Origin of the sequence: Candidatus Chloroploca asiatica, assembly GCF_002532075.1 — a bacterium.
Lineage (GTDB): Bacteria > Chloroflexota > Chloroflexia > Chloroflexales > Chloroflexaceae > Chloroploca > Chloroploca asiatica.
On sequence record NZ_LYXE01000090.1, the window covers coordinates 173,014 to 288,356 of the forward strand.

The window sequence follows — 115,343 nt, forward strand, 5'->3', positions numbered from 1 at the left end:
AGCATCTTTGAACAACAGCGGTTTGGTTGTTCACCGTGCTGTCACACCACAATGGTGTGGTGTGTATTTTCAGGAAGTGACGAGCGATGATCGTCAATCGCAACAACAACCCGTTTTCCGTAATCCTCTAATGTGTGACCGAGTCCCTGGGTACCATGGTATGGTACCGGGGGCTTTTCTGTTCGCACCCTGCGAACAGGCTGGAATTGTTCGCCCCCTTGAGTTAGGATGGAGGCCCCGATGGAACTGACAGTCAAGAGTCGCAGCGGCAAGATCACCGAGCGTCAGCACAGACACATCGAAGAGAAACTATCCAAGCTAGGACGCTATATGGGCGCAATTACGAGCGCCACGGTTGAGGTTCATACTGAACAGCACCGCAATGCCGGCGAAGTCAGTCGGGTGCAGGTAACACTCGTAGGTGAGCACGGGGTTATCCTGCGGGCCGAAGAAGAAGCAAGTGATCTCTACACCGCAGTGGATAAGGTTCAACAGGTACTTCAACGTCAGATCAAACGGTATAAAGAGAAGTACTGGAGGCGTGAACGTACACGTCAACCCAGTGTCTTTCCATCCGAGCTTGAGGCTGACATTCTGGTGGCTGAACTCGATACCGATCAAGACGATGTTCCGCCGCAACACGAAGTGATCCGCACGAAACAACTCACGCTTCGTCCAATGTTTACGGACGACGCGATTGAACAGATGGAGTTGCTGGGCCACAATTTCTTTGTCTTCCACGACGCCGATTCGCAGCGACTGAGTGTGCTGTATCGTCGGCGTGATGGCAACTATGGCATGATCGTACCCGATCCTGTCTAAGCTTTCAGGTGGTTGAAGATGACAAAACGGCCAGCAGAGCTGGCCGTTTTATCATCTTCAACCTATGGCTACGCGACAGCGACGATCAAGGCCATAAAGGCGCAAAAGCCAAGGACGAGAATGATCAACTGGGCATAACCAAGCACCAGGCCAACCACGGCTAGCCCGTCGCCACCAATACGCCCGCCCGACTGACGGATCTCGCTGCGGCCTAGATGCCCAAAGATGATCGCGGCAATCGAGCCAATCACCGGCAAGATGATCCAACTGATCACCCCCATGATGACACTGATCACGGCTAACTGACTATTGGGAATGACCGCAGGCGCATACCCCTCAGAAACCTGGGGTTGATATGGTGCAGGTGGTTGTTGTTGATATGGGTATGGATCAGGCTGAGTCGGCTGGTATGGCGTTGTGATCGGGGTGACCCGCGAAGGCTGATCCACCTGCAGTTGTTGCTGGGGCAACTGTGCGCCACAGTTATAACAAAAGCGCTGTCCCTCGGCACTTTCTGCTCCACACTGTGAACAAATCATCGCATTCTCCAGAACATCTTCAGCAATTATGCTAGGGATTATACGCTACGCTGGGGGGAACAGTTGCACGAGACCCCTACGCATTGACGAGGGTACGCGCCAGCAAGCCAATATCAGCGGCGGTCACAAGGGCTTCGCCGACGAGAACGGCATCAACTCCGTAGCTCTGCACCTGGCGAACATGTTCGGGGGTAAAGATGCCGCTTTCACTCACCAGGATTGGGCGGTCAGGGCCCCCGGGCAGATGCTGGGCTAGGCTTTCAGTCGTGCCCAGGTCGATGACAAAGGTGTGCAGGTTCCGGTTGTTGACCCCGATCACCTTTGCACCAACGGCCAGCGCTCGCTTGAGTTCTTGTTCGGTATGAACTTCCACCAGGGACGTCATGCCAAGAGTTGCTGTCAACGCGTGGAGCTCAAGCAGCATGGCATCGTCGAGCGCCCCGGCGATCAAGAGCAGCGCATCGGCCCCATATGCGCGTGCCTCGTAGACCTGATAAGGGTCAATGATGAAGTCTTTGCGCAAGAGCGGCGGAATGCCAGGGAGTTTCCGGATACCCTGAAGAAATTGCAGGCTCCCTTGAAAAAACCGACTATCGGTTAGCACCGAGATCGCGGCAGCGCCAGCATCGCGGTAGATCTGCGCCAGTGCAAGGTGATCAAACGGTTCAAGCAAGACACCCCGGCTGGGCGAGGCTTTTTTAACCTCGGCGATCAAGGCCGTCCCATGGGCACGACGCAGCGCCAGGGCAAAGTCACGGGGTTTCGGTGCGCGCGCAATGCGTCCGCTCAGTGCGGTCAACGATACTTTGGCCTGCTGGCGGGCCACCTCGACTTCCTTATGAGCCAGGATCGTATCCAGAATTGTCTTGTTGTCCATCCCTCCCTCCCTCCTTACTGATACCATGTTAGATTGCGGATTTTGGATTGCAGATTGCCGCGCATGGCGTCCCAATAGACTGTGGCAGCAACACCGATGCGAATTACTCAAGTCCAATTGGTATTATGTGACCGGATCAACAAGTGCAGTCTCGATCAAACGCTGGCTCTTCATTCGTAGGCGTTCGAGCATACCGACATCAATCAGCACTGCGACTTCATCGCCAGGAACAAACCCTGTTGTCGAGATAATGAGGACATCCTGTCCATTCCGTTTGAGAGCGAGCGGGATTATACCCATGTGCTTACGTACCTGTTCAACGGTACGCTGATCAAACTCATCGCCTGCCTGTACACGAAGGGTCGTCGTCGAAAGGAGTTGTTCGTCCAATTCAATGGCGTAACTGATCCCTCGTACCACTGCGGCGGCGGCAAACGTTGGTGCGGCAAGTCCAGCGACACTAAAGGTCGTATGCGCCCCAAACATCAACTCGAGGCGTCCGGCCAGGTCTTCGTTAAAGACACGCAAGACCAGATCAATATCCGGGACGAGTTTGCGTGCGGCCAGGCCAATCTGGAGATTCGTCAGATCATCGCTGGTTGCAGCGACGAGCGCACACGCCCGCTCAATCCCGGCGGTTTGCAGAACAGTCGCCCGTCGTGCATCGCCTGTCACGCGGTCGGCCAACAAGGGATTCGCTTCTTCAAGGAGTTCTTCGCGGGTTACCTCGGGCTGGCAAATCAGCACAATCCGTGGACGCGGACGCATCGAGTCGAGATCACGGATGACCCGTGCCCCGATCTTGCCCATCCCACAGACAATCACGGTATCATAAGTCTGACTGAAACTCCGCACCTCCAACTCGCTGCCCTGTCCATATCCGTGATTGAGCACACGAGCCTGTTCGAGGCGCTCAAGTGGCCCAAGCAACGCCACGGTATCGCCCGGTTCAAGGTGTGCATGCTCGTTGGATACCCGTTTACGCCTGGGCGTCTGGTTTCGTTTAAGATGCAGCAGCGCCCAGACCCCCATCTGCTCTTCGATGTGACGCAATGAACCGGTAAGCTCACTTCCAGGGGTAATCGTCAGCGAGAGAACCCCTTTATACCGTGTGGCACCATCACTATGCCGAAACGATTGCGGGAGGGGCAAGACATGGGCAATCGAACGGCCCAGAGCAGCCGCAGCAAGCGTCGGTGAAGCAAGGGTTGATGTACTAAAAACGGCATTACGGCCAAATGTTTGCTCTAAATTAAGATCAAGATCCTCATCAAAGATCCGCAAAATAATCGGCAAATCAGGGCGTCGTCGCCGGGCAGCCAGACCGATTTCAATATTGCCCAGGTCGTCACCAAGCCCCGAGATCAAGCTACGTGCGCGAAAGAGGCCGGCTGCCTGAAGCACTTCACGTGACCGCGCATCGCCGAGGATCACCGGCACACCCACAGCCAGGGTTGGCTCAACAAACTCACTCTGCCAATTACGTTCGATCGCGACCACCCCATAGCCCTCTTCAAGCAGATCGATAATCACCCGATAGGTGACACTGCCGAGACCACAAACAATGACATGATCGCGATAGGTACGCGCTAGCGAAACCTGCCAACCTTCGCGGCGACTGCCTTTGTCAAGCAGAAAGCGCCCGAAATTGAGAATGCCCTGAAAGACCAGGGCCAGGCCCAGGATCGGCGTCACAAAAAAGAGCAGATCACCAAAAAGGTCATTCTCTGGAATCGGGAGATCCGTCTCCAGCGTCATCATCTTCATTGTTTCGTAGAAGGCCGAGATCAGCGTAAAGGGGGGCACACCTGCCGCAGCATAATCATAGAAGACGAGCAAATAGCTCGCATTCACTACCGCCAGCAGCGTAAAGCCAAGCAGCGCAATACGAGCCTCGCGTACCAACTGAATGAAATCATACAGCCCCGCGAGCGCGACCCGCCAGAACGGGCGGCGTCGCCGCCGCAAGCGACGCTGGCGTTCATCAGGGTTGTGCAGCGTATGGTAGGCCGACTCGTGTAACTCAGTCATGAAGCGTCGCGTGGCTGACGGCAATCAACCGCTCAAGGCGTTCGAGGGCGTAGCCCTCGTCAATGCTGGCACGGGCCAGGGCGATCCCCTCTTTGAGCGAGGTAGCTTTATCACCTGCGATCAAGGCTGCCGCTGCGTTGAGCAAGACCACATCGCGTCGCGGGCCGGTATCGCTGCCCTCTAGAATGCCACGTACAATCGCCGTATTGACCAGGACATCACCCCCACGCAGAGCCGCCTGGGGCGCACGGGCAAGGCCCACGTCTTCGGGGGTAAACTCGTATGAACTAATTGGATGTCCATGGCGGACTTCGACAATCAGATTGGTACCACTGAGGGTTAGTTCGTCCATCCCACCATCACCATGCACAACAAGGGCATGGACGGTATCAAGCCGGTCGAGGGTACGCGCCAATTTCTCAGCGAGGGGAACCGAAGCTGCGCCGAGCACCTGATGGCGGGCCTGAGCCGGATTTGTCAACGGGCCAAGAATGTTAAAGGCCGTCCGAATCCCAATCTCACGACGGACGGGCCCGGCAAAGCGCATTGCGGGATGAAAGGATGGCGCAAACATAAAGCCAATGCCTGCTTCACGCAAACAACGGGCGACTGCCGATGCACTCATCTCAATGCGCACCCCCAGACCCTCTAGCACATCAGCGCTCCCACAGACGCTCGACATTGCCCGGTTGCCATGCTTGGCGACGGTCAGTCCGGCACCAGCCACGACAAACGCAGCGGTTGTACTGATATTGAAACTGAGCGACCCATCCCCTCCGGTGCCACATGTATCAACCACAGGGCCTTCGGCAACCACCACCGTCGCCTTACGCCGCATCACCTCAGCCATGCCGGCCAGTTCCGCATCGGTTTCACCCTTCAAATGGAGGGCCGTCAACAGCGCCCCAATTTGCGCCGGGGTCGCCGAGCCAGCCATGATCGTCTCCATCACCTCAGCCGCCTGATGCTGGCTCAAATCCCGGCCCGCAACGACCGCCACAATCGCGTCACGAATCTCCAAAATCTTCTCCCTCTACCCACCAATTACTCTTGATACTTGCTTGGCCAGGATGGGCATGATTGTTGCTACATCGCCGCGCAGCACAGCATCAGCCATGTCATCGAGATACGTGGCCTCAAGATTCACTATCACCAGACGCGCCTTGCGCCGCAGCGCAATGAACGGAAGATCGCACGCAGGCGCGACCTCAAGCGATGTTCCGGCGACCAGGACAAGATCGCATTCTTCCAGTGCTTTCTGGGCCAACCAGAAAATACCCTGCGGTAGTGGCTCATCAAAGAGCACAACATCGGGCTTGAAAGCCCCCCCGCACCCGCATCGCGGGGCAGTACCACGCCGCACATCGCCGAGCAAAGAAGTCATCGGCACCTGACGATCACAGCCCTGACACGTTGCCTGACGCAGATGACCGTGCAATTCATAGACCTTGCGCGAGCCGCCTGCCTGGTGTAGGCCATCAATATTCTGGGTAATCACCGCATGAATCTTGCCCGCACGTTCGAGTTCGGCAAGCGCAAGATGGGCAGGATTCGGCTGAGCCGTAAGCATGAGCTCAAGCAAGCCTTCGAGCCACGCGTAAAAGTGATTGGGATTACGCCGAAACGCCCGCAGCGACGCCACTTCCACGGGATCATACGAGGCCCAGACTCCATCATCACTGCGAAAATCAGGAATCCCAGAAGGGCGACTATATCCGGCCCCAGTCAACACAACAATCCGTTGCGCCTGAGCAACTAGTTCGCTCGCCCGCTCAAGCATCTGGCCCATCACCTTCCTCCTCTCCAGACTTTCTACAGTATACAGCGCCCCTCATGATGCTGCAATGAACTCCATTTAGCGCCTATGCACAAAATAACTACTCACCTCATCGCGAAAACGCAACTCCCAGGCTGGCTGTTCCTCGGCCCACGCAACCAGGGCTGCCTGCTGTTCGTTACTGAGCAAGAGACCATCAATCTGGTACGCTTCGATCAGTTGATCAACCTTCGTTCCCGCGACAAGACGTTGATAGTCAAGCCATTGCTCAAGAGGGTACAGTTCGATCCGTGGATCGGCCCACACTTTCTGTTTGGGTGCAGCCCAGATCAGGTAGCTCCCATAGCCCATATCATGGAAGAGCCGCTCAGGACGCTGGGAATCCTGGCGGAGGAAAGCAACCGCGTCAACTGGTGTCTCAGGCGCAAGCAATGAGCCCACTTCGGGAGGAAGATCAAGCCAGGGCTTGACCCAGGGCAAAGCAAGCACGAGCAAGAGGCTGATCAAACCAACGAGCATGGCATTGACCATCGGCAACCCTTGATACACCCGGCGCACCGGGGTCTCGGCATCTCGCCAGGCCGCCAGTTGTCGTGCCAACAAGGGGGTCACAACGGCAACAAACCAGATATTATTGCGCCCCGCCCCCAATGCCAGCCAGAGAAAGGCCCCCGCGAGCAACATATCCACTGGATCAGGCCGGGTATGCGCATACGCAAGAATGACAATGCCCGCCATCACAAAGAGAAAAAAGATCGCCCCATTGAGCTCGCGTGTGGTTGGTGGTGCCCATTCAGTGACCAGTTGCGTCACCTGTGAACTGCTCAGCAGATTGCCTACATACCCGAGCACCTGGAAGCCGCCAGGATTGATCAGCCAACTCAGCCCGGTCAAGACCCCGATGATGATCAGTTGCACGAGGGGTGGACGCAAAGGTGCGGTGCTACGCTCACGCCGTGCCCGCCGTCGCTCGATCCAGCGGCGCAAAACTTCCCCCACAAAGATAAGCCCGATCAATGCACCACCGAGCACAAATGAACCGTGGATATTCACCCAGATGATCCCCAGTAGGGGCAAGAGCAGCAGCGGCGGCCAGAGCCACTGTTGTCGTCGTGGCTCGTGAGGGTCACGCCAGACCGTCAATAGATAGAGATAGATGATAAAGATGACCAGGGCATAACTCTGCGGACGTACCAGCCAGTTGTCAAATGAAGCAGGCAATGTCCCGAGCAACAGTACCCCCACACTCAAGCGAAGCCGTCCGCTCTGCCTGATCGCTAGACGCAGCAAGAGCCCGTAGGCAAACGCAAGCAGCAGTGCCTGCACGAAAATGATCAGCGGAGCGCCCCCGACCGAAAAGAGCAGATACATCCCAACTTGAGCCAGCCAGCTCTGATTATAAAAAGGTTGCCCAGCCTGGGTATACGAAAAACCATCGACCGTTGGAATCGTCCCAGTGGCGACGATCACGCGCCCGGTCGCCATATGCCACCAGAAATCGTGGGGTTGGATTGGCGTCAACAAAACCCTAAGCGCAATAAACGCGACGCCAGCAAAGAGCCAGACGTGATCAAGGCTCACACCACGCTGACCAGTTTGTCCTCTCTGCATGCTCTTCACCATATCCACCACTACATCAACCACCCTGATCAATCAACGGCGGCGCCAGACTTCACTTGTGTCGTCCTGAAAACTGCGTTCCCATGTCGACAACGTCGCAAGTGTTGCCGCCAACCCTGCCTGACGGGTCTGGTGCAGGAGCACACACCTGACGTCGTGGTCATCAAGAAACGCCGCCACCCCACGCCCGGCACTCACCTCGATATAGGTTTGCCAGAGCTCAAAGGGAAACAGTTCAATCCGGGGATCGATAAAATGGAGATCCTGGGGATAGTGTGCCCAGGCCAAATATGAACCATAGCCCATTTCGTTGAAAAGCCGACCATCGCACGGCTCGGTGCGCAGATGTTCAGTTGCAGCCACGGGCGTATCAACGGTAAACAGCAGGGGTGCCCCGGGCAGATCAGCAAAAAGCGCTTGATAGGGCGCAGGCAAGCCCAGATATGGTTTTGTCCAGGGTTGAACGGCGAGCACGGCGATCAACAAAAAGAGGGCCACCGCCAGATTTGCGACCGAGCCACCACCGCGTTCTTTGCGTGCTGGCAACCCTGTGGTTCCAACCATTGGCCGGGCGGCCGCCAGGCTCTGGGCCATAATCGGCATAGCCGCAAACCCGAACCAGACAACATAGCGTACCCCAAGAAAGCTCTGCCAGGCAAGGCCACACACCAGAAGCACCTCGGTGATAGTCGGGCGACGACGTCCAAGCCCAAACGCCGCAAACAAGGCGAGCACCCCGAGGTAAAAAGCGGCTCCGGCGAGATTCCGTGGTGTAGGCGATTGCCACTCAATGATCAACGCCTGACTGGCCGGATCGTTCAACAAGGTCTGCACATACCTGAAAATCCCAAAGCCCAATGGATTGATCAGCGTGGCAAGTAGCATTGCGCCAGTGACCAGATAGAGGGGACGAAGGCGATACCAGGCCAGCGCACGAGGTTGCCGCAAGAGGCGGCGCAACGTTTCGCCAACCACAAAAGCCCCGGCGAGCAACAGACCCATCACGAACGCACCGTGCGCATTTACCCAGAAGATCATCACCAGGGGCAGACCGATCAACCAGCGTGGCCCCATGCGGCCATCAACATAGCGTCCCAGCACAAACAAGGTCACGAGAAACGGCACCCATGACCAGTTCTGCGTTCGCGTGGTCAGATTATTGATCGTCATCGCCGCAGCAAAGAGGGTGGCCAGGGCGGCCAGGCGCCACGACCCACTACGAGCATGGGTTTCATACGCAACCAGCGTATAGGCGGTTATGCCCAGAAGATTGCGCACAAAGATCACGAGCGGAAAGCCACCAAACGTATAGATTTGAAAAAAGAGCCTCTCGCCAAGCCAACTCTGATAGATATACGGGGTTTCGGGAGGTACCCCCCAGGCAAAAAGATTCGTCGTGGGCAAGCCAGAGGTCGCGGTCAATTCACCAGCTTTGAGGTGCCACCAGAAATCGTTGGGGCTCGTCGGGGCAAGGCTGATGAAGACCGCAATCACACTGAGCGCCAACAGCACCCAGAGGTGATCCAGCCGCACGAGGGGCAACTGCCGTGTATGATCAGATGACGTAGGGGACACGAGGGTGATCCAGTCAGGTAAGAAACCAATACTCTCAGGCTATCGCTATTGGTTCGCTCAATCGTTATAATACCATTAGACGATAACGGGCGCATAGCCAGCGCGCGTTGAACCAATACATAGAGGGATGGGCCTGTTATGCTCACCACAATTTCACCCACAAAACCAGTTGTCCTGCCTCATTTTGTGCTTGTCACCGACTGTACGGTCATTGTGCCAACCTACAATGAAGCCGAGAACATCGGACAACTTATTCCACGCATCCTTGAGCACGACCGCTTCCGTGTACTCGTGGTTGATGATGGTTCGCCAGATGGCACCGGTGAACTGGTTGCCGAGATGGCGCAAGACGAACCACGCATCGGGCTTTTGAGGCGCCCTGGCAAACTTGGCCTCGGCAGTGCGTACATTGCGGGTTTCCAACGGGCACTCGCTGAAGGTGCCGAGTTCATCTTTGAGATGGACGCCGATTTTTCACATGATCCCGGGTATTTGCCAGGCCTACTGGCGGCAGCCGAAGCAGGAGCCGACCTGGTGCTTGGTTCGCGCTATGTTGCCGGGGGTGGCACAACCGATTGGGGGCCCGGGCGTCAACTGATTAGCCGTGGGGGCAACCTCTACGCTGGTTTGATTCTCGGCTTGCCGGTGGCTGACGCAACTGGGGGCTTTCGCTGTTACCGGCGTCATGTGCTCGAACGCCTTGATCTGAGCCGGATTCGCTCGAATGGCTATGGCTTCCAAATTGAGATGGTCTACCGTGTCTTGCAGGCCGGTTTTACCATCCGCGAAGTGCCGATCATCTTCCCCGATCGCAGGGTCGGGCGATCCAAAATGTCGCGCCGCATCGTCCTTGAAGCATTGATCAATGTCTGGAAGTTACGCTTTGGGCGCATCTAAGGAAGATCTATGTCAATCGAAGAGCTTATTCAGAAACTCGAAGGCACGCTGACAACTTATCGCGAAGACCAGGAACGCTCGCGGCGCGAACTCAGCGAAGTTGAAGTTCTGGTACGCCAGAGCGCGATTGAAGTCGAAAAACTTGCCCAGCGCGAGTTGTCAGTCTCCAATCGCGTACGTGATCTCGAAGTCAACCTTGAACGTTACAGCAAAGACGAGATCAAGAACTTTTACACCACCTCTCAGGAAGTACAAATGCGTTTGCAGATCATGCGGGGGCAACTGGAACAGATCCAGAGTCGGCGTGATATGCTACGGACGCAACAGGGTCAAATCGCAAATGTCGTTGGATTGCTCAGCGATCTCCTCGAAGCGATGCAGACCGGCGGCTTCTCGACTGAAGCACAGAACCAGAACGGGCTCGACACCGAAGCGATGATTGCCAATATCATTCAATCACAAGAGAGTGAACGTCTGCGCCTTTCCCTACAGATGCACGACGGGCCAGCCCAATCAATGAGCAACCTGGTATTGCGCGCTGAAATTTGCTATCGCCTGATTGATCATGATCTCGAACAGGCTCGTTCTGAACTCAACGCCCTCAAGAACGCGATCAATACAACGCTGCAAGATACCCGGAAGCTCATCTTTGATTTGCGCCCAATGACCCTCGATGACCTTGGCCTGGTACCGACGGTGCGACGTTATACAACCCAGTTCGGTGAAAAGAATAAGCTCGAGGTAAATCTGATGATCCAGAACCTTGAACAACGCTTGCCGAATCACTATGAAGTGATGATCTTTCGCTTCATCCAGGAGGCCCTCAATAATGTGGCCCGTCACGCCAATGCCAATCAGGTGCGCGTCTTGCTCGATGGCTCTGGGCATACGTTGCAGATCATCATCGAAGATGATGGTCAGGGCTTTCACGTGAGTGATACGCTGGAAAATGCCCGTGCACGTCGCTGCATGGGCATTGCCAATATGCGCCAGCAGGCCGAAGTGTTGCTGCGCGGCGAGTTTGGCCTTGAGAGCGCGATAAACCGAGGCACCAGAGTGGCGGCTAATATACCCTTACCGATGACGTAGTCTATTGGACTATCTCATCACTGCTGGCAGTACCCTGAGTTGACAGGACTTTCAGACTATTGCAGATGAGACCGGGTAAACTTATACTGAGTATGTGATAACAACCCACAAGGGAATATTTCAAACAGGGGGGAGGTGACAGACATGCTACGCAGCTTTTTCGCTAAAGAAGAGGGCCAGGGCCTCGTTGAGTACGCACTTATTCTTGTGCTTATTGCTATTGTTGTTATTGGTATTTTGACAGTACTCGGCAACAAGGTTTCGCAGGTCTTCTCAACCATTGATAGCGGCCTCAAGGTATAACCTAATCTTTGCTATCAACGTAATGTAAAACGCCCCTCGGTTCCCGAGGGGCGTTTTGTGCATGTGCGTAAGGGACAGTTCATCAACCAGCGAAGCTGGTTGATGAACCGTCCCTTACGTATGTTTGACGGCTGTGACCTGTGTGCATCAGGTGAGCGCAAGATCTTTGCAAAAGGTGTATAATTCGCACTGCCCGTTATTTGATTAGTACAACAATTGCTCACTTGTGCAGGAACTTGATGGTATGACAACGCTGATCCTCTACAATGGTCCGATTTACACGCTTGACCCGGCTGTGCCAGTGGCTCAGGCGCTTGCGGTGCGTGACGGGCGAGTCGTTGCGCTTGGCACCGAACGTCAGGTTCAGGAGATGGTGGCGACAGCTGGCAGAACCCACGAATTGATTGACCTCGCCGGTCGGGCGGTTGTGCCTGGGCTTACCGATGCCCATGTCCATATTACCTGGCAGGGCTTTACTAGGCGCGAAGCCAATCTGGCTGGCGTTGCTACGCTTGAGATGGCCTTGGAGGTGGTGGCCCAGCGGGATACACAGTTGCCTCAGGGGGCCTGGCTGCGCGGCGGTGGGTGGGATCACGTGCTCTGGGGGGGGCGTTGGCCAACCCGAGAGGATCTCGACCGGGTTTGCCCGCACCGCCCGGTGATCCTGCTGCGCAAAGATTGCCATTCGGCCTGGGTCAATCGTCGCGCGCTCGAACTCGCAGGCGTTGGTGCCGCAACGCCAGATCCTGCGGGCGGCCAGATTATGCGTGACCGCGATGGTGAACCAACCGGTATTCTGGTTGACACAGCGATGGATCTCGTACGTGCGGTTGAGCCGCCTCCCACTGAGCAAGACCGGCTCGCTGCGCTGCAAGCGGCTTTCGATGAAGCTTTGAGCTATGGGATCACCAGCATCCATGTGCCTCCGGGCACAGATCCTGCTGATGCATCGACCACGTTACGTGATCTGCAGACGATGCGCCAGCAGGGCAGGTTGAGCGTACGCTGTCTGGCTTATATGGCTCAGCCCGATCTCGACGCCGCGATTGCCCTCGGGTTGCGCAGTGGCTTTGGCGATGCCTGGCTCCGCCTGGGTGGACTCAAGCTCTTTGCCGATGGTTCACTTGGCTCGCAGAGTGCTGAGATGCTGAGGCCGTATGAGGGTACGAGCAGTACGGGCCTGGCGATGATGCCACCCGAGGTGCTTGAGGCGACGATCAGGCGGGCAAATGCCCACGGAATCAGCGTTGCTGTGCATGCAATTGGTGATGCCGCCAATCGCAAGGTGCTTGATGCCATCGAACGGGCAATCCACGACCGCCAGGCCCAGCCTGAGGCCTTCCCAGCCATGGCGTTGCCAAACCGGATTGAGCATGTCCAGGTGCTGCATCCCGCTGATATACCTCGGCTCGGGCAACTCGGGATCATTGCCTCGATGCAGCCGATCCACTGTACCAGCGATATCACCGCAGCTTCGCGGCTCTGGGGGGAAGAGCGTTGTCACTCAGCGTATGCCTGGCGCAGTGTCCAGGCCGGTGGGGCGACGCTCGCCTTTGGTTCCGATGCGCCCGTTGAGACGATGAATCCGTGGTTGGGCATCCACGCTGCGGTGACGCGCCAACGCCCCGATGGTACACCAGCAGACGGTTGGTATGCCGAGCAATGCCTGACGGTCGAAGAAGCCCTGCGTGCCTATTGTTATGGGCCGGCAGTGGCAAGTGCTGAAACCGCGTTGAAAGGGACACTGACACCCGGTAAGTTGGCCGATCTTGTTGTGTTGACCGGTGATCCCTTACAGTGCCGTGCCGATGAACTTGGAGCGATAACGGCAGCGATGACGCTTGTTGATGGCCAGGTGGTGTTTGAGCGTTCGTCATCAGGCGGATGAGGAAAGGAGCAGGCGAAGGCTTGATCTTCGTCGGTAGGTATGTACAAGAATAAAGCCTTTATCGCTGTTTCAAGTGGCCACTTTGTGGTTGATGTGCTCAATAGTACGGGGGCCGTGTTGCTCGCGGTGCTCAAAGAGCCACTCGGGTTGAGTTATGCGCAGATCGGGACAGCCCTGGCGATCTATCTGCTCATTGGTTCATTGTCACAGCCATTGTTTGGCTGGCTTTCCGACAAGGCCCCGGGCCATACGATGCTACTCGCGGCCGTCAGTGTCGCCTGGATGGCTTTCTTCTTTACGCTGGTCGCCCTTGCCCCAACATGGACATGGCTTCTGCCCGTTTTTCTGCTGGCTGCCCTTGGGAGTGGCCTCTTTCATCCGATTGGCACAGCGGCTTCGTCAGTGGCGGTGCCTGACCGTGCGGCCAGTGCGACGTCAATCTTCTTCTTTTCAGGCCAGGTCGGCCTCGCAGTGGGGCCTTTTCTCGCCGGTATTCTCGCCGGTCGCTTTGGCGCGATCGGGTTGCTCCCGTTGACCGCAATTGCAGTTATCCCCATCGGCCTCTTGCTCGCTTCGGCCCGTACGCAAACCAAGGGCGAACCGCGCCAAAAGCGGAAGGCCTCCGCCCAGCAGACGGCACGAACCTGGACGTTGCTTGGGGTTGTGCTAATTGCAGCGTTTGTCTTGCTGGTCGCAGTCCGCTCGTCGATCCAGGCAGTCTATCAGGCTTATCTGCCGCAACTCTTCCAGGGGCGCGGTTGGGAGCCAGCCCTGTTTGGGTTGCTGGCCGGTGTCTTTATGGCTGCCGGGGCCGTCGGGCAGATCCTCAATGGGATGCTCGCGGATCGTCACGGGATGCGCGTGGCGATTGTTGGCCCGTTGCTCTTGAGTGTGCCGGTTGGTCTGCTCTGTCTCTTGACCCCGTCGATTGCGGTTGCGTTTATCGCGTGTGCAGGCGCAGGTTTGCTGATTGGTGGCCAGCATAGTGTGCTCGTGGTGCATGCCCAGCGGATGTTGCCCGTCCAACGAGGTTTTGCTGCCGGGCTGATCCTTGGGTTTACCTTTGCCAGCGGGGCCATCGGCACCTGGGTGGCGGGGCAACTCGCAAATCAGGTTGGTATGCAGACGGTGATGGTCTGGGCGACGTTGTTGGGCTTGCCAGCGGCCCTGCTTGCACTGGCAATGCCTGGGACACCGCGTGTCGTCAGAGAAGTGGCTGCGCCTGCGTCAGCAGCCGATTAGGCTGTTTGACGCAAAGGCGCAGAGGCGCGAAGGTTTGAGGGAGCTGCATGTGCAGCTTTGCGCCTTTGCGCCTTTGCGTCAACACGAGTCAACCTTCTATGCAAGGTATTGGCCCTAAGTCTCACCTGTTCTCCCCAAGCAAGACCGCCACGGCGGCGTCGAGCTGACGGTCACGTCCGAGCGCCCATTCACCAAGCGGCCGCGTCACATCAACATCGACTGGGCGCCCGTGCCCTTCAAGGTGCTCACCTTCTGGCGTCAACACCGCAAAACTCGGGAGCCTGAAGAAAGCCCCGTCGAGCAGGCGAATATTGTGCGTCCAGATAACTGCTCCGGCGGTTGGGCGGCCAACAATCTTGCCCAGCCCGAGCCGACGATAGCTCTCGCTCAGCATTTCGGTATTGCTGGCCGAGTGTTCGTTGGTGACGAGCACCGTTGGTTTGTTGAGAATACGATTCCCAGACATATGGGCCGCATCGATAGTGGCTTGTTGGCGGAAGCTACTGAGCACAACGGTACGACGGGTTAAGAGATCAAGAATAAAGGTGGCAGTGTGTCCACCAGAGTTATAGCGTACATCAATAATGACACCCTCTTTGCCGTGGGCTTCAGCATCAAGATCGGCCAGGAATTGCTGGTACGCATCGTAACTCATACGCTCGATATGGACATACCCGAGCCGTCCACCACTGATACGGTGGACGTAGGCCTCATTGCTCATGACCCAGTCACGGTAACGCAGGTAGGCGTAGTCGTGTCCATTCAGGGGGCGCAGATCAACCTCACGGGTTGGCCCATCATGGTCAGGATCTTCGGCAAGCGTCAGACGAATGCGCCGGCCAACACTGCGACGCATCAGACGATCCAGACTCGTCTCGGTGGTCAACAGAGTACCATTAATTGCGACGAGATATTCGCCGGGGCGCGGTGGCAGAGGCCCCATGGCAACCGGACTATCAGGAATCAGGCGCTGCACCCGCAAGCATCCGCTTGTGATGAGTTCAACCGGATCAAAGAGCACCCCAATATATCCATCACTGCCCATCCACCTACCCGGACTGCTACCCAGATGCGAGGCCCGCAATTCGCCAGTCATCAAATTGATCAAGGTGTGCAACTCGTCGGTTGTCTGGGCACCTTCGATCAAGGGGGCAAAACGCTCGCGCAACACGGCCCAATCCTGACCACGAAAGGTCGGATCATAGAAGTTGTCACGAAGCGCACGCCAGGCCTCATGAAAGATCTGCTGTTTGTCACGGTGAAAGTCGACCGTTACGTCGCCACGAACATGCACTTTGACCGGTTCATTGCCGGCAGGAAATTTACGAATCGTGATCGTACCATCTTCGAGGGCAAAAAAGGCTCGGCCATCAGGTGTGAACTGCACAGCCGCTTTGGAACTTTCACTCGCCGTCAACTGACGTGGCGGATGCCCACGACGTGGTTCATCGAGCGGCATACTCCAGATATTGACCTTATCGGCGACGACGGCAAGCAACAGCAGATCGCGGCTATCAGGGCTAATTGCGGCAGCACTGGCGTCCATCTGGATAGGTGTAAGAAAGTGGAGGCGGCGCTCAATCCCTTCAAAAACAATCACCGGGCTAGCTTCAGGCTGTTCAGGGGATGACGTGCTTGTCGCCGGCGCTGCCGTCTCAGTTCGGGTGACAGGATCACGATCAGCAGGAAGCTGCGATGGGGCCGTTGTTTCGGGCGTTTCATCGGGATCTTCTGGCTCGGTTGGTGGCTCAAACTCAACCGCAATTTTTTCGATTGGCCGCTTATACTCTTCTTTCGATGGCTCTTTGTCCTTCTCTTCAAAGAGTTTCTCAAATTCAGCTTCACGAAAGAGCGGGTTCTGGGGGCGCAGATCAACGCAGACAATCTGGGCCTCGGCGCGGTATTGTCGCGTGGTAAAGATCAAGTGCTGCCCGTTCGGTGACCAGAGCAAATTGCTGCCCCCAAGGTTACTCAAAAAGGTAATCTGGCGTGGTTCACCGCCCTCCAACGACACCACATAACTGTTGCTAAAAAAGTGCTCGTCCTGAGCTAGATAGGCAAGCCAGCGGGAATCGGGAGACCAGCAGAGATCAGCGGAGACAACAAAGCGTGCCCGACACAGTTCACGGGCCTCTTCACCGTTCAGACTGACCAGACGTACGGCTTCGGTCTGGCTGAGATACGCGATCCACTTGCCATCGGGTGAAATCCTTGGCATCGCTTTGGGGGTAAGATCGGTGGTAAGCCGCGTCTCTTTGCGCACAACCACATCGTAGCGATAGATCTCATCTTCACCGTGACGATCCGAGAGATAGATCAGACTACGGCTATCAGGCGTCCAGGCGACCTGGCGTTCACGAGCGCGGGTATCGGTGACGCGGAAGGAAGGCCCCTGACGCACGTCACGTTCCGTCTCTTTATCGGCAAAATCAACAAAGACCTGACCACGGGCAATAAAAGCAATCTTTTTGCCATCGGGGCTGAGGCGTAATTCACTAAAATGGCGCGGCCAGCTCTCTTCGCGCACCGGTGTGACCTTGCTATCACCACGGGCGGTAATGGCGAGCGGAGCGGCTTCACGCGTCGCAAGATCGAGATGCCAGATCTGGAAGTTCCGTTCAAAGACGATCAAACTAGCGTTACGGGCGATCTGAGGAAAAAGCAAACGACCATCTTCAAAGGTCGTTATGCGTTGCGGCTCGGTGCCATCAAGGGCGAGATACCAGAGATTTTCGACCCCATCGCGGTCACTGACAAAATAGATCCCCGCCCCGTCAGGTGCCCACAACGGCCAGGCATTGCGGCCAGCATAGGCGCCAGGGAGAGCAGTCACAGGCGGGGTTGCGGGTCCAGTGGGCTGTGGGCCAGCAAGCAATTGCAAGGCCGTATAATTCCCGGTTTTCCATGCATCAGTTTCAGCGCTCGGGCCAAGCCAGATCTCACCAGGTGAGAAGGGATCTGGCCCACGCCGCCACCAGCGATCACGGATATTGCAGAAGGCCAGACGTGTCCCCGTCGGATCGATGCTCACCGCACCAAGGTTTTCGTAGGGTTCACTATAGATGAGCGCCGGAGTACCGCCAGTGAGCTTGACCCGATAGATACTGTCACCCATCTGCTCACGATTCGCCGTAAAATAGATCGCCTGACCATCATGTGCCCAGGCTTCGACGGTTGAACGGCCATCGTGAAACGTCAACTGGCGGACCGCGCCACCGTCAAGGGGCAACACATAGATTTCGCCATTGCCATTGCGATCAGCCGTAAAAGCGAGGCTGGCACCATCGGGGCTAAACCGAGGATTCTTGTGACTGGCCGCGTGGGCCGTCAAGCGTTCGGCTCTGCCACCTGAGGCTGCCACAAGCCAGATATCACCAGCATAAACAAAAGCAATCTGGGAGCCATCGGGATCGATGCTAGGAGTCCGAAAATAGGGTTGTGTGCTCATGCTTCTTTCCAGCCAATCGCGTTGCCAAGGATGCGTTCGATCAAGCCCGGGAAGAGCGCCGCAGCGATCACACCGATACGGTCACCAACGGTAACATAGGTAACCCGCGCCGGGCGACGGGCCACCCGCAGAATGGTACGGGCCACCACCTCAGGGCCTACGCCGGGGGGTGAAAAGCGCCGTTGTTCCCCCCCTTTGCCCAGACGATTCTGGCTGAAACCAGTGCGCGTTGTGCCTGGGCGTACGACCGAGACATTGATGCCACTGCCCTGTAATTCCATGCGGAGGGCATCGCTCAGGCGTTCAAGGCCAGCCTTGGCCGCAGCGTAACCACCCAGATAGGGCAGGGGTTGCACCGCCAGCACCGTTGAAACATTGATGATATGCCCACGACCGCGTGCGCGCATCACCGGAAGCACCGCCTGCATCAGGGCGAGGGGGCCAAAGAGATCGACGGCGAGGGCACGGGTGAGATCATCGTGATCGAGGCTGCTGACCGGGCCAGACAGACCAACGCCGGCATTATTGATCAACAGATCGACCGTACCATATCCGTTGACCGCCTGACTAATCAAGTTTTGACAGGCCACCGGATCAGCCACATCGGTTGGCACAACCAGATGCGTTCCGGGCAGGCTCGCCGCCAGGCGGGCGAGGGGATCAGGTGAACGGGCAGCAAGTACTAGGTGTGCGCCGGCATGCGCAAACGCCCGCGCTGTTGCGGCGCCAATGCCCGCAGAAGCCCCGGTCACAACCACAACATTTCCTGCAAGTGTACGCATACTCATCCTGTCAAATGTTTACAGATCCCGGCCTTGATTGTCTGGCCTGGTACTTCATGGCCCAGCAAGCGTTCAAGGAGGCGGGCCGCACGCATTAACGCGGGCAGATCAAGCCCGGTTGTCACCCCCAGTTCGTGCAACATATGCGTCAGATCCTCGGTACAGAGATTGCCCGGAGCGCCGGGGGCAAATGGGCACCCGCCGATCCCCCCGATGCTGCTATCAAAGGTCGTAATACCAAGTTGCAACGCTGCGAGCACATTGGCAAGCCCGGCCCCGCGAGCGCTATGCAAATGGAGCCGCAGCGACTGGCGGGGAAAGCGCTCACGGAAGGCACAGATGATCTGTTGCACCAGCAGCGGATGGGCCATTCCCGTCGTATCACCAAGGGTCACCTCGCCCGCGCCAAGATCGAGCAACTGACCACAAAGATCGAGCACCCGTTCAACCGGTACATGGCCTTCAAACGGGCACCCAAAAGCCACCGAGAGAACCGCATCAAAAGCAATCCCGGCCTGACGCACCAACAGGCTCATCTCGGCAACCTGATCAAGCGATTGCGCAATACCCATGTTGACATTGCTCTGATTGTGACTTTCCGTCGCACTGAGAAAGACCTGCACAAGATCAACACGTGACGCAACCGCGCGTTGTGCCCCCACCAAATTAGGAGCAATGGCACAATACATCACCTCGGGATGGCGCGGCAACTGAGCAAACACCTCGGCCGTATTCGCCATCTGGGGCACCTGTTGAGGACGGACAAAGGCCCCGACCTCGATCTGGCGCAGACCGGCGTCACGAAGTGCGGCAATCAGTTCAAGTTTCTCGGCAGTGGTGAGCACCACCGACTCATTTTGGAGCCCATCACGTGGTCCGACTTCGCGAATCGCGGCATACGAAGGCAGGGCCATCGGGCTAGCAATGCTTGTCATCAACGACCTCTTGGTACTGCATGCAGCGGCTCTGCTGCATGCATACACGTTTCGTTGCCGTCCTATGCTTGGGTTGGCGACAACGGCAAGCAAAGCTTGGGGTTGTCGCCAACCCAAGCAAGACTCCTGGAGGCCGCAAGCCCCCAAACGCTGATCAAAAACGATCTTCCATATGCATGGTAGATGAGCGTAGGATGCTTGTCAAACATCAGAGTGTCAAATAAATTGCAAGCAGAAAGAGCTTGATCTGGTATTTCATCATGCTGGTGGTTGCGAAGTGCATAATCTGTGGTTATAATCTTTCTTGTTACTACGTAACTCATCTGTAACCATTTCTGGTACGCTCAAAACATACATAAGCTATGTATTGACGCAAAGGTTTTAGGAACAGCACACCGAGTGCAATATATAAGGAGGGTCGGCATGGACTGGACGAAGCAGGCGAATGATATGCTCAAGACCTTTACAACCACACAGCAGAAGGTCTGGGAGAGTTGGGTCTCCTCAATGCAAATGATGGCAACACCCCAGAGCCCAGAGGCCTGGCAGAAGACCGTTGATACCTGGCGTGGTACCGTAAAGTATGCTCTTGAGCAGCAGCTTGAACTGACCAAGTTGTGGGCCGAGAGCGTGGCCGCTTCTTCCGTGAGCATGCCAAACATGCCTGGTATGCCAAACATGCCTGTCATGCCTGGTATGCCAACCATCCCTGGCATGCCAACCATCCCTGGTATGCCGGCAACTTCGGTTGAGTGGACACGCCAGATGCTCGAGATGACCCGGACCTGGACTGATACCCAGGTTCGTTTTTCCGAGAACTGGTTTGAGATGTTGAAGAAGGCTGAGCCGAGCATGATGGCGCAGACGTTTGATATGGCACAGGCCCAGAAGATCATGGCGATGTGGCAGGATGCCGCCCAGAAGGCGGTTGAGGCTCAGACCCAGTTCAGCCAGATGATGATGAAAGCGGCAACAGGCGACGGCTCCAAAAAGTAAGCACGCCCAAGCAAGAGCTTGCACGTGACACGACCACCGTTATCTGGTGGTCGTGTCGGTGTTAACGATAGCCTTCAGCCTGCAGGTTGAAGAGATGAGCATAGGTTCCGTCGAGGGTGATAAGTTCGCTGTGGGTACCACATTCCGTAATCTTCCCCTCTTCAATGACAGCGATGCGGTCGGCCATCCGCACGGTTGAAAACCGGTGGCTGATCAAAAAGGCGATCCGCCCGGACGTCAATTCACGAAAACGCTGAAAGATTTCGTATTCACGTTGTGCATCCAGGGCCGCCGTTGGTTCATCGAGCACAAGCACTTCGCTCTTGCGCATAAACGCCCTGCCCAGGGCGATCTTCTGCCATTGCCCCCCCGAGAGTTCGGCCCCCCCGGCAAACCAGCGCCCCAGAATCGTATCATAGCCCTGAGGTAACGGTTCGATCACCTCATCAGCACCGCCACGCTCAGCAGCAAGACGGATGCGTGCATCGTTGGCAAGTTCTTCGATCTGACCAAACCCGATATTGTCCCGCGCCGAGGCTTGATAGCGCACAAAATCCTGGAAAATGACCCCAATTGAGGCGCGTAGTTCTTCAAGATTGTAGGCACGCAAATCGACGCCATCCAGAAGAATCTGACCCTCGGTTGGATCATAGAGGCGCGTCAACAGCTTGATCAGGGTTGTTTTACCGGCACCATTGGCCCCGACAAGCGCGATCTTTTCACCGGGCCTGACATGCAGATTGATCCCGCGCAACGCCCATTCGGTGCGATCAGGGTACTGAAAACCAACATTGCGAAACTCGATACCCTGGCTGATCGGGTGTGGCATTGGTTGCCCTTCGCCAGTGATCATCTGGGGACGCAATTCAAGAAAACCAAAGAGATTCTCAAGAAAGAGGCCGCTTTCAAAGAGTTGATTCACATTGTAAAAGAGGCCCTGAAACGTGCCCTGACTCTGACGAAAGAGGGTGAGGTAGAAGGTCAGGCTGCCAATCGTAATCGCCCCCACAAACGTTTGCCAGACAATCCAGGCATAGGCCCCGTAATAACTGATGCTTGCCAACAACCCCCAGAGCGTACTGATCAGTGAGCGCCGCCGGGCCAGATCCTCATCCTCATGCATAATCTTCAAGAACATCTCCTGATACCGTGCCAGCAATGGTTCCCCGAGCGCAAAGAGCTTGATCTCTTTTGCACTCTGATCAACGGTTAACAGATGTTCGAGGTAGGTCATGCGGCGTGACTCCGGCGCACGCCAGGTAAGCAAGCGAAAAGTCAGGTGGCTATACCGCGTCTGGACAACAAACGAGGGCAAAGTTGCCCCAAAGAGAATCAACGCTACCAGGGGGCTAAAAGCAAGAATACCAGCAGCAAACGAACTGAGTGTGATCGTATTTTGGATCAGACTGAAGGTGGTCGTAATAATGCTGATCGCACGCCAGTTGGACTCGCGGCGGGCATTCTGGAGCTTGTCGTAAAACTCAGCATCTTCAAAATAGTGGAGATCGAGGCTCAGTGATTTACGGATGATCGCCGTATTGATCGTATTGCCCAGGCGCGCATTGAGAATATGCTCAGCCAGCGCACGTAACTGCCCGAGGATTGTGCCCGTTGTGATCAAGAGAAACTCCATGACCAGAAAGGGGACAGTGGCGCGCAGACCGTCTGCGGCACTGATATCGGTGGTTACAATCAACACCACTTCATCAATGATCAACTTGCCGACCCAGGCTTGCGCAATCGGTAGCAGTCCGCTGATCAACGTCACGAGGGCCATCGTGACGGTTGCCCCTTTGTGCGCCTGCCAGACAAGGGCAAAGACCCTGGGAATGTTGCGGAGGGCCGAGCGGAGAATCTGCCAACGCTCGGCCATGGTTTTACGAGGTTCATCAGGAAGAGAACCTTGTGTACTGGCAGAGCCTCGTCGGCGTGAGGGAGATGTTTGACTCATCGTGATTTGATCTGGCTCCTCTTTAGGGCTATCGCCCTAACAAACCATACGTGTGCTGGGGCCAAGACCAGCTTTGCTGGTCTTGGCCCCAGCACACCCAAGATTCCTGGGGGCTGCGTGCCCCATTCTATTATACCCCTAGTGGGTATCATACACCCCCTGCATACGCAGAGGAACCACCTGAACAAAAGTGGAGGAGGCGTGCAACCTTTTGCAGCACTTCACCGTCTTGTAGGTACGGGACGTCAACCGACAGCGGAGTGACTCGTGGCGGGCTGCGCCGTCAGGAGTCACTCCGCTGACACTATGGCAAAAGGGGTAACGTATGGAGTGGATCATTGCCCTGGCAACGGGCCTGGGTCTGGCGACAGCTTCGGGGTTGAACGCCTATCTTCCGTTGTTGACAATTGGTATTTTTGCACGCCTAGGGATGATTCAACTGGCCGAGCCATTTGATCTTCTGTCGAATGTCTTTGTCTTGCTGGTAATCGCAGTACTGGCCGTGCTTGATTTTGCTGGCGACAAGCTTCCGGCTGTTGATAGTTTCTTCCACGCAGCCGGGATCGTGATCAATCCGATTGCCGGAGCGATTCTTGCCCTGGCGAGCCAGGGTGATCTGGCGACCGTTAGCCCGATTCTTGTTGGTGCAGCTGGCCTACTTGCGGCGGGTAGCACCCACGCAGCGCGGGCCTCGGTTCGTCCGGTCGTGACAGCGGCCACCGGGGGGACTGGGAATCCTATTATCAGTACCATTGAGGATGTGACCTCTTTAGTCTTGAGCATCCTGGCAATTCTTGTGCCAATTTTCGCGGTGGTTCTCGCGATTGTGCTGGCGTTTGTGGCCTATCGCGTCTTCCGTCGGGCGGCCAAAATCTGGCGCAAAAAAGATGATGCCGTGGTGAACGGAAAAGTTTAGTGCCCCGGGGCAGTCACGTTTCTTTTTACTGGTATGGTGACTATTTTGGTTCCACCCAAACACGCTTGATGCGCAGGACGACGCCCTGCATATCAAGAGTGTTTTATAATATGTCATCATGAAGATTCACCACTCCTTCAGGCTCGTCATATTGTTGCTGCTGAATGGCTTGCTGCTTGTTAGTTTTGCTGGTTTTGTCTGGGCCGATAACGCGCTTCATCGGGGTGTTGTCTTTACCCCTGACCCTGAGCCTATTCCCCAGGCTGATGGCCCAACCCTGGGCATCAATCTGTTTAATGTGCATCTCGAACCAGACCCTGTGGCGGTACAGCGTTCCTTTGAACTCACGGCTAAGCTCGGGGCGCGTTTTGTGCGGATGCAGGTACCCTGGGACGATCTTGAGATCCATGGGCGCGGTGATTTTGAGGATCGGCGCAATGTTGAGGCCGTCGGCGTGGTTTCGTCGTGGGCCAAATATGATCGGATTGCCAATGCCGCTCGTGACGCCGGGATAGAGTTGATCTGGCGGCTCGAACGTCCTCCCGTATGGGCACGTAGTCAGTTCGAGGCTGATCCGGTCTTTCAGGCCGGGTTGCTGGTGGATGGCAATTCGACCGGCCCTCCCGACGATCTTGCCGATTATGCGGCTTTTGTACGGGCTGTGGTCGAGCGGTATAACGGTGATGGGGTGGATGATGCCCCCGGTAGCCCGGTAGTCCGCTATTTCCAGATCTGGAATGAGCCGAATCTGCGCAATGAGTGGAATTGGCACGATCCGCGGCCCGAGGATTTTGTTGAACTCTTGCGCGTCGGGGCTACTGCTGTGCGCGAGGCCAATCCCGATGCCGTCGTCATCTTCCCCGGTCTTGCCCCGACCGATGGGCTCGATTTTCGTGCGCCTATGACCGAACTCGAGTATCTCGATCGGGTCTATCGAGCGGGGGGCGCTGCCTATTTTGATGTGATGGCCGCCCAGGGGTATGGTCTCGGTCAGCCGCCCGATGAGCATCGGTATGTCTTTTTGCGCGGACGTGGCAACTGGAACTGGCAACGCCCGATTGATACTCGCAACGACGTGAGCCGGGTGGTGCTGTTGCGCGAGGTGATGGAGCTACACAGCGATCATGCGACGCCAATCTGGATCACCGAGTTTGGTTGGAATAGTGCCCCCGATCACATCCCGCCCGAGCGCCGGATGACCTGGGGGCCGCCGGTGAGCGAAACAACCAAGGGCGAATATCTGGTCGGCCAGATGAAACGCGCCCGCGACGAGTGGCCCTGGATTGGCGTGATGAATGTCTGGATGCTGCGCTACGGTGGCTATGCTGTGCCCGATCCCGCTGATCCAACGCCCTATTTTGCTTTGGTGAGCCGTGATTGGCAGATCCAACCGTCGTTCGACATTCTGCAAGCCTTTGCGACCGCCCCCACCATTGCCGGCGTCGGGGCGCATTCGTGGAACCACGCCGCCGTTGTCCCCCTGGCTGATGGATGGCGCTTGCAGTTCGCTGGGACACGCATTGCCCTCGTGGTTGATCAGGCCGATCCGGTGGCGGTGACAATCAATGGCAACCCAGTCGCGTTGCGTCGCGATGAATCCGACGGGCGAGCGCTGCTGGTCAGTGATGAATTGCCCGATAGCGTGCATGTGCTTGAGTTGCAAGGGTCGCCTGCGCCTGTGAGTTTCATTGTTGAGCGGAGTCGTCCATGGGCTTTCTGGTGGGACTATGGGGCGTTGGGTTTGCTTGCCTTGATGGCGGTCAGTGGCGCAGCAACGATGTTGGCGGCACCGCCTGTGCTTGTGCTGATGAGCCAGCATGTTCGTCGTCTACGGGAGCAGATGCTCGCACGAGGCGGATGGCTGGCCTACCTTGTGCGAACCGACACGCTTGTTGCGAGTGGCATGCTTTTCGCGGTGATCATCGCCTACCGGGCTTCGCCCCAGGTCCCGCTAACCCTCGCTGGTCTGTTGCTCTTCGCGATCCTGGCGGTGATACGGCCCAGGGTGGCGCTGCTCTTTGTTCCCTTGACGCTGCCGCTCTACTTTATCCCCAAGTTGATCTTTGATAGCCGCTTGGGGTTGCGCGAGAGTGGCCTGGCGTTGCCGCTGCACGAACTCTTGCTGGTGATCGCGCTTTTTGCGGCTGGCGTGCGCCTGGTCATTGAGGTGATGGCGCACTGGCTCAAGCGCCCGCTCCGCGAGCCGCAGGTGCTTACCTTGCCTGACAACGCGATGCATGCCTTGCGCGATCTTCGCCAGACCTGGTCGTTCTGGCTGCCGATCCTGCTTGTTGGGCTGGCAGCCGTCTGGGGCGTCGTCATTGCCGAGCAGCGCGGTCCTGCGTTGCGCGAATTGCGCTGGATGTTTGTTGGCCCAATGGTCTTTGTGGGGGTCGCCGCACTCTTTGGCCAGGCGTATCAACGCCCAGTGGTGCTTGCCTGGCTCACGGGTGGTGCGCTCGCCGGACTGGTTGGCTTGCTCCAGTTTGGTGGGCTGAATCTGGTGCCCCTTTTTGGCACCAAGGCAGGTTTTGGCGATGATAGCTTCTTTGTCGAGGGCGTGAGGCGCGTCGCGAGTCTCTATGGGCATCCAAATAATCTGGGCCTCGCAATGGGACGCTATTGGCCCGTGGCGGCGGCGTTGACGTTTGTGGCGCTGCGTGGGGGGGGTGTACGCAAAGCCTGGCCCTATGCACTGTTGACCCTGCTTACCCTGGGTGGCCTGCTCGTCTCGTTTTCGCGGGGAGCCTATCTGGGGATGCTGGTAGCGAGTGGCGTTCTGGCGCTCGCCCTGGTACCAACAAAACTCTGGCGCACACGACGGGTACTGGTGCCGCTCGCAATGATCGCGGGGATCGGGGTGGTTGGGGTAATCCTGGCGATCATCCTCGATATCGAACGGCTCAACCCATTTGGAGCAAGCAGCGGCGTGCGCGTGCAGACCTGGCTTTCGGCGCTAGCAATGTGGCGCGATCACCCGCTGGGCATCGGACTCGACCAGTTTGGCCGCCTCTATCCGGCCTATATCAACCCGACCCTGGCCGAGACCAACGAGATCAATACGGCGCATCCGCACAATCTGTTGCTTGATCTCGCCCTGCGGATGGGGCCGCTCGGTCTCCTTGCCTTCGGGTGGCTGCTCTTTAATTTCGCACGCGGGGCCTGGCAAACGCTTGCTCGCACTGGTGCGGCGCGGCACGCTGGCGCATACGGCCCCGTGCTAGTCGCTGGAGTCAGTGCCGCGATGGCGGGCGGACTTCTCCATGGCATGGTTGACCAGTTCTACTTCTGGCCAGATCTGGCGTTTGCCTTCTGGCTTATGGTATGGGTGGAGTATGTTCATCGTTGACAAAAGCGCTCAAGTGTACTACCATGGCACGACCAATAAGATCCCACCCATTTTGTGAGGAGCACACGATGACCCTGCATGCCCACGGCACGTTCACGGTTCAACTCACCCCTCAGCCCCTTGCCGACCCCACTGCCGACAGCCTACTCGGCCGTCTCGCTATCGCCAAGGAGTTTCAGGGCGACATCACTGGCATGAGCTATGGTGAGATGCTCAGCGCCCGCAGCGCGGTCGATGGCTCAGCCGGCTATGTCGCCATCGAAAGATTCACCGGCACGCTCCACGGTCGCCGTGGCAGTTTCGTCCTCCAGCACAGTGGCACGATGACCCGCGGGGCCCAGCAACTCACCATCAGCGTCGTACCAGACTCAGGCACCGACGAGCTAGAGGGCCTCACCGGGACGATGAATTTGCAGATCGCCGATGGTGTCCACGCCTACGACTTCATCTTTACCCAAGCAACCTCCCATGACACACCGGCTTGATCGTCTTGCCCAGGTACTCGGTCTGTTCTATCTACTTGACCGGCTCTGGAAGATCCTGGCTGTCGTCGCTTTTTTTCGGCGACCTCCGCCACCAGTGCCTACGCAATGGCCATCACTGACCTTGCTCTGCCCGATAACCCACTCGCCCAATGATCTGCGATCAGTGCTGATCGCCAGGGCACACCTCGCCTATTCTGGACAGCACGAGTGTCTTTTGATCTGTGACCCTGCTGATCAAGCAACGCAGGCGATCTGTATGGAGGTAATGGAGCGTTATCCAACATGGCCGGCCCGCATCGTACTGGTTGCGCCTGACCATGGAACGCTAGCCTCGAAGATTGCCAAACTGCGTACTGCGTTGCCCGAGGCACACGGCGAGATACTCTGTTTTGTTGATGACGATATTCTCTTGCGCCCCGATGCCTTGCGCATCCTGGTGCCGTATGTGATGCAGTCCACGACGGGGGCAGCCTTTGGGTTGGCCTGTTATACACGCTGGCAAACGCTGGCCGAAAGCCTGATGAGCGGCTTTGTCAATACTAATGCGCTGCTTAGTTATGTGCCGGTGACCTATCTGGTCGAGCCATTCACAATCACCGGCCACTGTTTTGCCTTGCGCCGTGAGGTTTTTACCGCAATAGGCGGACTAGAGGGCATGGAAGAACGGATCGACGATGACCACGAGCTTGCGCGGCGGGTGCGCAGATCGGGCCTACGTAACGTGCAGACCCCGCTGGTCTATGATGTCGACAACCGGCTTGCCCGATTGCGCGACTATCACATGCAAATGCGGCGCTGGTTGGTGATCCCGCGCCAGGCAATGTTGCCGCACCTGAACCTTCGTGAGCGCAGCGCGATGCTGTTTGGGAGCCTCGGCAGCCTGTTGCCACCCCTGCTGCTGTTGCTCGCCCTGGTGACGCGCCGACGTGTGCCGTGGCTGAGCCTCGGGTCGAGTCTGGGTTATGTTGCGGCAACCCAGGCGCTGCTCGAACATGCGTATCTAGGCCGGGCGATGCCGCTTCGTCAGGCCCTGTTGCTCCCGATCCTCAACTGGCTCATGCCGCTCTATATCGGTCTGATCAGTCTCGGCAACAACACCATTGTCTGGCGTGGGCAACGCCTACGGGTTGAACGCGGAGGGACATATGCCATCATCGAAGAGTGACGTTATGGATCAAGCAAAGGACGTCGTATGCGCTGGCTCTGGCGTTTGTTGATCATCCTGCTCTATGGCGAGCGACTGCTGAAACACCTGGCCGTGGTGCGGTTTTTTCGTCGTGCTCAGCCACCAGCCGAGGTTGACCCAGGGCTGGTCAGCATCATGCAGCCGATCCTCAGCGGTGATCCGGCGCTGGCGGCATGTCTCGAGGCCAATCTCAAAGCACGTTCAGGATATCAACGTCAATTTATCTGGCTCATTGACGATGATGATGAGCCAGCGCGGCAGATCTGCACTGACCTGATGGGCCGCTATCCCTCGGTGGCAATTACGCTGGTGGCCTTGCCTGCCCCGCCGCCTGAACACAACCCGAAGCTTGTCAAGCTGATCGCTGGAAGTGCCCGCGCACGTGGCACAGTCATCTGTGTGCTCGACGACGATACCATGTTGCCCGACCATGCCCTGGAGAACTGCCTGCCTTATCTGGCGCAGCATGGGGCCGGGCTTGTCTTTGGCCTGCCCTACTATGTCAGTTACGACAATCTCTGGTCGGGTTTGGTGGCAACGTTTGTCAACAGCAGCAGCTTGATGACCTACATTCCGTTCAGCCTACTGCACGAGCCAGTGACGATCAATGGCATGTTTTATGCCATCCGCCGCACCACGCTTGAGGCTGTCGGTGGGTTCGCTGGTCTGGAACAACTTGTCGCCGACGACTTTGCCGTCGCCGAACGATTACGGCACCACGGCTATCGTCTGGTTCAGACCCCGGTGCGTCACGCGATCCGCACCACCGTATCAGGGCCACGTCACTATCTGCGCCTGATGCAGCGCTGGCTCATCTTCCCCCGCGAGTCGCTGATGCGTCATCTGCCACCGCACGAACTGGTACTGATCTATAGCCTGGTGGGGCTACCGACGTTTTTGCCGTGGATGGCACTCGCCGTGTCAGTGGGAAGACCGGGGCAGAGAAGCCTGTGGCTCTTTCTCGCCTATGCTGGCCTGAGCTACCTGATCTTTGCCTATCACAACAGGAGCTACCTCAACAGCGCAACACCCTGGCGCTGGAGTTGGATGGTGCCCCTGGTGCAAATCCTGCTGCCTGCGCAATTCGTGAGCGCGTTGCTGGCCCCCCGGAGGATCAACTGGCGCGGGCATACGATGCAGATCGAGCGTGGCGGCAACCTCCGCCTCGTGCACCGGCGTGACCAATGAAGCTTGCCGAAATGTATGAGGCCGTGTTAGCCGCGTATCCACCCGAGCAACGCATGGTGGCGGGAGAGCGGTGGACAGTCATACAGGCAGGCACCGGCCCAACGGTCGTGCTCTTACCAGGCGGTTTTGGCCTGGCGACAACTTCATTTCAATACATTGCCGCACTTGCATCTGACTATCATGTGCTCGCGTTGAGCTACCCGCCCCGGCTTGATCAGGTTGCGCAGCTTGCCTCCGGGGTGATTGCGCTCCTCGACGCTTGTGGTGTTGACACGGCGAGTATCGTCGGCGGCTCGGCCAGTGGCGGCGTTGCCCAGGTACTCGTGCGCCGCTACCCGCAGCGCATCGCGAAGCTCATCCTTGCGCAGACAGGCGTGCCACAGCCAAGGCGGGCGTGGTTCGATCAGTTGATTGCCAGGGCATGTGAACAGTTACCAGCCGCGTTCATGCTTGGCTGCTTACGGCTGACCGTCTATGCCTTTTTACCGGGCCAGACAGAAGCGATAATCTTCTGGCGTCGGCACTTTGCCAACGTCATTGGCGAGCAAACACGCGCCAGCCTGGCTGCACGTTTCCACACCCTGGCTGACTACGACCACAACTATCGCTTCAGTCCCGAGGATCTTCAGGCCTGGCCTGGCACCATTGCGATCATTGAATCACCCCAGGATCGTATGCTACCTGCGCATGAACAAGCCGCGCTACGCAGCCTCTACCCTCAGGCCACCGTCTACCGTTTGGCAGGAACCGCCCACCGCGACAGCGTAACCAACCCGATGCCACAGATCAGCGTCTTGCGGGCAATCCTTGAAGGAGCAAGCCTGCCTACACATTGCCTGTAGCAGACCTAGACCCAATACCTTGCACATAAGGTTGACCCGTGTTGACGCAAAGACACAAAGCTGCGCATGCAGATCCATTAAACCTTTGCGCCTCTGCGCCTTTGCGTCACATAACCCGACTTGTTTGCAAGGTCTTGAACCTAGACCAGGCGCGCTTCGGCAACGGCCTCGTCGGTTGTGAGCGTCTGGCCGTGGGCATAAGCAGCAGCCTGTTGCTCTTGGCTAAGCGCCATGCGAGCCGGTGCCAGAGCCTCATCGAGTTGGGCCTGTTCGGGCGACGAAAGAGGCGAGCCGGTCGCCTCACGCAGGCTCGCAGCAGCAGCAGCGAGGCAGAGAGCACGTTCAGGTTGCCCGGTGAGACCGGCAAGCACACCGACATCTTCAAGCAGATAGGGCAACGCCCAGCGGTCGCCAAGATCCGCATTGATGGTCAGAGCTTCACGATAGAGCAGCCTGGCGGTTGCGTAGTCGCCTTCAGCGGTGGCTACCTTGCCAAGGTTGTTCAGCGAAATTGCGATCGCATGGCGGTCACCAGTTGCCCGTTCAAGGGCCAACGACTCTTCAATATAGCCCCGCGCCACCTTATAGTCACCGATCTCGATGGCAAGCATGCCCAGGTTGCCCAGCGAATTGGCGATCCAGAGCGGGTTACCGGCCTCGCGACGCACGGCGAGGCTAGCTTCAAAAGAGTGGCGGGCCCGATCCACGTCACCCTGGTGGAAGGCCACAATGCCAAGATTGCTCAACGCTTTGCCCTGCATAATCAGATCACCACATTCACGCTGGATCGCCAGACTTGCCTCATAGTGCGCCTGGGCAAGAGCATACTCACCTGTATGCATGGCCGTTGTCCCGGCATAGTTCAGCGTCTCGGCCAGACCAGCCTGATCGTTGAGCAGCGTAAAGGCCGTCATCGCTTCGTCAAGCCAGGGCTGAGCCTCGGCGAAGCGGCCCTGTTTGCGCAACAGTTCGCCAATTAGCGCACGAGCCAGCGCTGCGTCCCGCGGCTGATCCTGGGCAAGCGCCAGATTCAACGCCAGTTCATAGCGCAGATACGCCTCGTCCCACCGCCCAACCAGATCGAGCACATTACCAAGACGAAGCAGTGGCTCAATCTGGGCTTCGGGGGGAACAAGCGCGAGCAACCGCGTAAGATAATCAATGGTCGCTGCATTCGCATAGATTAACTGCGCAGCAACCCCCGCTCGCCATAAATATTCCCGCCGTTTGCCAACATTTTCGCTGCGATCATAGTGAAAAGCGAGCAGATCAACCAGTTGCTCCTCCCCGGCATTGCGCTGCTCAAGATAGTGACCAATTTGCTCGTGAAGCATCGCCCGTGTTGCAAAAGACAAGCTCTCGTAGGTCACTTCCTGGGTCACAATATGCTTGAAGAGATAGGTCAATTCAGGATCAGGGCTATCGAGCGGAGTTAATTCGAGGGTGCTCAGATTTTCCAGTTCACGCCGCACCCGCTCTTGCTGACCCAAAAAAGAACCCATTCCCCAGAGAATCGTCGCAGGGAAGAGACGACCAATGACACTCGCTACTTTCAACAGGTTCCGCTGGCTTTCCGTGAGCCGATCCACCCGACTGAGAATCAGGCTATGCAGGCTTGGAGGGAGTTCAAGGCTGCTCAAGACACCTGGATCACGAGGATCGATGCCCTGGTCACGCATAAAGTTGAGCAATTCTTCCACATAAAAAGGGTTGCCCTGGGTCCGCGCATTCACTTGTTCGATTAGATGTTCTGGGATGGCTTCCAGAGTGCCAAAAAATTGCTGGAGCTTCAGTTGCACCAGGGTCGCGACTTCGTCAGGCAAGAGGTTATCGAGTGGCACTGCGCGGAAAGAGGGCATCTGCGTGATAACTCTCTTGATGCGTTGCTCGCTTTGGAGCGGACGATAGGCCATCAGGATGAGAACGGGCATCGTCGAGAGTGTACGGCCCAGCACTTCCAGCAGATCATGCGAGAGCGCATCCATCCAGTGGCAATCTTCAAGCACAATCATCAGGGGATGAATACTGGCACGCGCACGCAGGCAGGTCACCAGCAAAGCTTCGAGCGATTCTTTCCGCAGCTTTGCACCGAAATCGATTGTTAATTCATTGTCGGGAATAGATATATTAAGAATCGCGCCAAGCAATGGCAAGCGCGGTACGAGCGTCGCGTCAAGTTGCTCGAGTTCGGTTGCAAGACTGTTGATCTGTGCTGCCACCGTAGCCCGTGGATCAAGGCCAAAGAAGGCACGCCAGACGTTCTGCCAGACCAGATAGGGCGTATTGGTGCCATAGGATTGGCAGGCACCACCATAGACCACCAGATTCTGGCGCGAAGCCGCCCGCACGACCTCGGCCACCAGGCGCGATTTGCCCATGCCCGCCTCGGCAACAATGCCAACCACCTGACCATCGCCCCGTTGGGCCATTTCAAGACGGCCCAGCACAAACGCTAACTCGGTCTCGCGCCCAACCATTGGTAGCACATAACGTGGTTCGTGCAGGCGGATCGTATCGCGATCAGCGCTGATCAGGCGATAGGTCGCAACTGGCTCAGACTTGCCCTTGACCATGATGGGAGCGAGTGGTTCCCAGGTAAAGCGATCACCAGTGGCCCGCCACAGCGTATGGCTCACCAGAACCTGCCCCACCGTTGCATGTTGCATCAAGCGAGCCGCCATATTTACTTCGTCACCAAGCACACCATAGGTACGCCGAGTGATCCCTCCATATGCGCCCGTACGGGCACGGCCCTGGCTCAAGCCAATCTGAAACTGGTCAAGATAGTCAACCTGCCATTCACGCAGCTCAAGTGCAGCCATCACGGCGCGCACAGGATCATCTTCGTGGGCCACCGGGGACCCAAAGGCTGCGTAGAAGAAACTACCTTTATCGCCAATGGTCAATTGCAACACATAGGCATCGTAAGTGCGCAGCATCCGTTGCGCCTGTAGCATAAAGTCGTTCAGTTTGGTCTGGGCATCAGGATCGTGGTCATAGTCGATCCCGCCAAAACGCACAAAGAGAGCCACCACTGGGCGCAACTCGGTGAGAAACTCTCCCATCCCGACCTGCAAGCGTTCGAAGATTGGTGGCAACATCCACTGACGATAGGCTGTTGCGTCAAGGGCCGTCTCGGGCAAGGTTGGCCATGGCGCAGGTGCCGCAACGGTACGCAACCCATGCAACACGGCAAAACGTGCGCTACCGGCAGGATCAACGTGCCACTCTCCAACGTTTGCCAGTTCGCCCAGCGCAAGCGCGGTTGCTTCGTCAAACACTACCTGGCCCTGCTGGGCCAGATGCTCGGCTTCCGCCATACGCTGGAGCGTATCGCCAGCCAGGACATCGAGGATCTGAATAGATGGGTCGCCAACGAGAAAGCGGCGCACGGCACCACTGGCAACACCAACTTTGATCGCCAGACGAAACCTGCCAGCGCCTGCAACCTCAAGCTCCTCAAAGGCTGCCATTGCCTGTTGCAAGGCAAGTGCACACGTTGCCGCGCGATGTGCCGCCCCCCTCGGATCTGCATCCGAGGTCCCACCTTCAGATGCGGCCGGAGCGATGGCGTCGAACCAGCAGGTAATGGCATCCCCGGCAAAACCAAGTACCGAGCCGCCATACCGGTCGACTTCGGCAACCAGGGCATCATAGACACGGTTGAGTTGACGCGGTAGTTCTTCGGCTCCACGTTGGGGCCCAAGCGCCCGCACGAGCGATTCGGTCAGGGGGGTGAAGCCAGAGATATCGGCGAACAGGGCCGTACCGCTGGTCTGTTCAGGAAGCGTGTGACCATGAGCCAGTGCCTGACGCCGATCCATCGGGATATAGGCGAGGGGCGATTCCATCGGTTGTGACTCCTACGGCAACATCTGCGATCCCGTTGCTGCCAAGCACGGCACGGGATCAGCAAGAAGCTTGACGAAACGTGTCTGGCCTTTCTCTACCGGCGCAAGGCTGACTGGGGTCACCAGGATGCACCGATCCGCTTTGTTGCGAGCCTGCTTGTAGATGGTGGCATACGGGATACCGTCTTCGACATAGAAACCGCACAATTCGCCATTGTCACGCGCTCCGTTCGTACGCCCTACCAGCGCCCACCCATCTTTCACGGCACCATCGTAGTCGCCAAGCCCGGCTGCTTCAATGTTGCGCTCGATCCAGACGCGTGCCCCCTGCTGCCGCGCACGGTAGAGGATCTGGTTGACAACCCAGGTCTGTTGCGCCGGAGTCTCATCAACCAGGCCATCAGACGTGATCGCACGTACTTCAAAGAGGTAACTACCGTTGGCAAGTCCCTGGTAACGTATCGGGCTGACACATGGCGCAAAGCTCGCCGGTTCATCTTGCTTGCTCAAGCGGCACTCGAAGCGCAACGCGTCTGCTCCACTTCCGCTAAAGCTTATGGTTGCAACCGAATCGCTGATCGTCTCGCTCGGGCCGCTGAGGATCATGGTGTCGAGTGCTATGCCGCCCTCGATCGTCAGGCTGCCCGTTGCAGTCGCAGGCAGATAACGAGCCTCATTTTCGGTGAGCAGACCGGTGGGGCCGGGTACAAGCAGATAGGTGACGGCAAACGGGTAGGTGCCTGGGGCAAGCGGTGGCACGGCAAAGCTCGCAACCCCGGTGGGGCCAGTCAACCCCGTGATCACCTGGTCACCAACATTCAGGTAGAGCCGCGCTCCTCTGATCCCTCCGTTGGTATCAGTGAGCGTTGCCGTGATCCGTGACGGATCGCCAGGCTCGACCCTGGCGGTTAACACCGGTTGTTGTTTCGCTACATCAAGGCTGGCCTCAATCCGAGTTGGCTGCAGCGCAAGGCTACCCCCAAAGGTCGCGCCGACAACCTGTTGGCCCGTGCTAAACATCACGAGGGTGAAGGTGGCTTCGCCGACGCTATTTGTGGGCACCGTAACCGTCTGTGCCCCAATGCTCAAGCTGATGGGCTGATCCGCCAGGTTGACGGCACCGTTGGCACTCAACCGAGCTATAAAGGTTGCGGGCTGACCGAAAGTTGCGCCCACAGGGACTTCCAGGTTGAGACTCGTTGCGACTGCATTCGCGGGCGTTGTTGGTACGGGCGGCGGCGGTGGCTCAATAACGGCTCCATTCACAAAACCACCAGCCTGAAAATAGAGGCCCAGATTGGTGTTCATCGCCGTCAAACCCGCCGCATTCACGGCCTGCACAAAGAAGGCGAAACCCTCTGTGCCTTCGGGAAGCAGATAACTGCCCTCCCAGTCCGACGGATCAGCCTCGCCGGGGCCAAGTTGCATTGATTGCCACTGACCGGCGAGCGGGCCACGTGCGGCTGTAAAGGTGACCCAAACTTCGCGCATCGGGACACCGCCGCCATTGGCTGAAATCTCGAAATCCACGCGGTCGTCATCACGGCTAAAGATCACAACGGGGATCGCCGGTGCTCCGGCCAAGGCCGGATTGAACCCGTTGGCATCAACCGCTGTCTGATCACTATAAAAGAGGCGGAAGTCCGATGCACCATCGTAGTAGCGCAGCGTGCCCTCGATCTGATCGGGATTCGCCAGGAATTGCGCCGGAGTTAGTTGCAGACGAGTGCGCTCGCCGCCTGTGATCCCGATCAGTTCACCAATCCGATTGATCGTCCACCACTGTTCAGGATAGAACGCCTCGGTGGGGAAGGTGATATGCACGCCACGCAATTCGGTTGCCGGAGCGCCAGTCAATGGCAGCACATTGTACGCCTCGCTGTAGCGGCTGCGCAACAAGATCGCGCCACGCAATTGCTGCCCCTCTTGCCCAACACGATACTGGACAACCGGCAAGACGGGTTCGCCAGGGCGGGCGATGACATCATCGGGTGTTGCCCCACGCACATAGGTCGCCTGCACCGTGGCTCCACTCCCAAGGGTTGTCACGTCCAGCGTCTCGACCGTCAAGTCTGGCCTGACGGTCACCTCGGCAACCTGCACACGGTAGAGTTCGTCTGGGGTGCCAATGGATGTAAAGCTGTCGGGCAACGGTGGCAACGCCTCTGGCCCGAGCCGTGCACCTGGCATATTGATGCGCGTCATCGGCAGGCCAAAGATCGCACTGATCGTCAGGGTCTTTTTGTCAATCCCTCGAATAACAGCCGAGTCGAGCAAGTAACGCTGCTTGGCCAGCACCAGGGCCTCGCCAACCGCTACTTCATCGCCCAGCGGTGACGTTGGGTCACGATCAATGCGAAGTTGGTCAAAGAAGTTTGAGTAGAGCTTTTCGGCAAACTCGATAAACTGGGTATCACCATACTGGTACCCCGTCCCCGCCACCAGGGTTGTTCCCCGGCGAGCAAAGAACTGCGCCCAATCGGGTTGGTCAGTTGCCCCCGGAATCGCCGCACCGTCGGGTGTGTTGTAGCCCGAATGACATCCCGGGCTGACCACCAGTGCGCCAGCCAGTCGCGATGCGCCAAGATTGGCAAGATCGGCAGTCCGGAGCACGGTAGCATAATCAGCGGCTTTGAGTGCACCATCGCTGAAATGACCCGCCAGGTAGAGCAGGTCGTAGTCTCCGTTGCTCAACGCACTACGCAGATCATCGGCGGTCCACGTTCCCGGCAACTGGTAGCTGTCAGTACTCGGCGAAAGCAGGGTTGCCGCAGCCTGATCCGTGCCCAGGCTCAGGCTCTCGGCAATCGCACTCGCCGACTCAAAGTGGAAATCGTATCCGCTCACAAACGAACTTGTCGGCACCACAACGCCATCAGTTGCAAGGTACCGATTCAGCATCGTCATTGCCTCGTTTGCCGTTTCGACCAGTCGGCCAACCGGCAGATCCGGGATCGCCAGGCGCGTCGTGCGGAAACTGACGGTAAAGCGTGCGCCATACTCATCTTGGCCGAGAATATAACCGAGCCGTAACGCTGCTTCGGAGCTACTGTTATTGTCGACGGGTGGCTTGAATTCGCTCTCATTGCCAAGCAACGCTTGATCAGGGTAACGGAAGAAGGGGATGACGTCATCGCCACCAATCAGCACGATATACCGCAGATTCGGATTCAAGGCACGATAGCGGTCGATGAGTGCCTTGATCTCGCCCGCGACGATATTCTTCGCCTCGGGGCAACTGATATTCGCGTCGGCGTTCGCATGTGCTGCCGCAATACGCGCATCCAATCCTACATCAATCAGGACACCGCCAATCTCAGGGCGTGCCATAAATGTGCCAAGCAGCGTTTGCAACTGGGTCAACTCGCTGGCACTGCTGGGTAGTCGACTCAGATCGGTGAGCACCAGGGTCTGATACGCTCCTGCCTGAGCAGCTAACCCATTGATGTCGACAGCAGGCGGCACCACATTCACACAGTTGCTCTCGCTCGTGGCCGCCGTGAGGGTAAAAGGTTGCACAGGATCATAGGCACCATTGCGTCCATAGACGGCAATGTAGATGCGCCCGCGTTCATTGAAGGTGTTGAGCGCCAGCGTGCGTGGCAGCGTTCCTTCAATATCAGTATATGCAAGCAAGCCACTGTCAACCACAATGCTTGCCAGGTCTGAGGCTTTGAAGGGTGAGGCTTTGAAGGGCGACGCCTTAAACGGCGAGGCTTTGAAGGGTGACGCCTTGAAGGGTGACGCCTTGAAGGGCGAGGCTTTGAAGGGTGACGCCTTAAACGGCGAAACAACCGCCTCGGCCAACAGATTCGGCTGAAAGGCGTCTGGGGCAAAAGCCAGGCTGGTGAAAGCCTCTGGGCTATAGAGCTCGGGAGCCAGCGTATTGGTAATAAAGTTGCTCGCCTCAATCGCTGTATAGTCAATCTGGGTCTGGGCAAGCGCAAGCGTTGTGGTCAAATCGTTCGTCGCAGCCGCAAGGATCTCTTCGGCGCGCGCATTGAGATCATTAAAAAGGGCCACATCATAGCCTGCAGGCAGGTTCGTCAGGTTGACCACCAGACGGCTGAGTGGCTCCACTTCCACATAGTACCAGCGCACCTGCTCAGCAAGGGCTAGTTGCTGACTTGCACTCGAATTGGCCCTACCGAGCGGCAGCGCTTGGTACCAGACGGTATTGTCAGGCCCAACCGGGGCGCATGTTGCCAATGCCGAGCTATTGCCCGCACTATCGGTTGCCGTTGCCGTAACAAAGCTCCCTATGCCAGTCGCAAGAGTACGTGTCATTGGCACGGTACCATCTTCGTCGGTGACAACCTCGAAGGTGTCGAGCAAGGTACGAGCCTCGGCATTGCCCCCGGCAGCACAAAATTCACCCCCAAAGAGCTGTACGGTGTACGTCATATTGCCCGTACCGGTCAACAGCCACCCTTGTACATTTGCCTGTCCTGCTACCGGAAAGTCAGGGATCGCCGTGGTAATCGTTGGGGCACGTTGATCGTTATTCGCCCCATTGCGCAAAACAACGCTGCTGCCGTTGTTGTAGATGCGATTGCCAAAGATACGATTCGCATTCGTGGTGGCTCCTTCAATCAGGATCGCCTGCTCTCCATGCCCGGCAATCACATTGCCGGCCCCGTTGGCCAGACCGCCAATCGTATTATTATTGGCCCCACCATTGAGCCAGATGCCGAGGTTGCCCGAGCCAAAGGTATTCACAACCGCATTGCCCGTGACATTGACGCCGATATGGTTGCCCTCGATCCGGTTGCCGGATCCACTGGGTGCTGCCACATCAATGCCGTACGCAGTGTACCCCCCGATCACGTTGCATGCCCCGCTACAAACCCCGCCCGGCGTGACCCCGGTTGTGCCACCAATCAGGTTATTGCTGCCCGTCACGAGCATCGCCACCCCATTAATGCCAAGCGATGCCGTCCCTGTCGCATTCGTCCCCAGATAATTGCCCTGTATGACATTATTGCTGGATGCGGCGACCCGGATCTGCTCGAAGTCATTGCCGGCGATCAGGTTGCGTTGACTCGCCAGGACACCGCCGATGAGATTGTTGTCTGAACCATTGAGGAAGATCCCGATCTGGCCGTTGCCCTGATCAAGCGAACCGCTCGCATCAGTGCCTATCATGTTGCACTGAAAGCTATTGTTGCTTCCATCAACAAAAATACCATGGGCCTGAAAGCGGTTGATCACAAGTCCACGCACAGTGCTGCCACTTGCGTTTTCAGCCAGGATAAGGCCGAAGGAAGCCCCCGGAGCGCCGCTCAATTCGATCGTCAGCGTTGGCGGCCAGGTTGCACAACTTGCCCCCGGTTGCGTCAGGCCATCAAGCATGACCGGTGCGGTGATTGGTGGAAGATCAGTGTCCAGGGCAATCGTCTGCACGCCTGTCCCCGGAAGGGCAAAGCTGATCGTATCTAATTCTGGTGTCTCGTTCGCATCGAGAATTGCCTGCCGCAGCGAGCCAGGGCCACTGTCGTTGATATTCGTTACAACAAGCAGGTCATCAAACTCGATTGCACCAAGATCACAGGCACCATCAGACGCACGGACAACACCACGCTGATCGGTCGGCGCACAGGTCGCCAGATCGCCAGCGTTGCGCGCCGGGCTCGTACGATCGAGGCTGTAAAAAAGTCCGGATGGGTCAAGGGCCAGGCCAGGATTCGCCTCGCTAAACCCAGGGCAACTGCCGCCAGGTCCTTCAAGATTCGTCCCACTCTCAGGACTCAAGGCTTCGATTGAGCAGTTTGGCCGAAAGAAGCTGGTATGACCAGTGATGATCGAATTATTGATCGTAAAGACCGCCAGGGCCGAGCTTCCATAGATGCCACCGCCCTCGCTGATTTCTCCTGACACAATATTGTCAGCGATCGTGACATTGTTGAGCGTGATCGTACCACTCGTGGCAAAGATGCCACCCCCATAGCTCTCGTAGCCAATGGCTTCGTTCCTGCTAATGGTTGAATTCTCGATCACCAACGCCCCCGCAGCGTGTGCAATCGCACCGCCATGCGCTGTGGAAACATTATTGATCAGGGCACTCTGGCGAAGGCTTGCCGTGCCATAGTTGCTGAGGGCACCCCCGTTCCGTTCGCCTTCGCCTTCCCAACTATACCCGGCCTCGTTATCACGTAACACCACGTTCGCCAAGGTGAGGGTGCCAAAGTTCAAGATCGCCCCACCCTCACCAAGGCCGGAATGTCCGTTCGTTAGAGTCAGATCACGCAAGGTAAGATCTGCGCCAAGTGCAACTTCAAAGAAGCGGAAATCGGCCTCGCTATTGAGTCTCCGCTCGAAGGTTGCCCCATTGCCTTCAATGATCAATGGCCCACCAGCAGCAGTGACCACCGGCAAGCCATTCAAACCATCTTCTGTGCTGATATATTCCACATCAAACTGATAGATGCAAGCATCTGTCAATTGAAGCGTATCCGGCTCTGGCGAATTCGTTGCTGTTGCCACAGCCTCAAGCAAAGCATTCGTATCACATGCGACCACAAACGTCTCGGCATAGGCTGACTGTTGCAGATTGCCAAAACTTGCCGCAAGCACGACCACGATGACACTACAAAGCAAAGCGAACCGCAACACCATAGCCTGTTGCTGTGCAATGAAGGCCATTTTACCTTCTCCCAGAGATATGCCCTTTGATCACCCGCCTAGTGGATCGTCTTCTTATTATATTGATATGGCCCAAGCACAACCTGACAAAAGAATTATTTGTGCAAAAAATAACAAGATTGTCATCCAAAGAAGCCCGCGTGGGGAGGTTCGGAGGAGCGGGTTTCACTGGCATACTCCTCTGCGCTCCCCTACACCGGCTTGCTCCTAGCTCTCAGGCGTTGATTTATCCCCGGCCTTATTCTCGGCTACGTTGGCACGCATCGCTCTGGCCTGTTGCTGCAGGCGCCGGAAATAGTCATTCTCGGTAATCTCGGCGACCTGGTTTTGCTGGCGTGTACGATCAATTTCGATCCGCAATTCCTGAACCTCACGACGCAGGTTCTGCTCACGGGCAATGACTTCGTCGGCCATCTTCTGAAACGTACGTGCCAATTGCCCCAGAGCATCCTCGCGACGCACAACGTCGGCCAGACTCGCGGGGGTATAACGGCCATCATTGATCGCCTGCGCGGCTTCGGTAATAATGCGTACCTGACTGATATACGCATAGTCTTCGATCACATCGCGCACCCGACTGCGCAAATGCCGGGTCAACACATGGATAATCCCACGCGCCACGCCGCTATGATTCTCGATTAAATCATAGAGCACCTCTTGCCGCAGACAGAGCAACTCGGTGGCTTGCGTCGCCGTCACCGAAGCACTGCGCGGCTCGGCATCAAGCACCGCCATTTCGCCGACAACCTCACCCGGCCCCAGTTCATTGAAGGTCAGAGCATCATCATGAATCCGCACCCCTCCCGAAATAATGACATAGAGGCTATCACCGACATCACCCTTCTGGAAGAGCAATTGACCTTCGCCAAGGCGCACCGACTCTAGCGCCGCTGCTATTGTTGGAAGCGCATCCGCATAGGCACCATCAAAAAAACGCACTGCCTCTAACAACCTGATCCGTTGGCTAAGAGCGTCCAAGGTTGATTTATCTCCGGGTGTGTTGTTCATAAACTGACCAGCATTGACATCTATCGAGCGGCACTATAGCATAGCACGATAAAGAACCCGTTGGCAAGCATATGCCGCAACGTTGACCCAGGAGTTTCAGCCATGAACCAACCCGTCGTTCGTCTCTATCTGTTCGATACCGGCTCGTGCCATGCCTCACTGCATCAGGCCTTACGTGGTGCCCCTCCCGAACCCATCGCATTTCACGCCCTTGCGGCCCTGATCGAGCACCCCCGGTATGGTTGGATCCTCTGGGATACCGGCTATGCGCCGCGCCTCTTTGAGGCGTTGCGTCCCTGGCCTTTTCTGCTCTACCCACGCCTCATGCCGTTGGCAATTGAACCGCACCTGGCCCTTGCGACCCAACTCCAACGACGCGGGATTGATCCCGCCGAAATTGGCTATGTGGTGGTGTCCCACTTTCACTTTGATCATATCAGCGGCCTGCGTGATTTCCCCCAGGCAACTATTGTCGCTGACGCTGATGCGCTCGATAGTGTAATTGGGCTAGCTGGATTCGCAGCACTACGGCGAGCATTTACCCCGGCCCTACTGCCCGATGATTTTGGGCAACGCGTGCAACCTGTGTACCACTTCAACGATGCTCCACTGCCCCCCTTTGGAGCGACCCACGACCTCTTTGGTGACCAGACGCTGCGTCTGGTGCGGCTCCCAGGCCACGCCTGCGGGCAGATGGGCCTCTTGCTGCAAACCGACACTGGCCCCGTTTTCCTCATTGCTGACGGTGCATGGCTGACCCGTTCGATTGAGGAACAACGCGGCCCCGGTCTCTTTGGCTATCTCATTGCCGACAATGCCCATCTGGTCGATCAAACCCTGGCAAACTTGCACACCTTTGCCCGCGCTAACCCCTCTGTAACCCTGATCCCCACCCATTGCCCTACCAGCTATGCCCGCATTCAATCTGCTGCTTCGAACTGAGGCCTACGACCAAGCCCCCACGCTTCTGGTGGGTTTGGCCAGGACAAATACATGCAACCGAAGGTGACCGCAATCGTCTATGCCCAAGCCCCCACGCTTCTGGTGGGTTTGGCCAGGACAAATACATGCAACCGAAGGTGACCGCAATCGTCTACGACCAAGCCCCCACGCTTCTGGTGGGTTTGGCCAGGACAAATACATGCAACCGAAGGTGACCGCAATCGTCTATGCCCAAGCCCCCACGCTTCTGGTGGGTTTGGCCAGGACAAATACATGCAACCGAAGGTGACCGCAATCGTCTACGACCAAGCCCCCACGCTTCTGGTGGGTTTGGTCGGCAAAGCCGACCAAACCCACCAGAAACAAAGTTGACCCACGCCCCTGCACCATGCTATACTAGCCCTTGTCTTGATGATTGCTTTTGTATCCTTGTTCTAGCAATAAAGAAGGTGCCGTATGGCCCAGACACGTCTGGTCATTGCCGATGATGAGTCAATCATTCGCATGAACCTGAAAGAGACTCTCGTGGGTCTTGGCTATCTTGTCGTCGGAGAGGCTGGTGATGGTGGCAGTGTCGTCCATCTGGCACGTGAGTTGCAGCCTGACCTGGTGCTCATGGATATTAAGATGCCCAAGCTGGATGGGATCCAGGCTGCCAAGATTTTGACCGAAGAGAAAATCGCGCCCGTCCTGCTCTTGACGGCCTACTCTGATCGCGATCTGGTCGAACGCGCCAAAGAGGCTGGCGTGGTCAATTATGTGGTCAAGCCCTTCCGTGAGGCTGAGTTACTACCGGCGATCGAGATCGCCATGGCGCGCTATCAAGAGTTTCTTGAGATGGATCGCGAGATTTCCGATCTTAAGGAGACCCTTGATACACGGAAATTGGTCGAACGAGCCAAGGGGATTCTGATGGATTCCCAGGGTCTCAAAGAGGCGGAAGCCTTTCGCAAGATCCAGCAACTCTCGATGAATACGCGCAAGTCGATGAAAGAGATCGCGCAGGCCATTATTCTGGCCAACGAGATCTAGGTCTTCTGTGTCCGAAGAGCCTCAGCCCTCTGCGGAGTCATTAGCACCGCCAGAATCTGCTGTGCGGTCGTGGATCAGGGCTGCATTGCCGTTTGTTGTAACGGCAATCGCAGCCGTTTTTGTCAGCCTTGCGTTCCAGGTATGGCTCTTTGCACCAACGTCAGTGACTCCCCCCTCGGTTGCACAACCTGCCACCGAGGTACAGCCTCCGCCAGCAACCACACCGTTGCCAACACCTGTGCCTCTAGCAACACCTGCGCCGACGATGGTTGATGAGAGTGCCCTTCGCCTCGATATTCTTGATCTCCAGGCTGAACAACGACGCCTCTGGAGCGTGATCTATCTCCTGCGCGCCGTCGCGCAGATCGATGATGTGCTTGCCGCCTTGCAGGCGAATGATCTGGATGAAGCCGACCGCACCCTGATGCTGGTCTATCGTTCACTTGATCGGGCTTATGCCGTTAGCGCCGAGCAGGACAAAGGCCCGATCGATTCGTTCCGCCTCCAGATCAGCCAACTCCGCGACGAACTCCGCCTCCGCCCCGAAGGCAGTGACCGGCGCCTCCGCCAGATCCGACGCCTCATCCTCAGCCTCGTCGAAGCCTGACATCCTTAGCCCGTCGCTTTTTCGGGTGCCCCATCAAAATCAACAAAACGATACCCAACGCCGCGCTCGGTGAGGATATAGCGTGGATTGGCCGGATCTTTTTCCAGTTTCTGCCGCAAATAGGTAATGTAGAGGCGCAGATAGTGGTTTTCGTCGCGGTATTCTGGCCCCCAAACCTTCGACAGCAACATTTCGTGCGTCTGAACATAACCAGCGTGTTGCACCAGATGGTAGAGCAGGCGATATTCAGTTGGGCGCAAATTGACCCGTTCACCTTCGACAAGCACCTCACGACGGGCAAAGTCAATGCTCAGGCGTTCATCAACCTGTACCAGCGTCTGTGGCACCGGAGGCGTAGCATAGTGACGGCGCAGCACGGCCCGAATCCGGCTCACGAGTTCACGATGGCTAAAAGGTTTGCCCACATAATCATCAGCCCCCAGCTCTAACCCGCGAATGCGATCTTCTTCGTCGTCCTTAGCCGTTAGGACAATGACCGGTACCTGCGTGAATTGACGAATACGGCGCAGGGCCTCGAAGCCATCGAGTACCGGCATCATAATATCGAGCAGGATAATATCTGGCATTGTCTCACGAACCTGATCAACGGCCTCGCGGCCATTCGAGGCCGTTGCGACACGCATCCCCTCGAGTTCAAGATTCATCCGCATAAAACTGACCATTCGCGGCTCATCATCAACAACCAGCACCAGTTTGTCTTTGAGCTCTGACATACAGCGATCCTGTCCTTCTAGCCGACGTTCACACCAGGTACAAGCTATGCTATCATAGAGCAATGCAAGTTCTGATCACTAACCTTCTTCTCCTCACAATCGCGGGCGGTATTGGGTATCTGGTTGCTCAGGGGCGACCAGAGTGGTTCGGGCCAGAGTCTCGTCAGCGCCTCTTCTTTATGGGCTGGATTATTGCCCTGTTGCTTGCCGGTGCCCTCCGCGCAGCAGCGATCGTCTATGGACCAGCGTCAATGTTTGCCCTGTTAAGCATCGGCGGTGGGTTTGCCCTCGGTGTCTGGCTCGGCCTCCGCGGATTGAGTTCCGAGCGCCCCCGTCGGCGCTGAGTTCGCTTACGTGCGCCATAGCAAGGCGCGTCGAATGATGGGAAGCCGGAGGGCAAGCAAGGCGAGCAGGATGATCCCGAAGATCACAGGCTCACGGATGACCTTCGCTAGCCACAGATAGTGCAAGACGGCAAGGATGGCCGCCAGGTAGACGAGGCGGTGTAAACGCCGCCACCAGCGCCCGAGTCTCCGCATCGCTGCCCCGTTGGACGTCAGGGCAAGCGGAACAAGGAGCAAAAAGGCGGCCATCCCTGCCAGAATGTACCGTTTTTCACGTATCGCCTGGCTGATCAAGTCAAGATCAAGGCTGTAATCCACGACCACAAACAGGAAGAGGTGCAGCACGATATAGCCAAAGCTGTAGAGGCCGAGGGGCTTGCGTGCTGCCATGATCCATTTCCACCCAAAGAGCAGATTGAGCGGTGTACAGGCTAACGAGGCAATAAGCAGCACGAGAGCCGGCTTGCCTGTGCGCAGGATGAGCTCTTGGATCGGGTTGACACTCAAGCGCCCCGTGATGGCATCAAAAAAGATGAGCCCAAGCGGCAAGAGTGCCGCGATCGTCACGATGAGATCAAGGATCTGGCGTTTGATGAATATACGTTTTCGCTTAATAATTCACCCGCAAATCAAGATCTTGGTACAACGCTACAACCTGATCTTCATAGCCATTGAACATCAAAGTCGGTCGACGGCCCTGCTCACCAATGCGACGTTCACTGGCCTGTGACCAGCGCGGGTGAGTCACGTCGGGATTGACATTGGCGTAGAAACCGTACTCATTGGGGGCCAGCGCCATCCAGAGCGAGGTTGGCATCGTGTCGACCAGTTCGATCTTGACGATCGCCTTGATGCTCTTGAAGCCGTATTTCCAGGGTACGACAAGCCGCACGGGAGCACCATTCTGAACGGTCAGGGGCTGACCATACAACCCGGTGGCAAGGAGGGTCAAATCGTGCATCGCTTCATCAAGGCGCAGCCCCTCCACATACGGCCACGGATAAAAGCGATCCTTCTGCCCTGGCATCTCTTCCGGACGATAGACCGTCTCGAAGCGCACATACTTCGCCTCAGGGCGCGGTTCAACGAGCGTGAGGAGGCGATGCAGGGGGAACCCAAGCCACGGGATGACCATTGACCAGGCCTCCACACAACGCAATCGATAGATACGTTCTTCTTGCTCAAACGCAAGCAGATCCTCCAACCCAAAGACGCGCGGCTTGTTGACCAACCCACCAACTTCGAGTTCCCATGGTGATGTCTGGAAATTGGCAGCTAAGCGGGCGACCCCCTGTTTGTTCGTCGTAAACTCGTAATAGTTATTGTAGGTCGTAATCGCTTCAAAACTATTCACAGGCGCACCCAGTTCATCCGTCAGTCCAGCAGCCTCTTGCTCAAGAACTTCAGGCGGAACATATGTACCACCACCACACGCCGCCAGCAAGGCTGCCGCACTCAACGCGCCAGCAGCCCCGAGCAACGCCCGACGCGACAGATACAAACCCTCGGGCGTGAGCTCCGAGGACGGAATTTTCTGCACACCCCCTCCATCTCCAGATAGCTTAGAGTACGCCCACTGTACTATTATCGCCGATCAACAACCGATACGCTTTCGGCTTGAGTGGACTACGTGTCACCGTCACATTGCGCCCGATCAGGCTATCCTCAATGCGTGCTGGCATACCACGGATCGTGCTATGTTCCAGCACAATGCTATGTTCGACCTCACTATCTTCGATCAGACAGTGATGATAAATGGACGTAAAAGGCCCGACATAGGCATTCAAAATCCGAGTCTGTTCACCAATAATGGCCGGACCACGGATGGTTGAATTAATAATCTCGGCCCCAGCCTCGACTATCACCTTGCCAATCAGATTCGAGTCGCGGTCAACATATCCATGGACAACGGGCTGCATCTCCTCGAGCACGAGGCGATTGGCTTCAAGCATATCGTCTTTCTTCCCAGTATCGATCCACCAGCCATCGTGGATATAGGGAAAGACCTGATAGCCCGACGTAATGAGCCACTGAATAGCATCAGTAATCTCGAGTTCGCCACGCAGCGAGGGCGTAATGCTATGCACGGCCTCAAAGATGTGGTGGTCAAACATATAGACCCCGACCAGGGCCAGATCGCTCTGGGGATCACGGGGCTTTTCAACCAGGCGATCGATCCGTCCATTTTCGTCCAATTCAGCGACGCCAAACGACCGCGGATCAGCCACCTGTTTGAGCACCACCTGGGCATTGAAATCGCTATGTCCAAATTGTTGGATCAAGGGGCTAATGCCGCCCTGGATACAGTTATCACCGAGGAACATCACAAAGCGATCATCGCCAATAAAATCGTGACTAATCTTGACCGCGTGAGCCAGACCGAGGGGTGCATCCTGCTCGATATAGGTAATCTGCACACCCCAGCGGCGTCCATTGCCAACAGCCGCCCTGATCTCATCGCCGGTATCACCAATCACGATCCCAATATCCCTGATCCCGGCATCCCTGATCGCCTCAATCACACGAAAGAGAACCGGTTTATTGCCAACAGGAACGAGCTGTTTGGCACTCGTATAGGTAATCGGGCGAAGGCGCGTTCCCTTGCCTCCACTCAGCACGAGCCCTTTCATGCAACAACCTTTCCATAACCACGGCCATAACCCATGCTTCTATTGTACCAGTATCCGCGTATTGCATGTACACGAGGTTACAACCGCATGATGCTTGTTAGGTAACCTGTTGATAGATGCAAAAGAGGCCAGCAATGCTGGCCTCTTTTGCATCTATCAGGATCTTCAGGGCGGTAGCCCACCCCATCATCTAACGATAGGGACGGATAGCACCAACAAATGTATTCTGCCAGTAGCTACTCCAGATACTTGAAGCCTGCACGCCATAGCTGGGGGTCATCGCATGAACCATCCGGCCACCGCCGAGATAGATCGCCACGTGAGTAATGCCACGACGCCCACCGGTATTCGCAAAGAACATCAAGTCGCCGGGGGCCAGGCTGCCCATACTGCCGATCATCGCACCATAGCGTGTGCTGTACTGACCGGCAGCACTATGAGGCAGATTAACCCCAAACTGGCGATAGACATAGCTGGTCAGGCCACTGCAATCAAAGCCCCGGGGGCTGCTGCCACCCCAGACATACCGCGAACCAATAAACTGCACCGCATAGCTTGCAACATCGCCACTGGCAGGCACACTAACCGGAGCACCGCCACCGCCACTGCTACGCGTCTGCGCCACCGTCGTACGCACAGGCAGCGCCGGGATATCATTGGTAACGGGCACACGACGAACCGCCATTGGCGACACCCGCAACAGATCCGAGAAGATCCAGGCACGGGTTCCATTTTCGAGTTCAACCCGGTACCAATCTTTATGGCGGGCCAGCAACTTCACGTTACTATCGGCATTGATCGAACCAACGCGATCATACGCTGAACCAGGACCGCGGCGCAGGTTCACGCGATTTTCCAGCACCATGCCGACCAGAGGAGGATTGGGATCAGGAATGGAAGAGGCAATTGGAATGCGCTCGATCACCCCATCAACAATATTCAGGAACTCTGACGTGACCCAGCCATACTGAGAACCATACTCAACCAGGAACCACTCCTCGTACCGTTGGATGAGGGTCAACTCCTGACCGGCAGTCATCTTGGCCATACTCACATAGTTGACCCCGGGGCCATCACGCAGGTTCAGACTTTCTTCACGCACCACCCCAATTTTGGGCGGCGGGGGCGGTGGGATAACGTCAGCAGGAACCTGATTAAGCGTATAGACAACGGCCTCAGGAATATTCACCAGTTCAGCCGAGACCCAGTAGAGGGATCCTTCGCCGACACGACGAATCTGGAGCCACTCTTCAAAGCGGGCGACAACCTCAATTTCGGTACCAACCTGAACACGATCAACATCATCATAGGCCAGGCCAGGGCCATTGCGCAGCCGCACCGTATCTCCCGCAATCGTAGCGGGCACAATCAACGGGGCAAGCAATTCGGTGCGCGAAGAGAGTGAAATAGGTACCGGCAGCGCATCGTGCTCATCAAGAGGAGGATCACCGACCAGCGGTACACCCTCTTCGATCTGCAGGGCAACCGACCCAAAGGCAGATTCACCCGGCAAAATGAGCGCATTCGCTGCGGGAGCAGGAGCAACGGGAACTGTGGTTGGCAACTGACTCAGCAGCAGGGCCAGAGGGATCATCAACGCAACGATTGCGTGGAGAATAAAGCGTGTCGGAAGATAGGAAACCCAGGTACGGGGATGGAGAAAGGCTATGATGCCTCTGGAACGAAGACCGGCGAAAGGGTGACTCTGCTGACGGTAGCGATCATGGCGTCTCGACGCTTGTTGTTGCAGATGTTCAGTGCTACTACGCAGGTCTGAAGAAGGCTGATTGCGATTAAGCTCGATCATGGAGCAATATACCTCACTTGTAATCCATACGGCGCATATGCGCAGGTCTTATGCCCACAACACAATCGGGGTGCCTTTGCGCCTTCACTGGCTATCAGGAACGGGAAGCCTGAATATAACACAGGTCTGCACACCCTACAAGTATCAGAGCCGTATCAGGTATTAAGTGGGTTGTTACCGTGCTGCGAAGGTGATCGGCTTTGAGTTTGCTACCCCACATCCGCTTTCATCGCACATGCAAGCGTGACTTATGTGGGGAGGCTACACAATCACTGTGCGCCAAAATGGTAAATCTAAGTTTAAGATATGTCACGCATTCTGTCAATAGTACCTGTGATCCAGTCGTTTTTGTGCATTAGAATGCCAAATAGTCTGCGTAGCCGTTTGTACAAGACAGGATTAGTGTCAAGACTTTTACGACTACGCATCAATGAGCCAGGTCTACAGGTAGCGGCAATGAGCCGTTCTCAGTCACATACCACTAGTCTGAGCGATCGCTGATATGCTGCTGCGTAAGCTGATAATCATTGTCAGTTACTCGCTGACGGTTTGAGGTCTACGGACTGTGACTATAGTACTATCTCAGCGCAGCGTTGGGTTCAGCATTGCCCCCCTAAACGCTATGTGCTGGGGCCGGCAGCCTCAACCCTCGCTTATTACCAGACAATCAACATCATCGGGACGATCAGCACTGCAGCGATCATAAGCAAAAAGACGAGCAATTTGAGTTGTTCAGCGGTGCGACGGTTGCCTAGTTCCTGACAGACAGCGGGGTCATAGGGAACATTTGGCAACTCGCCCAGCAAAACCTCACCAAGTGCCCCAGGATTCGTGAAGAGGGTCTGAACAAAGGTTGTGATCAACTGACGGGTGGTGATGAGGGGTGGTGCCCAATACGCATGTTCAGGGCTGATTGGTTTACCCGTTAAGGCGCAATGGAGTTCACCCTTGATAACGGTGGGCGAAGGGCCAGATGATGAGGTGGTAACCGGTACAGACATTGTCTTGTTCCTCCTGCGCATTGGGTGAGATGCAAGCTGTTCTGCCGACGCTAGGCAATGCGCCGCACAAAACGCTCGATCCTTTCAAGCGCAATTTCGATCTTTTCCATGGACGTTGCATAACATGCACGAACATACCCCGTCCCACTGGGGCCAAAGGCATCGCCAGGGATGACCGCGACATGCTCTTCTGTGAGCAGCCGATCACAAAATTGCTCACTTGTCATCCCAAGGTGTCCAACAAAGGGGAACGCATAAAAGGCCCCCTGTGGTTCAAAGGTCTTGAGGCCAATGGTATTCAGCCCGTCCACAATCACGCGGCGACGCCGATCATATTCAGCGACCATTGCCTGCACACTTGCTTCCCCATGGCGCAGCGCTTCGATCCCTGCATACTGGCTCATCGTCGGGGCCGACATGATGGCATACTGATGAACTTTGCGGACAGCGGCCGTGATCTCTTCGGGGGCGGCCATCCAACCCAGGCGCCAACCCGTCATTGCATAGGCTTTCGAGAAACCACCGAACAAGACGGTCCGGTCGCGCATCCCTGGCAAGGAAGCAAAACAGGTATGCTCGACCCCATAGACAAGCCGGTCATAGATTTCGTCCGAAAGGACGAGCAGATCGTGGCGGTTGGCAACGTCGGCAATTTCACGCATTCGTTCTGGTGAAAGCACCGCCCCGGTCGGATTGTTGGGGTAGCCAATCATAATGGCCTTGGTCCGTGGGGTGATTGCAGCTTCAAGTGCCGCCCCGGTTACCTGGAAACATTCTTCGACGCGGGTGGGCACATAGACAGGACGCGCATCAGCCAGTTGCACACTAGCCATATAAGCCACAAAACATGGCTCGGGCATCAAAACTTCATCGCCAGGGTCAAAGAGCGCAAGCGCCGCCGCCGCCATTGCTTCGCTCACGCCAACGGTCATGAGGAGGTCGTGTTCAGCATCATACATGACGTTGTAGCGCTGCTTCAAATGCTCCACAACGGCTTCACGGAGTTCGTACAGCCCCGAGTTTGACGTGTAGGCGGTTGTCTGATCAATTGACCGTTGTCCGGCCTGACGTATCGCCTCGGGCGTCATAAAATCTGGTTCACCAACCCCCAATGAGATCACATCGGGCATGGTGGCTGCAATATCAAAAAAGCGTCGAATGCCAGAGGGAGGAATGCCGCGGACACGACGCGAGATACGCTCGGAGGACATGGAAAACTCCTGACACTTGGCTGCACCAACTCTTGTTGTGTGGTGCAAGCTTATCTTACCACGCTGATCGATCCACATTAATACCAGGGTCTCGCCCTAGCGATTCCCGCGTTCACGCCCATACGCGATGATTTCATCCAGGAACCGCGAGGGTTTCAGTTGTTGCCCGCGATTCCGCCCCGGTGTCCACGAAAGATAGAGGCGCTCGCCAGCACGCGTCAGGGCTACATAACAGAGCCGCCGCTCTTCTTCAATCCCGTCGCTACTCCCCATACTCCGCTCGTGAGGGAGGGTCTTCTCTTCGAGCCCAGTGACAAAGACAAAGGGCCACTCGAGGCCTTTCGCCGCATGGATCGTGAGCAACTGCACCTGATCACGGTCTTCGTCGCCGGTGTCGGCTGAGGTAAGCAGGGCGATCTCTTGCAGCAACGAACGCAGATCAGTATGCTCTTCGGCTGCCAGCATCAGTTCTTGCAAGTGCGCACGCGCCTCGGGTAGTTCTTCGGGGCTGAACCGTTGTTCCAGGGCCGTCATATAGCCGCTCTGCTCGAGCACATCGGCCAGCAAGTGATCCGGTGGGGTTGTCCCCTCGGCCATGCGTTGCCAGCGGGCAAAGAGGCTCGCGAGCCGGCGCGCTCCCTCGGCAGCTTTGGGGGACAGGCTCTTCTGCGCTTCAGGATGGCTCAGACTTGCAACCAGACTCAGCCCCGCATGCCTGGCAACGTCAGTTAACCGTGCCAGCGCCTGTGCGCCAAGCCCTCGCGGGGGGACATTGGCGATCCGATTGAAACTGAGGTTGTCAGCAGGATTATTGATGACCCGCAAGAAGGCCAGTGCATCACGAATAACGGCCCGATCATAGAAGCCGACACTGCCCCGCACCGCGTAGGACAGGCGGGCATGGCGCAAGGCGGTTTCAAGTGGACGACTCATATGGCGCGTCCGATAGAGAATCGCCATCTCACGAAGCGGACGACCCTGCTGCTGCAACTCGCTGATTGTCCGTGCAATCTGTTCGGCCTCTTCACGGCCATTCTTGGCCTCGTTGATCAAGAGGCAACGATCCCCAGGCAGCACCTTGCGGGCCGCCTGGAGGTTCATCGGGGCCACGCTGCGGCTATGCCGAATGACGGCATAGGCGGCATCAAGGATCGGCTGACGCGAACGATAATTGGTCTGAAGTTCGATCACCTGCGCTTCAGGGAAGTCGTGGGCAAAGCGGGTGATGATGCTATGATCAGCATTGCGGAAACCATAAATGCTCTGCATCCCATCGCCCACTACAAAGAGCGAGCGCGTCTGCGCATTGGCACCCCCAGGCCGTGTGAGTAACTCAACGAGCGCATGCTGACTCGGGTCAGTATCCTGATATTCATCAACCAGCACATGGCGCCAGCGGGCCTGGCATGCTTCAAGTACGTCGTGGTGTTCGTGCCATAGCCGATGGGTCAGCAGAATAAGATCGTCAAAATCAAGGGCATTGGCCTGTTCAAGCGCACGCTGATAGCGGCGATAACATCCAGCGACAAAACGGTCAACCGGGTCGGGGCTCAAGCGTGCCATCAAGCGTGGCGTAAGCATCCGGCTCTTGGCGCGCGAGATGCGCCGCAGTACCTCATCGGCTTCAATCAACACAGGAGGACGTTCGGTTGTGTTGGCAAGGGCATCGGTGGCGAGTTGAAGTTGTTCATCGGCGGCATAAATCGAAAAAGCCCCGGTATAACTCCCAATACGTCCGCCAATTTCCTCGCGCAGCAACCGCGCACAGACAGCGTGAAAGGTTCCGGTCATCAGACCACGTACCCCTCGCCCGAGTTGCTGGCGTAGGCGCTCGCGCATCTCTTTCGCCGCTTTATTGGTAAAGGTCAGCGCCAGGATTGCGTCGGGCTTCACACGGTGCTGTTCGATCAGATACGCAATCCGCAAGGTCAACACGCGGGTCTTGCCACTCCCTGCCCCTGCCCGCACCAGCACCGGGCCAATGGGGGCCGTAATCGCCGCACGTTGCGCCTCATTTACGTTACTCAGAGCATCCATAGAAATATGTTACGTGTAGCCTCCAGATACCTGTTCAGTCGCACGTATCCCGCATCAGTTGGGGAAATGACTGATAACACCGCATCTTACCACACCTCGCCTGTGTGAATGATCGTGTAGGGTGAGTGGTATAGGGCGATTGCATCATACGAAACCGGATAAAAATACACTCTATCAGGGCACCCGCAAGGGGTGCCCCTACAGGTCGTCCGGGCCGTCGTGGTGGTGTGCGCGGCCCTGGCGCAACCCGGCGGGGCCGAGCCGGGTGTACGGGCACCCCTTGCGGGTGCCCTGGTGGGGTGCATGCACGGAAGATGCAATCGCCCTGGTGAATGGTATACTTGTCCTTGCGGTGGCAGGATGTAAAGGAACGATGCAAAGCTTATGATCGCATCATTGCGGGGAACGCTCACTCAGCTTGGGGCCGATCACCTGGTCCTTGAGACGGGAGGGGTTGGCTATCTCGTCTATGTGCCACGTACGGTGCTGGGGAACGTGGGCTCGCCTGGCGAGACGCTGTTTCTCTATACCTTGCTACTGGTGCGCGAAGATAGTATGACTCTGTATGGGTTTGTGACGGTCGAACAGCGCCAACTGTTCGAGTTATTCCTGACCGTGGCCGGGGTTGGGCCAAAAGTAGCCTTGAATCTCTTGGCAACCGGGGATCTTGATGCGCTTCGGGTCGCGATTGTTCAGGGCGACACCACCACGCTGGCGCGCGTGCCGGGGATTGGCAAGAAGACTGCCGAGCGCCTTTCGCTCGAACTCAAGGGCAAAATTGAGCTCAAAGGGTTGCCGACGACCCCTGGGGTACCGCCGGCAGTCGCCGCGCTCAATACGGAACTAGCCGAACTCCTCACGAGTCTCGGCTATACGCAGGCCGAGGCGGCAGCAGCCCTGGCCACCATCCCGGCTGATGCATCCACTGAGCTTGAAGAGCGGCTACGCCTGGCTCTGCGTTATTTTGGTAGTGCCTGACGAGACAGACGCACAGTTGGTCACCCCTGATGAACGAGAGCGACCCATTCGCCTTCAACATGGCGTTCGCGCAGGTGCAGGCCCGCCGCTGCGAGTGCCGACGTGACCTCTGCTTCGCGGGTGTTGATGATGCCACTGCTGATCAAGATGCCGCCGGGTTCCAGGTTCGCCGCGAGATCATCAGCAAGCGTGATCAGCACCCGGGCGATCAGGTTGGCAACGATCAACGCGAACGTGTGCGGAGCCTCACCAGGCACCGCCGGTTGAGGCGGCACCTCCTCACCAAAATCGCCACTCAGCCAGTGTCCCATGCGCCGTCCCGCGCCAAGGCTGCCCTCAGCCACCTCAACAACCTTATGAACCCCATTGTGGGCTACATTTTCAGCGGCAACCTGAACGGCAACAGGGTCGTTATCAAGCGCAAACACTGGCCGGGCACCGAGTTTGGCTGCGGCAATCGCCAGGATGCCTGAACCGGTACCCAAGTCGAGGGTTCGCATACCCGGTTGCACATACTGCTCGAGGAGGCTCAGGCAAAGGCGCGTTGTCGGATGAAGGCCCGTGCCAAACGCCATGCCAGGATCGAGGCGCAGAACAACGTCGTCGGGGCGAGCTTCATACTCCAGCCACGAAGGGACAATCACGGTACGCGCACCAATATGCATGACCGTGTAGTGCTCTTTCCAGGCATTAGCCCAGTCCTCTTCAGCGAGCGTACGCACCTGGAGTGGGCCGACCGGGCGCATATGGCCCAAATACCAGAGGGCCTGCTCGATGCGTTGACGCGCCTCTTCGGACTGTGCATCGAGGGGCAGATAGGTACGCAAGACCGACGGGCGGCTCGGATCGTAGCGAAACTCCGGCCCCTCGTCGCCTGGTGTCCAGGATGGTTCAACCACCACCCCGCCATTGTAGCCATAGCGAGCCAGCACTTCGGCGACTGACTCGACCGCCTCTTGATCAACCTCAACCGAACACTCCAACCATGCCGTCATACAGACTACCCTATCTTCCACCGTGTCCCCTGGGGACCATCTTCGAGTGTAATGCCAAGTTCGGCGAGCCGGATGCGCACGTGATCAGCCAGAGCGTACTGCTTCGATAGGCGCAACTCGGCGCGTAACTCGATCAGCAACTGGATAAACGGAGCGATATCCTGGTTACGTTCACGCTGCGACGGATCGAGGCGCAGGCCCAGCACCCCAGCAAGTTCACGCAGCGCAGCCTGAGCGTCAGCAAATGGTGGGCCACCCACGCCCGCGTCACGGGCGCTATTGATCGCCCGTACCAGATCAAAGAGCGAAGCGACTGCCCCGGCAGTATTGAAGTCCTGATCCATCACCCTGGTAAAGAACGCCTGCGTTGTGATCACGGCACTGGCGAGATCCGCCACGAACTCTCCGGTCTCCACGGAACCTACCGATGGTTGCAAGGCCGACAACAGGCGTTCGAGCTTACGGGCGTTATCGTTAGCAACGGCGGTATTATACGTCAACGGACTACGATAGGAACTACTGAGCACAATCAGACGGAGCACATCGGCATCATACTGTTCGAGGAAACTCGCAATGGTCACCACATTGCCGAGCGACTTAGACATCTTCTCGACCTGGCGCGTCACTGGATTAACGAGTTGCAACATCCCATTATGCACCCAGAAGCGGGCAAACTGCTTATCAGTCAGACTCTCGCTCTGCGCAATCTCATTCTCGTGATGAGGAAAGACGAGATCGCTGCCACCGCCGTGAATATCCATCTGTTCACCAAGGTGTTTCATGCACATCGCCGAGCATTCGATATGCCAGCCCGGGCGGCCTTCGCCCCACGGACTCTGCCATGCCGGTTCACCAGGGCGAGCCGCTTTCCAAAGCGCAAAATCAGCGGGCGACTCTTTGCGCGGATCAACCTCAAAGCGCGTTCCGGTGAACATATCAGCCAGCGAGCGTCCCGAGAGTTTGCCGTAATCTTCGTCCTTGTGAACGCGAAAATAGACATCACCCTCGGCAGGATAGGCATACCCCTTGTCGATCAACCCCTCAACAAACGCCCGGATCTCAGGAATCGTCTGACTGACCCGAGGATACGCCGTTGCGGGCAACACATTGAGGGCCTGCAACTGGGCGAGGAACTCTTCGGCAAGTTGAGCCGACAGGTGCAACGGATCGATCCCTATTGTCTCGGCGCGAGCAATGATCTTATCGTCCACATCAGTAAAATTGACGATATGGCGCACTGTGTAGCCACGATACTCAAGATAGCGGCGGATCACGTCAAAGACAATAGCCGACATCGCATGACCGATATGAGCGTCGTCATACGGAGTCACCCCACAGACATACATCCGCACGACACCTGGCTCAATTGTCTCCAGGGGCTCGATCTTGCGGGTGAGCGAGTTATAGAGCATGATCGTCATCTTAGATTCCCCCACCCTGACTATATTCGCCATCGGCAACGCCATTGCGATATTCTTCTTCTTCCAGGATACACCAGAGGCTATCGGGTAGCGCATCGTAGGTCAGATGGTGCTCGAGATGATGGACGTGGGTCACCTCTTCAAGGTCACAGAGGCGCATTTCGAGTTCCATGATCTTAGCACGTAAGCCGCGGAGCATCTCGCCTTCAGGGTCGGGCAAGCTCTCGACGCGACGGGTTTCGCCGGTGGCGGGGTCACGGGTCGCCACGATGCGGGCAGGCACACCAATCGCGGTGGCATGAGCGGGGACATCCTTCACCACCACCGCGCCCCCACCGACACGGGCACCTTCACCGACCGTAATCGCCCCAAGCACACTTGCGCCAACGCCAACAACAACCTTATCAGCAAGGGTCGGGTGACGTTTCCCCTGCTGTTTACCGGTACCACCAAGGGTAACGCCCTGATAAAGCATCACATCATTGCCAATCTCGGTGGTTTCGCCAATCACGACACCCATCCCGTGATCGATGAAAAAACCGCTCCCGATACGCGCACCGGGATGGATCTCGATGCCCGTAAGAAAGCGTGCATACTGCGAGATCAAGCGTGGTAAAAAGGGTGTTTTGCGCCGCCAGAGGGCGTGGGCCAAGCGGTGCAAGACAATCGCGTGCAGCCCAGGATAGAGCAACACCTCGGCGAGATTGCGGGCAGCCGGATCATTACGAAAGATCGCACGGATATCATCACGCAAGACGCGCAGCAAAGAATACGTAGCCATTTTCCCTCCCGTTGGGTAAACTTCCGACGAAGACGAGCGACGGAACAGCGCATCAGGGGCACTGTGACCGACAGTGCCCCTGGCTACACCAGCACCCAAAACGGAAAGACAGGCTGAGCGCATCCATGCGAAAAAAGCGCGATAGTGTGCTACCGCGCAATAATGAAAATGGTGGTAAACCCTGGTGAACGAAGCACCCAGGGGGGGACTGCCACCTACTGGGTCGTGGTATCAGACGAAGTCGTGGTCGCTGCACCACTATCGGTCTTCTCGGTTGTCGGAACCGCATCAGCCTTCTCATCAGTCTTTTTGACAGCATCGGCACCAACCGTGCTGCTACCTGTCCCGCGGCTGTCGTTGATATACCAGCCTGAGCCCTTGAAGACGATCCCGGCAGGCTGGATCACTCGCCGTACCGTACCACTGCTGCCACAGCGACAGGCAGTCAGGGGCTCATCTTTGAAGCTCTGAAACTGCTCAAACTGTTTGCCACAAGCATCACAGGCATAGACGTAAGTAGGCATAAGTGAAGTACCTCCATCTGATAGTTTAGTCGAAACTCCACGATCAAGGAGGGCCCAGGCCCTCCTCCACACCACATCGTAGTAGATTTGCTACATGGTATTGTACCTGAAGTCGCGTTCCTGTGCAATTAGAACTCTGTTAGAAATCGTGCTTCGCTGGGGCCAAAGCCAGCAATGCTGGCTTTGGCCCCAGCGAAGCACGAGAATTTCCCCTCTTCACAGGCCGCGTATAATAGAAGAGGAAGCAAAGCCGCTACAACCAAAGGATGGTCAGCATGCAGGAGTTTTTCGAATTTGGCCTGGGTGGGCGCGTTCTCTACAAGGCCGGTCTAGCACATGAGCTCGGCCAGGTTGTTGAAGATATCGGGGCAAAACGGGTTTTTGTGGTGGCCGACAAGGGCGTCATTGCAGCTGGCCTGCTGAGCACGGTGCTTGCCGGGCTCGAAGGCAGTGCCGAGGTGGTCGGCGTGCTTGATGATGTGCCACCGAATTCGTCGGTGCGGGTGGTGATGGAGGGGGCCCAGGCCGTGCGTGAGGCCAAGGCTGATGTGCTGATTGCGATTGGTGGGGGGAGCCCAATTGATACAGCCAAGGGCATCCGCATTGTAGCAACGATGGGCGGCGATATCCTCGATTACGAGGGCTACAATGTGTTGACCGAACGCTTGATGCCGCTTATTGCCGTCCCGACCACAGCCGGTACCGGCAGTGAAGTAACGTCGATTGCCGTTATTCTCAATGAAGACGAACACCGCAAGATTATTTATAGTAGCCGCTATATCTATCCCGATCTTGCTGTGCTTGATCCCGAATTAACCCTGACCATGCCGCCTCGTCTGACAGCGGCAACGGGCATGGATGCGCTATCGCATGCGATCGAGACCTTTGTTTCGACCGATAATAATCCGTTCAGTGATAGCCTGGCTCTGGCAGCCATTGACTTGATTGGGACCCACCTTCGTGATGCCGTCAATGATGGCACCAATCTCGAAGCACGGGGCCATATGCTGATTGCAGCATGTATGGCGGGCATTGCCTGTTCGAACAGTTTCTTTGGGGTGATCCACGCGATTTCGCACGCTGTCGGGGCCATGTTCCCGGTGCATCATGGAACACTCAATGCGCTCGTTATGCCCTATGGCATGCAATTCAACAGCGTGGTCGCACCTGAACGGTATGTGCGTATCGCCCATGCAATGGGGGTGAATGCCGGCGGCCGCAGTGACGAAGAGGTCATCACCGATGGCATCAACGCCGTGCGAACGCTCGCGGTTGACTGTGGTTTGCCAACCCGTCTGCGTGATGTTGATGTGCCCGAGTCGGCCTTGCCCGAGCTGGCCGCCCTCTCGGTCGTTGAGCCTGCGATTTTCAATAATCCACGTGTCGCGACCGAAGAGGAGTTGCTTGATCTGCTGCGTGAGATGTGGTAGGTGATCCAGTTGCGGGGCAGGGCCTTAGCCCTGCCCCGCAACCGGATGAATCCTAGCCGGAGGCTTACATCCCTGCCGCAAGGATCGTGCCCGGAGCGATCTGGGCCCCTGGGGGGACAGTTACACCCGAGGCAAGAATGGCACCACGGGTTTTGAGTTGGGTTACGGTGAGCAAGCCACGGGTTTCGACGGTTGGTTGAACCTCCTCAAAGATAGCGGCTGTCAGGGTGGCGTTGTCACCAATCGCAACATGTTCGTCGAGCCAACTCGCCTGAATGGTAGCACCTTCCCCGACCACAACCCCAGTGGCCAGAGCCGAAGCCTGAACAGTTGCGCCCGCTTTGATGATGCAGCCATCACCAATGGCAACCGGGCCAATCAGACGTGCCCCGGCTTCGATCACGGCTTTGCCAATATGAACCGCACCCTCAAGCTGTGCTTCAGGGTGCAGGGTTGCCGACGGATCAATGCTGGCCCGGAGGTGAGCCTGACGCATAACCAGAAACTGGGCCGCGCTCAGGGCTTCCCAGGGGTTGCCAACAGGAACCCAGAAGCCCGTACAAATATGCGGGCGCACAGGATGCCTGGCGGCGAGCAGGGCAATCAGGTCGGTCAATTCCAGTTCGCCGCGTGGTGACGGCGTGATGGTTTCGACCAGAGAAAAGACCACCTGATCAAACTGGTAGATCCCGGGGTTGGCAAGCGCATCAGGCGGCGGATCGGCAGGCTTTTCGAGCATCCCATGAACCTTGCCGTCAACAATCTGCAGGACGCCGAATGAGCGGGCATCAGCCACCCGTAACCCGGCAACCCCATAGCGGCTCTGACACACCCCGAGCAGATCGGCCTGGGCAACGAGATTATCGCCATACAGCAAAAAAAAGGGCTCATCAACAGGTTGTGCCGCAAGCAAGGCACCTGCCGTACCGTTGACAACCTCTTGTCGCACATAGCGCAGGGCAATGCCCTGATAGTTTGCGCCAAAGGTCGCTTCGATCTGGTCGGCCCGATAGCCCACGACCAGGGTGACACGGTCAACGAGGCCAACCAGTTCATCAAGAATATGCGTGAGCAGCGGGCGTCCAAGCAGAGGGATCAACGGCTTGGGGCGCAGCAAGGTGAGCGGTCGTGTACGTTTCGACTCGCCAGCCGCCAAAATGACAGCGTGCCGCGTCGTACAAGCGTGTGTCATCGTATCATGATGAGCCATGCAAATCTCCATCAAGCAGATGTGTCATGGCTCAAGCATACCAGAAAAAGAGCCGTTCTTGCGGGCCTATAACCCGCAAGAACGGCTCTTTTCTGCTGATTACGCCGTCAACTGCTGAGTGAGCAAAATAGCCTGAGCGACTTCACGCATGGTTTTGCGGCTATTCATCGCGAGTTGCTGGATCTTGCGAAACGCCTCGCCTTCACTAAGGCCCTGGCGATCCATCAGATAACCCTTGGCGCGCTCGATCAGCTTGCGTGTCTCGATGCGGTCACGTAACTGATGCAATTCACGATAGCGGTTCATCTGTTCCTTCCAACGGGCCGTCGTAACCTCGATCAGGGGCATCAGATCGGTTTCACGAACAGGCTTGGTCAAATAGCCAAGCACACCGGCCTCGCGTGCCTGCATCACCAGTTCACGCGAGCTGTACGCGGTAAGGAGCAAGACCGGGGCGAGCCGTTCATCGTGGATCATACGGGCGGCGGTCAGCCCATCCACAACCGGCATTTTGACATCAAGAATCACAAGATCAGGGCGAAGCTGGCGCGTCAGATTGAACGCACTCTGCCCATCACTGACGTCACCGACGACAAGATAGCCCTGTTCTTGCAGGATCTCACGGAGATTCATGCGAATGAGTGGTTCATCATCAGCAATCAAGATGCGCGTGGTCATAGGTTTTCTCGTGGTAAGCACAGAAAAAAGCCCATGTGAGTGCCACCTTGGACACACAGATGAGCTACACTGCAATAAACATTGTTATGGTAGCAACAGGATACCACGTTGCTACCAGGGTTTCCTACGGTACCATTGCACAATCACAGAGGGGTAGCACTTGGATCTATTGCTACCCACTACGTGGCGTAACGCCGTGTCCCGCAGTGATGTGTCCGATATCAAGGCGTCCACCCTGTTGCTGGAAGCCACCAACAAACGGATTTTCAGCCATAAACATTGGCGTATCAAGATCAACAAACTCAAACCCACCGATACCTGCGGCGAAATGGGCCGACATCGTCATCGCCAGGAGGGACTCGACCATGCCGCCAATCATCAGGCGGAGACCGGTCACACGACAGATCGTCGCAATATCAAGCGCTTCGACGACACCGCATTTCATCAACTTGATATTGACGACCTGAGCGGCCTGTTCGTGGGCCAGGCGCAAGACATTCGCCGCGCTCGAAGCGGTTTCATCAGCGGCAACCGGGGCACCGCACCAACGGGACAACTGATTCATCCCTTCCCAATCATCACCATGGACGGGTTGCTCGATCAAAACCGGGTGGATCTGCTGGGCATGCAACGCACCAAGCAGCGTCAACATCTCGTCGGCGCGCATCCCTCCATTGCCATCAAGCATCAGGGGCGCGTCGGGCGCAACAGCGTGAATGGCAATCAGGCGGCGCAGGTCAAGATCGAGATCACCACCGCCAATCTTGACTTTGATCATCCGAATACCGCGATCGAGGATCGCCAGCGCTGCGGTTGATGCATCTTCGGGACTACCGGTCGTAATCGTCATATCGGTCTCGAGCACACTGCCTGCGCCGCCAAAAAAGACATAGAGCGGCATGCCGACATGCCGGGTCAGCGCATCCAGGATGGCCGTTTCGAGCGCACAACGCGCACTGCCGTGCTTGATCAACGGCTCACACAGCGCACGCGCCAGGGGGCGCCACTCACGGACATCCGCTCCCTCGATGATCGAACGTACGCTTTCGATAGCAGCCTGGGCACTCGCTTGCGTTTCGCCATTAAACGCAGGGAAAGGTGCGGCTTCACCATACCCAAGCGTGCCATCAGCGAGCTCGATCCGTACCAACAGATTGCGGGCGATCTCCTGCGACCCACCGGCAATCCCAAAGGGCGTTAACAAGGGGATATCGAGTGGCTCGACGGTCAGGTTGTGGATTGTTGTTGCGCTCATACTCATCGTTATGCTAAAAACTGCGTTGCAAGCGCAGATAGATCGTAATCGTTGCCAGGACAATCAGGGCCCCGAGGGCTTGCCAAAACGAGGTGAGGCGTTCACCAAGTAGCAAGGCGGCGAGGACAAGCGTTGCAATGAGCCGCCAGGCCATCGTGCTACTGACAAGCGGCGCACCAAGGTGGCGCAGGGCCGCGATCTGACCAAGGTTGGCACCCAGCAAGACAAAGACAACAAAACCAAAGAAGATAGCCCAATCGGCGGCCCCGATCACCGCATACCGGCTCCAATCTTCACCGATCATGAGGCTGATCATACCAGTCGTCAGGGTCAGTACGGTCAATTGTACCAGCATCACCGCTTCACCGGGAATAGCCGACTTGACGGTGCGCGGGATCAAGATCATATAAAATGCCAGGCTGATCGCCGAGACGAGAGCGAGGCCAATGCCGAGCCAATCACTGGCCGTGATCGCTAGCGTAAAACCATGTCCGGCCAGATCGCCACTCATCAACAACAGCGAGCCGAGCAGCGAAAAGCCAATGGCTGTCCAGGTGTAGGGCGGCAAACGATCGCGAAAGAGCGAGAAACTGAGCAGCGCGACAAGCAGCGGCGTCATCAGGGTGATGAGTTGCACATAGACCGCCAGCGTATAACGGGCCGCCAGCACATTGGTAATCGCACGCACAACCACAAAGAAGGCAAATGCCCAGATCGCAGGTTGCAGCAAAAAGCGGCCATCCAGACGACGCAACACAAAGGGGGCAAAGACGGCCAGAGCGATCAAGTTGCCGAACGCAAGCAGCGACATACTTGGCAGAAGCGTAACGGTCTGAAGGTAGCGGGCAAGCACGGGATACGCGCCCCAGCCAGTGTGGGCCAGCAGTGCCATGCCCATCCAGATCCAGTCATTGCTGCTATCGTCACGAGTCGTTGTCGGGACAGGCGTAACAGAAGAGCTCATGATTCCCAGATTTCTACAAAACAGAGGGTTGCAGTGCGTCATTGCAGTGGCGGTATTATAACGCACAGGTACAAAAAAGTTTAAAGCCGCGCTCACCACATGGTATAATGTTGGCTCACCGAGTTACAAGCTACATTATCCCTGCACAGGATATGCACGCTTATAAGCATAAGCTTTGACATGTCGTGGTTGATTTTTCGTTGCAGGTTGCCCGATTCTTTGGGCCGTGATGGTTTTGGAAGTTGAAGGAGCGGTTGTGTCTGATACTAAAATTATCTATTCGATGATCCGGGTGAGCAAGTTGCATCCACCCAATAAGGAGGTGCTGAAGAATATCAGTCTCTCGTATTTTTACGGGGCCAAGATCGGAGTTATTGGGGCCAACGGTTCAGGGAAAAGTTCACTGCTACGCATTCTCGCCGGGGTTGACAAAGATTTCAATGGCGAGACGGTGCTGGCCCCTGGCTATACGATTGGCTTGCTCGAGCAAGAGCCGCAGCTTGATGATACCCTGACGGTGCGTGACATTGTTGAGCAGGGTATGGCCGAGACGGTTGCGTTGATGCGGCGCTACGATGAAATCGCCGAGCACTTTGCCGATCCCGAAGCTGACTTTGATGCGCTGATTGCCGAGCAAGGCGAGTTGCAAGAAAAGATCGATCATGTTGATGGCTGGAATCTCGAAAGCAAGCTGGAATTGGCGATGGACGCCCTCCGCTGCCCGCCAGCCGAGACGCCGATCCGGGTGCTCTCGGGTGGGGAACAGCGACGGGTCGCACTCTGTCGTTTGCTTTTGCAGACGCCTGATATTCTGCTGCTCGACGAGCCGACCAATCACCTCGATGCCGAGTCGGTTGCATGGCTTGAACGTCACCTGCAAGAGTACAAGGGAACGGTCATTGCGGTGACGCACGACCGTCACTTTCTCAACAATGTGGCGGGCTGGATTCTTGAGCTTGAACGAGGCCACGGTATTCCCTGGCGGGGCAACTATTCAAGCTGGCTGGAACAAAAGCAGCAGCAGGTGGCCGCCAATGAAAAGCAAGCTAGCCAGCGCCAGAAGTCACTGCAACGCGAACTCGACTGGATCAATATGGCCCCCAAGGGTCGTCACGCCAAAAGCAAGGCGCGCATCAGTGCCTATGAGCGGCTGCTTAGTGAGAACCAGGAGCAACAGGATCGCGAGTTGGAGATTTTTGTACCCGCCGGGCCACGCCTCGGCGATGTGGTGATCAAGGCCGAGGGCTTGGCCAAGGGGTACGGCGACCGGTTGCTCTATGATAACCTCAGTTTTGATCTGCCGCCTGGCGGCATCGTTGGCATTATTGGGCCCAACGGCGCCGGCAAGACGACCCTCTTTCGTATGGTTGTCGGCAACGAACAACCTGATAGTGGCACTCTGACGATTGGTTCCACCGTCAAACTCGGGTATGTTGATCAAAGCCGCGATACCCTCAACCCTGACAAGACGGTCTGGGAAGAGATTTCGGAAGGCAACGATCTGATTGTGCTCGGCAATCGCCAGATCAATTCACGGGCCTACTGTGCGCGCTTTAATTTCACCGGGAGTGACCAGCAAAAACTGGTTGGCACGCTCTCGGGGGGCGAGCGCAACCGTGTCCATCTTGCGAAGGTGCTCAAGTCGGGGGCGAATGTCTTGCTGCTCGACGAGCCAACCAATGATCTCGATGTGCATACGTTGCGTGCGCTCGAAGAGGGCCTCGAGAACTTTGCCGGCTGTGCCGTGATCATCTCGCACGATCGCTGGTTCCTTGACCGTATTGCGACCCATATTCTGGCCTTCGAAAACGATAGCCAGGCGTTCTGGTTCCCCGGCAGCTATTCTGAATACGAAGCCGACTACCACCGGCGCAAAGGCTCGGCGGCCGATCAACCCCACCGCGTCATCTATAAAAAGCTTGTCCGTTAACGAAGGATCAAGCATGAAAAAAGATCAGCTGATCTTTTTTCATGCTTGATCCATATGGCGCACGCTAGGTTACCGCATTGTGGCCGCAACCCGTTGGCCCAATTCTACGGCAAAATTGGTTCCGCGATCCCAAGGGTAGACCTGGCTCATGCTGGCCCAGAAGAGACCAGGGAGCGGGGTGCGCAGCGGCGGGATGTTGACGCTATGGTTGACCGGCACAATTGGCTGTGCATAGCGCTCACGATGGAGCCAACTGTCACGCACCCAACTTGGCTCGAAAGCCCGGTTGACCAGCTTGAGCGAGGGCAAAAACCGCTCAAGCAGCGCCTCACGGCTCAGCTGGAAATATTCGTGGTCGGGTTCAAGATAGTCACCCAGATAGAGCAGATGGTCGCCCCCGTAATGCTCGGGTGCGATGAAATTGGTATGTTCAACCAGCGCCAGGTAGGGGAACTGATCTTTGGGCATATTCACCCAATAGAGGCCGTTGGTCAGCGGACGTTTGAGGGCGAGGGTCAGCACAACCGCCCCCATCGAGTCGAGCGTATTGAGTTGAGCCAGGTAGTCTTCAGGCAACTGCGGGGCCAGGTGCGTCAGAAGCGCTGGTGATCCCGTCACAAGCAGGCGATCACACGTCTCGGCAGGCAACCCCGCACAGAGCACCTCCCATCCGGTGCCAAGCTGGTGAAGCGCCGTCACCGGCGCACGCAAACGAACTTCAACCCCGAGACGCTGCAGGCGAGCAAGCAACGCATCGCAGAAGGCCTGAAACCCGCCGGTGAAATAGCCAAGCTTGAAGCTCCGCGAGCGCAAGCGCGCCCAGAGCCAGGCCATATTCACCGTCTGCGCGTGAGGGCCAAATTTGCCTTCGAGGAGCGGCAACCAGAGTTGCTCGTAGACATTACGCCCGGCCCAGCGTGACGTCCAGCGTGCGGCAGTCGTACGCTCGAGGCGTTGCCAGTTGCGTGTGACATACTTCAGATAGAACGCCACCGCGCCAAAGCGCACCCGATCATGGAAGGGCAAGGCAGGAAACTGCAACACCTGTCGTGGCCCGTTGAGGTCATAGCCACGCCCTTGCCACCACTGCGCCGTCACCTGCCCACGAAAAAAGAGACGATCAGCAAAACCAATCGTTTCAGCAAGTTGAATAATGGCGTGATCCGTCTCGAAAATATGGTGATAGAACCGTTCAAGCGGCCATTGCCAACGTGGGTCGCGAAACCCCGAGGCAAGCCCCCCGACAAGTGGGGCAGCTTCAAAGATGATGACCTGATGACCAGCCTGCGCTAGATCATAGGCGGCCGTCATCCCCGCTACCCCAGCCCCAATAATCGCAATCTTCATGGCGCAACTCCTGGCGCAACATCCTCACGCTCGCGGTCGCTCCGCTCTTGTTCAGCTTTCAAGCGTGCGGCCTGCTCCATATCACTCCACCCGATACTCTTGCGCAGCATATAGACAGCCCCAAGCAGGGTGATCGGCAACCAGAGGGCCATATGCAACACGACCGTATACCCGGTTGCAAGGGCCTGCGTAACGCCTGCCTGCATCAAGACGGCAATGCCAGGGGCGTGAAAGGTACCAATGTAGCCTGGCGTAGAAGGGATGGTAGTAAAGAGATTCACGACGGCGGTCATCAGCATCAAGACGGCAAACGAGACGGTGAAGGGAAAGGCCTGGAGCACCAGCCAGTAGGTCGACGTCTCGATCAACCAGATGAGCAGCGAGAGCCCGAGCATCACCACAAGATCACGCGGACTGCGGAGGGATTGCAGGCCAATGACAAAGCGATCAAAGAGACCGTGCAGCTTCGGGCGGATGCCAGACGGCGCCAGATGGTCAACAACAAGGGCATAGCTTTGACTCAAGCGAGCCGGGCGAGCCGCGAGCACCATAAAGATGAGCATGGCAACGCCAAAGAAGAGGCTAAAACCCAGCGCAACGGTTTGCAAACCTGCGGGCAAGGGGGCAAAGGGCAGGGTTATGCCGATGAAGAGCAACATCACGAGACCATCAAAGATGCGCTCGAGGACGACGGTTGCCAACGAAGCACTCATCGCAACGCCCTCTGTCCTGCGGAGCACATAGCTCCGCAAGACTTCACCTGCCCGTGCGGGATAGACATTATTGCCCATATAGCCAATGACAACCACAGGAAAGAGTCGTCGGGCCGATATGGGCACCAGATGCGCAAGCATTACCTGCCAGCGCAAGGTACGCAACCAGACACCCACAAAATAGACCAGGACGGCAGGTAGTAACCACCAGTAATTCGCGGTGCGAAGAGTCTGCAAGAACAGCCGCAGGTCAAGCCCACGCAACGCAATCGCGAGAAAGACAACGCTTACTCCCAGGCCAACCCACAACTTCCAACTACGCACCAGATCCTCCCTACCGTGACGTAAGCTGCTATAGCGCTTCATCATATCCCGGTGCGTGATCCCTGTCAATGTGACGACGCCCAAGCTCCCAAGGGCAGAGCAGGCGGCTTGCACGCACCGTATGACTATGCTACAATCGTTACGGCGATGGCGACGTAGCAAAGTGGTAATGCAGCGGTCTGCAAAACCGCGATTCGCGGGTTCAAATCCCGCCGTCGCCTCCACACAGCAGTGCCCCACCATTTCTGGTGGGGCACTGTCGTTTATACACTAAGAAGCAGCGGAATCGAGCCAATTTCAGGTCGGTAGACCTGACGTTGAATGGTATAATGCTTTTTAGGGAGGTTTTCATGGCTGAGACAATAACTACCAGTGAGATTGAAGCCCTGGTGAGTGAGGGTAACACCGCTTTGATTGCTGGCGATGCCTACACGGCCCGTCAGCGTTTTCGACGTGTGCTTGAACTTGACGCCGAACGGGTCGAGGCGTGGATCGGTCTGGCAGGAAGTGTGCGCCCATACCGCGAAAAGCGTGAACATCTGCGGCGGGCGCTCGAGATTGATCCGTCTCATGCGACGGCCCGTTCCATTCTAGAGCAGGTCGAAGCACGCCTTGCGGCCGGCGAAGTGCTGGCCCCCGGTGGGGTGCAGGTGCGTGAGGCAGAGCCGACGTTGCTGAGCATCGCTCGCAGCGAAGAAGCGGCGGCACTTGAGACCACGCCGACCGAGACAGCAACACCTGATGAGGTCGCAACCCTCTTCTGTTACAACCATCCGGATCGCGAAACTGGCTTGCGTTGCACCAACTGCAATCAGCCAATCTGTAGCGAGTGCGCCACCCCGGCGATTGTCGGCCAGCTTTGTCCGACATGCTTGAAGATCCGACGCCCCGTCAATTACCAGGTGAGCGAAGTCAACCTGCTTGTGGCTGGGGCGACGGCTTTGATCTATAGCCTGGCCATCTCATTCGTGGCCGTGCAACTGCTCGGCATGGTCGGTTTCTTTGGCTTCCTGTTGGCCTTTTTTCTCGGGCCACTGGCAGGCAACCTGCTCGTCCGACTCTCTGATCGTTTCACGAAAGGCAAGCGCGGCAAATTGATGCAAATTGCCCTGGGTATCTGTTACACACTCGGTGCATTGCCATGGCTTGGGATCACGCTGATCTTCGGTGTCTTGCCGCTGGGTCTGATTATCTTTACGGTGATGGCAATCACAACGGTTGTGGCCCAGATGCGCTAGACGGCCCTTGGTTTTGGACGAAGCAAATAGTAAATATTTGGTAATATGGTCGTTCTATCAAGCATAGGCAGGATGCAAAGAGCGCAAAGCAACGGCACAACAAGCATGAGGAATGTATGAGTGAACAGATCTATGGAATGACCCGGGCGCTCAGAGGCGATCAGAATCCGCTCGATGCGGTAGAGCAACGTTTGCGTGACCAGATTTTTGGTCAGGAACGGGCGATCGAAAGCCTTGTGCGGGTACTCAATCGTGCTCGTTTTGGTTTTTCAGCGGGCAATCCGCGGCGCCCTCGTGCGACGCTGCTGTTCCTTGGCCCAACTGGGGTTGGCAAGACGGCGACGGCCCGCGCGCTTGCCGAAATGCTGCGCCCCGATGGCGAAGCTTTTTTAAAGGTCGATTGCTCGCTGTTCAGCCAGGGCCACGAGGTGAGTGCGCTCGTTGGCGCACCTCCGAGCTATGTGGGACGTGATCAGAAGCCGTTGCTCAATCCTGAGATTATCGAACAAGAAAATAGTGTGGTGCTCTTTGATGAAATTGAGAAGGGTCAGCCTGAACTTTGGAATCTGTTGTTGCAAGTGATGGAAGATGGTGAGATCCTGCTGCTAAATGGGGGGCGGCGCGTCTCTTTCCAACGAAGCATTGTCATTTTCACGACTAATGTTGGTGCCAAAGAGATGGTAGATTTCCTGGATCGACGCACGATTGGGTTCCGTACGCCGCATCAGGATGTCGAGGCAATGGGTCAGCAGATCTATCAGATTGGCTTCGAGTCGCTGCAGAAGGTCTTCCAGCCTGAGTGGATCAATCGCCTTGATGAGATTATTGCGTTTCGCCCGCTTTCAAGCGATGTGTTGCGCCAGGTGCTCGATTATATGGTGTTGGAGAGCAATGAACAATACCTGCGCCACGGGATCAAGGTTGAGTTGACCACCGAAGCACGTGAGTATCTGCTGAACAAAGGGTTTGACTCGCGTTTTGGGGCGCGGCCTTTGCGTCAACAGTTGCTCAAGTATATTGATGCTCCTCTGGCCGATTTGCTTGCCTCCGGGGGTATTCCAGCAGGCAGCAAGGTGCTGGTAACGTATACCGGGGTCGACCGGCATGGCGAGGCGCTTGAGTTCTTTTACCAGGCGGCCCCTGAATTGTTGCGTCAGGCTGAAGAATTGCGTGCCCGTGAGATTGGTCGCATTGCCATTAAAGAGAGCGAAGGTCCTCAACCGCCCAGCATTAGCCTTACCAATGAACGCAGCAATGCCGCTGAAGGTGGTATGGGTGGCCTGGGTATCCGCGGCCCCCGGATTACCCCGCGCCGCAACGAAGGCCGGTAAGCTTGAGCATGAGTGGCAGATCAACGGCCAGCAAAACTGGCCGTTTTTGTGTTTCGCGTGGTTAGGATACTTTTTCCAGAGGCGCGATGCTCGCCAGCAGTTTGACAAAACCTCGGCTGCGAAACTCGACGGTGATGTGCCATTCGACGGTGCGCCGGGTGCGTCGTTGATCAATCGCCACGACCGTACCAGGGCCAAAGTGGGGATGACGTACCGCTTCACCAATGCGGTAGTCGGGCGGATCGGCAGGTGAGCGCACACGTTCATCTGCTGGCACCGGTGCAGGCTCTGGGAAGAGACACGCGAAGTCGGGAAAGGGGGCCAGGTCAGGCGCGAGCTTATCATCCGCCAGGGTTCGCCAGAAGGCTTCGTCGGCGGGTGTGATGTTGTGCCGTTCGGTGAGTTGCTGGTCGCGAAGCAACGCTAGCAAGCCGAGGAGACGGGCAACGAACCGGGTACGCAGGGGCGGCGCGATCTTCCACCAGTGGGTGAAAAAGCGTTCTTGCCCGTACTGACGAGGAAAAGGGAGCATCCGCACGGCGGCGACTGCCGTCCAGGTCGCCGGGTCGCTCGCGAGCAACGCACCAATGACGGTGCCCCACTCCAACACCGTATCTACATCAGCGGCGAGCAAGAAGGGCGAGAGTTGCGCATCCCCTCCATTGACCGCATAGAGGTACAGGTCGCGCCGTGCCCGCGTGATGGCAACATAGAGCAAGCGACGTTCTTCATCAATGTCATCGGAACCACCGCAGGGAAGATAGCCAGCATTGCAATTGGGCAGCAACACCACCGGCCATTCGAGCCCCTTGGAGCGATGGATCGTGCGAATGTCCACCCCGTCAGACGGAGCATCGCGCTGAGCCTGTAGTCGTTCCGCCGCTAGTTCTTCCAGATGCTGAAGCAACTGATCCAGATTACCTTTACCTGCGGCATACTGCAGAAAAGCCGCCACATTCCCCGCTCGTCCCGCCCCTGTCTCGGCGCTGCCACTCTGCTCACGCAAGAAGGACTGGTAGGCCAGGCGCCGATCCAACTCCAGCAGGAGTTGATCGGCAGGAAGGGTCGCCCGCATATCACCAAGCCAGACCAGCAGATCGGCGAGTTCCTGCAGCTTCACGGCGAGCCGATCATGCACCCGGGGCATCAGTTCGACCAGGGCATCACTGAGCGGTACATGACGACTGGTCGCCAGCGCCAGCACTTCATTGGCAAGCTGACGTGAGAGATAACGCCGCGGTCGGTTGTAGAGCGCACGCCAGCAGGCGGCAACACGTTCAGCCTCTTCGCCCACGAGGGTTTGCCCACGACGCAACTGGGCATCACCGGCGGCGAGTTCGGCATACTTCAACAGATCGGCCACCTCGCGCCGCGCAAAAAAGGGCTCGTCCCCGGCAATGCGATACGGAATACCCGCCTCGATCAGCGCCTGTTCGACCGCCGGCGTCTGCGCGGTAAGCCGCACGAGGATCGCAATCTGTGGATAGGTATACCCCTGACGTAGGGCGGCAGCAATATCGGCAACCATCTGCTGACCCATGGCCTGGACATCAAGTGCCCGGCGTAGCAGGGTGCAGCCGGCAAAACCCTGGGTTATCACCAACTGCTTGGGGTAGCGATCACGATTCTGCGTAATGACACTGTTGGCCAGCAGAATCTGCGAGGCCTGGCAGCGAAAATTCTCGGTGATCGTATAGACAACCGCCCCATAGCGCTGCTCAAACTCGCGAAAAAAGCTCATACTGGCCCCACGAAAGCCGTAGATCGTCTGGTCGTCATCACCGATCGCCATATAGTTGCGATGCACCTTCGTCAAGCGATCAAGGATCTCGGCCTGAGCCAGATTGACATCCTGGAACTCATCAACAATGACGGCATCAAAACGCTGCTGCCAGCGCGTGCAAAGCGCGGGACTACGCATCAGGGCTTCCCAGCTCAACATCAGCATATCATCGAAGGTCAGCCAGCCGCGTTCACGGCGCACCTCCTCGTGCAACCGATAGAGGTCACGGTACCAGGGCATGCCAGGTGGAGCAATGGCCTGACTCGCTACGGTCATAGCCTCTTCGGGCAAACCACTGGTTGCGAGATCAGGGTAACAGAGATTGCCCTTGCAGGCACCGAGGTAATCAAGAAAATCCTGCTCATCAAGGGCATCGAGCGCATCGGCGGGAATAACCTGGGTCGTACGCGCACGATCACGGGCTGTCCAGAGGATCTGGCGTTCCTCGCCGTTCATTTTGAGGGCATTTTGGGCCAGTGGAGGTAAGGCCCCACATTCGGCCGCATCATTGACAATCTTCAGGCCAAGCCCATGGAGTGTGCGACGGATCACGCGGCGACAGTGCGGCCAAGCCGCCAGCGCCTCGCCGAGGTCATCAACGGCGGCCTTGCTAAAAGAACTGACGAGGATCCGGTCAGGGGCAAAGATGCGCTCACGCACCAGACGCTCGACGCGATGCACCATGGCCGTCGTCTTGCCGGCTCCTGCCACAGCAAAAACCATGGCCGGGCCATGGTTATGGGCAACGATCTGTTGTTGTTGCTCGGTGAGTTGCATGCTTCGGCGTCGCCTGGGGGCCTGCGGCCTCAAACCTCAGGTAAGTTGGTCATTTTTGAAGGCCTACGGATGAGGATGCCGACGGCACCCTCATCCGTAGACGCTCTCATTCTCATCTACGGCGTCGTCTCGGTCACCGGCTCACCAACCGGCTCAGCCGGAGCGGCAGGCTGTTGCTGAACCGGATTCGACATAATGTCATCGGAGGGAATGCTGACGAAGGGCATAAACCCATTGTCGCCACTCCCCATAAAGCGGGGCAAGATGCCATCCCAGCGCTCGATCATACGCAACTGCAGCAACTCGGGTGAGATAACTTCGCGCTGGAGGCGCAGGGCCTCGGCTTCGGCGCGGGCAACCTCAAGCCGAGCCTTGGCCTCAGCCTCGGCGCGGGCAACCTGCTGCTGAGCCTCGATCCGAGCACGCTCAAGCTCACGCGTAGCACGGAGGGCATCCTGCTCAGCGACCTGCTTGGCCTCGATTGCTCGTGCAAACTCGGGGCTAAAATTGAAATCGGTGATCGACACGCTCTCGACAATAACACCACGTGGGGTCAATTGTTCGACGAGCACATCACGCATCTGCAATGAAACTTCGGGTCGACGGGTAATCAATTCTTCAGCCGTAAAACGCGCCGTCACTGCTTTGAGCGCTTCCTGAATGGCTGGATCAACGACACGACGCTCGTAATCCACCCCGATCTCCCGAACCAGACGATCAACCGTGGCTGAGTCAGGCCGGTAGTTAATCACGAGTTGCGTCGTCACGGTCTGAAGGTCACGTGAAGCGGCAGTTGACTGCGACTCATAGCGTTGTGTACGCACCTCAACTACGGTGACCGACGTGATAAACGGCATACGGAAGTGCAAGCCTTCACCATAGACAGTCGTAATTTCACCAAAAGTCTTGACGACACCACGGGTACCAGCCTGAACCTGGGTTACCGAATTGGTGAGCAAGATCGCACCAACGGCCAGCAGAATGACCACCCCGGTGAGGAGCGGAACAAGTGCCCGGGGTGAAGAAGGGCCGGGCATGGGTACTCTGGAAGGTCCTTGAGACATAAGTTTTCCTTTTCTCTTTCGATACAGCGTGATGCTCTTACCACTTGTGTTGAACACGCCGTTAGCGTGTATACCTCAGTATACCGCATTCTAGCCTTGCTTGCTGCAATGCTGCGACGCGTTACCTTGTCCCCCGTTACTGCGCTAGCTTTTGCCAGCGCAACAACAACAGGTTTCTCAGCAAACTCTCAGCAAAGCGTAACGCTCTGGCAAGCTAGCTATTATCGCTCTCGACAGCCCATAGATGTATGATAGATTTAGATAGAAAGCGATCCGAAAGGGGGCTCATCATGCAAACCCAATCCAGTTTAAGCATTCACACGTATCCTCATGGCTTACGACGCCGTATCTTTTCTGTACGGACACTTAGCTTGCTCGTACTTTTGTTCTTAGTGGCCTTTTTGACGCTTGGAGCGGCAAAACCAGCCGGGGCGACAAGTACCGCGAGGACACGTTGTTTTCCCGAAACCGGTTATTGCATGACCGGGCCAATTCTTCATTATTGGGAAAAGCGTGGTGGCTTGTCAGTGTTCGGGTATCCTATTACCGAACAGCGCCTCGAAACGGTGGAAGATCGGACGCTTCAGGTGCAATGGTTTGAGCGTGATCGCCTCGAGATCCAGGCCGACGGTACGATCACGGCTGGGCGACTCGGTGCGCGTGCGCTTGAGCTCCAGGGTCGGCGCTGGGAAAACCAACCCCGTCAAGATCCATTGCCACCCGATACCGGGGGATGCCACTATTTTGCGGCGACAGGTCAGGTGCTCTGCGAACCATGGCTTGGCTATTGGGTCAATAATGGAGGCTTGGAGCGTTTCGGTTACCCGATTTCGGGCTTACGCCTCGAGATGATCGAAGGGAAGCCATATACGGTACAATATTTCGAGCGCCGCCGGATCGAACATCATCCAGAGTATGCCGGTACGCCCTACGAATATCTCTATGGTCTATTGGGTCGTGAGGTGCTCGCCGTACAGAATCTGCCAGTCTGCCAGGGGCCGCCCCGCGATGTCCAGTTTGGCCTTGAGGATCGCATCGGCTATGTCGAGTTCCGTTCGGCCCTGCAATGCCCCAGCATCAGTTATGCTAGTGTGCCAGCCGCATTCCAGCAGTTCAGTGGCGGCGTGATGATCTGGCTCGACCTGGGTGAAGCTGGCCGTAAGATCTATGTGTTGCGGTACCCACGCGAGGGCATGGATAGCTACACCTATGCGGTGTATGATGATACGTATCAAGAAGGCGATCCACCCATTGACGAAAAGCCACCCGAGGTGCCACCACGCTCGCCCATCCAGCCAAGTGTGCCGCAACGTGGCTTTGGCAAAGTCTGGGCTGCTGGTGAACGCGAATACCTGGGCTATGCGATTTTCCGTGAACAACCCGAACAGGCCAATGTCCAATTCTTTGGGGTCGGCGGGATGGCCCTGCGGTTGCTCGTCTCGGGTCAAATCGGCATCTTTGGGCCTGAATACAATCAGGCGCAGTTCTGGCCTTCATAACGTGAAAGCTTGCCGCATATGATGGCAGTCCTTAACTGAATGTGGATGAGCCGCAGGCCTCTCCAGCTTCCGCGCAGCGTCATCACGTTTCTCGGAAGCAACTAGCTTCCGAGAAACGTGATGACGCTGCTCATTCTTACACCCAATCCGGCGCTTGATCGTACAATGACCTTTGCCAACCTGCGCCTCGGGATAGTTCAGCGCACCGATCAGGTGGTGGTGGCTGCAGGTGGCAAGGGATTGAATGTGGCACGTGCAGCGCATACGCTCGGCCAGCAGGCCCTGGTCTGTGCACCCCTTGGTGGATCTACCGGCAGGTACGTGGCAGCCCTGGCCGAGGCCGAGGGCCTTGTTGGCTCTTGGTACTATCACAACGCGGGCGAAACACGTACGTGTGTCTTGCTGGTCGACCCTGAGGCCGATGATGCGACTGCCCTCAATGAGGCGGGGCCGATCCTTGGCGACGATGATTGGACCGGCTTTGCCGCCAGTGCAAACAAGGCAGCCCTTGAAGCAAAGCTTGCCATCGTCTCAGGGAGTCTGCCCCGCGGCATTGCCCCCGAGCACTTTGCGGCCCTGATTGCCCAGATCCAGGGTCAGGGGCTGCCGCTGATCATTGACACCAGTGGCGCGGCACTCGCTGCCGCCCTGAGGGCACAACCGTGGGGCGTGAAGGTCAATGGCGCAGAACTGGGGGATGTCCTGGGTCGATCAATTGCCAGCGTTGACGCCGCTATTCCTGCCCTGAGCGAACTGCGCAGTCAGGGCATCACGCTGGCGGCGGTTTCCCTTGGGGGACTGGGCTGCGTTGCCAGCACCAACGAGGGAACCTGGCATGCCCAACCACCGCCCATCACCCTGATCAGTAGCGTAGGGAGTGGCGACTCACTGCTCGCCGGGTTGGCAACGGGCCTGCTGCGCGGCATGGCGCTGCCCAACGCATTACGCCTCGCGGTCGCATGCGGTACCGCCGATGCCCTCACGGTTGGCGGTGGCCGCATTGATCCGGCGCAGGTCGCTGAGCTCACGGCGACAACAAGGCTCACCGAGTTGTGACGTTCGTTGTCATAGCATTGCCGTAAACTGAAGAGAGTGTCAACAAGGTTTTCTGACATGCGTGCAGCCGTGTCATGCTGGGCCACCAGAGACCTCACAGATCTTGAAGACCTTGTGTGAAAGGCCGCCCTCCCCCGCTCCCCCGCTGGGCAGGCGCGCCGGAACGAAAGATCTGTGAGGTCTCACGGGCGCGCATCCTGAATAAGCCTCAAGCAAACTGGAGTGAGGGAAATGATAATCACATATGGCCTTGCCGAGTCATCACTTGGTCTGGTGATGGTTGCAACGAGTGAACGAGGTTTGTGTGCGGTGGAATTTGGCGATGATGAGGCGATGCTGCTGGCGCAGTTGCGCGCCAGTTTTCCTCATGCCGAGGTTCACGTAACTGACCCCGATGCGAATGCAAGCTTGCAACAGGTGCTTGCGTTTGTAGAGCAGCCTGAGCGTACGGTCGATCTGACGCTCGATATTCAGGGAACAGCCTTTCAGGAGCGTGTGTGGCAGGTGTTGCGCACCTTGCCTGCCGGGTCAACCATCAGCTATAGTGAACTTGCCGAGCGTATCGACAACCCAAAGGCTGTCCGTGCCGTGGCAAGCGCCTGTGCCGCCAATCGGCTCGCGGTGGTCATTCCCTGCCATCGCGTCGTACGTAGCGACGGTGGGCTCAGTGGTTACCGCTGGGGCATCGAACGCAAACGCGAATTGTTGCGACGCGAACGCAAAGATACTTAATCCAATATGCGCTTGTCCTGGTTCCAGCCAAAGGGCCAGCGATGCTGGCCCTTTGGCTGGAACCATCCCATAATTCTACACCTTGCGGCCCAATGATGCTACGCCTTCAGACTGATGGCGCTTGCAACAAGAGCACGTACAATGAGCGCAGTTTGAAGCCTCGCACGTTGGTTGAGAGGCAGGGTAGAAGGATAAAGAAAGGCATATATGCTTGCGGTAAAAACAGTAGCGCAACAGGAACCAGTCGCACCTGCCCATCTGATCATCCGGGATATGGACTATAGCGATGCTGATTATGTCGCTCTGGTTGAAGTTAGCAATGCCTGTTATCCTGAATATCCTGGCACCATTGATGAGTGGAAGCATGAAGATGCGCATCGCCCGGCCCATCTCAAGTATCGGCGCTGGCTGGCCGAAGTTGATGGTACCGTTGTCGCCTATGGCAACTATGATCAATTTGAAGCAATGTACAATCCGCGCCTCTTCCATATCTCGGTTGGTGTCCATCCCACCTGGCAGCGTCGTGGCATTGGTGCAGCCTTTTATACGACTATCGTCGAGGCACTAAACGAATTTGATCCATTGCGCATCCGCGCACGTGCCCGCGAAGATTATCAGGCTTCGCTGCGCTTTCTTCAGCAACGGGGCTTTGTCGAAGATCTGCGCGAGTGGGAGTCCCGGCTCGAAGTAGCGGCATTTGACCCGACGCCCTATCAGGGTCACGAGGCCAGGGTCGTTGCCAGTGGCATCCGCATTGCGACGCTTGCCGAGTTGATAGCGACCGATCCCGATCATCGCCAGAAACTCTACGAACTTGATGTCGATCTGACCAACGATGTGCCCCATCCCGAGCCGACAACGGGGTTTAGTTACGAAACCTTCGAGCATTTCTATTTCAAAGGGCCAAATCTCATGCCCGAAGGCGTCTTTGTGGCCCTTGATGGTGAGCGCTACGCTGGCCTCAGTGCGCTCTGGAAGAGCCAGGGCGACCCACGTGAACTGTATACCGGGCTCACCGGTGTGCGTCGTGAATATCGGCGGCGTGGCATTGCCTTGGCCCTCAAGTTACGGGCGATTGAGTTTGCCCGACAGCTTGATGTTGCGGTCATCAAGACCTGGAACGAGTCAAATAATCGGCCCATGCTGAGCATCAACGAAGCCCTTGGCTTTGTGAAGCAGCCGGCCTGGGTAAGTTTTGTCAAGACACTTTAAGGATATATGAAGATAACCATCCGCCCTTTTCGGTATGATGATGCCGATTACGAGGCTTTTGTCACCATCCGTAACGCCGTCTATCCCGACTATCCCCATTCGATCGCCGAGTGGCGTCGCTGGGACGACAAACGGGAGGAGCGGATGAACTTTCGCCGATTTATTGCCGAGATCGATGGGCAAGCCGTCGGCAGTGCGTTTCACGAGCATGTTCCGTGGATGTACCATCCACAGAAGTTTTTTATCAATCTGTTTGTGCATCCAATGCACCGTGGGCAAACGGTCGGGACACAACTCTACCATCATCTGCTGAACGAGCTTGCACCGTTTGATCCGGTAACGTTGCGGCATACGCTGCGCGAAGATCAAGTCGAGGGGATGCGGTTTGCCCGGCGCTATGGCTTTGTGGAAGAGATGCGCGCCTGGGAATCGCGGCTTGATGTGGCAAACTTTGATCCTACCCGCTTTGCCGGGGCCGAAGAGCGCGTCCTCAACCAGGGTTTGACGATCACAACGGCCGAAGATCTGCTCGTCCGCGATCCTGCGTTCTGGCAGAAACTCTATGCCTTTGATTGCGAAGCATCGCTTGATGTGCCCATGCCTGAGCCGTATACTGCACCTCCGTTTGAGGTCTGGATCAAGTATTTTGAGGATAATCCGAGCTTCATTCCTGAGGCCTATTTTGTTGCGGTTGACGGCGACACCTATGCTGGGGCAAGTGCCCTCTGGCGGCGTGATCAGAGTGATGATCTTGAAACCGGCTTTACGGGTGTCTTGCGAGCGTATCGACGTCGCGGCATCGCCCTCGCGCTCAAGTTGCGGGCGGTGGCCTATGCAAAACAGGTCGGCGCACCAGTCATCCGTACTGATAATGAATCAAACAATCGTCCGATGCTGAGCATCAACGAAGCCATGGGTTTTGTGAAACAGCCAGCATGGGTTACACTATGTAAGCAGATGCAAAGCGCGTAAGGTGCGTTGAGGAGAAGAGTAATGACGCTGCCCCTGGTGCGGCTGGCAGGAACACCCTATGAGCAGGGCTTTGTACATGGCGAGACGCTCTATGAGCAGATCGAAAATAATCTCGGTGTCTATTTTGCCCGTTTCGAGCGTGAACTGAAACTTACCCGGGTTGAAACGTTACGGCGTGCCGATCAGTATGCCGAGGAAATCGCCGAACAGTGCCCCGCCTACCACGAAGGGATGCGGGGCATTGCTGATGGTTCGGGGGTGAGTCTCGCGGCCATTGCCGCCCTGAATGTGCGCTACGAACTCTTTTATGATGAGTTTGCCGAAAAGCCAATCCCTGATGGGTGTACAGCCTTTGCCCTCTTGCCCGAAGCAACCTCAACGGGTCACCTGCTGATCGGCGAGAATTGGGATTGGATTGCCGGCGTACGCGGGGCCATTATTCATACCGAAGAGACTGATGGTCTGCGGACGCTAGCGTTTACCGAAGCAGGCATTTTTGGCGGCAAAATTGGCATGAATAGCGCGGGCCTAGGCCTGCTGATCAATGGGTTGACCAGTCGCGATGATGACTGGTCGCGGTTGCGTCGCCCCTTTCATGCCCGCTGCTACGAGATCCTGCGCTCGCGTACGCTGGAAGAGGCGATCCGGGTTGTCCTTGAGGAAGATCGCTCATGCTCGGCCAATTTTGTCCTTGCGCAAACGCCTGATCAGGTACTTGATCTTGAAACCTCGCCCGACCGGGCCGGGCAGTTGCAGTGCCAGGCTGGGTGTCTCGTGCATTCGAATCACTTTGTCAACCCGACCGCGCTCGGCATTGTGGAACGCAATGTCGAGACGAATCCGCACTCGCAACGACGCCATGCCCGCCTCGAACGCCTCTTGCAAGCCCATCGTCCCGTGAGTCTCGCGGATGTGCAGGCTGCACTGCGCGATCACGAGGGCCATCCCTATTCGGTCTGCTTTCATATTGACCCGAACGAGCCGCCTGAAGAGTTTTATGAGAGTGTGACCTCGGTGGTGATGGATCTGCAGGCCGGTACGCTGTATGCAACCGATGGGCCACCGTGTGGTACCGACTACGTACTGTATCATTTATAGGCAATGACCATGTGGCTTCTCGTTGGCCTGGGCAATCCGGGCGCTCAATATGTACGCACCCGTCACAATATTGGCTTTGACGTGGTAGAGACGCTGGCCGCTCGGTATGCGCTGGAATTTCGTGGCAAGCGGGCCAACAGTTTGATCGCCGAAGGCAAGGTCGCAGGGCAACGCGTAGCGCTTGTCAAGCCGCAGACCTTTATGAACCTGAGCGGTCAGGCGGTCGCGGCCCTGCGTACGTGGTATAAGATCGATGCTGCCCGTGAGATCTTGATTATCTATGATGATCTTGATCTACCCTTTGCACGCCTCCGGTTTCGTGAACGAGGCAGCGCCGGAACACACAACGGCATGCGCTCGATTGTCCAACAACTGGGCAGTAGTGACTTCGCCCGCCTTCGGATCGGGATTGACCAGCCACCAGGAAAAATGGATGTGGCCGCGTATGTCTTGAGTCGGTTTAGCAAAGAAGAGGCTGAACAGGTGCCCGACGTGATCGCGACCGCCGCCGATGCGGTTGATCTGGTCGTTCGCGAAGGATTAGTAGTTGCGATGAACCGTTATAATTGATATAGTGAAGAGAAGCACGGCAGGTTCGACCGTGTTACGTACTTCACACATACGTAATCCCCCATTCCCCTCTGGGAGGTAGGATGGCTAGCGAAAAGCCAGCGTGTCTCGTTGCTCATACTGCTGAGTTGGAGCAACTCCATGAGCGTCTGGATAATCTACAACGTGGTGCTGTGCCGCTCAGATGCCTGGTAAATCTCTGTGGGGTCTATGGCATTGGCAAACGAACACTCCTTGTGCATCTTGATCAGCGTACGTTGTTACCTGATGATATTGTCAAGTTGCGTCTGGCGTTGCCGATTTTGCCCCCTTCAGCACGTTTCGTGCCTCTTGCGCTCAAGCAGGCGCTGCTCGATCAGATTGCAGCGTGTCATCCCGCCCTCACGATCTCACCTGCGCCCATCAACGATCTGAATGCCGATGCTGCCCTGACTGGTCTGGCCGGGCAGTTAATTGAGCAGAGCACGTGCTGCCTCCTTTTGTTGGATGCAACCGTACGGGGGACGCCAATCGCCTTCAACTGGCTCGAACGCGGATTGCTGCTCCCTCTGGTACGCACTGATCACGTGATTGCAACGATCATCAGTCGCTCACCCCTCCGCTGGCGTGAATTTGACACCCGACGGCGGGCCGAGATTATGGTGCTTGCCCCACTGAGCCTTGAAGAGACGGCCCTGCATCTCCAGTTGAGCATCCCTGAGGCCGAGATCATCTATGGTCTGACCAGTGGCTTGCCCCTGGCGAACGAACTTGCGCTTCAGATGCAGGCCTATTTGCCTGTGCCATCAGAGTGGAAAACGGACAATAAAGCGGATCTGATGGATCAGATCCTTGATGCACTCTATGAACTGGTTGGGCCTGATCTCTCACCCATGCTCCAGTGTGCGCTTGAAGTTCTGTCAGTCGTGCGCGAGTTCTCGGTGCCCTTGATGCAGCGTCTGATTCAGCATACATGCGGGACGACAAGTGAAACAACGCGCCAGACCTTCCTCTTGCTAATGGTCAAACAACTGCAAGAGCTTGATCTGGTGATCTGGGATCAGGCGAGTCTGTCGTATCGCGTAGCCCCGACGTTACGGCGCATTATCGGTACATATGTCCGCTATACTGATCCGGAACGATACGAGACCATCCGTCAACTTGTCACCGACTACTATCGTCAAATGTTGGACGAGGTTCTGGTTTCCCGTCACATCCATCTTGTCGAATTTTTGTGGCATCTCCTTGACACACCTGTGCCCGGCGAGCACCGTCCGGCGAATGTGCTGCGTGGTCTGGTGACACGCTATCTGGTCAGCCCTGATGGACGGCAGATTGATGACGAGGAGATGAGTCAACTGCAGATGTACCTGGTAACTGATCCCGATCTGCCCGCAGTGCTGCGACGCTACGGAACACACAGCCAGGAATTGGTTGCCATGCTAGAGGCCCAACTTTCCAACGACGTTGCTGCATGAATGAAGCAAGAACGCTATGATCACTACCCTCGAAGCTTATTTTCGCAGTGCCCGTCACCTGGTAGGCCGTAAACGCGAGCTCGAGCTCGTTGATCGGGCCTTGACGCACGTTAAAGCCGGGACTTCGGTGTTCTTGATCGAAGGACAGGGAGGGATCGGCAAAACACGTCTGCTGACCGAGATTCGGCAACGCTGTCGCGAGACCAGTGAGGTACTCTGCACCGAGGTAATTGATCTCTACCTGGGGCGTTATCTTCAACCTGCCCGCATGCTGTATGCGCTTGCAACGCAACTTGAAGCTGATGCCGTGCGTTGGGGGCGTTCGCAACCCGATTTCACCCACTTTTATGAAGCTCACGAGCAATTCTATGCAACACTTGGCCATGACGCTGAAGCACAACGTACCCAACTCGAACAGAGCTTTCTTGAATGCTATACCAAACTGGCTGCTGCGCATCGCCTGGTGGTGTTAATTGACACCTTCGAGAAGTTACACCCAGCGCTGGTAGATGCCCAAGAGTTTGATTTTCGCGAACTCGGGAGGCTCGAACAGTGGGTGGCGCATCTGCTGAAACGCTTGCCCAATACGATCGTGGTCCTCGCTGGACGCCCGCGGCCCGATCAACGCAGGAAGCTTACCGAGATTCTTGGCCCGATCCTGACCCCATTGACAATTGAGCCTTTTACGCTCACCGAAACGACTGAGTATATCGTCACTGAATTTGCCAACCTCGTCCCCCTTGAACCGAAACAGATTCAGTTGCTCCATGCGATTAGCGCAGGACGACCGGTCGTGCTTGCCGTTGCACTGGCCTGTGCCCAGCAAGGCATTATTGATATTACGGCGTTGCCGCCCGAGTTTGTCTACCCGGCGAATCAAGCCCACCTCAGTGATGCGTTGGTGCGTCTGATTGTCGGCGATCTTTATCGGCAACGACCAGATCTGGCCCAGTTGCTTGCCCGTGCCGTCTATTTGCGCAAAGGTGTGCGGCGCGAGATGCTCGCCTTCCTCTTTGCTGAGGAAGGTGAGGTCGTTGAACCATTTGAACTCGATCAGCAACTCGATGAATTGACCGCTTTTGTGTTTGTCAAGCGGGTTGATGAGGATGAACTGATCCTGCATGACGAGATGTACGAGTTGCTGCTGGGTAAACTGGCTGATCAACAGGCTCTGTCATGGTGGCGCCTGGCCGTGCGGTTTCTTGATCAGCAGATTGCGACGGTCTATACGCAACTGCAATCGACAGCTGCTGCGCTGCCGGCACCCTCAAGCTTTGCCAGCCTACAGCAACAACTCCAGAACCTGCAAATTGAACGTATGTTTTATCATATGTCAATTAATTTGCGCCAGGGCTATCAAATCTATCGCGAGTTGAGCACCAATGCGATTGAGGCCCGCGATGATGATTTTGACGCGCAATTACAGGAAGAATTAGCGCGTTTTTTTGATCGTGATATGGCATGGGGGCGCCTCTATCGCCAACGCTTATTGACGAGTGGCCTGACCTGGGAACGCATCATCTATGATGAAGGCATTCGCTGGGTCTATCGGCGTATGCTCACCCCGATGCCCGACGGCAATGCGTATAGTGCCGCTGTGGCACTGGCGGAAGATGTACGGGAACGCTATCGAGCGATCTATGATCGCTCGCCGCTAGCACGCTGCGATCTTGATGCCGCCCAGCTGCAGGCCGAGGTCTATATCGCTGGGCGCACCTCGCGTGGGGCACAGATTACCCACAACTATCAGGTGCTCGTCGCTGAGCTTGAGGCGATCATTAGTCAGCTTGATCCTGCTGATCCAGATGCTGCCTATGCAAAATTTATCCTGGCTAATGCGTATAACTACTGGGGCTATTTTGAACGCGTGCAAGAGCACTTGCAAAGTGCGATTACGAAATACAAAGAAGCGCTCCGTCTGTATCGACAACTCGGCCCCGAGGTACATAGCCTGCACGCAGTGACCCTCAACAATCTAGGCTACGCGATGGGCCGTCAGGGTGATTCGGAACGTGGCCTGCGCTGTCTTGATCAGTCACTCGCTCTGGTTGAACACGCTGGGGTCGCTTACCGCATCGCGACAACGCGCAATACCCAGGCCCATCTCTATGCCGATCTTGGCCGGATGGATCAGGCCCTCCGTTGCGTCCAGGAGGCGAGACGGCTCTTTGCCCGCTTTGAGAGTGTCCGGGCCACCGCTCTCAATGCGAATGCCGAAGGCCGTATCCGTAGTCGCATTGCCGAGACAATGGCCGATCCTGGGCAACGCAATGCCGAGTATGCCCGTGCAGTGGCGGCCTATCGCCAAGCCATCAAAGGCTTTGATCAAGAGGGCGAGCTTGTGCGCCAGATCGAGGTACGCAGCGCCCTGGCCAAAGCGTTGCGCAATTGGGCGACTAACATGCCCCCCGGACCAGCAGTGACGACCAGGCGTAACGAGGCCTTTGCGTTGCTGACCGAGGCCAATACCCTGACCAATGAGACTACGTCACGGCTGATCCGGTGTAGCATTCTTGAGGCGATGGCCGCGATCTGTGTGGACGAAAAGCGCTATGATGAAGCGATCACCCTGCTTGACGAGACGCGCTTGCTCTTGCCAACAAGTTTGCAGGATCCGATGCGCTACGGTGAGTCTTCGGAAACTGTGGAATTGCGGCTCTACTGGCTGCGTTTTGCCCAGATCCAATGGCAGTATGCGGCAGTAGCCTTTGGTCAGGCTCAGTATCACGATGCCTGTGTACATTTAGTACACACCTTTACCGGCTTGCTTGCCTTCTCGCCAGATGCCGCCCCCATCGAACGCTTCCGCCATCTGGCGCGCCATGCACTCATAACCCCAGGTGATCCGGCGCTGATCGAAGCGCTGCGCGAACCGATGCACCAGGCCGCTGCTCAGAGTAACACCTCGATTTCAGCCCTTTCGCTCGTTGATCGCTTGCTCACTCAGGCAATTGAAGATATTGACCTCTTTGGAGCGTGATGGAATTGCAATTTCTCACGTTTAATTGAGGTAGAACAAGGAAAATCTTCAGTTGTGTGAGCGTGCATGCATTCCATAGCACACATTTTGGTGCCAGAACAAACCTCGGTAGCGCTCAATGACTGCCGCTTGCCGGTGCCAGTCTATGCACAAGCGCCAACGGGGACCAAGGATGACCTGGCAATCCATCGCCTGCGTCCACATCCTTTGCTTACCACACTGGATCTGGATGATGGGGAACATGTGGTGGCATTTGTCCCATCCTTAAGCCAGGTCGCTGTGTTGAATCAAGCAGCCCTGGCACTGATCCAGCGCTTGCCGCTCGCCGAGGCCGCCGAGGCCGCCGAGGTGTATGGTGCGCTGGTACGGCTCGTCGAGATGGGATTGCTGGTTACGACCGACAACCCGGCTTTGCCCTGCCCCGCTGAGCCAACGACCCTGGTGGCATGGCTGCATCTCACCAATGCATGCAACCTGCGTTGTACCTATTGTTATATCGAAAAGAACCATGAGGCGATGAGCCTTGCCACGGCATATCAGGCCATTGAGGCAAGCATTGCCGCCGCTCGACGCTACGGCTATCGTGAGCTTGCCCTGAAGTATGCGGGTGGTGAGCCATTGCTCGCTTTCGACACCCTGGTTGCAACTCATCAGTATGCACAGGAGCAGTGTGCTGCCGCAGGTCTTGGCCTTGCGGCAACCGTGCTGACGAATGGCACTGGTTTGACAGCGCCACGTGTGGCGCGTTTGCGCGAATTGGGCCTCGACGTGACCGTTTCACTCGATGGTGCGGCTACCAGCAATGACCAGCAGCGTCCAATGTGCAACGGCACTGGCTCAACTGCGGCTATTATGGCTGGGCTTGAACGCGCACGTGCGGGAGGAATCCACCCCACTGTCGCGCTGACCATCACGAGTACCAGTCTGGCAGGCGTGCCCGCCCTGGTGCAGTGGCTGCTCGAACGTGACTTGCCCTTTACGCTGAGCTTTGCCCGTGATCACACCTGCGGCCGCAGTCATCGTGACCTACTGGCCGATGAAGCGACCCTGATAGAAGGTATGCGGACAATCTATGCCACGGTTGCGGCCAACCCGCCTTCGTGGAGTCTGCTTGGGGCGTTGTTGGATCGTACCGATCTCTCGCACGCACATGGGCAGGCCTGTGCCGCTGGATCACACTATCTGGTCATTGATCATCACGGTCGTATCGCCGCATGCCAGATGGCGCAACATATGCCCGTTGCTGATATCTACCACGAAGATCCCCTTGGTGCAATTCGCCATGACGAGCGTTTGCCGCTAGGTCGCCATGTCGACACCAAAGAGGGCTGTCGCACCTGTGTGTGGCGCTACTGGTGTGGTGGAGGATGCCCGCTCGCGACCCTACGGGCAACCGGACGCACCGATATCCAATCCCCCGATTGCAACATCTACAAAGCCCTCTACCCCGACCTGTTACGCCTCGAAGGATTACGCCTCCTCCACCAATGCTAAAGATACGTACAGACACGAAAAAAGCCAGCAATGCTGGCTTTTTTCGTGTCTGGAGTGACCTCGCAGAATCTATACGCCTTGACAAATAAAAAATATTAGTATAATCTAACACTCAAGCTTATGTAGTGCTCACCAAAGGCATTGAAGGAGTGAAGTCTATGCCCAGTTTGCTCAAGCGTCGGTTCATGTTGACCCTGTTCGCCATGGTTGCGCTGTTGCTCACCGCTTGCACCCAGACGGCAACCCCGCCCGCCCCGCCCGCCGAGATAGTCCGCGAGACGGTTGTAGTTGAGGTAACAGCCGAACCTCAGGTGGTCGAGACGGTCATCACGCAGCCTGCCACCCCGGGGAACCTGGTGATCTATTCAGGGCGCAGTGAGGCCCTTGTCGGCCCATTGATCAACCAGTTTGCGGCGGCGAGTGGTGTAGATGTGCAGATACGCTATGGTTCAACCTCTGAAATGGCGGCAACCCTGCTCGAAGAGGGAAGCAATTCGCCTGCCGACATCTTCTTTGCCCAGGATCCCGGCGGTCTCGGAGCGGTAGCAAAGGCTGGCCTGTTTGCCCCACTTCCCGCAGAACTGGTGAGTCAGGTGCCGACACGCTTCCGTTCACCAGAGGATCTGTGGATTGGCATTTCGGGACGGGCAAGGGTAGTGACATACAATACCGATGCGATCAACCCGGAAGAGTTGCCGGCCGACATCTTTGATTTTACTGACCCGGTCTGGTCAGGACGGATCGGCTGGGCACCGACCAATGGCTCGTTGCATGCGATGATCACCGCAATGCGCCAGGTCTGGGGCGACGAAAAGACCCGGGAATGGCTCGAGGGCATTCAGGCCAACAATCCTGTTGTGTATGACCGCAACACCACGATTGTGACCGGCGTGGCAGCAGGCGAAGTTGACATAGGCTTCACAAACCATTACTATCTCTACCGTTTTCTGGCCGAGCAGGGCGAGGGCTTCAAGGCACGCAACCATTTCTTGACCGGCAGTGGCCCCGGGTCACTGATTATGGTCGCTGGAGCAGGCCGTCTTGCCAGTAGCCCCAACGAAGCGAATGCGCTACGGTTTATCGAGTTTATGCTCTCACCCGTTGCCCAGCAGTACTTTGCCAGTCAAACGGCTGAATATCCAGTTGTCGAAGGGGTCGTTGGTCCGCCAGGCTTGCCCCCGCTCGAAGAACTCGAATCGGCCGCTCTGGACATTGACATGGCTGATCTCGATGATCTTCAGGGGACGATCCAGTTGATGCAGGATGTAGGGGTACTCCCGTAAGGACTGGAGACCTTCGTGGGCACTCACCGCAAGCTACATGTGCGGTGAGTGCCCACGAAGAAGCGGAGGTTTGGGGGCTGCGCCCCCAAGAAACATTTGGAGCTTTCAGGTTGAATCAAGCAAAGCTTTCTCGGCTTACACAGCAGCGCAAGCGTTCTTTCATGCTTCTCCGGCGACTGCCTCACTGGTCAACCATCCTACTCTGGGGAGGTGCGTTGCTCGTCGTGGCGGGTTTGTTGTTACCTACGGCCTATCTGCTCATCCGTGCATTTGAGACAAGCGAAGCGGCACTTCAAACCTTCATGCGCCCGCGTACGTGGGTCATCATCGGCAACACCACTGGCCTTGCGCTTGCCGTAACAACCGTTTCAGGGCTGATTGCCGTGCCAATCGCATGGCTGACGGTACGCAGTGATCTGCCGTGGCGCCGCTTCTGGGCCGTGGTGACACCATTGCCACTGGTGATCCCCAGTTATGTCGGGGCTTACCTCTATATTTCGGCGCTGGGGCCACGCGGTGCATTGCAGCAGTTGCTCGAGGGGCCATTTGGCATTACACGACTGCCATCAATCTACGGTTTTACCGGGGCACTCTTTGCCTTGACGTTGATGTGTTATCCGTATATGCTGCTCAGTGTCCGTGCAGCGCTGATGCGGATGGATCCGTCGCTCGAAGAGGCATCGCGCAGTCTGGGACATAATGCAACAACGACCTTCTGGCGGGTTGTCTTGCCTGCCCTACGCCCGGCGCTGGGGGCAGGTGGGTTGCTCGTCGCCCTCTATACCTTGCGCGATTTTGGTGCCGTGGCAATTATGCGCTTTGATACATTCACCCGGGTGATCTACCTGCAATACAGTTCGTTTGATCGCTCACAGGCGGCGTTTTTTGCGCTCCTGTTGATTGGTTTGACGCTTGTGCTGGTTGCATTCGAGGCTCAGACGCGTGGGGTGGCACGCTATGATCAAGCAAGCGGTGCCGTGGCGCGCCCACCGACGATCATTGCGCTAGGCCACTGGCGCTGGCCTGCCTTTGCTTTCTGTGCGCTCATTGTGAGCCTGAGCCTTGTCTTGCCGCTGACCATCCTGTTTTACTGGCTGGTGCGCGGCTTGCTGGCGGGTGAACAGATGGGGAACCTGGGGTCAGCCGTCTGGAATTCATTGCTTGCCTCGGGTGGAGGTGCAGTTGTGACGGTGCTGGCTGCGTTGCCTCTGGCGGTGCTGGTGGTGCGTCGGCCCGGTCGCCTAACGGCCCTCCTCGAACGAATGGCCTATTCAGCTTTTGCCCTGCCTGGCATCGCCGTTGCGCTCGCCCTGGTCTTCTTTGGCATCAGTTATGCCCGTGGTCTCTACCAGACCTTTGCGATGCTGCTGTTTGCGTATGCCATTCTCTTTCTCCCGCAGGCGTTTGGGGCGCTGCGTACATCGCTCTTACAGATCCATCCTGGTTTGGAAGAGAGTGCGCGGAGTCTGGGGTATCGCCCACCGCAGGTCTTTTTGCGCGTGACCGCGCCCCTGATGCGCCCTGGCCTGATTGCCGGGGCCAGCCTTGTCTTTTTGACGGCGATGAAGGAATTGCCTGCAACCCTCTTGCTTGCGCCGCTTGGTTTTCGCAGCCTCGCCACCGAGATCTGGTCGGCAGTGTCTGAAGCCTTCTTTGCCCGTGCCGCCGCGCCGGCCCTCTTGATTGTGCTCCTATCGTCAGTACCAATGGCTCTTCTGTCGATGCGCGAGCGGCGAGGTATGTCATGAGTCTGGTTTCGTGCGAAGGATTGAGCAAAGCCTTCGGCCCGACCTGTGCCGTTGAACAGGTAAGCATGACGATCCAGCCGGGCGAGATCCTGGCGTTGCTGGGACCAAGTGGCTGTGGCAAGACAACCGTATTACGCATGCTGGCAGGTTTTGAAGCGCCCGATCAAGGCACGATTGCGCTGGATCAGCGCCTTGTCGCGGGGCCGGGTCTTCATGTGCCACCTGAAGAGCGTCACGTCGGCATGGTCTTTCAGCAGCATGCACTCTTTCCACATTTGAATGTCGGGCAAAATGTCGGCTTCGGGCTGCGTGGCAAGGCGCGTGAACGTCAGGCCCAGGTGCAGGCCATGCTCAAACTGGTCGAGCTCGATGGCTACGAACGACGGATGCCCCACCAGCTTTCAGGGGGTCAACAACAACGGGTAGCGCTGGCACGGGCCCTGGCCCCGAATCCAGCGGTCTTGCTCCTTGACGAACCATTTAGCAACCTCGACGCGGATTTGCGTACGACCTTGCGGGCGCAGGTACGGACGATCCTCAAACAAGTGGGCACCACGGCACTCTTTGTCACGCACGACCAAGAAGAGGCCCTCTTTATGGGCGATCGTATTGCCGTCATGCAAGCCGGGCGCCTCGAACAACTCGCCAGGCCGCAGGAACTCTTTCTTGCGCCAGCGACGCGGTTTATTGCCGAATTCATTGGCCTTGCAGCCTTCATTCCTGCGACGGTCACCACAGTGGGGCTTGCGACCGAACTTGGAACCGTAGCCCAGGCGATTGACGCACCAGTGGGAACCTCGGTTGACATGCTGGTACGCCCCGACGACCTCGAACTGAGCGCTGACCCTCAGGGTAACGCACGAATTCTTCGCTGTACCTTTCGGGGGGGCGACTTTCTGTACGATGTCGCCCTTGCCTCGCAACGCACGCTGCGCTGCGTCTGCAACCATGTCCACGAATTTGCCCCCGACACCAGGGTGCAAGTCACCCTTGCCCCCGGCCATCCCCTGGCCTGGTTTCACCCATCCGAGGCGAACTAGGTAGCGTTGGGGTTGCCCCAAGCACTGGGTTTTAGGGCTGTCGCCCTAAAACCCAGTGCTTGTGCGGGCGGAAACGCCCAGTGTCGCTGGGCGTTTCCGCCCGCACAAGTGAGATTCATGGGGGCCTAAACCCCTGCTGGCAGCAGCGGCTGGTCAATCTGCCCAAATAACACACCATAAATACTAGACACAATATCCATAGCATCATGTCCTCAACGAGGGGTAGAGTTACGGTGTGCAGCGTGGCCACCGTGGGCCGCGCTTTGTTGTGCGCAAAAGGATTGCGCTAAAGGCAGGGTGTTGTGGGCGAAATCATCTGGCTAGGCGTTCTATTAGGGGTCGGGGCAGCACTGTCGGTCGGGCCAATCTTTGTCACGATTGTCCAGGAAGCGGCAACACGGGGGTTTCAGGCGAGCTTCCGCGTTATTCTCGGTTCGGCCACGGCTGATCTGTTTCTGTTGTTACCCGCCCTTGCCTTTAGCTGGATCATTGCTCAGGTGGCCGCTGCCTCCCTGTGGGTTGGCCTCTTTGGTGCCCTGTGCCTCTCCTATTTTGCCATCGAAGCGCTCCGCGATGCGCGGCGGCTCTGGCATGCTGAGATGGCAGCGGCAGCACCGCTCAGCTGGTCGTTCTGGAAGGGGGTTGTGGGCAACCTGGCCAACCCGTTGACCTGGACCTTCTGGCTGGCGACAGGAACGCCGACCATGCTCCGCACATACGAACTCGGTGGAGCGATGGGGTTGATCCTCTTTACGATAATCTGGTTTGTGGTTGCTTCAGGGCTCGAGGCACTCATTGCGCTGGCTATTTCACGTTCGGGCAATGTCATTGGCCCTCGCGGGCAAGCGGTGTTTACGAGTGTGTCGAGTCTTATGTTTTTTGCCCTGGCGGGCATGCTGGTGGTGCAGAGTGTAATGCTGTAGGGCTACCGCGCATTTTGTGGATGCAGACGAAAACGGACAGCGAGGCTGTCCGTTTTCGTCTGCATCCACAAGGGTTTTTCGGGCGCCCACCTTAACGTTCATGCGTATTGGACGTGCAGACCTCACCCCCTATTAGATCGGGTAGGTAGGATACCGCCCGACTCACCCTTGACGAATGAGGGCATCCTCGGTACCCTAGAGTATAGTCCCTTTGTACGTCATATCACAATCTGTTACACGTGCCTTGCATATCCCCGGAGGATAAGTAATGTTCGAGGCTCCGTCCCTCGCCCCACCGCGCGCTCCGCGCAGCAATCCGATCCTTAGCCGTGTTGACTGGGAGGCTCAACGTAATGCCGTTCTCGATGATCCCGGTACCTTTCATGCTGCCATCGCCCGCAGTGCTATTCACTGGTACGATGCTGAACTGAACGCCTGGATCACCTGGGACGAGGCCGCAGCCCGCTGGACAGGCCTCGATGCGCGTAACGGCGCAGTTGTTGAAGTGCCCTATGGGGCTGAGCATCAGCCCTGGGTGCGTACGTTTAATGATGATAATCCCCCCCACTACCGCTGGTTCGAAGGTGGCCTGACCAACGCCTGTTTCAATGAGGTTGATCGCCACGTCCTCAACGGTTTTGGGGATGAAATCGCCTACTACTTCGAGGGCGACCGCTGGGATAGCTCGCTCAATGGTGGGCGCGGCGGCCCGGTAGTGCATACCAGCATTACCCGCAAGCAGATGATGCTTGAAGTCGTCAAGGCAGCCCTGGTGCTTCAGGGGTTGGGGTTGAAACAGGGCGATCGCATTGCCCTCAATATGCCCAATATTCTTGATCAGATCTACTACACCGAGGCCGCCAAGCGTCTGGGCATTGTCTATACGCCTGTTTTCGGTGGTTTTTCTGATAAGACCCTCTCGGATCGCATCCATAATGCAGGTGCCGAGGTGGTCATCACCTCAGATGGTGCCTACCGCAATGCACAGATCGTGCCCTATAAAGAGGTCTATACCGACCAGGCGCTCGATAAGTTTATCCCGGTCGAGATGGCAATCAGCATTGTTGAACAGACCTTGACGCAACTTGGCCTTGCGGCGGCGAAGGCCGAGATGATGCTCAAGATCGTCAAGGAGACAATTGCCGAGGATATTACTGTAGAGCGCTCGGATGTGATGCGTGGCGTCGGCAAGGCGCTGCAAGAGATGAGCGATCTGGATGTGGCCGAGCAGTCGCAGATCCGCACTGCGGTCGCGATGGCGCTAGTGGCTTCGCCGGCTCGTGTCAAGGCCGTCGTCGTGGTGCGCCATACGGGCCAGGATATTCTCTGGCGCCCTGAGCGTGATGTGTGGAGCCACGATCTGATGGAGACGGCAACGGCGAAGTTGTTTGAACTCGCCACTGCTGCCGGTGTGGCCGTCAAGAGTGAGAAAGAGTTGCTCGCACTGCCGACAGAGCAGTTCGTGCAGGCACTCTATGCCGCTGTGCCCTGTACCCCGGTTGATGCCGAGTATCCGATGTTTATCATCTATACCTCGGGCTCAACAGGCAAACCCAAGGGTGTGGTGCATGTCCATGGTGGCTATGTCGCTGGCCTGGCGCACACGATGAAGGTGAGCTTTGACGCCGAGCCAGGTGATATCATCTTTGTGATCGCTGATCCGGGCTGGATTACCGGTCAGAGCTATATGATCAGTGCGACGATGAGCTCGCGCTGTATTGGCGTGCTCGTCGAAGGCTCACCGGTCTTCCCCAGTGCTGGCCGCTATTCGAGCATCATCGAGCGCCACAAAGTGCAGATCTTCAAGGCTGGCGTGACCTTCCTCAAGAGCGTGATGACCAACCAGCAGAATGTCGCCGACGTACAGCAGTACGATATGAGCACCCTGCGTGTCTGTACCTTCTGTGCCGAGCCTGTTTCACCAGCGGTGCAGCAGTTTGGGATGGAGGTCATGTCGCCCCAGTATATCAATTCGTACTGGGCAACTGAGCATGGTGGCATTGTCTGGACCCACTTCTATGGCAACGAGGATTATCCGCTGCGCCCCGACGCGCACACCTACCCACTACCCTGGGTACTTGGTGATGTCTGGATCAGTGAGTTGCAGGCCGATGGCACCACGGCAACGTACCGCCAGGCCGAGACCGAGGAAAAGGGTGAGATTGTTATTACCCTGCCCTATCCTTATCTCACGCGGACGATCTGGGGTGATGTGGATGGCTTCAAGAAGGTGATCGCGGGCGAACAGCCGCTGACCGCGTGGATTGGCGATGGCGATCGCTACGCCAAGACCTACTGGCGTCGCGGGCCTGATGGTCAGTGGGCCTATGTCCAGGGCGACTTCGCGATGAAGTATGCCGATAGTAGCTTTACCCTGCATGGCCGCTCGGACGATGTGATCAATGTGTCGGGCCACCGGATGGGAACCGAAGAGATCGAGGGCGCGATCCTGCGTGATAAGCAGACGACCCCCGACTCGCCGGTTGGCAACTGTATTGTGGTCGGCGCACCGCACCGCGAAAAGGGTCTGACCCCGCTCGCCTTTGTGTTGACGGCACCCGGCCACCGCCTCACCAGCAATGATCGCCGCCGCCTCGATGACTTGGTACGCAACGAGAAGGGTATCGTAGCCGTACCCGAGGACTATATCGAAGTCACGGCCTTCCCCGAAACGCGGAGCGGCAAGTATGTGCGGCGTTTCTTGCGCAACCTGATGCTCGATGAGACGCTTGGCGATACGAGTACCCTGCGCAATCCTGAGATACTCGACGAACTAACCGAGAAGATCGATGCTTGGAAGCGCAAACAGCAACTTGCCGATGAGCAGCAGATTTTCGAGCGCTATCGCTACTTCCGCATCGAGTACCACGCCCTCAAGGGCAGTGGGGTCGCGCAGAAGAGCACGGCCCTGCGACGGCTGGCGATTGTAACCATCACCAACCCGCCGGTCAATGCGCTGAACGAGCGTGCGCTTGACGAGTTGAATACGATTGTTGACCACCTGGCTCGCCGCGAGGATGTTGCCGCCGTGATCTTCACTGGTCAAGGCACCAAGAGCTTTGTGGCTGGTGCGGATATCCGTCAGTTGCTCGAAGATATGCACACCTTCGAGGATGCGATTGCCCTGCCGAATAACGCCCACCTCGCCTTCCGCAAGATCGAGCGGATGGACAAGCCATGTATCGCAGCCATCAATGGTGTCGCGCTTGGTGGCGGTCTCGAATTTGCGCTCGCGTGTCACTATCGCGTTGCCGATGAGCACGCCGAGTTTGGTCAGCCCGAGATTAACCTGCGCATGTTGCCCGGCTACGGTGGTACGCAGCGCCTTCCCCGCTTGCTCTACAAGCGCTCGAATGGCACCGGAACCCTGCGTGCGCTCGAGATGATCCTGGGTGGGCGCAGCATTACCTCGGAAGAGGCGCTTGAAATTGGCTTGATCGATCACCTGGCAACCCAAACCGAGGATGCAGTTAATTTCGCTGGTGCCCTGGTGCGTGAGTATGCCACGGGTGCGGGCGTGCTGAAAACCGCCTTCGAGCGCCGCAAGGCGGCTCTGGTCAACTGGGAGAAGCCGCAAGCCCACTTTGTGCAGGACGAACTGAATGCGATTATCCAGAATCCTCGCATACAGCGCATTCTGAAGCAATCGGAGGGTGCCGGCCGCACCAAGGCTGTGCAGCGAGCCATCGAGGCTATCACCATTGGTTTCGAGCAGGGCTTCGAGCAGGGCCTCGCCCACGAAGCGAAACTCTTTGCCGAGGCGGTGGTTGATCCTGAAGGCGGCAAGAAGGGTATCCAGGACTTTATGGATAAGCGCAGCGAACCGCTGCCCACCCGCCGCACCTTGGTCACCGCCGAGCAAGAGAAACTCTACCTGGAGACCGAGCAATTGCTGCCGGTTGGCTCGCCCTTCTTCCCAGGGGTGACGCCACTTCCCACGTGGCAGTACGCCCAGGGTGTTATCCGTGACCCCGAAACCGGCGAAGATCTGGTCGGTGACCCAATTGATGCCGAGCGCGAGGTGATCATTCCAGTCGAGAAGCCCCGCCCAAATCAGGCGTTGCTCTATATCCTGGCCAGCGAAGTCAACTTCAATGACATCTGGGCAATTACGGGTATTCCGGTCTCGCTCTTTGATGAGCACGACCGGGACTGGCACATCACTGGGTCGGGCGGTGTTGCCATTGTGGCGACGCTTGGCGAAGAACTGCGTCGCGAAGGCCGCCTCAAAGTCGGCGATCTGGTCGCCGTCTACTCCGGTCAGAGCAATGTGCTCTCGCCGATGATGGGCCTCGACCCGATGGCGGCTGATTTTGTCATCCAGGGCTACAATACGCCCGATGGCTCACATCAGCAGTTTATGCTGGCCCAGGCACCGCAGTGTCTGCCGCTAGCCCCAGATATGTCGCTTGAGGCGGCAGGGAGCTTTATGCTCAATCTGGGTACGGCCTACCGCGCACTCTTTACGACACTACAGATCAAGGCCGGCAAGAGTGTCTTCATCGAGGGTGCCGCCACCGGTACTGGTCTTGACGCAGCCCGCTCGGCAGCGCGCAACGGCCTGCGGGTGATCGGCATGGTCTCGAGCGAAGAACGCGCCAGGACGTTGATGGAGGCAGGTGGCAAAGGTACGATCAACCGCAAGCATCCGTCAATTGCCAACATCTTCACACGCATCCCGTCTGATCCGTCACAGTGGGCGGCGTGGGAGAAGGCTGGCGAGCCGTTGCTCGATCTCTATCGTCAGCAGAACAACCATCATCTGGCTGACTATGCGATCTCGCACGCTGGTGAGCAGGCGTTTGGCCGCAGCTTCCAGTTGCTCGGTGAGCCGCGTGATGGGCATATTCCGGTGCTAACCTTCTACGGGGCTAGCTCGGGTTATCACTTCACCTTCCTCGGCAAGCCAGGCCACTCGAGTCCCGAAGAGATGATGCGTCGGGCGGGTCTGCGCGGCGGTCAAGCGGTAATGATCTACTACGGTGTCGACGGCAAGTCACTTGTGGACGAGCCCGGTCTTGAGGCCATCGAGGCAGCTCGTGCGCTCGGGGCACGCATCGTGGTGGTGGCGTATACCGATGCTCAGCGCGAGTTTGTGTTCAGTCTCGGCTTTGGAGCATCGTTGCGTGGCGTGGTCAGTATCGAAGAGTTGCATCGCCGCTATGGTGAGGACTTTGACTGGCCCGACACGATGCCCGATCTACCCGACTCCAAGACGGATCCCGAGGGCCTGAAGGAGGCGATCCGGCGCTTCAATGACCTGACCTTCAAGCCACTGGGCAGTGCCATTGGTGGCTTCCTGACGAGTGCGGATAACCCCCGTGGCTATCCCGACATGATCATCGAGCGAGCGGGCCACGATACGCTCAACGTCAGTGCAATGCTGGTCAAGCCGTTCATCGGGCGGATCGTCTACTTTGAAGAGATGGGCGGGCGGCGCTACTCCTTCTTTGCCCCGCAGATCTGGATGCGTCAGCGCCGGGTCTACATGCCAACCGTCAACCTCTGGGGCACGCATCTCTCGAATGCCTACGAGATCCTGCGGCTCAGCGACGAGATCAGTGCCGGCCTGCTCTCGATCACCGAACCGCTGGTGGTCGATTGGCAGGAACTCAAGGAAGCGCACCAGGCGATGTGGGAGAACCGCCACGCTGGTTCAACCTACGTGCTCAACCACGCCCTGCCGCGCATCGGCCTGAAGAACAAGGACGAACTGTACGAAGCCTGGGCTGAGAGCATGCGCTCATAAGCCTGAATACATAGAAGTACCAAAGTGGGGTGGCGCTGATGCGCCACCCCACTTTGGTATCTTGCCAGGGTATAAAGCTGGTTAAAGCCTCGGGCTTAGGTCATTACAGCATCGTGGCTAATTCATCATAGCGGGCAGCGATGATCGCTTCAAGTTCATCGCGGAGGCCCGGGCCTTTGACCTTACGGTGAACAATTTTGCGCATCTGCCGACTGAGTTCGGCATCGTGCAAGCTATCGGTCAGCCAGTAAGCAAAATCGTTGCGGTAGAGATGATATTCCAGGGTTGCAATTGGCACGCGCCCGATAAGCAAGCGGAACTCAGCGAGATTCGCGGCGGTTCCGTGCATGGTGCCCGTCTCGTCACGAAAGACAAACCATTTATTGCGTGGCAAGGGGACGGTGACATACTTATGCAGGTGTCGAATGTGAGGCATGCGGCGGAGACCCGTGCGAAAGATAATATTATGCTCAGAGGCAGCACCGTGCATTGGCGTCGGCCCCAGATCGGCCAGATACGCATGGCCCCGCGGCAAAGCGGGAATCTGCATACGGGTGTGTGCCCAATTGGGAGTGTTGCCAAGCAATTCATCGAAGAGCGCTAGATCTTCGGGGGTCGTGGTATTCGTAATCGCCCAGACTTGCACCGCCTCAAGGAGTGGCCGGGCAATCAGACTGGGCCGATAGCTTACCATCGCCACCCCGCCACCTGCCATCAGCGCCTGAACCGTGCCCGTATAGGGCGACTTCCATGCCGGATAGCTCTGCTGGATTTCGTCGAGCAAGATCCAGTGTGGGCGACTGCGACGGATGCGGAGATCGAGCAACTCGCGGAGCAACCGTTCAAGGTAATCATTACGAGCTTCCTGCTCCATTGAAGAAAGGTCAACGATCAGGTTGGCATTGCCATACTCGCAAAGGGTTATGGCATCACCGACGCGTTGCTGGTGCGAATTCTGACTACCAACCAGCATCGTATGTGGTAGCGCCGCGAGGCTGCGATAATCACCCTCGGGATCAATAACGACAACCTGATAACCCTGAGCGATTAATTCCTCGGCAAGCAGACCAGCAAGCCAGGATTTGCCGCTCCCACTTGCACCACCAATCGACCAGACGCGATCGACCAGGTGCCAGGGATCCAGGTGAAATGGCTGCTGACCAAGCTGATACCCCAGGGCAAGCTGACGCTCTGGACGCATGGGGCGGGCAGGCAGCGTCCCATCGATCAACTGCCCAAGCAACTGGCGCATCCCAGCACCAGATGGCTTATCGAGCACGAGATCAGCGGTAGCCTTTAATTCAGGGGTTGCATTCGCAACCGCAACCGCCAACTCACTTGCCTGCAACAGACTCAGGTCATTTTCCGCATCGCCACATGCAACCACATTATGGAGGGAAAGGCCGAGTTCGCGCAGCACAAACGCCAGCCCGGTTCCTTTGGTCGCCCCCTGGGGCAAAACCATGACCGATCCAAGGTTGTACTCAATGCTAGCACCGCCACCACACTCACGCAGCACCTCAATAATAGGCTGATCATGAGGAACGTGCGTTGCAACCAGGGCCATGCCGTGTTCAAGAGGGATTGGCAAAGCGAGCAAGCGTTCGAGCAACCCCTGTTGCAAGCGACCAAAAGGCAAGATGACACTATCCTGGCGCGGCAAATAGATAACTGCCCCATTTTCGGCCACAATCGCATCAAAAACTTCAGCAAACGGGCCATCAGGCGCAAACGTCGCCAGCGAGCGCCCAGTCACAAGGATCAGGGTCTTCTGCGCCTGTTTCGCCTTGCGGAGAGCCTGCCAGGTTGCGGAGGCAACGTGACCATGCTCAGCCAGGGTGCCATCCAGATCGGAAGCCAGAATTGACAGATGCACAAGCACACCTCGCTTTCGTCATCGAAAGACAGGTGAAGGTGCTGGATGCTTGCGCACGGCTACGCCGTGCGCAAGCATCCAACCGCTTTTACAAACCCGTTAGGGTTGTTATATCTTCGCCTGAAAATACTATAGCAGGTATGATAGGGGGAATCAATGAACTGCGTACCTGCTCGCTGAACCGTAACGAGACAGAGCGCGGTCTTGTCAGCGTAGCGCAAGGCTCTACGTTCTTGACTTTCACCAGGGAAGTATATACAATGTAATCACTTCGCCAGAAAGGATCGACGCGATGAGCAACACGATCAAGACACGCCTGGTTAAAATCGGAAACTCTCAGGGCATCCGTATCCCGAAAGTACTCCTTGACCAAATCGGTCTCACCAAAGACCTTGAGATGGAAGTACAGGGGGATCGGTTAATTCTTCGTGCCGCTCGAAAGCCACGGCAAGGTTGGGCAGAACAATTTCGCGAAATGGCCGCACAGAGCGATGATATTCTTCTCGATCTTCATACTCATCAAACTTCCACCTGGGATGAGGAGGAATGGACGTGGGAGTAAAGCGGTTTGACGTGTTCCTGATCGATCTTGACCCAACCGTCGGTGTAGAGATGCAAAAAACACGCCCCTGCCTCGTCATTTCCCCAGATGAGATGAATGACCATATTCGCACAGTCATTATTGCACCGATGACGACCACATCACGCCCCTATCCAACCAGAATTTCCTGCCGTTTTCAGGAAAAACAAGGGTATATTGTCCTGGATCAAATCCGTACCGTTGCTTTACAGCGCTTACAAAAACGGCTTGGACGGATTGATCAGCAGACCCAATACACCGTGCTTGACGCACTCGCGGAACTTTTCGCTGAGTAATGGATGAATGATGCGTGTGTTGCTTGACGAATGTCTGCCGCGCAAGCTGAAATAGGGCCTCAGACGCATGAATGCTAACTCCTTTCGTCATTTCTATAACTATCACTTTGCTGAAAACCGCAAGCTATGGGATGACTGCATCACGTCGCTTCCTTATGAGCAGTTCACCCAGGCGGTACACTACTCGCATGGATCTGTGCGGGCGCACATTCTGCATCTCATCAGCGTAGATGATATCTGGTTCAGCGAACTATGCAGCATCGAACCCTGCGAACCGCTGCCACCCGCGCACGGTGATGATCGAACCATCATACGCACGTATTGGGATCAGGTTGAGCAGCGCATGCGCGCATATCTGACCGTCTTGCAGGACGAGATGTTGTTTGAGACACCGATCAGCGAACCGGAAGAAGACAAAGATCTTCTGGTGTGGCAAGTGCTGCTCCATGTCGTGAATCATGGCACGGATCATCGCGCCCAGATACTCAGAGTACTCAACGATCTAGGCGTGAAGACGACGTCACAAGACTACATCTTCTATGTCTATGATAACCCATAGCTGCCTCAGGGCTGTTGCATCATACGAAACCGGATAAAAAATACACTCTCTTGGGCAGCATGGGCATGCAACCAGCGGCGCAAACGGCGGCCCCCGGCCCTGTAGGGGCACCCCTTGCGGGTGCCCCTACCGGCCGGGGGCCGGATCCGGTGTACGGGCACCCCTTGCGGGTGCCCTGGCGGGTGCATTCACGGAAGATGCAATCACTCTGCGTAGTTGCCTTTTGGGGCTTGCATTTTAAGAACATATATGCTATATTTGGTTATTGTGACCGAAGCTATAGCGGCAACATAACCGTAGGAGATCAAGGTAAATGACCCCGTCATCATCAGTAGCAGTGTGCCTTTGGTACGACAGCAACGCTGAAGAAGCGGCAAGGTTCTACACGTCGCTTCTGCCAAATTCAGCGATCTTGAGTGTTTCGCCCGTCATGGTGACTTTCACGCTTGACGGGGTGCCATTTCAAGCATTGAACGGTGGGCCGCAGTTCAAGCCTACCGAGGCTGCTTCTATCGCAGTGACCACCAAAGATCAGCAAGAGACTGACTATCTCTGGAGCGCACTTACAGCCGATGGCGGCGAAGAAGGTCAATGTGCCTGGCTGAAAGACCGCTTTGGCGTATCTTGGCAAATTGTTCCGCAGATCTTGTCAAAGCTCTTGGGCTCCCCAGACAGACAAGCAGCCAATCGAGCCACGCAGGCAATGTTGCAGATGAGCAAGATCGACATTGAAACCCTCGAATCCGCATTTAATGGTGCATGAGTGCATACAAAAAGATGATTGGCACAAGAGAAAAACCGCTCGCGCTCAAGCGTCTATGCTACGGCAGCCCTTCTACGCCAAATGTTGTGCGCACGACGCCGGGTAAATAGCTATAGAGCGAACCACCGAGCAGTGCCTCAAAGTGCGCTTGAAGCTGCATCGTTGCACGCCATCTATCCGGGAGTGTTTCATGCACGCCATGACGTAACGCGACATCAACGAAGCGCTTTTCCAGCAAGCAGAAACCTTCGGGCAAGGCCAGTGCGTCACAGAGTTGCAAGAGCCGATCATAATCATCATATATAATGTTCTCTAAATAGGTTTTTACAATAGATAAAGACACATAATAGAGGTGCGTACCTATGGCGAAACTCTGTCCCAAAATCATTCTCGAAGGAACACGCCTGACTTTCAAGACTGAGCTCGCTTTTGCGTTGAATGAGCATCCGCGCATTGTTGGCCCACGCAAATATCGCTATCATTCACCTGTCATTTCGGCTGAGTGGTGCGCTTTTACCAATTTCCCGTGGGGTCGCGGCTTGATCAATTTTGAGCCGCAAGAAGAAGCCCTGGCAATCGAGACCTACCAGACCTGGGTGCGCCTCTTTGAGTTGCAGCGTTACTATTCGTGGATTATTGATCGCTTTCATCTTTCTACGCAGATGTACCAGTTGCAACGCTATGATAAACACTATGATTTCAGGTGGCTGGAAGACCGGATGCGGCCACTCGGGTTCCGTCTGGTCTTCTGCACGCGCACGCCCGAGTCGTTTGCGGCGGCACGGATCGAGCGGCTGAAAGTATCGGGCAATCCGGCCCAGTACGATGATCTGCAAGCCTTTGTCGCGGAACAGAAGTTGATGCAGCAACTGGTTGCCGCAACGACGCTGCCAACCTTGACGGTAGATATTTCTGATAACGATGTGCCAGCAGCGGTGGAACGGATCGCCGACTGGCTTGAAGCGACGGGTGGATTGACGATGGAGTCGATGCCGTCCCCCACTTGACGCTGTGCGACCCTGTTGTTATACTACAACGCAAATGGCTGTGACGGGGACGAGTACGATGATCAATCTCGCCTTCAGCGAGCCCGGGCTGGTGGGAGCCGGGCGGTTGAGCATCATCTGAAGATCACCCCTGAGCTGGCAGGTGAACCGTGGTGTCACGTCGATGCCCGCAGTAGCCCCGCCCGAGCTTGTCCCTCGTTAGCGGGACAGAGCGTTGTTGGACGCTCGCCGAGCGCAGAATGTGAAGGCGTCGGGATGGTGGGTGAGTGCTTTGCTCACTGCTCCTCTCCGTTCGTTCAACCTTCTGAACCGGGGTGGTACCGCGGGGCTTTTTCGCCTCGTCCCCTTTCTTGATGGGGGCGGGGTTTTTTGTTGTCTCGCCGCTTGGCCAGGTACGTTTCTGGAGGATGCATGTTTACACCAGTCACGACGAATGTCTCCTTCCCGCAGCTCGAAGAAGAGGTGCTGGAGTGGTGGACTGAGCGACAGATTGTGGAACGTTCGCTTGCTTCGGGTGAAAAGCCGTTTGTCTTTTATGAGGGGCCACCCACGGCGAATGGTCGCCCCGGTCTCCATCATGTCATCAGCCGAACCTTTAAGGATATCATCCTGCGCTATCGGGCGATGCAGGGCTATCAGATCATTGGGCGTCGTGAGGGCTGGGATACCCACGGGCTGCCGGTTGAGATCGAGGTTGAACGCAAACTCGGGTTTACCGGCAAAGCTGATATCGAACGCTTTGGCATCGCAGAGTTTAATAAGCTTTGTCGTGAGAGTGTCTGGGAGTATATCCAGGAGTGGAAGACCTTTACTCAGCGCATTGCCTACTGGGTTGATGAGGATGGCTACTACACCTACGATAACAAGTATATCGAGTCGCTCTGGTGGATCTTGCGCCAGCTCTGGGATCGTGGGTTGCTTTTCCGTGACTATAAGGTGACGATGCATTGCCCGCGCTGCGGGACGACGCTCAGCGATCACGAGGTGAGCCTCGGCTTCAAGGAGGACGTTGATGATCCGAGTGTCTGGGTGAAGTTCCGGCTGAGTGGTGCCTCAGTTGAGGGCGCTCCGGCAGAGACGCTGGCTTCGGGGCTGGAGGGTGCCTTTATGGTGGCGTGGACGACGACGCCCTGGACATTGCCGGCCAATGCGGCGCTGGCGGTCAATCCCGAGGCTATGTATGCGCTGGCCGAGGTGGATGGACAGCCGTTGCTGGTTGCGGCGAGCCTGGTCGAGCGGGTGCTCGGCGAAGGTGCGCAGGTGCAACGCCAGATCCAGGGCAGCGACCTCGTCGGCCTGCGTTACGAGCCCCTCTTCCAGGGGGTGCCGGGCAAGGGCGATACGGTTGATTGGGCGCAGGCGTATCGGGTGGTTGCCGATGAGTTTGTGAGCCTTGATGATGGTACCGGGGTGGTGCATATCGCACCAGCCTATGGTGACCTGGAGATCGGGCGCAAGTATGGCTTGCCGACACTCTTTTCGGTGGGGCTGGACGGCAAGGTGCTGCCCGAATATGAGGAACTGGGTTTTGGTGGCAAGTTCTTCAAAACGGCTGACCCTGACATCACGCGCAATCTGAAACAGCGCGGGCTGATGCTCAAGAGTGGGCGTGTGCATCACAGTTATCCCTTCTGCTGGCGTGACGATACGCCGTTGCTCTACTACGCCAAACCTTCGTGGTACATCCGCACGACGGCGTACAAGGATGACCTGGTTGACAATAATCAGCAGATCCACTGGGTGCCCGAGCATATCCGTGATGGGCGCTTTGGCAACTGGCTCGAAAATAATATTGACTGGGCGATCAGTCGTGAGCGCTATTGGGGAACCCCCTTGCCAATCTGGACCAACGCTGATGGCTCGCATATGGCGTGCATCGGCAGTCTGGAAGAGTTGGAGCAGAAGGTAGGGCGTTCGCTGCGCGATCTCGATCTGCACCGCCCCTATGTTGACGAGGTGACCTGGGAAGATCCGCAGCACGGCACGATGCGACGCATTCCTGATGTTGCCGACTGCTGGTTCGATAGCGGGGCCATGCCGGTGGCGCAGTGGCACTATCCCTTTGAAAACCAGCAACTCTTTGAGAGCGCGCATCCAGCCGATTATATCTGTGAGGCGGTGGACCAGACCCGCGGATGGTTCTATACGTTGCATGCCGAAAGCACGCTGCTCTTCAATCGTCCGGCCTTCCAGAATGTGATCTGCCTTGGTCATATCCTCGACGAGCACGGCCTGAAGATGAGCAAGAGCAAGGGCAACATCATCAAGCCATCCGAGGTGATCGAGGCGTATGGCGTTGACGCCCTGCGCTGGTATCTCTTTGCGGCGGCGCCTCCAGGGAACCCGCGGCGCTTTAGCATGGGCCTGGTCAGCGAGAGCCTGCGCAAGTTTTTGCTGACGCTCTGGAATACCTACAGCTTCTTTGTTACCTATGCGACCCTCGACCAGTGGCAGCCGGGTGAGGCTGTACCTGATGAGGCGTTGCAGCCGATTGACCGCTGGGCGCTGGCCGCGCTCAACGGGCTGGTACGTGATGTCACTGCTGACTTCGAGGATTACGAGGTCTACCCGGCGGCGCGGCGGATCGAGCGCTTCGTAGACGAGCTCTCGAACTGGTATGTGCGGCGCAACCGACGGCGTTTCTGGAAGAGCGAGACTGACGCCGACAAGCAGGCAGCTTACCATACGCTCTATACGTGTCTGCTGACGCTGACCAAGCTGACGGCGCCCTTTATCCCGTTTATGAGCGAAACAATCTACCGCAACCTGACGGGCCAGGCCGCCGGGGGAGGGTCATCTGAGGGTCTTGCCGAAAGTGTGCACCTGGCGCGGTGGCCGACCTACGATCCGGCGCGCATTGACGAGACCCTCGTGGCCGATACGGAAGCGTTGCTCAGCGCCGTCTCGCTGGGGCGTGCGGCGCGCAAAACGGCCAATCTCAAGGTGCGCCAGCCACTCGCTGAGCTCTGGCTGCGTGCAGCAACCCCCGCCGAGACAGCAGGAGTACGTCGGTTTGAAGCGGATTTGCGCGACGAGTTGAACGTCAAGCAGGTGCGTTATCTTGAAGCTGCCTCGACGATTGTCGAGTACCGCTTCAAGCCCAACTTGCGGCTGGTTGGCAAAAAATATGGTAAGCTCGTGCCCGCGTTGACCGTTGCTCTCAAAGACCTGACCGGCGACGCGGCACGCGCAGCGGCGCACGCCTGTGAGGCTGGCGAACCAGTACGGCTGACGATCAACGGGCAAGCCCTCGAACTCCAGGCCGAAGAGATTCTGATCGAGAGCAGCGCCCCCGAGGGCTATGCTGTCGCCGAGAGCGACGGGATGCTGGTGGCGCTGAACACCACGGTGACGCCCGAGTTGCGCCTCGAAGGGGCGGCACGGGATCTTGTGCGCAGCGTCCAGGATGCCCGCAAACAGGCTGGCCTGGCGATCGCAGATCGCATTGCGCTCTATGTGACCAGTGCGAACGAAGCTGCACTGCTGCAGGAAACCCTGGCGCAGTGGGGCGACTATGTACGCGGCGAAACCCTGGCGACGAGTCTCAAGGTGGGCGACGCCCCCGAGGGTGCCCATACCGAGCAGGCCGAATTTGGCGATGGAGACGCTACGCTGGGCATTGTGAAGGCGTAGACCTTCGCTTGCTTGCGACGAAGGAGGTCAGCAAAGCTGACCTCCTTCGTCGCAAGCAAGCTACAGGAGGCATCCTTGAAACAAGAAGATCTCCCTCACTTGCGGCGTCATCTGGTTGGCACGGGGCGGGTTGAGGGTGCGCGACCGTTGCGGCTGGTGATTGAGGAGGCAACGGCGCAGGCGTATAGCGATGCGCAGATTGACGATTATCAGCGCGGTCAACGCGAGCCGCTGATTCAACGACCACCGCTGCGGCTGAGCCTGCGGGCACGTTTTTCGCACGAAGCGGGGGTGCTGCGCGGCACGGCGGGCTTTGGGTTCTGGAACTACTTCCTGGCGGGATGGCCGACGATGCCGCGGGCGCTCTGGTTTTTTTATGGCTCGCCACCCAACGAGATCGCACTGGCATCTGGCGTGCCGGGGCACGGCTGGAAAGCGGCATCAGTTGATGCCGGTCGCCCACAGGGGCTGGCCCTCTTTCCAGTGGCCTTGCTAGCCGCCCCACTGATGCGAATACCTTTGCTCTATCGGGGATGGTGGCCGCCCTTGCAACGATCGATCGGGGCGCATGAACGACTCATCAGACAGCCAATGACCGCCTGGCATACCTATACCATCGAATGGGGCGAGCGCACGAGTCGCTTCCTTGTTGACGGACGGGTCATCCTTGATGAGGTACCGTCACCACGCGGCCCAATGTGTTTTGTGGCCTGGCTTGACAACCAGTACCTGGTGGCCACACCGCAGGGGCGGCTACGGTGGGGTTTGCTGGATGTGCCAGAGGCACAATGGATCGAGATCGATGAGGTCGTGTGTGAGTAATCTCTACCCTCAATCAGGAAAAAGCTCATCAACTTCTTCCTGCGCCGTTAGCATCACACCAGTACGTGCCATACCACGGCGTTGCACCGCTGCATACAAGGCCTCGTCATAGCCACGCGTCTTGACAACCACCGGCATCGGCACAGCATGGCCGAGCACGAGCGCCTGTTGCTTGCTATCAAGTGTCGCGAGCACTGCCTTGAGACCCGTGGCCCCGCTGACCCCGGTAAAAACCGCGTCAATGTCGCGGTCATCGTTGAGCAGCGCCGTAATGCGGGTGCCAAGCTGACTCATCACTTCGTTGTCAATCGACGAAGGCCGCTGATCAACAACGAGCAGGGTGACACTGTATTTGCGCAACTCACGCGCAATTGTGCCAAAAATCGTCTGGCGCGCCGTCTGCGGGTTCAAGAATTTGTGCGCCTCTTCGATCGTGATCATCAAGGGTTGCGGGCGATCGCGCTCATTTTTTGACTCGAGAAAGCGCTCGGTCTGCGTAATCCAGTGACGGTGAATGCGCCGCGTAATCAGGTTCGCGACCAACATATAGGCCAGGCTGCCGCCGTGTGGACCAAACGAGAGCACGACATTACGGCCTGCCGCAAGGTGTTCGATCATACGGTCAACCGAAGAGAAATTGGCCTTCTCTTCAACAAAACCAAGGCGAGGGATCTGGGCTAGTTTACGTTTCAGCGCACTGATCGAACTCGGGTGCGCGCCACTCTGCTCGGCAAACGCGGTGATCGCCTCACTATCCATTTCGAGCAAAGAACGCAACCAATCTTGCTTGAAACGGTCATACAGCAAGTACGCCGACTCGGTCGCCGTGCTACTCAGGTTGAGTTCTTCGGTCAACAGGATCACATCTTCAATTTCGATCTGGTCGAGACCGATGACGACCTCGCCATCGATCTGGTTGCGCTGGTTCGCCCGTCGATCAAGCGTGTAGACCAACACATCACTACCAAAGAGTTGTTTCAAACCTTTAACAAACGTATTATTTTCAGCGCGTGTTTCCCATCCATATTCGTTGTGCATGTCAAAAATCAAATTGCTGGCGACATTCGCGTGGATCACCCCACACAACAAAAGCCGGGTCAAAAAACTTTTGCCGGTGCCACTCTTGCCAAAAATGCCATTCGAGCGCTCGACCAGCCGATTGAGATCGAGGCAGACCGGCACATTCATATCGAGTGGTCGCCCGATCTCAAAATGGCTCGCATCTTCTTGCCCAAAGACGCGCGTGAAATCGCCCTCCTGCGCCTCGAAGACCGGTGAAAAGTGGCGCGGAATCGTCTTCACCGGCAGCAACTGTGCACTCAGGTCATGCGGCAACATCAGGCGCGGCATCAGGTCAAGAGTACCAAACGTTGAAGTCCCCGCGAGTACCGCCTGCAAAAAGCTGTCACCATCGGGCGGATCGGTTAAAATCTTCTGACTGGTTGCTTCAAGCGTCACATCAGTGATCATCGAGAAGAATTCGTGTTTTTCACCCTGAACGACCACAAACTTGCCAACACGCATATCTTCAACACTCTCACTCGCCTCGAGGCGGGCCGTCAGCCCTTCACTCAGCGAGCCACTGGTGATAACGCCAAGTCGATTGCGCTGCGATGCCATCAATAACTCCTTGCCAGGGTAGAAAGAAAGCAATGTCTATTCCACGCTTTGACGGGTACATTTTCGATCTTGACGGTACCATCTATCTCGGTGACCAGATCTTGCCGGGAGCCACCGAGTTGTTGACGACGCTCCGCCGTGAGGGGCGACGGATCGCCTTTCTCTCCAACAATCCAACGCGAACCCGTGAACAGTATAGCCTGAAATTACATCGTCTGGGGATCGAGGTCGCGCTCGATGAGGTTATCAATTCGTCGTATGTGCTGGTTCAGTGGCTACTCGCCCACGCGCCAGGGGCAACGCTCTTTGTCTGTGGCGAGGCACCGCTGATTGGTGAACTCGAAGCGGCGGGTTTCAGATTGAGCGAACAGGCCGGATCCATTGACTTTGTCGTCGCTTCATTTGATCGCACCTTCACCTACCACAAACTCCAGGTTGCCTTTGATGCGATCCGCGCCGGTGCCCGCCTGATTGCGACCAACCCCGACCGGTTTTGCCCCGTGCCTGGGGGAGGCGAGCCCGATGCCGCAGCAATCATTGCGGCGATCGAGGCATGCACCGCCACCCAATGCGAGCTCAATGTGGGCAAACCGTCACCAATTATGGCGCGCACCATCGGCGAACTGATCCAGGTACCACCCGAGCGTTGCCTGATGGTTGGCGACCGCCTGATGACCGACATCGCGATGGGGGCCGCCGCCGGGATGGCAACCCTGCTTGTCTTGACAGGTGACAGCAGCCGGGCCGATCTTGCCACCGCCCCGGCCCAACCGACGTATATCGCTGAAACACTGCTTGAATTGATATAAAAATTCGCCCTCACTGATGTTCGATCAAACGCCGTGTCGCTTCGGCTAGCACCGTGCCTGCGGCTGCCCCAATGATGACATCACCAGGGTAATGGACGCCCAGATAGACCCGCGAGAAACTGACCGTGGCGGCCAGCAGGTACCACGCGGGACGTAGTTCAGGATAGTGGCGACTCATCAGCCAGGCACCCGCAAAGGCGGCAGCCGAGTGGCCCGAAGGGAATGAGTACGAGCCGGGCTTGCGCCCAATCACCACGGCCTGCACCACATCAAGAAAAGGGCGGCGGCGGCGAAAATAGCCCTTGACCGGATACTCGATCGTCATCGTGGATAACCACATAGGTGGGGCAACCTGGCGCAACGCCTGAAGGCCCCGGTCACGATCAATTGCTGTTGCGCCAAGCAGGAGCAAAATCCAGCCCCACCCTCCATTCATCACCTGCGTCAACCCGTACATCAAGCGGTTGACCAGCGGCGGATGCGGCATCTGGTTGACCATAAGAAAGAGGCGGCTATCAAGAGCATGATACGGCCCCATCTGCTCGATCAACTCAGTGCGCAAAAGCGACAATGAACCCGCCAGTTTCGGGTCACGGTCAGTTATCTGAGGATTCGTTGCACGCCGCGCCGCCTGCTCAAGGGCCTCACGGGACATTCCCTCACGGGCCTCGATCTGCGCTGCCACGGCCAGCAGCGCATCGGCGATAGCCTCGGCATCGTGGCGTCCAGCGATCTGCCCCGCGAGCTGCTGGGCCTCCACCGCATCCACCGTTTGCCCAACCGAAGAGGCCGTCCGATCGGCGGCCAGACGAATCAACACATCAACGACCTGGCGGGCCTGTTCAGGACCAACAATCTGTCCAAATTGCTCACGCAACGCATCGGTAAGCGGTGCCATCCGCGCAGCCACCTCCGGATCAACAGGTTCATCAAGCAAAGCGCCCTCAGGCGGCAGGGTCGTCGTGAGGCTGGGTTGCGGTGCCGCGTCGTGTGCAAGAAAGCCAGCGCCAACCACACAACGCACCGTCCGTGGCTCGACCGTGATCTGGATGGGTGTTGTGCCAACCAGATCACCATCGAGTTGCACCGGCATCCGGCTACGTTTCGACTTCATATTGATCGCGACACTCTGACGAGCCTTGAAATAGCGCATCTGCTCGCTCGCGTGCTGCCTACCAGTCATCGTTGCCCAGCCGACCTGCAGATAATCGCGCAGTGTCCGAGCCGTGATAAGGCACACATCAATGACGCCATCATCAGGCACAATATCGGTACCCCAGCTAAAAGGCGACTGACCCATCTCGCCACCATTCGCAACGAGCACCTGTGAGGCACTGACGCGATGCCGCACCCCGTCAATAACCAGCACAAAGCGTTGTGGTTGCATGCCAAGGGCCCAGCGCGCCGCCACATAGAAATAGGCGAGACGGCCAAAACGACGTTTCGCCTCGCGGCTGGTATCCCGCTGCATCAACGATGTCAGCCCGACACTGATATGCAAGAGGCCCAGATGATCGCCGAGACGCATCCCATCGATCGCTACAATGCGTAGATCGGCGGCCAGCAGATCAAGCGCTGGCTCTAACTCCAACGGAAGCGCCAGTACATGCACCAACACATTTGCCGTCCCAATTGGCACAATACCAAGTGGAACATTGCTTCCAGCAAGAGCGCCAGCAACCGTTGCAACGGTTCCATCACCGCCTGCAGCAACGACCAGATCACATCCACCTGCCACCGCCTCGCGTACCCGCGCAGGAATATCTTCTCCATCGGCACCTGTCGTCGTATAAATCTCGAGCTCGCGTTCAGGGCTACCAAGGCGTTGTTCAAACGCCACGCGTACCATTTCGGGATCAGACGTACCGGCAACCGGGTTCAAAACGACAAAGACCTTGGTAGCACGCTGGTGCGTACTATGCATAAGCTTCTCCTCCTCACCCTCAGCGCCCTTGCGTTCAACCCCAACACACATTACCCCTCCCGCAAGCGTTGCACCGCCTCATACCAACGGTGCAGCAGATGCTCACGGGCCGAAGCCGACATCGTCGGTTCAAAGACCTGCGCATCATCCAGAGGCAACGGCGGCAAGGCGTCGGGGGAGGCCCAGAAACCAGCGCCAAGCCCACCAAGGAGCGCCGCAGCACGCACCCCTGTCTCAGTATTGCGCGCCCGCACAAGCTTGAGGCAGGCAAGATCCGCCTGGATCTGACAGGCACGATCACTATTCGCCAGCCCTCCCCCAACCCGTAGCACCTGAATCGTCAGGTTCGCTTCCTGTTCCATCGTTGCAATAATCGCGTGGAGCTGGCACCCTATCGCTTCAAACAGGGCATGGGCCAGATGGCCTGGGGTTGTCCCCAACGTCATCCCCATCAGCGCACCACGCACGTGGCGATCCTCCCAAGGCACCCCAAGGCCAGTAAAGGCCGGAACGAACACAACGCCATCGCTATCGACAACCGATTCGGCAAGCTGATCGAGTTCGTGCGCATGACGAATCAAGCGCATCTGGCTCAACCAGCGGATCACCGCCCCGGTCACCGTCATGTCCGCCTCAAGCGTATAGGTCGGGACAGCATCGAGTTCCCAGGCGAGATAGGTTTTGCAGATCCCCTGGGGGGGCGCAAGCGCACCGGCAACAACATTGACAAACGAAGCCGTGCCGTGGGTCACCACAGCCTCGCCCGGCTGACGACAATCATACCCAAAGAGCCCGGCCTGCTGATCGGTGAGCATCGCCGTCACAGGGATCGCGTGGCCTGCGAGATGCAACTCACCAAACGGATAGAGCGTTGGCCGTGCAACAGGAAGCGCCGCCCGTGGAAGGTCGAGATACGTGATCCACTCGTCCCACAATTGGCGCCGCCGTGGATCAAAGACCGTCATCGCCTGTAACAGCGAATAGTCGAGGGCATGCTCAAATGGTCGGCCCAGGGCCTGGATGAGCCAGCCAGCGGCGAGCGAGACACGCAGCCATTGCCGCTCGGCAGCGCGACGAAAAGGCGGATCGTGACGCATGCGCCAGGCCATATGCATCGCCGCCGCATATGAACCGGGAAATTGCCCGAGACGTTGGCGACGTTCACTGGCATCTTGCCACTGATCAACCTCTTCGACCAGCGGCACCGTACGCAAATCTTGCCAGGTGATCGCATTGCCAATCGGTCGTCCATTCCGGCGATCCCAGGCAAAAGTCGTATCACGCTGCGACGTCAAACCACAGGCAACCACATCGGCAGGCGAACACCGAGCGCGGGCCAGCGCATCACGAATTGCGTCAGCAACACTCCGTGCCACCACCGCAGGACGCTGCTCAACCCACCCTGGTTGCGGATAGATGCGGGCGACCGGGCGATAGCCATAGCCGCGCACAACCCCCTCGTGATCGAGCAGCACGGCACGACTCCCACTGCCCCCCTGGTCAATCCCCAGCACCATTGCCTCGCCCACCCCTGCCCCCTCTACGCCGGCCGCTGCGTTAAACCCAATACCTTGCAAAGAAGCTCACCCCAAGCCGCCAAGGATAAGCAGACCTCTGCTCAAACCTTGCGCCTTTGCGCCTTTGCGTCAAAAAAACTACCTCATTCCCGGACAAACTCCTTGTCAAGCACCGTCGCCAGCGCCTGAGCGAGCGCAACCAGATCACCCGCATCAGCCGCGGTCTCAATCACCCAGACATACTCACCAACCAACAGTTCAAGGGCCACAATCGGCTGAAGGCGTCGGATGGGCCAGCCAACGGCCAATGGGCGACGATTGAGGCGCAAGCTCGTAATCTGATGAAACCGAAGCAACTGCGTCCGTGCGGCCCCAACACGACTGGCCTGACGCAAGACCAGCGTTTGCGCCTCAGCGTCGGCTACCAGCGTATTATACGTCGTCAAGACGGCATATCCGCCGAGCATCCGCTGAAAGCCCAGGCCGCCAAGCAAACCTCCGATCACCGAAGCGAGCGCCGCAACCGCAAACCCCGACCCCGCCCCGGCACTCCATAACCCGCTCACAGCAATAATCAATGCTACCACAATCATCGCTGCGCCGCCGGCCACCACGCGCATTCCAACCGACCGATTCGCGTCCGAACGCGAGGCCAGTTCCAGACGCTCAGGACTCTGTTCAACAAGCATATAGTATGGTTCAACACTCAACCGTCGCCCGATCCGTTGCTGCAACCCTGACACCGCTCGCTCTTCTGCTGACATACGCTGCTCGTTTCATGTAAGTGTGAACAGTTA

The 115,343-nt window shown here is 57.1% G+C and carries 85 protein-coding genes and 1 tRNA gene; 46 read left to right on the plus strand and 40 right to left on the minus strand.

Annotated elements, in window-relative coordinates; translation table 11 throughout:
- Nucleotides 1–240: 240 nt before the first annotated feature.
- Nucleotides 241–822: a ribosome hibernation-promoting factor, HPF/YfiA family gene (hpf, locus tag A9Q02_RS11425; RefSeq protein ID WP_097653208.1), complete on the plus strand. Its 582-nt coding sequence runs from the start codon at nucleotides 241–243 to the stop codon at nucleotides 820–822.
- 68 nt (nucleotides 823–890) lie between these two features.
- Here the strand turns inward: hpf and A9Q02_RS11430 are convergent, their stop codons facing one another.
- From A9Q02_RS11430 to A9Q02_RS11460, 7 genes are all read right to left on the minus strand, one after another.
- Nucleotides 891–1,361, minus strand: a complete 471-nt coding sequence (locus A9Q02_RS11430) for a DUF4190 domain-containing protein (protein WP_097653211.1) — start codon at nucleotides 1,359–1,361, stop codon at nucleotides 891–893.
- A gap of 76 nt (nucleotides 1,362–1,437) precedes the next feature.
- Nucleotides 1,438–2,238, minus strand: a complete 801-nt coding sequence (gene trpC / locus A9Q02_RS11435) for an indole-3-glycerol phosphate synthase TrpC (protein ID WP_097653212.1) — start codon at nucleotides 2,236–2,238, stop codon at nucleotides 1,438–1,440.
- Between the two features lie 123 nt (nucleotides 2,239–2,361).
- Entirely contained in the window at nucleotides 2,362–4,269 is a 1,908-nt protein-coding gene (locus tag A9Q02_RS11440; protein WP_097653213.1) for a potassium channel family protein, read from the minus strand.
- The gene (gene trpD / locus A9Q02_RS11445) at nucleotides 4,262–5,290 is read right to left on the minus strand and encodes an anthranilate phosphoribosyltransferase (protein ID WP_097653214.1); all 1,029 of its coding nucleotides are present in this window, start codon (nucleotides 5,288–5,290) and stop codon (nucleotides 4,262–4,264) included. Before trpD ends, A9Q02_RS11440 begins: the two co-directional genes overlap by 8 nt.
- A 12-nt stretch (nucleotides 5,291–5,302) precedes the next feature.
- Nucleotides 5,303–6,058, minus strand: a complete 756-nt coding sequence (locus tag A9Q02_RS11450; RefSeq protein ID WP_097653215.1) for an SIR2 family NAD-dependent protein deacylase — start codon at nucleotides 6,056–6,058, stop codon at nucleotides 5,303–5,305.
- Nucleotides 6,059–6,124: 66 nt separating this feature from the next.
- Entirely contained in the window at nucleotides 6,125–7,657 is a 1,533-nt protein-coding gene (locus A9Q02_RS11455; RefSeq protein ID WP_097653216.1) for a hypothetical protein, read from the minus strand.
- A gap of 42 nt (nucleotides 7,658–7,699) precedes the next feature.
- Nucleotides 7,700–9,241: a hypothetical protein gene (locus tag A9Q02_RS11460; protein WP_097653217.1), complete on the minus strand. Its 1,542-nt coding sequence runs from the start codon at nucleotides 9,239–9,241 to the stop codon at nucleotides 7,700–7,702.
- A 138-nt stretch (nucleotides 9,242–9,379) separates the two neighbouring features.
- Here A9Q02_RS11460 and A9Q02_RS11465 point away from each other — a divergent pair, with 138 nt between their 5' ends.
- The 5 genes from A9Q02_RS11465 to A9Q02_RS11485 all read left to right on the plus strand — a co-directional run bounded on the left by A9Q02_RS11465 (nucleotide 9,380) and on the right by A9Q02_RS11485 (nucleotide 14,660).
- Nucleotides 9,380–10,138 carry a polyprenol monophosphomannose synthase gene (locus A9Q02_RS11465; protein WP_097653218.1) on the plus strand — a complete coding sequence of 253 codons (759 nt, stop codon included), beginning with the start codon at nucleotides 9,380–9,382 and terminating at the stop codon, nucleotides 10,136–10,138.
- 9 nt (nucleotides 10,139–10,147) lie between these two features.
- Nucleotides 10,148–11,227 carry a sensor histidine kinase gene (locus A9Q02_RS11470; RefSeq protein ID WP_097653219.1) on the plus strand — a complete coding sequence of 360 codons (1,080 nt, stop codon included), beginning with the start codon at nucleotides 10,148–10,150 and terminating at the stop codon, nucleotides 11,225–11,227.
- A gap of 144 nt (nucleotides 11,228–11,371) precedes the next feature.
- The gene (locus A9Q02_RS11475) at nucleotides 11,372–11,530 is read left to right on the plus strand and encodes a Flp family type IVb pilin (protein WP_097653220.1); all 159 of its coding nucleotides are present in this window, start codon (nucleotides 11,372–11,374) and stop codon (nucleotides 11,528–11,530) included.
- A gap of 244 nt (nucleotides 11,531–11,774) precedes the next feature.
- A complete protein-coding gene (locus tag A9Q02_RS11480; protein ID WP_097653221.1) occupies nucleotides 11,775–13,418 on the plus strand; it encodes an amidohydrolase in 1,644 nt (547 codons plus the stop codon).
- A gap of 39 nt (nucleotides 13,419–13,457) precedes the next feature.
- Nucleotides 13,458–14,660 carry an MFS transporter gene (locus tag A9Q02_RS11485; RefSeq protein ID WP_097653222.1) on the plus strand — a complete coding sequence of 401 codons (1,203 nt, stop codon included), beginning with the start codon at nucleotides 13,458–13,460 and terminating at the stop codon, nucleotides 14,658–14,660.
- Between the two features lie 121 nt (nucleotides 14,661–14,781).
- Here A9Q02_RS11485 and A9Q02_RS11490 read toward each other — a convergent pair whose 3' ends face one another.
- From A9Q02_RS11490 to A9Q02_RS11500, 3 genes are read right to left on the minus strand one after another with little or no spacing between them, the layout of a single operon-like run.
- The gene (locus A9Q02_RS11490; protein ID WP_097653223.1) at nucleotides 14,782–18,108 is read right to left on the minus strand and encodes a S41 family peptidase; all 3,327 of its coding nucleotides are present in this window, start codon (nucleotides 18,106–18,108) and stop codon (nucleotides 14,782–14,784) included.
- A complete protein-coding gene (locus A9Q02_RS11495) occupies nucleotides 18,105–18,890 on the minus strand; it encodes an SDR family NAD(P)-dependent oxidoreductase (RefSeq protein WP_097653224.1) in 786 nt (261 codons plus the stop codon). The genes A9Q02_RS11490 and A9Q02_RS11495 overlap by 4 nt, the downstream gene beginning before the upstream one ends.
- A gap of 2 nt (nucleotides 18,891–18,892) precedes the next feature.
- The gene (locus A9Q02_RS11500; protein ID WP_097653225.1) at nucleotides 18,893–19,825 is read right to left on the minus strand and encodes a hydroxymethylglutaryl-CoA lyase; all 933 of its coding nucleotides are present in this window, start codon (nucleotides 19,823–19,825) and stop codon (nucleotides 18,893–18,895) included.
- A gap of 423 nt (nucleotides 19,826–20,248) precedes the next feature.
- Between A9Q02_RS11500 and A9Q02_RS24230 the strand changes: the two genes are divergently transcribed.
- Nucleotides 20,249–20,821 (plus strand): hypothetical protein, encoded by a 573-nt coding sequence (locus tag A9Q02_RS24230; protein ID WP_097653226.1) that lies wholly within the window; start codon nucleotides 20,249–20,251, stop codon nucleotides 20,819–20,821.
- Between the two features lie 61 nt (nucleotides 20,822–20,882).
- Here the strand turns inward: A9Q02_RS24230 and A9Q02_RS11510 are convergent, their stop codons facing one another.
- Entirely contained in the window at nucleotides 20,883–22,694 is a 1,812-nt protein-coding gene (locus A9Q02_RS11510) for an ABC transporter ATP-binding protein (RefSeq protein ID WP_245860505.1), read from the minus strand.
- A 403-nt stretch (nucleotides 22,695–23,097) separates the two neighbouring features.
- Between A9Q02_RS11510 and A9Q02_RS11515 the strand changes: the two genes are divergently transcribed.
- The 6 genes from A9Q02_RS11515 (at nucleotide 23,098) to A9Q02_RS11540 (ending at nucleotide 30,738) form a co-directional block, all read left to right on the plus strand.
- Entirely contained in the window at nucleotides 23,098–23,688 is a 591-nt protein-coding gene (locus A9Q02_RS11515; protein ID WP_097653228.1) for a DUF4126 domain-containing protein, read from the plus strand.
- A 118-nt stretch (nucleotides 23,689–23,806) separates the two neighbouring features.
- Nucleotides 23,807–27,037 carry an O-antigen ligase family protein gene (locus A9Q02_RS24235; RefSeq protein ID WP_172450890.1) on the plus strand — a complete coding sequence of 1,077 codons (3,231 nt, stop codon included), beginning with the start codon at nucleotides 23,807–23,809 and terminating at the stop codon, nucleotides 27,035–27,037.
- Between the two features lie 68 nt (nucleotides 27,038–27,105).
- Nucleotides 27,106–27,522: a DUF3224 domain-containing protein gene (locus A9Q02_RS11525; protein WP_097653229.1), complete on the plus strand. Its 417-nt coding sequence runs from the start codon at nucleotides 27,106–27,108 to the stop codon at nucleotides 27,520–27,522.
- Nucleotides 27,506–28,687, plus strand: coding sequence for a glycosyltransferase (locus A9Q02_RS11530; RefSeq protein WP_172450892.1), 1,182 nt, complete (start codon nucleotides 27,506–27,508; stop codon nucleotides 28,685–28,687). The genes A9Q02_RS11525 and A9Q02_RS11530 overlap by 17 nt, the downstream gene beginning before the upstream one ends.
- A 27-nt stretch (nucleotides 28,688–28,714) precedes the next feature.
- On the plus strand, nucleotides 28,715–29,896 hold the full coding sequence (locus A9Q02_RS11535; RefSeq protein ID WP_097653231.1) for a glycosyltransferase: 1,182 nt from the start codon (nucleotides 28,715–28,717) through the stop codon (nucleotides 29,894–29,896).
- Complete coding sequence (locus A9Q02_RS11540) at nucleotides 29,893–30,738, plus strand: alpha/beta fold hydrolase (protein WP_141508854.1); 846 nt, start codon at nucleotides 29,893–29,895, stop codon at nucleotides 30,736–30,738. Before A9Q02_RS11535 ends, A9Q02_RS11540 begins: the two co-directional genes overlap by 4 nt.
- Nucleotides 30,739–30,878: 140 nt before the next feature.
- Here A9Q02_RS11540 and A9Q02_RS11545 read toward each other — a convergent pair whose 3' ends face one another.
- The 3 genes from A9Q02_RS11545 to A9Q02_RS11555 all read right to left on the minus strand — a co-directional run bounded on the left by A9Q02_RS11545 (nucleotide 30,879) and on the right by A9Q02_RS11555 (nucleotide 42,209).
- Complete coding sequence (locus A9Q02_RS11545; protein WP_097653233.1) at nucleotides 30,879–34,589, minus strand: tetratricopeptide repeat protein; 3,711 nt, start codon at nucleotides 34,587–34,589, stop codon at nucleotides 30,879–30,881.
- A 12-nt stretch (nucleotides 34,590–34,601) separates the two neighbouring features.
- The gene (locus A9Q02_RS24240; protein WP_172450894.1) at nucleotides 34,602–41,231 is read right to left on the minus strand and encodes a choice-of-anchor Q domain-containing protein; all 6,630 of its coding nucleotides are present in this window, start codon (nucleotides 41,229–41,231) and stop codon (nucleotides 34,602–34,604) included.
- A gap of 207 nt (nucleotides 41,232–41,438) precedes the next feature.
- A complete protein-coding gene (locus A9Q02_RS11555) occupies nucleotides 41,439–42,209 on the minus strand; it encodes a cyclic nucleotide-binding domain-containing protein (protein ID WP_172450896.1) in 771 nt (256 codons plus the stop codon).
- A 132-nt stretch (nucleotides 42,210–42,341) separates the two neighbouring features.
- On the opposite strand from A9Q02_RS11555, the gene A9Q02_RS11560 reads away from it, so the two are divergent.
- From A9Q02_RS11560 to A9Q02_RS11570, 3 genes are all read left to right on the plus strand, one after another.
- Nucleotides 42,342–43,181, plus strand: a complete 840-nt coding sequence (locus tag A9Q02_RS11560) for an MBL fold metallo-hydrolase (protein WP_097653235.1) — start codon at nucleotides 42,342–42,344, stop codon at nucleotides 43,179–43,181.
- Nucleotides 43,182–43,637: 456 nt separating this feature from the next.
- Complete coding sequence (locus A9Q02_RS11565; protein WP_097653236.1) at nucleotides 43,638–44,213, plus strand: ANTAR domain-containing response regulator; 576 nt, start codon at nucleotides 43,638–43,640, stop codon at nucleotides 44,211–44,213.
- A gap of 85 nt (nucleotides 44,214–44,298) precedes the next feature.
- Nucleotides 44,299–44,820, plus strand: a complete 522-nt coding sequence (locus A9Q02_RS11570; protein ID WP_245860506.1) for a hypothetical protein — start codon at nucleotides 44,299–44,301, stop codon at nucleotides 44,818–44,820.
- Between the two features lie 5 nt (nucleotides 44,821–44,825).
- Here A9Q02_RS11570 and A9Q02_RS11575 read toward each other — a convergent pair whose 3' ends face one another.
- Nucleotides 44,826–45,554 carry a response regulator transcription factor gene (locus A9Q02_RS11575; RefSeq protein WP_097653237.1) on the minus strand — a complete coding sequence of 243 codons (729 nt, stop codon included), beginning with the start codon at nucleotides 45,552–45,554 and terminating at the stop codon, nucleotides 44,826–44,828.
- A 62-nt stretch (nucleotides 45,555–45,616) separates the two neighbouring features.
- Between A9Q02_RS11575 and A9Q02_RS11580 the strand changes: the two genes are divergently transcribed.
- Nucleotides 45,617–45,898: a hypothetical protein gene (locus A9Q02_RS11580; RefSeq protein WP_097653238.1), complete on the plus strand. Its 282-nt coding sequence runs from the start codon at nucleotides 45,617–45,619 to the stop codon at nucleotides 45,896–45,898.
- Nucleotides 45,899–45,904: 6 nt separating this feature from the next.
- On the opposite strand, the gene A9Q02_RS11585 is transcribed toward A9Q02_RS11580, so the two are convergent.
- The 7 genes from A9Q02_RS11585 to A9Q02_RS11615 form a co-directional block, all read right to left on the minus strand.
- Nucleotides 45,905–46,465, minus strand: coding sequence for a protein-methionine-sulfoxide reductase heme-binding subunit MsrQ (locus tag A9Q02_RS11585; RefSeq protein WP_245860507.1), 561 nt, complete (start codon nucleotides 46,463–46,465; stop codon nucleotides 45,905–45,907).
- Between the two features lie 43 nt (nucleotides 46,466–46,508).
- Entirely contained in the window at nucleotides 46,509–47,438 is a 930-nt protein-coding gene (msrP, locus tag A9Q02_RS11590; RefSeq protein ID WP_097653240.1) for a protein-methionine-sulfoxide reductase catalytic subunit MsrP, read from the minus strand.
- Between the two features lie 22 nt (nucleotides 47,439–47,460).
- Nucleotides 47,461–48,528: a glucose-1-phosphate thymidylyltransferase gene (locus A9Q02_RS11595; protein WP_097653241.1), complete on the minus strand. Its 1,068-nt coding sequence runs from the start codon at nucleotides 48,526–48,528 to the stop codon at nucleotides 47,461–47,463.
- A gap of 190 nt (nucleotides 48,529–48,718) precedes the next feature.
- The gene (locus A9Q02_RS11600) at nucleotides 48,719–50,335 is read right to left on the minus strand and encodes a C40 family peptidase (RefSeq protein WP_097653242.1); all 1,617 of its coding nucleotides are present in this window, start codon (nucleotides 50,333–50,335) and stop codon (nucleotides 48,719–48,721) included.
- A 656-nt stretch (nucleotides 50,336–50,991) separates the two neighbouring features.
- Nucleotides 50,992–51,336, minus strand: coding sequence for a hypothetical protein (locus tag A9Q02_RS11605; protein WP_097653243.1), 345 nt, complete (start codon nucleotides 51,334–51,336; stop codon nucleotides 50,992–50,994).
- 50 nt (nucleotides 51,337–51,386) lie between these two features.
- Nucleotides 51,387–52,547 carry a pyridoxal phosphate-dependent aminotransferase gene (locus tag A9Q02_RS11610; protein WP_097653244.1) on the minus strand — a complete coding sequence of 387 codons (1,161 nt, stop codon included), beginning with the start codon at nucleotides 52,545–52,547 and terminating at the stop codon, nucleotides 51,387–51,389.
- A gap of 96 nt (nucleotides 52,548–52,643) precedes the next feature.
- Complete coding sequence (locus A9Q02_RS11615; RefSeq protein WP_097653245.1) at nucleotides 52,644–54,584, minus strand: ATP-dependent helicase; 1,941 nt, start codon at nucleotides 54,582–54,584, stop codon at nucleotides 52,644–52,646.
- Between the two features lie 384 nt (nucleotides 54,585–54,968).
- Here A9Q02_RS11615 and ruvA point away from each other — a divergent pair, with 384 nt between their 5' ends.
- A complete protein-coding gene (ruvA, locus tag A9Q02_RS11620) occupies nucleotides 54,969–55,562 on the plus strand; it encodes a Holliday junction branch migration protein RuvA (protein ID WP_097653246.1) in 594 nt (197 codons plus the stop codon).
- 20 nt (nucleotides 55,563–55,582) lie between these two features.
- On the opposite strand, the gene A9Q02_RS11625 is transcribed toward ruvA, so the two are convergent.
- From A9Q02_RS11625 to A9Q02_RS11640, 4 genes are all read right to left on the minus strand, one after another.
- Nucleotides 55,583–56,557, minus strand: a complete 975-nt coding sequence (locus A9Q02_RS11625) for a 50S ribosomal protein L11 methyltransferase (protein WP_097653247.1) — start codon at nucleotides 56,555–56,557, stop codon at nucleotides 55,583–55,585.
- Nucleotides 56,558–56,562: 5 nt separating this feature from the next.
- The gene (gene cysS / locus A9Q02_RS11630) at nucleotides 56,563–57,978 is read right to left on the minus strand and encodes a cysteine--tRNA ligase (protein ID WP_097653248.1); all 1,416 of its coding nucleotides are present in this window, start codon (nucleotides 57,976–57,978) and stop codon (nucleotides 56,563–56,565) included.
- Nucleotide 57,979: 1 nt separating this feature from the next.
- Nucleotides 57,980–58,759 (minus strand): serine O-acetyltransferase, encoded by a 780-nt coding sequence (cysE, locus tag A9Q02_RS11635; protein WP_097653249.1) that lies wholly within the window; start codon nucleotides 58,757–58,759, stop codon nucleotides 57,980–57,982.
- A 215-nt stretch (nucleotides 58,760–58,974) separates the two neighbouring features.
- Nucleotides 58,975–59,283, minus strand: a complete 309-nt coding sequence (locus A9Q02_RS11640; protein WP_097653250.1) for an FmdB family zinc ribbon protein — start codon at nucleotides 59,281–59,283, stop codon at nucleotides 58,975–58,977.
- A 275-nt stretch (nucleotides 59,284–59,558) separates the two neighbouring features.
- On the opposite strand from A9Q02_RS11640, the gene A9Q02_RS11645 reads away from it, so the two are divergent.
- On the plus strand, nucleotides 59,559–60,713 hold the full coding sequence (locus tag A9Q02_RS11645) for an iron-containing alcohol dehydrogenase (RefSeq protein ID WP_097653251.1): 1,155 nt from the start codon (nucleotides 59,559–59,561) through the stop codon (nucleotides 60,711–60,713).
- A gap of 64 nt (nucleotides 60,714–60,777) precedes the next feature.
- Here A9Q02_RS11645 and A9Q02_RS11650 read toward each other — a convergent pair whose 3' ends face one another.
- From A9Q02_RS11650 to A9Q02_RS11665, 4 genes are all read right to left on the minus strand, one after another.
- Nucleotides 60,778–61,923 carry a sugar phosphate nucleotidyltransferase gene (locus A9Q02_RS11650; RefSeq protein WP_245860508.1) on the minus strand — a complete coding sequence of 382 codons (1,146 nt, stop codon included), beginning with the start codon at nucleotides 61,921–61,923 and terminating at the stop codon, nucleotides 60,778–60,780.
- A 99-nt stretch (nucleotides 61,924–62,022) separates the two neighbouring features.
- Nucleotides 62,023–62,601 (minus strand): ANTAR domain-containing response regulator, encoded by a 579-nt coding sequence (locus tag A9Q02_RS11655; protein ID WP_097653252.1) that lies wholly within the window; start codon nucleotides 62,599–62,601, stop codon nucleotides 62,023–62,025.
- 172 nt (nucleotides 62,602–62,773) lie between these two features.
- Nucleotides 62,774–63,856 carry a dipeptide epimerase gene (locus A9Q02_RS11660; RefSeq protein WP_097653253.1) on the minus strand — a complete coding sequence of 361 codons (1,083 nt, stop codon included), beginning with the start codon at nucleotides 63,854–63,856 and terminating at the stop codon, nucleotides 62,774–62,776.
- A 13-nt stretch (nucleotides 63,857–63,869) separates the two neighbouring features.
- Nucleotides 63,870–64,820 (minus strand): DMT family transporter, encoded by a 951-nt coding sequence (locus tag A9Q02_RS11665; protein ID WP_245860509.1) that lies wholly within the window; start codon nucleotides 64,818–64,820, stop codon nucleotides 63,870–63,872.
- 256 nt (nucleotides 64,821–65,076) lie between these two features.
- Between A9Q02_RS11665 and ettA the strand changes: the two genes are divergently transcribed.
- Complete coding sequence (gene ettA, locus A9Q02_RS11670; RefSeq protein ID WP_097653255.1) at nucleotides 65,077–66,750, plus strand: energy-dependent translational throttle protein EttA; 1,674 nt, start codon at nucleotides 65,077–65,079, stop codon at nucleotides 66,748–66,750.
- Nucleotides 66,751–66,819: 69 nt separating this feature from the next.
- Here the strand turns inward: ettA and A9Q02_RS11675 are convergent, their stop codons facing one another.
- Both A9Q02_RS11675 and A9Q02_RS11680 read right to left on the minus strand, forming a co-directional pair.
- Nucleotides 66,820–68,097, minus strand: a complete 1,278-nt coding sequence (locus A9Q02_RS11675; RefSeq protein ID WP_097653256.1) for an NAD(P)/FAD-dependent oxidoreductase — start codon at nucleotides 68,095–68,097, stop codon at nucleotides 66,820–66,822.
- Entirely contained in the window at nucleotides 68,094–69,179 is a 1,086-nt protein-coding gene (locus A9Q02_RS11680; protein WP_245860510.1) for a lysylphosphatidylglycerol synthase transmembrane domain-containing protein, read from the minus strand. The genes A9Q02_RS11675 and A9Q02_RS11680 overlap by 4 nt, the downstream gene beginning before the upstream one ends.
- A 104-nt stretch (nucleotides 69,180–69,283) precedes the next feature.
- On the opposite strand from A9Q02_RS11680, the gene A9Q02_RS11685 reads away from it, so the two are divergent.
- The 3 genes from A9Q02_RS11685 (at nucleotide 69,284) to A9Q02_RS11695 (ending at nucleotide 71,703) form a co-directional block, all read left to right on the plus strand.
- A tRNA-Cys gene (locus tag A9Q02_RS11685) sits at nucleotides 69,284–69,358 on the plus strand.
- A gap of 126 nt (nucleotides 69,359–69,484) precedes the next feature.
- Entirely contained in the window at nucleotides 69,485–70,372 is an 888-nt protein-coding gene (locus tag A9Q02_RS11690) for a B-box zinc finger protein (RefSeq protein ID WP_097653258.1), read from the plus strand.
- A 116-nt stretch (nucleotides 70,373–70,488) separates the two neighbouring features.
- Nucleotides 70,489–71,703 (plus strand): AAA family ATPase, encoded by a 1,215-nt coding sequence (locus tag A9Q02_RS11695; RefSeq protein WP_097653259.1) that lies wholly within the window; start codon nucleotides 70,489–70,491, stop codon nucleotides 71,701–71,703.
- A 61-nt stretch (nucleotides 71,704–71,764) separates the two neighbouring features.
- Here the strand turns inward: A9Q02_RS11695 and A9Q02_RS11700 are convergent, their stop codons facing one another.
- Together A9Q02_RS11700 and A9Q02_RS11705 are read right to left on the minus strand one after the other, a co-directional pair.
- Nucleotides 71,765–74,263, minus strand: coding sequence for an ATP-dependent helicase (locus A9Q02_RS11700; RefSeq protein ID WP_097653260.1), 2,499 nt, complete (start codon nucleotides 74,261–74,263; stop codon nucleotides 71,765–71,767).
- A gap of 116 nt (nucleotides 74,264–74,379) precedes the next feature.
- Nucleotides 74,380–75,327, minus strand: a complete 948-nt coding sequence (locus A9Q02_RS11705; protein WP_172450899.1) for a prohibitin family protein — start codon at nucleotides 75,325–75,327, stop codon at nucleotides 74,380–74,382.
- A gap of 527 nt (nucleotides 75,328–75,854) precedes the next feature.
- Here A9Q02_RS11705 and A9Q02_RS11710 point away from each other — a divergent pair.
- The 15 genes from A9Q02_RS11710 to A9Q02_RS11780 all read left to right on the plus strand — a co-directional run bounded on the left by A9Q02_RS11710 (nucleotide 75,855) and on the right by A9Q02_RS11780 (nucleotide 99,140).
- Entirely contained in the window at nucleotides 75,855–76,826 is a 972-nt protein-coding gene (locus A9Q02_RS11710; RefSeq protein WP_097653262.1) for a hypothetical protein, read from the plus strand.
- 120 nt (nucleotides 76,827–76,946) lie between these two features.
- Nucleotides 76,947–77,882 carry a 1-phosphofructokinase family hexose kinase gene (locus A9Q02_RS11715; protein WP_097653263.1) on the plus strand — a complete coding sequence of 312 codons (936 nt, stop codon included), beginning with the start codon at nucleotides 76,947–76,949 and terminating at the stop codon, nucleotides 77,880–77,882.
- 231 nt (nucleotides 77,883–78,113) lie between these two features.
- A complete protein-coding gene (locus A9Q02_RS11720; RefSeq protein ID WP_097653264.1) occupies nucleotides 78,114–78,614 on the plus strand; it encodes a methylated-DNA--[protein]-cysteine S-methyltransferase in 501 nt (166 codons plus the stop codon).
- Nucleotides 78,615–78,821: 207 nt separating this feature from the next.
- Entirely contained in the window at nucleotides 78,822–79,826 is a 1,005-nt protein-coding gene (locus A9Q02_RS11725) for a GNAT family N-acetyltransferase (protein ID WP_245860511.1), read from the plus strand.
- A gap of 6 nt (nucleotides 79,827–79,832) precedes the next feature.
- Nucleotides 79,833–80,798, plus strand: a complete 966-nt coding sequence (locus A9Q02_RS11730; RefSeq protein ID WP_097653265.1) for a GNAT family N-acetyltransferase — start codon at nucleotides 79,833–79,835, stop codon at nucleotides 80,796–80,798.
- 21 nt (nucleotides 80,799–80,819) lie between these two features.
- Complete coding sequence (locus tag A9Q02_RS11735; protein WP_097653266.1) at nucleotides 80,820–81,896, plus strand: C45 family autoproteolytic acyltransferase/hydrolase; 1,077 nt, start codon at nucleotides 80,820–80,822, stop codon at nucleotides 81,894–81,896.
- A 9-nt stretch (nucleotides 81,897–81,905) separates the two neighbouring features.
- Nucleotides 81,906–82,466 carry an aminoacyl-tRNA hydrolase gene (gene pth, locus A9Q02_RS11740; protein WP_097653267.1) on the plus strand — a complete coding sequence of 187 codons (561 nt, stop codon included), beginning with the start codon at nucleotides 81,906–81,908 and terminating at the stop codon, nucleotides 82,464–82,466.
- Between the two features lie 83 nt (nucleotides 82,467–82,549).
- On the plus strand, nucleotides 82,550–83,923 hold the full coding sequence (locus A9Q02_RS11745) for a hypothetical protein (RefSeq protein ID WP_097653268.1): 1,374 nt from the start codon (nucleotides 82,550–82,552) through the stop codon (nucleotides 83,921–83,923).
- Nucleotides 83,924–83,939: 16 nt separating this feature from the next.
- Nucleotides 83,940–86,903, plus strand: a complete 2,964-nt coding sequence (locus tag A9Q02_RS11750; RefSeq protein ID WP_097653269.1) for a tetratricopeptide repeat protein — start codon at nucleotides 83,940–83,942, stop codon at nucleotides 86,901–86,903.
- A 90-nt stretch (nucleotides 86,904–86,993) separates the two neighbouring features.
- The gene (locus A9Q02_RS11755) at nucleotides 86,994–88,397 is read left to right on the plus strand and encodes a radical SAM/SPASM domain-containing protein (protein ID WP_172450901.1); all 1,404 of its coding nucleotides are present in this window, start codon (nucleotides 86,994–86,996) and stop codon (nucleotides 88,395–88,397) included.
- A 158-nt stretch (nucleotides 88,398–88,555) separates the two neighbouring features.
- The gene (locus A9Q02_RS11760) at nucleotides 88,556–89,680 is read left to right on the plus strand and encodes an iron ABC transporter substrate-binding protein (RefSeq protein ID WP_245860512.1); all 1,125 of its coding nucleotides are present in this window, start codon (nucleotides 88,556–88,558) and stop codon (nucleotides 89,678–89,680) included.
- Nucleotides 89,681–89,841: 161 nt separating this feature from the next.
- Nucleotides 89,842–91,428, plus strand: coding sequence for an ABC transporter permease (locus A9Q02_RS11765; protein ID WP_097653271.1), 1,587 nt, complete (start codon nucleotides 89,842–89,844; stop codon nucleotides 91,426–91,428).
- Nucleotides 91,425–92,468, plus strand: a complete 1,044-nt coding sequence (locus tag A9Q02_RS11770) for an ABC transporter ATP-binding protein (RefSeq protein ID WP_097653272.1) — start codon at nucleotides 91,425–91,427, stop codon at nucleotides 92,466–92,468. Before A9Q02_RS11765 ends, A9Q02_RS11770 begins: the two co-directional genes overlap by 4 nt.
- 302 nt (nucleotides 92,469–92,770) lie before the next feature.
- Nucleotides 92,771–93,391: a LysE family translocator gene (locus tag A9Q02_RS11775; protein ID WP_097653273.1), complete on the plus strand. Its 621-nt coding sequence runs from the start codon at nucleotides 92,771–92,773 to the stop codon at nucleotides 93,389–93,391.
- A 268-nt stretch (nucleotides 93,392–93,659) separates the two neighbouring features.
- Nucleotides 93,660–99,140 (plus strand): AMP-binding protein, encoded by a 5,481-nt coding sequence (locus tag A9Q02_RS11780; RefSeq protein WP_097653274.1) that lies wholly within the window; start codon nucleotides 93,660–93,662, stop codon nucleotides 99,138–99,140.
- 103 nt (nucleotides 99,141–99,243) lie between these two features.
- Here A9Q02_RS11780 and A9Q02_RS11785 read toward each other — a convergent pair whose 3' ends face one another.
- Entirely contained in the window at nucleotides 99,244–101,016 is a 1,773-nt protein-coding gene (locus A9Q02_RS11785) for a DUF5752 family protein (protein ID WP_172450903.1), read from the minus strand.
- Between the two features lie 292 nt (nucleotides 101,017–101,308).
- Here A9Q02_RS11785 and A9Q02_RS11790 point away from each other — a divergent pair, with 292 nt between their 5' ends.
- The 4 genes from A9Q02_RS11790 to A9Q02_RS11805 all read left to right on the plus strand — a co-directional run bounded on the left by A9Q02_RS11790 (nucleotide 101,309) and on the right by A9Q02_RS11805 (nucleotide 103,214).
- Nucleotides 101,309–101,578 carry an AbrB/MazE/SpoVT family DNA-binding domain-containing protein gene (locus A9Q02_RS11790; protein WP_097653276.1) on the plus strand — a complete coding sequence of 90 codons (270 nt, stop codon included), beginning with the start codon at nucleotides 101,309–101,311 and terminating at the stop codon, nucleotides 101,576–101,578.
- Nucleotides 101,563–101,892 carry a type II toxin-antitoxin system PemK/MazF family toxin gene (locus tag A9Q02_RS11795; protein ID WP_097653277.1) on the plus strand — a complete coding sequence of 110 codons (330 nt, stop codon included), beginning with the start codon at nucleotides 101,563–101,565 and terminating at the stop codon, nucleotides 101,890–101,892. Before A9Q02_RS11790 ends, A9Q02_RS11795 begins: the two co-directional genes overlap by 16 nt.
- A gap of 67 nt (nucleotides 101,893–101,959) precedes the next feature.
- The gene (locus A9Q02_RS11800; protein ID WP_097653278.1) at nucleotides 101,960–102,451 is read left to right on the plus strand and encodes a DinB family protein; all 492 of its coding nucleotides are present in this window, start codon (nucleotides 101,960–101,962) and stop codon (nucleotides 102,449–102,451) included.
- A gap of 313 nt (nucleotides 102,452–102,764) precedes the next feature.
- Nucleotides 102,765–103,214: a VOC family protein gene (locus A9Q02_RS11805; RefSeq protein WP_097653279.1), complete on the plus strand. Its 450-nt coding sequence runs from the start codon at nucleotides 102,765–102,767 to the stop codon at nucleotides 103,212–103,214.
- Between the two features lie 58 nt (nucleotides 103,215–103,272).
- Here A9Q02_RS11805 and A9Q02_RS11810 read toward each other — a convergent pair whose 3' ends face one another.
- Nucleotides 103,273–103,557 carry a hypothetical protein gene (locus tag A9Q02_RS11810; RefSeq protein WP_141508856.1) on the minus strand — a complete coding sequence of 95 codons (285 nt, stop codon included), beginning with the start codon at nucleotides 103,555–103,557 and terminating at the stop codon, nucleotides 103,273–103,275.
- A gap of 19 nt (nucleotides 103,558–103,576) precedes the next feature.
- Between A9Q02_RS11810 and A9Q02_RS11815 the strand changes: the two genes are divergently transcribed.
- From A9Q02_RS11815 to A9Q02_RS11825, 3 genes are all read left to right on the plus strand, one after another.
- Nucleotides 103,577–104,221 (plus strand): hypothetical protein, encoded by a 645-nt coding sequence (locus A9Q02_RS11815; protein WP_097653281.1) that lies wholly within the window; start codon nucleotides 103,577–103,579, stop codon nucleotides 104,219–104,221.
- Between the two features lie 411 nt (nucleotides 104,222–104,632).
- Nucleotides 104,633–107,854, plus strand: a complete 3,222-nt coding sequence (ileS, locus tag A9Q02_RS11820) for an isoleucine--tRNA ligase (protein WP_097653282.1) — start codon at nucleotides 104,633–104,635, stop codon at nucleotides 107,852–107,854.
- A gap of 75 nt (nucleotides 107,855–107,929) precedes the next feature.
- Entirely contained in the window at nucleotides 107,930–108,676 is a 747-nt protein-coding gene (locus A9Q02_RS11825; protein WP_097653283.1) for a LamG domain-containing protein, read from the plus strand.
- A 9-nt stretch (nucleotides 108,677–108,685) separates the two neighbouring features.
- On the opposite strand, the gene A9Q02_RS11830 is transcribed toward A9Q02_RS11825, so the two are convergent.
- On the minus strand, nucleotides 108,686–110,296 hold the full coding sequence (locus A9Q02_RS11830) for a helicase HerA domain-containing protein (protein WP_097653284.1): 1,611 nt from the start codon (nucleotides 110,294–110,296) through the stop codon (nucleotides 108,686–108,688).
- A 32-nt stretch (nucleotides 110,297–110,328) separates the two neighbouring features.
- Here A9Q02_RS11830 and A9Q02_RS11835 point away from each other — a divergent pair, with 32 nt between their 5' ends.
- Nucleotides 110,329–111,105 (plus strand): HAD-IIA family hydrolase, encoded by a 777-nt coding sequence (locus A9Q02_RS11835; RefSeq protein WP_097653285.1) that lies wholly within the window; start codon nucleotides 110,329–110,331, stop codon nucleotides 111,103–111,105.
- A 10-nt stretch (nucleotides 111,106–111,115) separates the two neighbouring features.
- On the opposite strand, the gene A9Q02_RS11840 is transcribed toward A9Q02_RS11835, so the two are convergent.
- From A9Q02_RS11840 to A9Q02_RS11850, 3 genes are all read right to left on the minus strand, one after another.
- The gene (locus A9Q02_RS11840; protein ID WP_172450905.1) at nucleotides 111,116–113,029 is read right to left on the minus strand and encodes a diacylglycerol kinase family protein; all 1,914 of its coding nucleotides are present in this window, start codon (nucleotides 113,027–113,029) and stop codon (nucleotides 111,116–111,118) included.
- Nucleotides 113,030–113,079: 50 nt separating this feature from the next.
- On the minus strand, nucleotides 113,080–114,606 hold the full coding sequence (locus A9Q02_RS11845) for an FGGY family carbohydrate kinase (protein WP_245860513.1): 1,527 nt from the start codon (nucleotides 114,604–114,606) through the stop codon (nucleotides 113,080–113,082).
- 83 nt (nucleotides 114,607–114,689) lie between these two features.
- Nucleotides 114,690–115,310: a hypothetical protein gene (locus tag A9Q02_RS11850; protein ID WP_141508858.1), complete on the minus strand. Its 621-nt coding sequence runs from the start codon at nucleotides 115,308–115,310 to the stop codon at nucleotides 114,690–114,692.
- Between the last annotated feature and the right edge of the window lie 33 nt (nucleotides 115,311–115,343).

What these genes read in the sequence shown, in the direction of transcription:
- A9Q02_RS11495 (WP_097653224.1), bottom strand. Translation starts at nt 18,890, where the DNA reads ATGCGTACACTTGCAGGAAATGTTGTGGTTGTGACCGGGGCTTCTGCG.
- A9Q02_RS11525 (WP_097653229.1), top strand. Translation starts at nt 27,106, where the DNA reads ATGACCCTGCATGCCCACGGCACGTTCACGGTTCAACTCACCCCTCAG.
- A9Q02_RS24235 (WP_172450890.1), top strand. Translation starts at nt 23,807, where the DNA reads ATGAAGATTCACCACTCCTTCAGGCTCGTCATATTGTTGCTGCTGAAT.
- A9Q02_RS11480 (WP_097653221.1), top strand. Translation starts at nt 11,775, where the DNA reads ATGACAACGCTGATCCTCTACAATGGTCCGATTTACACGCTTGACCCG.
- A9Q02_RS11750 (WP_097653269.1), top strand. Translation starts at nt 83,940, where the DNA reads ATGATCACTACCCTCGAAGCTTATTTTCGCAGTGCCCGTCACCTGGTA.
- A9Q02_RS11760 (WP_245860512.1), top strand. Translation starts at nt 88,556, where the DNA reads ATGCCCAGTTTGCTCAAGCGTCGGTTCATGTTGACCCTGTTCGCCATG.
- cysE (WP_097653249.1), bottom strand. Translation starts at nt 58,759, where the DNA reads ATGGCTACGTATTCTTTGCTGCGCGTCTTGCGTGATGATATCCGTGCG.
- A9Q02_RS11465 (WP_097653218.1), top strand. Translation starts at nt 9,380, where the DNA reads ATGCTCACCACAATTTCACCCACAAAACCAGTTGTCCTGCCTCATTTT.
- A9Q02_RS11455 (WP_097653216.1), bottom strand. Translation starts at nt 7,657, where the DNA reads ATGCAGAGAGGACAAACTGGTCAGCGTGGTGTGAGCCTTGATCACGTC.
- A9Q02_RS11580 (WP_097653238.1), top strand. Translation starts at nt 45,617, where the DNA reads ATGCAAGTTCTGATCACTAACCTTCTTCTCCTCACAATCGCGGGCGGT.
- A9Q02_RS11725 (WP_245860511.1), top strand. Translation starts at nt 78,822, where the DNA reads ATGCTTGCGGTAAAAACAGTAGCGCAACAGGAACCAGTCGCACCTGCC.
- A9Q02_RS11655 (WP_097653252.1), bottom strand. Translation starts at nt 62,601, where the DNA reads ATGACCACGCGCATCTTGATTGCTGATGATGAACCACTCATTCGCATG.
- A9Q02_RS11835 (WP_097653285.1), top strand. Translation starts at nt 110,329, where the DNA reads ATGTCTATTCCACGCTTTGACGGGTACATTTTCGATCTTGACGGTACC.
- A9Q02_RS11490 (WP_097653223.1), bottom strand. Translation starts at nt 18,108, where the DNA reads ATGAGCACACAACCCTATTTTCGGACTCCTAGCATCGATCCCGATGGC.
- A9Q02_RS24240 (WP_172450894.1), bottom strand. Translation starts at nt 41,231, where the DNA reads ATGGCCTTCATTGCACAGCAACAGGCTATGGTGTTGCGGTTCGCTTTG.
- A9Q02_RS11805 (WP_097653279.1), top strand. Translation starts at nt 102,765, where the DNA reads ATGACCCCGTCATCATCAGTAGCAGTGTGCCTTTGGTACGACAGCAAC.
- A9Q02_RS11700 (WP_097653260.1), bottom strand. Translation starts at nt 74,263, where the DNA reads ATGCAACTCACCGAGCAACAACAACAGATCGTTGCCCATAACCATGGC.
- A9Q02_RS11650 (WP_245860508.1), bottom strand. Translation starts at nt 61,923, where the DNA reads ATGGCTCATCATGATACGATGACACACGCTTGTACGACGCGGCACGCT.
- A9Q02_RS11850 (WP_141508858.1), bottom strand. Translation starts at nt 115,310, where the DNA reads ATGTCAGCAGAAGAGCGAGCGGTGTCAGGGTTGCAGCAACGGATCGGG.
- A9Q02_RS11660 (WP_097653253.1), bottom strand. Translation starts at nt 63,856, where the DNA reads ATGAGCGCAACAACAATCCACAACCTGACCGTCGAGCCACTCGATATC.
- A9Q02_RS11605 (WP_097653243.1), bottom strand. Translation starts at nt 51,336, where the DNA reads ATGTCTGTACCGGTTACCACCTCATCATCTGGCCCTTCGCCCACCGTT.
- A9Q02_RS11515 (WP_097653228.1), top strand. Translation starts at nt 23,098, where the DNA reads ATGGAGTGGATCATTGCCCTGGCAACGGGCCTGGGTCTGGCGACAGCT.
- A9Q02_RS11745 (WP_097653268.1), top strand. Translation starts at nt 82,550, where the DNA reads ATGGCTAGCGAAAAGCCAGCGTGTCTCGTTGCTCATACTGCTGAGTTG.
- A9Q02_RS11510 (WP_245860505.1), bottom strand. Translation starts at nt 22,694, where the DNA reads ATGGCCGAGCGTTGGCAGATTCTCCGCTCGGCCCTCCGCAACATTCCC.
- A9Q02_RS11715 (WP_097653263.1), top strand. Translation starts at nt 76,947, where the DNA reads ATGACGCTGCTCATTCTTACACCCAATCCGGCGCTTGATCGTACAATG.
- A9Q02_RS11535 (WP_097653231.1), top strand. Translation starts at nt 28,715, where the DNA reads ATGCGCTGGCTCTGGCGTTTGTTGATCATCCTGCTCTATGGCGAGCGA.
- A9Q02_RS11705 (WP_172450899.1), bottom strand. Translation starts at nt 75,327, where the DNA reads ATGTCTCAAGGACCTTCCAGAGTACCCATGCCCGGCCCTTCTTCACCC.
- A9Q02_RS11645 (WP_097653251.1), top strand. Translation starts at nt 59,559, where the DNA reads ATGCAGGAGTTTTTCGAATTTGGCCTGGGTGGGCGCGTTCTCTACAAG.
- A9Q02_RS11540 (WP_141508854.1), top strand. Translation starts at nt 29,893, where the DNA reads ATGAAGCTTGCCGAAATGTATGAGGCCGTGTTAGCCGCGTATCCACCC.
- A9Q02_RS11720 (WP_097653264.1), top strand. Translation starts at nt 78,114, where the DNA reads ATGATAATCACATATGGCCTTGCCGAGTCATCACTTGGTCTGGTGATG.
- A9Q02_RS11800 (WP_097653278.1), top strand. Translation starts at nt 101,960, where the DNA reads ATGAATGCTAACTCCTTTCGTCATTTCTATAACTATCACTTTGCTGAA.
- A9Q02_RS11690 (WP_097653258.1), top strand. Translation starts at nt 69,485, where the DNA reads ATGGCTGAGACAATAACTACCAGTGAGATTGAAGCCCTGGTGAGTGAG.
- A9Q02_RS11500 (WP_097653225.1), bottom strand. Translation starts at nt 19,825, where the DNA reads ATGACAAGCATTGCTAGCCCGATGGCCCTGCCTTCGTATGCCGCGATT.
- ileS (WP_097653282.1), top strand. Translation starts at nt 104,633, where the DNA reads ATGTTTACACCAGTCACGACGAATGTCTCCTTCCCGCAGCTCGAAGAA.
- cysS (WP_097653248.1), bottom strand. Translation starts at nt 57,978, where the DNA reads ATGACGATCATGCTCTATAACTCGCTCACCCGCAAGATCGAGCCCCTG.
- A9Q02_RS11815 (WP_097653281.1), top strand. Translation starts at nt 103,577, where the DNA reads ATGGCGAAACTCTGTCCCAAAATCATTCTCGAAGGAACACGCCTGACT.
- A9Q02_RS11565 (WP_097653236.1), top strand. Translation starts at nt 43,638, where the DNA reads ATGGCCCAGACACGTCTGGTCATTGCCGATGATGAGTCAATCATTCGC.
- A9Q02_RS11595 (WP_097653241.1), bottom strand. Translation starts at nt 48,528, where the DNA reads ATGAAAGGGCTCGTGCTGAGTGGAGGCAAGGGAACGCGCCTTCGCCCG.
- A9Q02_RS11575 (WP_097653237.1), bottom strand. Translation starts at nt 45,554, where the DNA reads ATGTCAGAGCTCAAAGACAAACTGGTGCTGGTTGTTGATGATGAGCCG.
- A9Q02_RS11640 (WP_097653250.1), bottom strand. Translation starts at nt 59,283, where the DNA reads ATGCCTACTTACGTCTATGCCTGTGATGCTTGTGGCAAACAGTTTGAG.
- A9Q02_RS24230 (WP_097653226.1), top strand. Translation starts at nt 20,249, where the DNA reads ATGGACTGGACGAAGCAGGCGAATGATATGCTCAAGACCTTTACAACC.
- A9Q02_RS11675 (WP_097653256.1), bottom strand. Translation starts at nt 68,097, where the DNA reads ATGAAGATTGCGATTATTGGGGCTGGGGTAGCGGGGATGACGGCCGCC.
- A9Q02_RS11680 (WP_245860510.1), bottom strand. Translation starts at nt 69,179, where the DNA reads ATGATGAAGCGCTATAGCAGCTTACGTCACGGTAGGGAGGATCTGGTG.
- pth (WP_097653267.1), top strand. Translation starts at nt 81,906, where the DNA reads ATGTGGCTTCTCGTTGGCCTGGGCAATCCGGGCGCTCAATATGTACGC.
- A9Q02_RS11665 (WP_245860509.1), bottom strand. Translation starts at nt 64,820, where the DNA reads ATGAGCTCTTCTGTTACGCCTGTCCCGACAACGACTCGTGACGATAGC.
- A9Q02_RS11830 (WP_097653284.1), bottom strand. Translation starts at nt 110,296, where the DNA reads ATGGCATCGCAGCGCAATCGACTTGGCGTTATCACCAGTGGCTCGCTG.
- A9Q02_RS11735 (WP_097653266.1), top strand. Translation starts at nt 80,820, where the DNA reads ATGACGCTGCCCCTGGTGCGGCTGGCAGGAACACCCTATGAGCAGGGC.
- A9Q02_RS11475 (WP_097653220.1), top strand. Translation starts at nt 11,372, where the DNA reads ATGCTACGCAGCTTTTTCGCTAAAGAAGAGGGCCAGGGCCTCGTTGAG.
- A9Q02_RS11470 (WP_097653219.1), top strand. Translation starts at nt 10,148, where the DNA reads ATGTCAATCGAAGAGCTTATTCAGAAACTCGAAGGCACGCTGACAACT.
- A9Q02_RS11440 (WP_097653213.1), bottom strand. Translation starts at nt 4,269, where the DNA reads ATGACTGAGTTACACGAGTCGGCCTACCATACGCTGCACAACCCTGAT.
- A9Q02_RS11695 (WP_097653259.1), top strand. Translation starts at nt 70,489, where the DNA reads ATGAGTGAACAGATCTATGGAATGACCCGGGCGCTCAGAGGCGATCAG.
- A9Q02_RS11450 (WP_097653215.1), bottom strand. Translation starts at nt 6,058, where the DNA reads ATGGGCCAGATGCTTGAGCGGGCGAGCGAACTAGTTGCTCAGGCGCAA.
- A9Q02_RS11840 (WP_172450905.1), bottom strand. Translation starts at nt 113,029, where the DNA reads ATGCATAGTACGCACCAGCGTGCTACCAAGGTCTTTGTCGTTTTGAAC.
- trpC (WP_097653212.1), bottom strand. Translation starts at nt 2,238, where the DNA reads ATGGACAACAAGACAATTCTGGATACGATCCTGGCTCATAAGGAAGTC.
- A9Q02_RS11530 (WP_172450892.1), top strand. Translation starts at nt 27,506, where the DNA reads ATGACACACCGGCTTGATCGTCTTGCCCAGGTACTCGGTCTGTTCTAT.
- A9Q02_RS11545 (WP_097653233.1), bottom strand. Translation starts at nt 34,589, where the DNA reads ATGGAATCGCCCCTCGCCTATATCCCGATGGATCGGCGTCAGGCACTG.
- A9Q02_RS11625 (WP_097653247.1), bottom strand. Translation starts at nt 56,557, where the DNA reads ATGACGGCATGGTTGGAGTGTTCGGTTGAGGTTGATCAAGAGGCGGTC.
- A9Q02_RS11560 (WP_097653235.1), top strand. Translation starts at nt 42,342, where the DNA reads ATGAACCAACCCGTCGTTCGTCTCTATCTGTTCGATACCGGCTCGTGC.
- A9Q02_RS11780 (WP_097653274.1), top strand. Translation starts at nt 93,660, where the DNA reads ATGTTCGAGGCTCCGTCCCTCGCCCCACCGCGCGCTCCGCGCAGCAAT.
- A9Q02_RS11730 (WP_097653265.1), top strand. Translation starts at nt 79,833, where the DNA reads ATGAAGATAACCATCCGCCCTTTTCGGTATGATGATGCCGATTACGAG.
- A9Q02_RS11795 (WP_097653277.1), top strand. Translation starts at nt 101,563, where the DNA reads ATGGACGTGGGAGTAAAGCGGTTTGACGTGTTCCTGATCGATCTTGAC.
- A9Q02_RS11610 (WP_097653244.1), bottom strand. Translation starts at nt 52,547, where the DNA reads ATGTCCTCCGAGCGTATCTCGCGTCGTGTCCGCGGCATTCCTCCCTCT.
- A9Q02_RS11790 (WP_097653276.1), top strand. Translation starts at nt 101,309, where the DNA reads ATGAGCAACACGATCAAGACACGCCTGGTTAAAATCGGAAACTCTCAG.
- A9Q02_RS11600 (WP_097653242.1), bottom strand. Translation starts at nt 50,335, where the DNA reads ATGATCGAGCTTAATCGCAATCAGCCTTCTTCAGACCTGCGTAGTAGC.
- ruvA (WP_097653246.1), top strand. Translation starts at nt 54,969, where the DNA reads ATGATCGCATCATTGCGGGGAACGCTCACTCAGCTTGGGGCCGATCAC.
- A9Q02_RS11485 (WP_097653222.1), top strand. Translation starts at nt 13,458, where the DNA reads ATGTACAAGAATAAAGCCTTTATCGCTGTTTCAAGTGGCCACTTTGTG.
- A9Q02_RS11430 (WP_097653211.1), bottom strand. Translation starts at nt 1,361, where the DNA reads ATGATTTGTTCACAGTGTGGAGCAGAAAGTGCCGAGGGACAGCGCTTT.
- hpf (WP_097653208.1), top strand. Translation starts at nt 241, where the DNA reads ATGGAACTGACAGTCAAGAGTCGCAGCGGCAAGATCACCGAGCGTCAG.
- A9Q02_RS11770 (WP_097653272.1), top strand. Translation starts at nt 91,425, where the DNA reads ATGAGTCTGGTTTCGTGCGAAGGATTGAGCAAAGCCTTCGGCCCGACC.
- A9Q02_RS11765 (WP_097653271.1), top strand. Translation starts at nt 89,842, where the DNA reads ATGCTTCTCCGGCGACTGCCTCACTGGTCAACCATCCTACTCTGGGGA.
- A9Q02_RS11615 (WP_097653245.1), bottom strand. Translation starts at nt 54,584, where the DNA reads ATGGATGCTCTGAGTAACGTAAATGAGGCGCAACGTGCGGCGATTACG.